The organism is Pseudomonas sp. Pmew2 (assembly GCF_058129885.1).
This window is the reverse complement of record NZ_CM176702.1, coordinates 3990980-4106322: the sequence shown is the minus strand read 5'-3', so window position 1 is coordinate 4106322 and position 115343 is coordinate 3990980. Positions and strand designations below refer to the sequence as shown.

Here is a 115343-nt window from a genome sequence, read left to right as displayed (position 1 = left end):
CATTCACTAGTCGCTGACGAACCTCTTCGCTCAGGGACGGATTGGAACATCGCCAGAGTTGTCCCTTGACCACAAAATACCGGCCATCGGGTGTCGTAGGGTGCACGCTATCAATAGCAGCGAGTGGCTGCATCCGCGCCGATCAGGCCTGTCACTCGCCCGGCGAGAGCATCCAGCCCGAACGGTTTGGTCAAAACTTGTGTGCAGGGCCGCAGGTGGCAGTCGTCCAGCACTGAAGTCTTGGCGTAGCCAGTGATGAACAGGGTCGGCAGCCCCGGTCGGCAGTCGCCCGCAGCGTCAGCCATTTCCCGGCCGTTCATGCCGCCCGGCAAACCGATGTCACTGATGAGCAGGTCGATGCGGGTATCTGACTGCAGGATCTGCAAACCTGACTGAGCGTCGCCTGCTTCCAGGCAGTTGTAGCCCAGGCCGGTGATCACCTCGGCGACAAGCATTCTGACCGACGGCTCGTCATCAACGATCAGAACGGTTTCGCCGGTGTGCTGCGCTGGCTCTTCGGTTATTTCGGGCTCGGCAGCGCGTGGAGCATTTTCAGCAATATGCCGTGGCAGGTGCATGACTACGCTGGTGCCATGACCTTCAACCGACTCGACGCGGATCTGACCGCCGGACTGGCGCACAAAACCGTAGACCATCGACAGGCCCAGGCCGGTCCCGGCGCCAATGGGTTTGGTGGTGAAGAACGGTTCAAACGCCTTGGCGACGGTGTCCGGGCTCATCCCCATGCCAGTATCTGTGACGCGGATGCTCAAGTGCTCGCCGGCAGGAATGCCGTGGTCAGGGTCGGTACATTCTTCAATGGACGCATTGGCTGTTTCGATGACGATGCGCCCGCCACTGGGCATTGCGTCACGGGCGTTCAGGCACAGGTTCAGCAGCGAACTTTCCAACTGGGCATGATCGATCAGTGCAGGCCACAAGTCATCGTGGGCGACGACTTTTATATCTATCTCCGGGCCGACCGTGCGTGCAATAAGTTCTTCCATGTCCTGAATCAACACGTTGACGTTGGTGACTCTCGGGGACAGGTTCTGACGCCGCGAAAACGCCAGCAGCCGGTGAGTCAGCGAAGCCGCGCGCCGTACTGCGCCCTGAGCGACCGACACGTACCGGTCTACATCACCGACACGGCCTTGAGCCAGTCGTTTGGTGATCAGTTCAAGGCTGCCGGAAATGCCGGCCAGCAGGTTGTTGAAGTCATGTGCGATGCCGCCTGTCAGTTGTCCGACGGCGTCCATCTTCTGGGAATGGCGCAGGGCGTCTTCGATCTGCTCACGTTCGAAAACGGCTTGTTCGATGCGCTGTTCGAGTGTCTGATTGAGTTCTCTGACCGCTTCTTCGGCTTTTTTTCTGGCGGTGACATCAACAGATGAGCCGATCAGACCGATCACCTCGCCGTTTTCATCGAGCAAGGGCGCTTTGGTCGAGAGCCACGTCGCTGCAGAGCCGTCAGGCAGGTTGACCTGTTCTTCGATCTGTTCGCTGACATTGTTCTGCATGATCCGCCGGTCGGTTTCCATGAGCACCCGTGCCTGTTGCTGATCATCCAGAAACTCCAGGTCCGTCTTGCCGATGAAAAACTCGGGCGGCTTGCCGATCAGTTCAGCGGTGCCACGATTGGCGACCAGCATGCGACCTTCGAGATCCTTGGCGTAGACAACGCCCGGAACGGCAGCCGTGAATATCCTCAGCAACTCGTTGAGCCGGTCGCGCTCGTCTTCAGCCATGCGACGGCTGTCTATATCAAGCAATACGCCCGGACTGCGAACAGGCTTGCCGCGACTATCACGCTCGATTTTTCCGCTGGCTTCAACCCAGCGATAAAGGCCGTCTTCATGCAGAACCCGGTATTCGCATCGGTAGGTTTCGCTGTTCTGAAGCGCGTCCTCGATTGACTTGTCGACTCTGGCCGAATCGTCGGGATGAATGGAAGCTATCACCAGCTCCAGTGGCAAGCCTTTGGCGCACAGCTTCGGGCACAAGCCGAAGGTCCGGGCAAAACGCTCATCGCCGGTCAACTGATCGGCAATGATGTCCCACACCCAAGTGCCGACAACTGCCCCTGAATCAAGGGCGAGTTGTAGCTGCTCGACCGCTTCCTGCTCTGAAGGCGGGAGTGGCTGGGGGGCGAATGGCATGCCGCCGGAAACATCATTGCTCATCACTATCGACCCACTTGAACGCCTGGTTCACAAAGACTCAGTCATAGGGCAGCGCAGCGGCCTGAAAGTTGTACAAATTTTATTCTATTTTGTGCCCCAGGCCTTACAGGCGATCAGTGACACTCCATCATTCCATGGGTTTGGTCTGAGAGTGATATTAAATTAATATCATCTGATAAGTGCAGTATTTTCTACGGAGGCAGTCTGGGCAGTGCTTTCAGGTCATATCGGGCTTGCCGAGCCAGCTGAAAGCGCTGATTTCGCGAGGCGACCGGTGTTTGTGTAACGTGCAGGCGCTGGTCCCGGTCAGGTGCCAGCGCCTCTGCAGTAGCTCTTAGTTCTGGCCGACAGGCGCAGGCAGGTTGGCAGTCTGCACGGGCGACCAGCGGGTCATCACATAAAACAGCGCGCCACCCAGGATGCACCCGGTGAACCACGCAAAGTTGGCAATGGGCTTGAACCACTCGACAAAGGTAAAGCACAGGCCCACCAGCGCCGTCAGCACTAGCGCTTTGACCGCAATCCAGTTCACGCCATTGGTGTACCAGTAACGACCGCTTGGCGTGTCATTGAACAGGGCGTCGACATCAATCTGCTGCTTCTTGATCAGGTAGTAATCCACCAGCAGGATGCCGAACAGTGGGCCGATGCAGGCCGCGAGCACGTCCAGGGTGTAATGGATCACTTCAGGGTTGTTGAACAGGTTCCAGGGCGTGATAAAGATCGAAGCTACGGCAGCAATCATGCCGCCTGCACGCCAGCTGATGCGGCTGGGGGCCACGTTGGCAAAGTCGAAGGCCGGGGAAACGAAGTTGGCGACGATGTTGATGCCGACAGTGGCGGTCACGAAAGTAAATGCGCCGAGCAGCACGGCGGTGGTGTTATCGATACGCGCTACGGTGGCAATAGGGTCGTGGATCATTTCACCGAAAATCGGCAGCGTGCCCGAGACAATCACCACCGTCACCAGCGAGAACGCCAGAAAGTTCACCGGCAAGCCCCAGAAATTGCCGCGGCGCACGTCGGCCATGCTGCGGCAATAGCGGCTGAAATCACCGAAGTTCAGCGTCGGGCCGGAGAAGTATGAGACCACCAGCGCGATGGCCATGACCACCTGCCCGAACGCCGCCCAGCCGGATAACTCTTTTTCAGCCAGGGTGAAACTGATGTTATCCCAACCGGCGCGCCAGACAATCCAGCCTGCCAGCGCGAACATCACCGCGTAAACGGCAGGACCGGCCCAGTCGATGAAGCGCTTGATCGATTCCATGCCGGTCCAGAATACAGCAGCCTGGACCACCCACAACGCCAGAAAACCGAACCAGCCAAGCCACGACAACCCGAGAAAGGTCGGGTTCTGATACGCAGCCAGTTCCGGGAAGAAACGCAAAACCACGATCACCAGTGCGCTGGACGCCAGATAGGTTTGAATGCCGTACCACGCCACTGCAATCAGCCCGCGGATGATTGCAGGAATGTTGGCACCGAATACCCCGAAGGCCAGGCGGCAGATGACCGGGTAGGGCACGGCGGCTTGCTGGCTGGGTTTGGCGACCAGATTGGCAATCACCTGAATGATGCAGATGCCCACCAGCAGCGCAATCAACACTTGCCAGCTGGCCAGGCCGAGCGCGAAGAGGCTGGCGGCGAAAACGTAACCGCCGACGCTGTGCACGTCGCTCATCCAGAACGCCAGAATGTTGTACCAGGTCCACTTCTGCTGCACCGGCCCCAGATCATGGTTGTGCAGGCGCGGGCTGTATCCGGCCGGGCGTTGGTCTGTCATAGCGTTACTCCCTCGATGGATCGTGGCGGGATCGGGGTACGATCGATGATATTTTTGTATACGATCCTGTACGCAAAAGATGTGCCATACGTTTTTTCATAGGCAAAAAGTCAATGCGCGCTATGCCAGCTGGCGTTCCAGTCCAGAAAAGTCAGCACAGTGGGCACGTCCGTCATAGCGCTTAAAGCGCACACTAACGGAGCGCAATGGCCCATTTTCGGTGCGATTTTGCAGGCTGCCCAGCCCATAGGCGTTGCTTGGCGGCTTAGATAGCGCTATTCATCAAGTGGTACATCGGGCACTATTCCTGTATACGATCTGTACCGAAAAAGTGATCTGAAACCATGACTCGACCTGCCAGCGCTCCCTTGTTCCTGACGCCCGCTGCCGATGAAAAAGGCCGCGACGAGCAAATTTATCAGCACGTACTGGAAGCAATCGTCGAGCACCGGCTTGCGCCAGGCACGCGTTTGCCCGAGGACGCATTGGCTGAAGTGTTCGAGATCAGCCGGACCGGCATTCGCAAGGTCTTGCAGCGCCTGGCCCTGGAACGGCTGGTGACCTTGCGTCCCAAGCGCGGCGCAGAGGTCGCGCAACCGTCGGCGCAGGAAGCGCAGGATGTGCTGGGTGCCAGGCAGTTGATCGAACCCGCGCTGATGGCCGATATCGCCGCACGGGCAGGCGGTCAGCGTCTGGAATCACTGCGTGCGCTCTGTGAACAGGAACATGAGGCGCAACACGCCGGGCGTCACAGCGAAGCTATTCAGTTGTCGGCCAGATTTCATGTGCAATTGAGCGCGTTGGCGGGCAATCAGGTATTGACCGAGCAAGTCGCGCAGCTCGCTACGCGTTCTTCGCTGATCGTGGCGGTGTACGGTTCGCGGCGCAGCGTCAGCTGTGATTGTGGTCAGCACGTTGACTTGCTGACCTTGCTCGAAGCCGGGCAGGGCGAACAGGCCCGCGAGTGGATGGCCGAGCATCTGCGCCGTATCCGCGCCAGCCTGAATGTAGATGCACCGGTGAGCGAGACAGTAGATTTTCATAGCATTTTCAAACGGCGCTGAAGGAGTTCCGGTGCGTATTCAAGTGATCAACCCCAACACCAGCGAAGCCATGACCCACAAGATTGGCCTCGCGGCGCAAGCCATTGCACGCCCCGGTACGCAGATTCTTGCGTGCAGTCCCGATGATGGCCCGGTGTCTATCGAAGGCCATTTTGACGAAGCGATAGCGACCCTTGGCGTGCTGGAAGAGATACGCAAAGGCCGTGAGCAACAGGTCGACGCGCACATCATCGCCTGTTTCGGCGATCCTGGCCTGCTGGCAGCCCGCGAGTACGCCAGCGCACCTGTTATCGGCATTGCCGAAGCGGCTTTCCATATGGCCAGTCTGATTTCCACCCGCTTCGCAGTGGTCACCACGCTGACCCGAACGCGGATCATCGCCGAGCACCTGTTGCAGCGCTATGGCTTCAGCGAACTGTGCACCTCGGTACGTTGTATCGATCTACCGGTGCTGGCGCTGGAAGAGAGCGGGCCTGAGCTGATCGAGTGCATGGCCGAACAGGCTCGCCGGGCACGTGATGAAGAGGGGGCAGGTGCCATTGTGCTGGGCTGCGGCGGGATGGCCGATCTGGGTCGGCAATTGAGTGAAGCGATTGGTCTGCCGGTGATCGACGGCGTGGCGGCGGCGGTGAAACTGGCAGAGTCGCTGGTGGACCTTGGGCTGAGTACCAGCAAACACGGCGACCTGGCCGACCCCATCGGCAAACCGTTCAAAGGGCGATTTGCCTACCTGAGCCGATAAAATGTGCGTCCGCAAATGCACTGACACACGCTTTGGGTGATGCTCCGCGGCACAAAGATCGGACGCAGAGCGTCCAGAACGGCGCCCCACGCTGGAGCGTAGGGAACGATAGTCTCAACGACCACTATCTTCTGGACGCTCCGCATTCTCTATCGACGGAGCGTGTGGCGATCGCTCCCACGCGCCGCGTGTTAGCGCACTTCTGGACGCTCTGCGTCCGATCTTGAGCACCAAGGGTGCGCCTTACATGGCCGGCACGCCACCCGCAACCAGCGCTTCTGTCGTGGCGTCTGGCACCACAATGGTGTTGTTGCCCGGAGTCAGAATCACCTTGCGGCAATCCTCTTCCTTCTTGTCGAACAGCTTGTAACCTTTCGCAGCATCTTCCAGCGACATGCGGTGGGTGATGATGGCTTCCGGTTCGAGTCGTCCCGCTTCGATGTGCTCGAGCAGTTCAGGCATGAAGCGATGGACATGGGTCTGGCCCATCTTGAACGTCAGGCCCTTGTCGAACGCATCGCCGAACATGAAACCGTGGATAAACCCTGCGTAAACGCCCGGTACGCTCACTACGCCGCCACGCCTTACCGCTGCGATGCACTGACGCAATGCCTTGCCACTGCTGCCTTCCAGTTTCAGCGTGGCCAGAATGGTTTCGGTGGTGCTGCCCTTGGCTTCGAAACCGACTGCATCGACCACACCGTCCACGCCGCGCATGCCAGCTGTCTGACGAATGATGGTATCGGCCGGGTCATCGTCGTCATCGAAATTGATCGGGATCACACCATAGGTTTTCTGCGCGTAGGCCAGGCGATACGGGTGGTGATCGACCATGAATATCTTCTCGGCGCCGAGCATTCTCGCGCATGCGGCGCTCATCAGACCCACCGGACCAGCGCCATAGATGGCAACGCTCGAACCCTGGCCGATGCCCGCATTGGTTACCGCCTGCCAGGCAGTGGGCAAGATGTCGGAAAGGAACAGAACCTTCTCGTCAGCCAGTGTGCCCGGCACTTTGAACGGGCCGACATTGGCCTTTGGCACGCGCACGTACTCAGCCTGACCGCCGGGAATGCCGCCATACAGATGACTGAAACCGAACAGTGCTGCCCCTGGCGGAATGGACTTTTTGTTGATGATCGCGCCGCGCCCGGTGTTGGTGGTTTCACAGGCTGCGAACAGGTCGATGTTGCAGAAAAAGCAGCTGCCGCAAGCAATCACAAAAGGGATCACTACGCGATCACCTTTCTGCACAGCGGTGACCGCCGGGCCAGTCTCTTCCACAATGCCCATGAACTCATGGCCGAATATGTCGCCGTGTTCCACCGTGGGTATCTTGCCGCGATACAAGTGCAGATCAGAGCCGCAGATTGCGGTCGCGGTGGCTTTCAAAATGATGTCGTCAGCTTCTTGTATTTCCGGGTCTGGCACTGTGTCGACCTTCACACTGTTCGCGCCGTGGTAAGTCAAAGCTCTCATGATTAATCCTCGATGGCGGCAGAAGTTCTGATCCGTACTGAAGATGAACCATGAGGATTTTGTTGGTTCAGCGCGATTGGTCGAAGCGGGACTAACGGTAGGTCAATTGCGAAACGCCGTCATGTCCTGCAACAGCATGCCCATCAGGCGGTTGGCACCGACGCTGAGCTGCCGACCCAGACGGCTGATCAAATGCGTCTGCGGGCTGCTGAACACCTCATGCTGCAAGGGCAGGGCGCGCAGTTTTCCGGCCTTTATCTCCTCCTCCACAACAAAGGTCGGCAACAGCGTGACGCCACCCTGCATGGCGAAATGCTTGAGCATGGCGAAGGTGCTGCAGGTCAGTGTCGGCTGCACTGTAATACCCAGTTGATGTTCGGCCTGCAGAAGAATCTGGCGAATGCCGTAAGACACAGCAGGCAGCGCGACACGGTAGTGTTCCAGTGCCCGCAGCTCTATCGGAGCCTGCTCTTGCGTCAGCGGATGATCGGGTGCGGTGATCACGCACACTGGCTTGCGCTGATGGGCGTGAGAGCGGATTTTCGGGTCGGCAGCGGGGTTGAAGACCAGGCCGATATGCGCTTCGTCCTCCACCACCTGGCGAATCACCTCGTTGCTACCACAAACGTTCACGAGCAGTTCGATGCGCGGGTACAGCTCGGAAAACCGGGCCAGCGGCTGCGCGAGGCTTTCAAGAAAACCTTCTCCGGACACCAATGTCACCGAGCCGCTGTGCAGGCCTTTCAGCGCCTGAATCGAATCCAGCAGGACCTCCTGCTGCGTCAGTCGCTGGCGGTAGTAGGCCAGCACCTTGTCGCCTGCTTCAGTGGGTTTGACCCCTCGGCGATGGCGCTCGAGCAATGGCGAGCCGAGCTCCTGTTCCAGTTGCGCGATCTGGCGGCTGACCGCCGAGGGCGCGACGTTGAGGAAGTCGGCGGCAGCCCTGACGCTGCCCAGCCGCACGGCTTCGAAGAAATACAGGATGCGTCGATCTTGCACCAGGCTCATAAGGCTCCTGTAGAGGCTCTGTGTTGCGCTAAAGGCAACATAAATTCGATTTGAGGATTATTGCTGAGAGGTGAGAACGCTGTCCATACTCGGATCATCAGCACATTGCTCGCCGAAAAGGCTCGCAGCGTCGTTCTCGAATTCGTACAAAACCTTTGACCGGGATGCAGACATGACTTTGAAAGCAGGTGTGATCGGATTGGGCAACATGGGCGGCGGCATGGCTGCCACGCTGGCGGGCAAGGGCTTTGATGTCAGCGGCTTCGACCTGTCGCAGGCTGCGCTGGCCCAGGCTGAAAGCAAAGGCGTCAAGCCGGTTGCCGACCGCAAACAACTGATTCAAGGCGTGGATATTCTGATCCTGTCGCTGCCCAAGGCCGAGCATGTGGAGTCGGTGTGTCTCGGTGCGGGCGGTATCAGCGAGTTCGGTCGCAACGGCTTGATCGTGGTCGATACCACCACATCAACACCGGAAATGAGCCGTAAGGTCGCCGCTGAACTGGCCAAAACCGGCATTGCCTTTATCGATGCACCTGTCTCGGGCGGCCCGAAAGGCGCAGCCACCGGCACCATGTCGATGGTCATCGGCGCTGAAGATGCCGATCTTGCGCGCGCCATGCCGATTTTGGAAGGAATGAGCGGCACACGCGTGCACGTCGGCCAGTGCGGCGCAGGCAATGTGGCCAAGATCGCCAACAACATGCTGGCCGCCTGCCACCTGATCAGCACTGCCGAAGCCGTGGCGATGGCCGCGCGTGCAGGTGTCGATCCGGAAAAACTTCTGCAGGGCCTGAATGCCGGTTCCGGACGCAGCGGTGCCACGCAAGTGATGTTCCCGACCTGGGTACTCAACAAGGCCTATGACTCGGGTTTCACCATGGGCCTGATGCGCAAGGACGTCGGCCTGGCCAGCGATCTGGCGGACAGCCTGGGCATGGACCTGCCGCTGTCGCGGGTCGTCGCGCAATTGTGGCAGGCCAGCAGCGAAACCCTTGCGGACAACGAAGACTTCTGCGCCATCGTGCAACGCACCGATGGCAAACTTTACGGTCATGGAGAATAAGCGATGAGCACTGCAAAAATCCTCGAACTGATGCGTCCTTACTGGGGCGATCGCAGTGTCATCGCCAGCTACGTCGGCGGCCAGTTCATCGAAGGCCACGGCGCGCCGGTTGAAGTGCGCAATGCCCATGACGACAGCCTGTTGCTGAGCTTTCCGGACGCTGACGAGTCGTTGGTCGACATCGCCGACAAGGCGGCCAAGGCTGCGCAGCAGCAATGGTGGGCGCTGACCGCTCAGGCGCGGGGTCGCGCCATGTACCAGGTAGGCAATCTGATTCGTGAAGAACTGGAACATCTTGCGCAGATCGAATCCCTGACCGCCAACAAGCCGATCCGCGATGCCCGCGTTGAAGTGCTCAAGGTAGCCGAGATGTTCGAGTATTACGCCGGCTGGGCAGACAAGCTGCATGGCGAAATCATCCCGGTGCCGACCACCCACCTCAACTACGTGACCTACGAACCGCTGGGCACGGTGTTGCAGATCACCCCGTGGAACGCGCCGATCTTCACCTGCGGCTGGCAGATCGCCCCGGCGATTGCGGCGGGTAACGCAGTCATCCTCAAACCGTCGGAACTGACGCCGCTGAGCTCTTTAATGGTCGGTGTGCTGATTGAGCGCGCGGGAGTACCGAAAGGGCTGGTCAACGTGATTGCCGGTTTCGGCCATTCCATCGGCCAGGCGTTCATTGCCAAGGCTGACCTCCGCAAAGTGGTGTTCGTCGGCTCGCCAGCGACCGGTCGGCATATCGCCGTGGCTGCGGCGCAGCGCTGTATTCCCGCGGTGCTGGAGCTGGGTGGCAAGTCAGCCAACATCGTATTCGACGATGCGGATCTGGAAGTGGCCTTGCGTGGCGCTCAGACGGCGATTTTCTCCGGTGCCGGGCAAAGTTGTGTCTCCGGCTCACGGCTGCTGGTGCAGGAATCGATTTTCGAGAAGTTCACCAAAGCGCTGGCGGTGGCGGCGACTCAGTTCAAGGTCGGCGACCCCGGCGACCCGGACACCCAGATCGGCCCGATCAACAATGCCAAGCAGTACAACCACGTGAAGAGCATGGTCGAGCGCGCATTGAAAGACGGCGCAAGACTGATTGGCGAGCAGGCTGATCCGATCCCGAACAAGCCGGGTTATTACGTCAACCCGACGGTGTTGGCGGGCACCAACGAGCTGCATTGTGCGCAGGAAGAAATCTTCGGCCCGGTGGTGGTAGCGATTCCGTTCAAGGATGAAGAAGACGCGATCCGCATCGCCAACGACAGCCGTTTTGGCCTGGCCGGTGGCGTCTGGACCCGTGATGTCGGGCGCGCCCATCGCGTTGCCAGACAGGTGCGTGCCGGGACGTTCTGGGTCAACGGCTACAAGACTATCCACGTCAGCTCGCCGTTTGGCGGCTATGGTGAAAGTGGTTATGGCCGTTCTTCGGGTCTGGATGCGCTGCGCGAGTACAGCGAAGTGAAAAGCGTCTGGGTCGAAACCGCCGCCAAGCCTGCCGCCAGTTTTGGCTACGGCGCGAGTCTGGAGTAAGTACATGCCTATTTCAAAGACACTGATCGACGAAGCAACTGTCTGGCGCCGCACGATCCACGCTGCGCCGGAGCTGGGGTTTCAGGAGCTGAAAACCTCGGACAAGGTGGCTGATCTGCTGAGTAGCTTCGGCATTCAGGTGCACCGCGGTCTGGGCGGTACTGGCGTGGTCGGCACCCTGCGCAATGGCGACGGCCCGACCATCGGCATTCGTGCCGACATGGACGCTCTGCCTATTCAGGAGCTGGGCGACAGCGTGCACAAGTCGGCCCATAAGGGCTGCATGCATGCCTGCGGACACGATGGCCATACGGCAATTCTGCTGGCCACCGCCCGGCGCCTGTCGGAAACCCGCCGGTTTGCTGGCACAGTGCATTTTGTCTTTCAGCCTGCCGAGGAAAACCTCGGCGGCGCGCAACGGATGATCGAAGACGGTCTGTTCGAGCGCTTTCCGATGGAAGCGATCTACGGTTTGCACAACTGGCCGGGCGTGCCTGCTGGCAAGGTGGTGATCAATCCAGGGCCGATGATGGCATCGCTGGACACCTTCGAAATCACCCTGACTGGCAAGGGCAGCCATGCGGCCATGCCGGACAAGGGCAATGACCCGATTGTGGCTGCTGCCGAACTGGTGCTCGGGCTGCAGACCATCGTTTCCCGTCGTCTGTCGCCACTGGATTCTGCGGTGGTCAGCATCACCCAGTTCCACGCCGGTGAAGCAATCAACGTCATCCCGGAAACCGCAGTTTTGCGCGGCACGGTGCGTTGTTTGCAAACGCCGGTGCGCGAGAAGGTTCAGCAACTGATCGGCGAGTTCGTCGAGCGTTTGCCGACGGCCTTCGGGGTGCGTGGCGAACTGGTCTACAACGTGGGGTATCCGGTGACTGAAAACCACGTCGATGCTGCTGCTACGATCCGCCGCGCAGCGGTCGCCGCGGTGGGGGAGAACAACGTGCAGTGGGGCTGCAACCCGTCGATGGCCTCCGAAGACTTCGCCTTCATGCTGCATGCCTGCCCGGGTGCGTACATCTGGATGGGCGTCGATGGCGAGAAACCGTCGGCGGCGTTGCATAACCCGTATTACGACTTCAACGACCAGGTGATCGAACCGGGTGTGGCGGTCTGGACATCGCTGGTGGAGCAGTGTCTGCCGCTGAGTTGAATGGCTTGCATCCTATGCCGTAGGAGTGAGCTTGCTCACGAAGGCAATGGTCCAGACGCCCTTTTTATGGGGTTGTCCGGCTTCTTCGTGACCAAGCTCACTCCCACCGGGAACGGACTCCTTCAAGGTGCCGCGAGCAACTCCACTGCAATACCGGATATGTCCGGCAGGCAGGTCAGCAGGTGGTCGCGCAGTTCCAGTACTCGCTGGCGCTTGAAGCTGTCCTGCAGCCAGACCAGGTAATAGGCATCCCCGGTGCCAACCGCCGAGTTGAACGGCAGAAAGACCTGACCTTCGTTCAAGTCATCAGCGACCAGAAACAGATCGCCAATCGACACACCGTGCCCTCTGACTGCAGCGGTAATGCCCTGATCAAGGGTGTCGAACACCTTGCCTTTGCTCAACGTCACCTGACCAGAGAGGTCCATCCGGCTCAGCCAGCGCCGCCAGTCGCGGCGGTCGCTGGATGGATAAGTTCAGCGGCCTGAAGCCTCTCTGTTCCCCACGGCTGGTCGCCTAACGTGTCTGCCGAGCAGATCGGAATCAGCCATTCATCGAACAGCTTGCAGGTTTCCACCTCGGCACCAAAGTTGCCATTGCCCAGCAGAATCGCGCAGTCGAAAGGCTCCGAATAGAAGTCCACGCTATCAAAGTCCATCCACACGCTGGAGAGCTGTACCGGCAGGGCAGGCGCAGGCTTTTTGAAGGACTCCAGCGCGTGCAGCAGCCAGCGCATGGTCAGGGTGGACGGTGATTTGAGGCGCAGATTCGCGCCCTGACCCCGGAATGGCTGGCAGGCGTCCTCGATAATCCGGAAGCCGATCTTGAGTTGACTGGACAGCCGCCGGCCCTCGTCACTGAGCGAAAGCCGCGGGCCATTGCGCTCGAACAATCGACAGCCAAGGGTTTCTTCCAGGGTACGAATATGACGACTGATGGCACTCTGGGTAAGGGAGAGCTCCTGCGCAGCACGCGTAAATGAACATGATCGAGCCGCGACTTCAAAGGCTCTCAGCGCGTAAAGCGGCGGTATACGTTCAGTCATGTGATAACTAATCATGATTATTTGTCATAGTAGGTTACACCTTTTTCCATTTTTCCGCGCACGCGTCTCCGGTCAGAATCGCCGGTTCGTCCACTGTCGTAAAAATCAAACAATAAGGCGGTGTTCTTATCTGCTGCGTGCGTGAGGGAATATGCTGCCCAAGTCCGAAAAGCTGTTACGCCAATCTGTTGTAAGACATTTGCTGGAAAGTGACACCGCCCTGGAAATGGGCTGGAGGGTTCAGGCTTACAGGCAGTTCGAGCAGGTGCTGAGTGACAAGGGCTTTCCTTGTCTTTTTGGCCGCCGTGCCAACAAGTCCGGAAGCTGTCTGCTGCTGTTCATCCCCTGTGAGAATGAGCAACAAGCGCTACGTGACGGCATGGAAGCGTACGTAAAGTTCGTTAATGACACGCCACTTGAAGATCGCCTGTTCAACCCGTTGATTGTCATTTTCGAGAAAACCGATTTCAACACCTTGGCCGAAGAGCAGGCTTATGCGTGGGCCACCTTGCAGCATTTACATGACGGTGACCGAACGCCCTGGCCGGCCAAAGCCTGCACAGACCCTGAAGTGTTCGAGTGGACCTATCACTTCGCCGGACTGCGGATGTTCATCAACATGAGCTTTCCCCGTCACAGCGCGATGAAAAGCCGTTCGCTGGGTGGGCACATTGTGTTTGTGGTCAACCCTCGGGAGAACTTTGACGAGGTGGCAAGCGCCGAGACGGAAAGTGGTCGCAAGGTCAGGGAAAAGATTCGCCAGCGAATCGCCGATTACAACAACGGCGTGGTACCCGACACGCTGGGTTTTTTCGGCGACCGTAGCAGCCTGGAATGGAAGCAATACCAACTGTATGAAGAAGGCGGGCTTTCACTGTCCCGTTGTCCTCTGCATATCAAAGTCGACAAGACTGACCATTTGAACGAGCGTTGAGTACCCATGGATATATCGTTGCTGCTGATCTACATGTTCAGCGTCTTCATGCTGATCATCACCCCTGGTCCGGTGGTGGCACTGGTCGTCAATACCAGCCTGGCGTGCGGGCCGAAACGCGCGATGCTGACGGCGCTGGGCACCAACTGGGCATCACTGGTGTTGGTGTTGGTCGCGGCATTGATTCTGACGGGAACGCTGTCGGTGAGCGTAAGCATGCTCAACTGGATCAGCCTGGTGGGCTGTTTCTTCATCGCCTATCTGTCAATGCAGGCGCTGGAACAGGCGTTGCGTTACGCCCAGACGCCGCCTGAAGCAGCGCCAGCGCCGTTGCCTGCGCGTAGCAGGCACAGCGGGCTAGTGACCGGTTTTCTGGTGGGGATTTCCAATCCGAAGGACATCATCTTCTTCGTCTCGTTTTTCCCGCAGTTCATTCACGTCACCGAATCGTTCAAGGGCAGCATTGCCTTGTTGTCGTTGCTGTGGATCATCATTGACCTGTCGATCCTGTTTGCCTACATCTTCCTGATGCGTCAGAAGCTGGCCTTGAAGTACAAGCGCAAGATCGAAGTCGCCTCCAGCGTGACCTTGCTGCTGATCGCGCTGGGCGGGATATTCTATTCGGGCTCGGCACTGTTGAATCAGTAAACGCCTGCGCCGATCAGCACTCGATCAGATTGACTGCCAGCCCACCGCGTGAAGTTTCCTTGTATTTGTCGTGCATGTCCGCGCCGGTATCGCGCATGGTGCGGATGGCGTGGTCCAGCGAGATGAAGTGCTCGCCGTCGCCGCGCAGGGCCATTTGTGCAGCGTTGATTGCTTTCACGGCAGCAATTGCGTTGCGCTCGATGCAAGGGATTTGCACCAGCCCGCCGACCGGATCGCAGGTCAGTCCCAGGTTGTGTTCCAGACCAATTTCCGCCGCGTTTTCCACCTGTTCGGGCGTGGCACCGAGAATTTCCGCCAGGCCAGCGGCGGCCATTGCGCAGGCCGATCCTACTTCGCCCTGACAACCCACTTCGGCACCGGAAATGGACGCGTTCTTCTTGCACAGAATGCCGACCGCAGCGGCGCTGAGGAAGAAACGCACCACGTCGTCATCATTGGCCGTAGGCTTGAACTTCATGAAGTAATGCAGCACCGCAGGCACGATACCCGCCGCGCCGTTGGTGGGCGCAGTCACCATGCGCCCGCCCGCGGCGTTTTCCTCGTTGACCGCCAGGGCGAACAGGTTGACCCACTCCATGGCGCTCAGAGTCGAGCCGATCACGTTCGGGTTATCGAGGTTCTGCAGGCTCTGATGCAGGCGGTAGGCGCGACGGCGCACGTTCAACCCGCCGGGCAGGATGCCGGTTTCAAGCAGGCCCTTGTCGACGCAGGCGCGCATCGCGGCCCAGATGACCATGATTTTCTCGCGAATTTCTTCCTCGCTGCGCCAGACCTTCTCGTTGGCCATCATCAGTTCGGAAATACTCATGCCGTGGGTCTTGCACAGCTTCAGCAACTGCGCGCCACTGAAAAAGTCGTAAGGCAGAACAGTAGTGTCGTTGTCCAGCACGCCGCTGGCTGCCTGTTCGGCATCGATCACAAAGCCGCCACCCACCGAATAGTAGGTTTGCTCGTAAACTTCACCGGTCTTCCCATAGGCGCACAGCGTCATGCCGTTGGGGTGATAGGGCAGGTTTTCATTGAGCAGGCACATGTCCCGCTCCCAGACGAAGGTGATGGCCTGCTCGCCCGCCAGCATCAACTGGTTATCGGCACGCAGCGCGTCGATGCGCTGGTTGACCTGGCCAGGGTCGATCTTGTCCGGCCATTCGCCCATCAAGCCCATGACTGTTGCGCGATCGCTGCCGTGTCCGATGCCGGTGGCTGACAGAGAGCCGTACAATCGCACCTCGATCCGTTCTACGCTGTGCAACCGGTTCTGGTTGCGCAGCTCGGTCACGAACAGTGCCCCGGCGCGCATTGGCCCGACGGTGTGAGAACTGGACGGCCCGATGCCGATTTTGAACATGTCGAAGACGCTGATAGCCATCACGAAGGTCCTTCAGGTGAGATGATGCACGGGAATTTGGTATTCCCCTTTTTCTGTTACTCATCTTTGGCTTCGGCTGTCGAAACGACAAACGATTGTTGCTATGCAACGCTTTAGCGGAACTCTTCAATGAGCAGAATCTTCAACGCACAGATGCACGCCTGGTTACAGGTGTTCGCCTGCGCAGCCCGACATCTTTCCTTCACCCGGTGCGCCGAAGAGCTGCACGTCACTCCCGGCGCGATCAGCCAGCAGATGCGCCAGCTTGAAGAGCGCCTGGGCTTCGCGCTGTTTCACCGGGTCGGGCGCGGGCTGGAGCTGACCGCCGAAGGCCAGCGTCTGGCGGTGGTCGCCAACGAGGTGCAGAGCCGTATCAGCGAAGAGCTGCGTCTGCTGTATTCCGGACGCATTGGCGGGGTGTTCAAGCTGCGCTGCATCCCTTCGTTTCTCAGCAAATGGCTGATGCCACGCCTGCCACGTTTGCAGGAAGCGTTTCCGGACATCCAGTTGCGGATCATTGCCGAAGACAGCAGCGGGTCGTTGCGCGATGACGATTTCGATCTGGCCATCGACCTGAACGACGGCAGCTATCCGGGGCTGTCGACCACGCCGTTGCTGGAAGAAGAGCTGTTTGCGGTCTGTTCGCCAAGCCTGCTGGTGGGCAAGCCGCCACTCGATACGCCCAGCCAGCTGGTGCATTTTCCGTTGCTGCATGACATCACTGCCTGGCGCGGCAGCTACGAATACGCTGAGTGGGAGTTTTATCTGACCGCCATCGGCGCTGATGGTATCGACGTGCGCCGTGGTCACACCTTCAACCGCAACCACCTGACCATCGACGCCGCGCGCATGGGCATGGGCGTGGCCATTGCCCGCAAAGCGCTGATTACTGATGAGCTGGAGCAAGGCTTGCTGATCGTGCCGTTCGGGCATCCGATCAAGGCCAGGAAGAAATACGTCCTGGCCTATCGTGAGGGTGCGCTCTCTACTCCGGCACGCCGCGCCGTGCATGACTGGCTGGTGAACGAAGCGGTGATCTAGCCCGCTCCAGAATCAATGAAACATCTCGGCAATCAGCACGGCGCCGATGAAGGTGCCGAAGTTGGCCAGGAACGATACCAGCACAATTCGCCAGCCCAGACGGCGGAAGGCTGGCAGGTCCTTGGCAATCGACAGGCCGGCAAAGGTCAGCATCGGGGTAATGACCGCCAGCATGTTGATCGAACTGGTCATCCGGGCAATCTCGGCCGCCCAGGGGCAGGCCGGTGAAGTCAGGAACATCGCCACCAGCGACACCATGCACACTGCCGGGATCTTGCGACGGATCAGGTTGCACAGCGCTTCGCCGACGAAGGCACAGAAAATCATGATGCCCATGCCGGTGAATGCATCGGCCGACAGGGTCTTGTAGCCGACATAGTTGGCAATCAGCGCCAGTGCACCGGCTGCCAGCCACGCACTGATCTTGCCCGCCCAGCCCAGTTCCGGAACTTCCAGTGACACATCGCTGTGGCGCAGGCCTTCATCAGTCATGGACGCCTTGGTGGTGCGGCCGATCAGCGGCTCAAGCACCCGATAGCCCCACACCGCCAGTGGCAGGGAGATAAACAGGGTGAAGTAAGTGCCGATGGTGGTGGTGATCAGGTTTGATGCCGCCGCCAGCGTCATGACCTCCTTGGCAACTTCCGGCGTCTGCTGCGGGGCAATCGCTCCGGCTGCAGCAGCCATCATGCTGCCCGAGCCGATGCCCGAGCCCATCGCCAGCGAATTGGGATGGAAGATCCCCAGGCTGGCGATAAAGCCTGCAACGATGGCAATGAACAGCGCACCGAACAGGGTGCCGGTCAGGTACTCGGCCAGTACGCCGCGGCCTTCCGGGGAGTCCATGCCGTAGCGCTCGCCGATGATTGCCAGGCTGGGCTCGCGGCCAACCGAGAACGTCGCGCCGATTGCCTCACGCTTGATGCCCAGCAGCAGCGCGACCGGCAGGCCGAGCACCACGGTGCCGACAAAGTGGCCAAACTCCTGAAACACCAGCGCCCATCCCGAGGCGAACACCACCGGCAGCGAGCCGCCGACGACGAGACCGAGTTTGGCGATGAAAATCAGCAGGGCGGGTTGCAGGATCGAGGCCGAGCGCAGCTGGATGCCGTGATCGATACCGATGCTGCCTGGCAGGCGGCGACTGGCGATCCCGACCATCGCGCCTAACAGCAGCGCCCACACCATCGGTAGCAGCACCACCTTGCCGGGGCCCAGCGGGATACTGATGGCACCGATCATCTCGGCAATGATCAGGATAACGGCGGCCCAGAGATACAGCTTCACCGTCGATGAAACGGCCTGATTGTCGCCCGACACTGCAGCGTGTGAGTTTTGCATGATGATCCCCTTGCCTGCTGAATGGCCTTTTTCAGGCCTTATCAATCGTTATTCTGTTTTTCAGGTCGGCGCGATGAGGCGCCAGGGCAGCGTTGGAAAGTCCATGAAGTCATGGAGGCCGTTATCCGGCCGAGTATTTTTATGAGGTCTGAACGTGATCCGGACCCAGGCTGCTTCGAGCCTTTGCAAGGGGATTACAGGGTGCGTTATTTGAAGGGATGAGCCTTTGAATACGGCACTTTGCTGTCCACACGCAATCGCAGTATGCATAGCGCGAGGTTGCACACCAATATTGCGAATTTTATTTATCGTTGCTTTAAACAGAACGCAGAACGCTAAGGGAATGTGACGCAGAGCGCTCATCATTATGCACAAGTCCGCTTTTGATTCTGGCCGAAGGCCGTAGGAGCGAACTCGTTCGCGAAGACGATGTTGGCTATCGTGCCGACGCTCCGCGTCGTCATGCCGTTCCGGACGCTCCGCGTCCTCTTTGCGACGCAGAGCGTCGAGACCTGCATTCCCACGCGGAGCGTGAGGAACGATAGTCTCAACTCCGTGCCGAAGCTCTGCGTCGATCTGCACGGACAATCCGATTATCGTGCGACGCTCCGCGTCGTCATGCCGTTCTGGACGTTCCGCGTCCTCTTGGCGACGCAGAGCGTCGTGAACTGCATTCCCACGCTGGAGCGTGAGGAACGATAATCTCAACTTCGTGCTGACGTCCCGCGTCGGTGTGTACGGATAATTCAACTATCGTGCAGCCCCTGTCGCTCTCACTAATTAGTAGGCGGGACTGCTCAGTTCCAGCGCCCTGGCGCATTCCTCCAGTGAGCGCCGCTGGGTGTCGGCATACAGGTCCAGTTCGTTGAGCGTCCCGCGTCCCAGTGCCTGCTCGAAATCCTGCTGATTCGAATTCGTCGCGTAGTGCGCCTGTGCGTTATCGCCCAGGTTGGACTGGAAAATGCCCGCCGCACTGACCGGCAAAAAGTCTTCGTACACCAGTGGCTCGAAGCGCACGTGACCTGCGTCGACAAGCTGTTCCAGACTGCCGGATGCATGCTCGGCAATACCTGATTCGGTCGGGAAATAGCGGAAGTAGGCCAGGCCCTGCCTGCGCATTTCAGCGTGGCTGTCCGGAAACGCCTCGAACGTGTTTTCCAGCAGTTCGGCATAGCGCAGGGCATTCGCCTCATTGGGGAACTCACCCAGCGCGTCGCGGGCCTTGTTCAGCAGCCGGTCATACAGCTCGCGACCTTTGGGGGTCAGTGCAGCGCCACGCTGTTCGATCTCGCCGAAGCGTGCCGAGTGGCTGCCCGACTGACCAATGAACGTAATGGGTTCTTCAAGCGCCTTGAAGCTGGTCTGGCGCAACAGAATCGGACACTGGCGACGCGGTGGCCCTTCAACCACGGCCTTGGGCGTGATGCCTTTGCCGGGCATGCCGCTTTGCACCGCATCGATGTCAAGCGTGCGCGGGGTGAGGTGGTTGATGTGCGTGCCACGAAACGCCACCACATCAGCGATCAGGCGATGCTGGACGTTGAGCTTCTGGTACTCGTCAAGCGAGACCGTCGCCGTGTTATGCCAGCGAAAGGTTTCCAGCGCCTGCTGAATGAACTCGGCAGCGTCGGGCTCGCTCAACCCGCCGTCTGTCTCATGCTTGTCGATCAACGCCAGGGCACCGGGCGTGAAGATTCTGCGCTTGGCCAGCACCTGACTGGCAAACTCGCGCAGGCTGTCACTCTCGATCAGTTCCAGGCGCAGCAGTGAGGTAAACACCCGAAACGGGCTGACCTGCAACGCCTGTTCATGCACGGCACGAAACGCTGTGGAGTGAACCGGCACACCGGCTTCGGTCAGGTCGTAATAACCGACCGGCTGCATGCCCATCACCGCAAACAGGCGGGCGAGGGTGGCCAGTTCCTCAGCCGTACCGACGCGGATCGCGCCGTGGCGTTCCATGTCCAGCCGCTGGATCTCGCCGGTCTGGCGCAGGCTGTTCAGCACCTGGCTGTCGCGGCTCATGGCCTGCGCATTGACCTCGCTGACCAGCCCCATCAGCGTGCCGTACAGCGGCACTTCGTGCTGGTACATCTGCGACATGGCGCGAGAAAAGCCCGCGCGGATCTGGTCCGGGTCGGCAAAGCGTGCAGTGCTCATCAGGATGGTTTCTCCGTACGTGTTCAAGCCAGCGCTGACAGGCAACGCTCGAAAATATCCAGCCCTTCGTGCAGAACATCGGGCTCGATGGTCAGCGGGATCAGCAGGCGGATGATGTGCCGCGACTTGCCGCTGGGCATCAACAACAGGCCAGCGTCCCTCGCTGAGGCCAATAGGTCGGCAAGCTGCCGGGTCCCTGGCTCGCCATCCGCTGTGATCAGTTCGATACCGCGCATGCAGCCTACGCCGGTCAGCCTGCCCAGGTACGGCGACAGCTTGCCTGCCTGCCAAGCGTTATAGCGCGAGACAGTGGCGTTTTCCTGCTGTTCACCCCAGGTGGACAAATTGGCATCAGTCATTTGTGCCAGCGAGGCCAGGCCCGCAGCGCAGCCAATCGGGTTGCCGGAATAGGTGCCGCCGAGCCCGCCCTTGGGCAGGTTGTCGAGCAAATGCTTGCGACCGACCACGGCGCCCAGCGGAATGCCGCCTGCGATGCTCTTGCCCAGCAGAATAAGGTCCGGCTCGATGCCCAGGCGGCTGAACGCAAAGCGCTGCCCGGTACGGCCGAAACCGGATTGAATTTCGTCGGCGATCAACACGATGCCATGTTCATCGCAGAACGCTCGCAGCGCCTGAGCAAAATCCGCCTCCATGGCCAGAAAGCCGCCTTCACCCTGCACCGGTTCAAAGATGATGCAGGCGACATCGTTGACATCGATCTCTACGCTGAACAGTCGCTCCAGTGCCTTTAGCGCCTGCTCGGTGGTCACGCCGTTGTCCTTGCTGGGAAACGGAATGTGAAACACCGGGCCGGGCAGCACGCCGACTTTCTGTTTATAGGGCGCCACCTTGCCATTGAGGTTCAGGGTTGCCAGTGTTCGGCCGTGAAAGCCGCCATCGAAGGCAATCACAGCCGTGCGGCCCGTCGCGCCACGTACGATCTTCAAGGCGTTTTCCGCCGCTTCCGCACCGCTGTTGGTGAGCATGCCGCTGAGCGGGTAACTCACCGGTACGAACTCCGTCAGTTGCCGCATGAAGCGGATATACGGATCGTGAGGCGTAGCGTTGAAGCAATAGTGGGTCAGCTTTGCCGCCTGATCCTGAATGGCCGTGACCACCTGAGGGTTGCAATGCCCCAGATTGAGCACCCCGATGCCGCCGACAAAGTCGATATAGCGCTTGCCGGTGGTGTCCCATACTTCGGCATTGCGGCCGTGGGACAACGTTATGCTGTGGACAAACGAAATGGATTCGCTGATGTGTTCGCTCATCGGCCTGGACCTGACTCCGGGGGATCATGATGGCCTTATCCAAACAAACATCGGGCAACGCTCGCAAACGAAATAAAATCACCGGGTCATTCCAATAATTCCCGATGTAGCCGCTTTCGTTGCTGTTAATGGCAGGCAGTTCATTCCTAAAAGGAATCATGTTTTTCAAAAACGTCGTTTGTGGGCCAGCCCCGAGTGGATCAATACTGGGTTCATCAGTGATTTCCACCGTTTCCATGACAGGAGAATCAACATGGTTGCCGAGTTATTAGCACGTCTGGGCGTGGCGAACAGTGCCCACACACAAGGGGACTATCCGGTTTACACCCCGATTGATGGCAGCCAGATTGCCTCGGTCACGCTTGAAGGCAAGGAGCAGGTCGTGGCGCGCATCGACAGCGCCCACAATGCGTTTCTAAAGTGGCGCACAGTACCGGCCCCACGGCGTGGCGAGCTGGTGCGGATCTTTGGTGAAGTGCTGCGTGAGCACAAGGCTGATCTGGGCGAACTGGTATCGGTCGAGGCCGGCAAGATCACTCAGGAAGGTCTGGGTGAAGTGCAGGAAATGATCGACATCTGCGACTTTGCCGTCGGTCTGTCGCGTCAGTTGTACGGCCTGACCATCGCCTCCGAGCGTCCCGGTCATCACATGCGCGAAACCTGGCACCCGCTGGGTGTGGTCGGCGTGATCAGCGCGTTCAACTTTCCGGTTGCGGTCTGGGCCTGGAACACCACGCTGGCGCTGGTCTGCGGCAACCCGGTGATCTGGAAGCCTTCGGAAAAGACTCCGCTGACGGCACTGGCCTGTCAGGCGCTGTTCGACAAGGCGCTGAAGATTTTCGGTGATGCGCCCGCAGCACTGGCGCAGTTGGTGATCGGTGATCGTGACGCCGGTGAAGCGCTGGTCGATGACCCGCGCGTGCCACTGATCAGCGCCACCGGCAGCACCCGCATGGGCCGCGAAGTCGGTCCGCGTGTTGCTGCCCGTTTCGGGCGCAGCATTCTGGAGCTGGGCGGCAACAACGCGATGATTCTGGCCCCGAGCGCCGATCTGGACCTGGCCGTGCGCGGCATTCTGTTCAGCGCCGTGGGCACTGCCGGTCAGCGCTGCACCACGCTGCGTCGTCTGATTGTGCATCGGTCGATCAAGGACGAAGTGGTTTCCCGGGTTAAAGCGGCCTACGCCAAGGTGCGTGTCGGTGATCCTCGTGAAGGTAATCTGATCGGTCCGCTGATTGACCAGCAAGCATTTTCGGCCATGCAGAATGCGCTGACCAAGGCGCGCGACGAGGGCGGTCAGGTGTTCGGTGGCGAGCGTCAGTTGCAGGACAAATACCCGAACGGCTACTACGTCACGCCGGCCATTGCCGAAATGCCTGGCCAGAGCGAAGTCGTGCGTCACGAAACCTTCGCGCCGATTCTCTTCGTGCTGGCTTACGACGACTTCGAAGAGGCCTTGCGCCTGAACAACGAAGTGCCGCAGGGCCTGTCGTCGTGCATTTTCACTACCGACCTGCGTGAGGCCGAGGCTTTCCAGAGTGCCGCGGGCAGCGATTGCGGTATTGCCAACGTCAATATCGGCACCAGCGGTGCGGAAATCGGCGGGGCATTTGGTGGCGAGAAGGAAACCGGTGGGGGGCGCGAGTCCGGCTCCGATTCGTGGCGCGCCTACATGCGCCGGCAGACTAATACCGTCAACTACTCCCGCGAGTTGCCGCTGGCTCAGGGCATCGTTTTCGACTGATGTGAACCGGGCGCTTATTGCCGACATTGCTGGAGCTTTTCGATGGTGCAGTTTGCTGAAGGCTGTCTGTGGGAACAATTGACTCCGCAACGTCCGGTCAGTCCGGCCTTGATTGGGGACCGAAGCGCCGACGTGTGCATCATCGGCGCAGGTTTCACCGGTTTGTCGGCGGCGTTGCGGTTGCTGGAAGGCGGCAAATCGGTGTGCGTGGTGGAAGCTCATCAGGTTGGTCATGGCGGCTCCGGGCGCAACGTCGGTCTGGTGAATGCAGGCACCTGGGTGGCACCCGATGAACTGGACAAGGTATTGGGCAGTGTCGAGGCCAGCCGCCTCAATAGTGCATTGGGCGCGGCTCCGGCGCTGGTGTTTTCGACTATCGACAAGTACCGCATCGAGTGTCAGGACACCCGCACCGGCAACCTGCACATGGCCCACAATGCAAAAGGACTGGCTGATCTGCGCAGCCGTGCCGAGCAGTGGCAGCGGCGCGGTGCCAGGGTCGAACTGCTGACCGGAAAACCCTGTGAAGATGCCTGTGGCACCGACAAGGTCAGCGGGGCATTGCTCGATCACCGTGCCGGTACGGTGAACCCGATGGCGTATGTGTCAGGCATGGCGCTCAATGTTGTGGCGCTGGGCGGTCAGTTGTTTGGCGAGTCTCCCGTCAACGGGCTGCAACGCACTGCCGATGGCTGGAAAGTGTCCACCGCCGCGGGCAGTGTGCGCGCCGAGAAGGTCATCATTGCCTCCAACGCCTACACCGAAGGTGAGTGGACCGACGTCAAGGATCACATCTTCGCAGGCTACTACTATCAGGTCGCTTCACAGCCGCTCAGCGGCAGCGAGCAGGCGGGCATTCTGCGTGGCGGGCAGGGTTCCTGGGACACGCGCACGGTGCTCAGCAGTATTCGTCGCGATGCCCACGGGCGACTGGTGCTGGGCAGCCTTGGCAACGCTGGCAATTATCCGCTGTGGTTTATTCGTCAGTGGGCTGATCGCATCCAGCAGCACTACTTTCCCCAGTTGGGTCGGGTTGAGTGGCAGAGCACCTGGACTGGCCGAATCGGTTTCACGCCCGACCATTTGCTGCGTCTGTTCGAGCCTGCGCCCGGCTTGCTGGCCGCGACCGGTTTCAATGGCCGCGGCGTAACCACCGGAACGCTGGTGGGCAAGTGCTTTGCTGATTACCTGCTGAGCAACGACGCAACTGCGCTGCCGGTGAGCTTTTCCAGCAGCAAAAAGGTCTCGGCCAATGGCCTGCGTACGCTGGCTTACGACGCCGGTTTCACGCTGTATCACGCTGGCCAGTGCTTACGCGTGGTGCTCTGAGCCGACTGGCTTTCAAGCCATTCTGCTTTTGATTCGCAGCTCCGCACACAGCCCGCCCTGCGCTGAATTACGCAGGTGCAGGCTGCTTTCCAGTTTGCGCACGATCATATCGACGATCGCCAGCCCCAGCCCAGCGCCATTGCTGTGGCCCTGACTGTAGAAGCGTTCAAAAAGGCGTGCTTTCTGTTTCTCGTCGATACCCGGCCCTGCGTCTTCGACTGACAAGTACGCGCTGCCGTCTTCCTGGCGGTTGAGCATCACGCGAATCTCGCTGGCCGGCGGGGCGAAGTTGAGCGCGTTGGTCAGCAGATTCTGCAGTGCGATGGTGATCGCTGATGGGTCGCTGTGGATCACGCAGTCATCGCCCGCCTCGAACACCAGATCGACACGCTTCTCCAGTGCCAGCGGCGTGAGCTCGGCCATTTCCTCGCGCACCAAAGTGTTCAGTTCAAAGGTTTGTAACTGGCTGACTTCAAGGCGCGGCTCAAGTCGGGCCATCGTCAGCAACTGGCTGGCCAGACGGGCAGCACGGTCGACGCCGTGCACGAGAAAATCCAGTGCCTCCAGACGCTGTTCCGGGGTTTCAGCCTGGCGGGCGTTCTGTGCGTGGATGCGCAGAATGGTCAGCGGTGTACGCAGTTCGTGGGCGGCGTCGGCGATAAACCGCCGCTCGCGCTCCAGCACGCTTTCGATCTGGGTCAGCAGACGGTTGAGCGCGTGTTGCATGGGTTCGAGCTCTTTGGGCAGCGGTGTTATATCAAGCGGCTCAAGGCTTTCGGCATCGCGTTGGCGAATGACCCTGGCCATCGACTGCAACGGGCGCAGGCCCCAGCCGATCGCCAGCCAGATCGCGACCACCAGCAGCGGCACGCCGATCAGCGTCGGCCACAAGGTGTGGCTGACAATGCGCTGAATCAGGTCCTGACGCACATCGTCGCGCTCACCGACCCAGATCAGGAAACCCTGCTGCGGGTCGGCCAGGAGGAAGCCGCACCACTCATGCCCGTTCTCGACCAGATCATGCGAGCCTTCTTCTGCGGGAGGCGCACTGAGCAGCGGCGCTTCGGCCGAACGCACCAAAAGCTCGCCCGACGTGCGCCAGACCTGAAACGTCAGCCGGGTTTCGTACGGATGGGCAACGCCACTGGTGCCGACCCGGCTCATGGCCTGATCGAACGCCTGATAAAGCTTGTCCAGATCCTGCTCACCCGCAGCGCGCTGGCGCAGCACACCCTGCAACAGGCGCGCGCTCTGGGCCAATTGCGCATCGTAGACTTCTTCGATTTCGTGATGGCTGTCGCGCAGCGCGAGCAGGCTTATCGCCAGGTTGCCGAGCAGCAACAGCACCAGCACCGGGACCAGAATGCGCGCGCGTACCGAGGTCATGCCTTGAGCTCCAGCAGGTAGCCGACGCCGCGCACGGTGCGGATCAGTTCGGTGGACAGTTTCTTGCGCAGGTTGTGAATCAACACTTCCAGAGTGTTGCTTTCGACCTTGTCCTGCCAGCCATACAGGGTATTGGACAAGCGCTCGCGGGTGACCACCTTGCCGGGGCGGATCATCAATTGGTGCAGCAGTTGATATTCCATTGGCGTCATCGGCACTTCGCTGCCCTGAAAACTGACCTGCTGCGAAGCCGGGTCGAGGCTGATGCCGGCGTGTTCCAGCAACGGCTGCGCACGTCCCTGGCTACGCCTGAGCAAAGCCCGGACCCGGGCTTTGAGTTCATCGACGTCGAACGGCTTGATCAGGTAGTCGTCTGCACCGGCGTCCAGACCGGCAATACGGTCGGCGGTGCCGTCGCGCGCGGTCAGGATCAGCACCGGCAGGGCAAGCTCTTCGGCGCGCAACTGGCGCAGCAGATCGAAACCATCCATGCGCGGCAGGCCGAGGTCGAGCAGCAACAGGTCGAAGGGTTCGCTGCGCAGGGCGTGCAGCGCGCTCAGCCCGTCTTCCAGCCAGTCCAGCGTGTAGCCCTCGGTGTTCAGGGCCACACGGATGCCTTGGCCAATCGCACGATCATCCTCGACAAGAAGCAGGCGCATAGGGTTGTGACCAATGAATAGGGTGAGAAGGGCGCCATCATGCCGTCAGCAGGCAGCGTCGCGAAGTGCCGTGTGTCCGGGAAGATGTTACGAGCTGTTGCGTATTAAGCTTTTCCTAAGACTGGTTTCGCACAGTAGCGGCTCCTTAACTGCCTGTGAGTATCTGTCATGCGTAAAGTCCTGCTGGTTTCCCTGTTGCTGGCCAGCCCGCTGGCCCTTGCCGGTCCGCAATGCACCACCGCTGAAAAGTCCCAATGGCAGGATCAGGCCAAATTCCAGGAGCAGCTCAAGGCTCAGGGTTACGAGATCAGCAAGTTCAAAGTGACTGACGGCAACTGCTACGAGATTTACGGCTTCGACAAGGACAAGCGCAAGGTCGAGATCTATCACGATCCGGTCACTGGTAAAGCGGTCAAGACCGAGATCAAGTAATGAACCGGGTTTCCCTGCGCCTGTGGGACCCGCTGGTCAGACTGTTTCATATCTCGATCGCGGGTGTTTTCGTTGCCAATTACTTCTTCAATGAGGCGGGTGACGACTGGCACGTCTGGCTGGGCTATTACGCGGTTGCCTGGCTGGCGGTGCGAGTGGTGTGGGGATTCATCGGACCAGCCAGCGCGCGCTGGAGCGATTTCTGGCCGAGCCCGGCGCGCCTGCGTGCGCATGTCCGGTCGCTGATCAACCGGCAGCCGGTACACAGGCTCGGTCATTCTCCGCTCGGTCCGCTGGTCATGGTACTCATGATGGCGCTGATCTTCGGCATGGGCCTGACCGGCTTCCTGATGGAGGAAGTCGATGCCTTGTGGGGTGCTGACTGGCCTTTGCAGGCTCATGAAATTCTCGCCAATACATTGTGTGCCCTGGTAGTGCTGCACATGGCCGCGGCCATCTTCGAAAGCTTTCAAGTGCGTGACAACCTGCCCTTGTCGATGCTGACAGGCAAACGACGTCCGTTACCTGAAGATCGCCATCGCTGAAACCACCTCCTTGCCCTTCATCACAGTGATGCCTCCTGATGCGTGTTATTTCCCAAAACCTGACTGCATGGAGCGCAGGCCTGATTGTTGTAGTGATTTTTCTCAGTGCATGGCTAAGCCATCCACAGCACCGGATATCTGCCTTTGTCGTGAGCACCGCACCGGTCGATGCTGAAAGTGTGGCACCCAAGGCATCCTACATTTCGCGTTTCGCGTCTTCTGATCTGGACGATTTCGTGCATTCGTCAGCCGTGACGGCATTGCCTGGCGGCGACCTCATGTCGGTATGGTTCGCCGGTTCTCGCGAAGGCGCGGGAGACGTTGAAATACGTACCTCGCGGTTCGATGCGTCCAACGGTGAATGGGGCGGCGAGCAGGTCCTGGCGACCCGGGCGTCCACTCAGTCAGGTACTGGCAAATACATCCGCAAACTGGGCAACCCGGTGATCGCGCTGGCTCCGGACAATCGCCTGTGGCTGTTCTACGTGTCAGTCTCGGTCGGCGGCTGGGCGGGCAGTACCGTCAATGCCATGGTGTCCAGCGATATGGGGGCCAGTTGGTCGCCGCCGTGGCAGCTGGTGACATCGCCGTTTTTGAACATCAGCACGCTGGTACGTGGCGCGCCGGTGTTTCATACCGACGGCTCGATCGGCCTGCCGGTCTACCACGAGTTTCTCGGCAAGTTTGCCGAATACCTGTATCTGAGCGCAGATGGCGAAGTCATCGACAAGTTTCGCATCAGCCGCGGTAAAAATTCCCTGCAGCCCACCGTCGTACCGTTGGACGGCCAACGCGCCGTAGCCTTGCTGCGTTATGCCGGCGAGACGTTTCACCGGGTACTGGCCAGCCGTACCGAAGACGGCGGTCAGACCTGGAGCGAGCCGCAACCGCTGACACCCAGCAACCCCAACTCGTCGCTGGCCGCCGTCGGCGTACCGGGTAAGGGCTTGCTGGTGGCGTTGAATGATCTGCGCGAAGGTCGCTTCAAGCTCAGCCTGTACAGCACCGACGAGCAGATGAAGGTCTGGCGGCCGCTGCCGGATCTGGACAAGTCACCCGATCCGCTGGGTACACCGTTTGCCCTGGAAGCCTACAAGGCTGCCATCGGCGAAGGCTTTCGCGCTTCCAGCGGCGCACGTCGCCAACCGATGGAAGCCGAGTTTCTGAGCAATCTGGACCAGCGTGTCTGTTCCGCGCAGGGGTGTGATTTCGAATACGAATACCCGTACTTCATCCGCAGCCCGGACGGCCTGTATCACCTGGTCTACTCGTGGAATAACACCTTCATCAAACACGTCAGCTTCAACGAGGCCTGGCTGGCGGAGCAACTTTTATGATCGCTTTGGGATTGGCTCATCTGGCGTTTGCCTGGACCCTGTTTGTGCTATTGGCTCCGCTGACCGCATCGTTATGGTGGCGCTGTGGCCTGCTGGCAGCGACCTCGCTGTTGAGCGTTATTTCATTCGACGGTTTGTCGATGGCGTCGTACGCTCGCAGCCTGACCGACGATCTGGCAATCAGCAGTCTGGTGGTGCTGGGCTGGCTGACCTTGCAGCGATTGGGTGTGCTCAGACCGATGGCAGTGTCCCGGCGATGGGTGATGCTGCTGGTGTTCGCTGTGCTGGCGCTGACGTTGTATCCGGCCACGCTGGGTCTGACTTACTTCGACCCCTACCGCTGGGGTTACAATCCGCGACCGATGATCATTATTGTCGCCGTTATCGCGTTGGGGCTGGTCTTGATGCGTAATGCGCTGGCTGTGGTGATGCTGGCTGCTGCGACGCTGGCATTCACATTTCGTATCAAACCGTCGGAAAATTATTGGGATTACCTGATTGACCCGCTTCTCGCCCTGTACTGCTGCGGGGCTTTGCTGAGCCTGGGCATCCGTTTTGTTTATCGCCGGGCAACGGAGTCGCGCCGTTCGGCCACTCTGTCTGCTGGCAATGTCTAGAGGAATGACGATGAGTTGGTTGCAATCGCGACACCTGCACTATTGGCTGAGCGCGGTCATATTGGTATTCCTGCTGTCGGCGTTACTGAGGGGGGTGTTTTTCTTCGGATTTTCTGGCGTCGAGCCGGGCGCCCTGTTTACCCATGGCGAGGTTGCGCAGACGCTGGGTATCGGCGTGCGTTTCGACCTGCGTCTGGCGCTGCTGATACTGCTGCCGGTCGCAGTGTTGCTCTGGTTGCCGCGCTGGAACATGGTCAGCCAGCCGGTCTTGCGCTGGCTGGCGCGAGGCTATCTGATTGTTGCGCTGGCTGTTCTGACGATGATTCATATCGTCGACTTTGGTCATTACGCCTATCTCGGGGTCAGGCTCAACGCCAGCGTGATGCGCTATCTGGAGGATGCGCAGATTTCCCGGGACATGCTCTGGCAGACCTATCCGGTGCTGTGGATCACTGCCGGCTGGTTGCTGACCGTTGCAGCGCTTGGCTTGGCGCTGCTCAGGCTTGAACGTGTCACTCTGGACCGCCAGGCCCGGCCGCTCAATCGCTGGTCCGTGGTCTGGGGTTCGGCACTGGTGGTCTGTGCGACCTTTCTCGGTTTGCTGGGCCGGGTCGAGAATCTCAATCTGGAAAATCCCGTACCGTTGCGCTGGAGCGATGCATTCTTCTCCGGCAACAGCCAGGTCGCGGCACTGGGGCTCAACCCGGCGCTGTTCCTGTACGACACGCTCAAGGTCTCCCAGTCCCACTTCGATGAAGCCCAGGTGCGCGAGCACTATGAGTCGGTCGCGCGCTATCTGGGTGTCCAGCAGCCAGATGCGCAGGCCTTGAACTTCAAGCGTCACCAGCCTGTGCAGCCTTACCGAGTGCGCAGCGAGCGGCCGCCGAATGTCATGTTCGTCATGCTTGAATCACTGGGCACCAGTGCTGTCGGTGCCTACGGCAATCCGCTGAACCCGACGCCGAATCTGGACCACCTGGCGACTCAAAGCTGGTTCTTCAAGCACTTCTATGTGCCGGTGACCGGCACCGCAAAAACGGTCTGGGCAAGCATCACCGGGGTGCCTGATGTGACCCGGCAGGAAACGGCCACGCGTCATCCGCTGCTGACCCGTCAAAACACCATCATCAATGACTTCAAGGGCTACGAGAAGCTGTACATGATTGGTGGCAATTCCGGTTGGGCCAACATGAACGCGTTGATCCGCCGCAGTATCGATGACGTGCGTCTTTACGACGAGCGCGACTGGAAGTCGCCGCAGGTGGATGTGTGGGGGATTTCCGACCTGGATCTGTTCAAGGAGAGCGACCGGATTCTGCGCGCGTTGCCAGCTGACAAACCGTTCTTCGCCTACGTACAGACCGCTGGCAATCACCGGCCATTTACCATCCCCAAAGACAACGATGGTTTTCAGGTCAGCGACAAGACACTGCAGCAGGTCCAGGCTGCCGGTTCGCGAAGCGTGGAGCAATACAATGCGGTGCGTCTGCTGGACTTCAATATCGGTCGGTTGATGGAACTGGCCAAGGCGGGCGGTTATTACGAAAACACCATCTTTGTGCTGTTTGGTGATCACAACACACGCATTAGCCAGATCCCGCACATGGCCCCGGCGTTCGAACAACTGGGGCTGGAGAGCAATAACGTTCCGCTGTTGATTCATGCGCCCGGCCTGCTGGGCACCCGGGTAGTCGATGACGCGGTCGGCCTTGCGGATCTACTGCCGACACTGGCGGGAATGACCGGTATGCCATTCACCAGCGGCACGATGGGCCGTGACATTCAGCAGCCCGCCCCCGAAGGCGAGCGTGTGGTGCCGTTGGTACTGCGTGAAGGCACGTTCCCGCTGATTGGCGGTGTTACCCGTAACTACCTGCTGCAAATGGAGCACGATGGCAGCTCGCCCACGCTTCACGATCTGTCTTCCCCCACGCCGCTGGATAACGTCGCCGAGCAGAACCCGCAAGAGTTCGAGCGGCTGCGTGACCTCACTCGCGGTCTGCATGAAACCTCGCGAATGATGCTGTATCAGAACGTGCGTTGATCACCCGAACCGCGCCAGGCGCAGGATATTGCGCAAGCCTATGGTCAAGGCCGTAAGCTTGCGTAATGATGGCATCTGTATTTGATGATGTTAAAGTGCTTGCCAATGTGAACCCTGCACGGATTAAAGACGTACATGGCGCTGTTTTCGACTATCGTCACCAGTCAAGAGCAAGTTCTTCGGGCGGTATAAATAGCTGACCGAGACACTGGCTATTTTTCTGGTGGATTATGGTATTTCATCGCTAATACCGGAAAAAACTGTCGGATTTTGCTTCGAATCTGTATTTTGGCGGCCTGTTTTCGCTCGGATGCGTTTTTTGTCTATTGCACACTCAAGAGCCTTCCTGGATGCCGGCAAGTTTTTCATGTGTTACCCCGCCGAAACTGCTTGATGCACTGCGTGCTGAAACGAGTCAGCTTCACGTTAAGCTCGAAAAACGCATGCCGTTTTTTTCACCCGCGCTGGATCATGCTCTTTACCTTCGCTTGCTTAAGGCTTATTACGGCTTTTATGCACCGCTTGAAGCTGCATTGCACGACAGTGCCTTGATGCCTGCGGAGCTTATCCCGCAAGATCGGGTCAAAACCGCTGTGCTGGTCGAGGACCTGCGTGCTCTGGGTCTGTCTGATGACGACATCAGGCAACTGCCTCGCTGCGAGCAATTGCCAGCAGTGGATACGCCCGGTTCATGCCTGGGAGTCATGTACGTCCTTGAAGGTGCAACGTTGGGCGGGCAGGTGTTACGGCGCGAAATAAACAGGCGACTGGGTCTGGATGAGCAGAGTGGAGCGGCCTTTCTCGATGTTTACGGTGCCGATACCGGGCCACGCTGGAGGGCGTTTTTGAACCACCTGGATGCAGTGCCGCGAGAAGTTGTTTTTATTGACGCCGCAGCGTTTGCGGCGCAGTCCACATTTGCATGTTTCGAGCAATGGCTCGATAGTCAAGAGGTACTGCTATGAGCCAACTCGACAAGGACGCTTTTGAAGTCCTCCTGGCCAATTGTGCGGATGAGCCTATTCAGTTTCCCGGAGCCATTCAGCCTCACGGTCTGTTGTTCACTCTGGAAGAGCCAAACCTGACGATCCTGCAGGTCAGTGCGAACGTGCAGAGCGTGCTGGGCCATGCACCCGAACAGGTTCTCGGTAAAGGCCTCGAGCATGTTCTGGGGGCCGGCTGGGCCGAGGTGATCAGAAGCGCCAGCGCTCATGATTTGTTCGTTGATGCGCAACGCTTGCTGATGACGGTCAATGGCATCGAGTTCGAAGCCTTGATGCACCGCAATCAGGGGGTACTGGTTCTGGAACTCGAGATTCAGGACAAGGACGCGCAAGCGGTCAGTTATACCGAGCGCACTGGCAACATGGGCCGTATGTTGCGTCAGTTGCACGCTGCGAGTGATCTGCAAACGCTGTATGAAGTCAGTGTCCGCGAGATCCAGCGTATGACCGGTTACGACCGGGTACTGATCTATCGTTTCGAAGAAGAAGGCCATGGTCAGGTGATCGCTGAAGCGTCTGCACCCAGCATGGAACTCTTCAACGGCCTGTTCTTTCCGGCGTCGGACATTCCCGAGCAGGCGCGCGAACTGTACCGCCGCAACTGGCTGCGCATTATTCCTGATGCCGATTACACCCCGGTGCCATTGGCGCCTCAATTGCGCCCCGACACTCAGCAGCAACTCGATCTGAGTTTTTCGACGCTGCGAAGTGTTTCGCCGATCCACTGTCAGTACATGAAAAACATGGGCGTGCTGTCGTCCATGAGTGTTTCGCTGATTCAGGGCGGCAAGTTGTGGGGCCTGATCAGTTGCGGGCACCGTACCCCGTTGTACGTGTCCCACGAACTGCGCAGTGCCTGCCAGGCGATCGGTCAGGTGTTGTCGCTGCAGATCAGCGCGATGGAAGCGCTGGAAATAAGCCGTCAGCGAGAGGCGAAAGTCAGGGCGCTCGAGCAATTGAATCTGGCCATGGCCGAGTCCGAAGAAAACGTCTTTGACGGTCTGGCGCAGCAACCACAGTTATTGATGGATCTGGTAGGCGCGAGCGGCGTCGCCATCATCGAAGACCGGCAAACGCATTGTTTCGGGGCCTGCCCGGAGGTTTCGGATATACGTGCGCTGCACACATGGATGATTGCAGGCGGCGAGCCGGTGTATGCCAGTCATCATCTTTCCAGCGTCTACGCGCCCGGGGAAGCTTACCAGCCAGTCGCCAGTGGTGTATTGGCCATGAACTTGCCCAAACCTGTGGATAACGGCGTGATCTGGTTTCGTTCCGAGGTCAAGGAAAGCGTCCAGTGGAGCGGTGATCCGAACAAACCGCTGAACATGGAAAGCTCGGAAGGCGGTATGCGCCTTCGGCCGCGCACATCGTTTGAAATCTGGAAGGTCGAAATGACCGGGATTGCGCCAAAGTGGAGCCATGGCGACGTATTTGCAGCTAACGACCTGCGCCGCTCCGCGCTGGAAAACGACCTTGCCCGCCAGGTGCGCAAGGAGCAACAGGCCGTTCGTGCCCGTGACGAACTGGTAGCGGTCGTTTCCCATGACCTGCGCAACCCGATGACGGTCATTTCCATGCTCTGCGGAATGATGCAGAAGTCGTTCAGCTCCGATGGGCCACACACCTCGCGGCGTATTTCCACGGCAATCGACACCATGCAGCAAGCAGCCAGCCGCATGAATGTGTTGCTCGAAGACCTGCTCGACACGTCGAAAATCGAAGCAGGCCGCTACACCATCACACCGCAGCCACTGGAAGTCAGCCAGATTTTCGAAGAGGCCTACACCTTGCTGGCTCCGCTGGCGTTGGATAAATCCATCGAGATTTCCTTCAATGCCGAGCCCGACCTCAAGGTCCAGGCCGACCCGGAGCGCCTGTTTCAGGTGCTGTCTAACCTGATCGGCAACGCCATCAAGTTCACCCCGAAACTGGGCAAGATCGGCGTGGCGGCGATGTCCAACGGCACTGAAATCGTGTTCACCGTGCGTGATTCCGGCGAAGGCATCCCTCCCGAGCAATTGCCGCACATCTTCGAACGCTACTGGACCGTCAAGGAAGGCAACCCGACCGGCACCGGTCTGGGTTTATACATCTCCCAAGGCATCATCAAGGCACACGGCGGTGAACTGGCTGCGCAAAGCCGGGTGGGCGAGGGCAGCGAGTTCCGCTTCACGGTGCCAATCGCAGTTTGATCGCTTTCTCAGGCTTGCAGTGTGTGTCGGCTCAAGCCTGAGTTGCGTCAGCCCTGATGCCAGTTAGTGGCTTTTTCGATGTATTCAGCGTTCGCCGGAAGTACCTTGCGCAGAAACGCGAGGTACTTGTCCATAAGCGCCTTGCTGGGAAAACGCGCGGCGAATCCGCTGGTTATATCCTCGCAATGGATAATGACCATCAGACGTCTGTGATCAACCGTGACAAATTCATGCAAATGCCACGGGGCGGTTTGTCGATGGTGGACGGGGTTTTCCCAGTTCAGCAGTTTGATGGCTGTGATAAAGGCCATCGCCACTGGGCCGATCAGGAAGAGCAATGATCCGGTGAGAAGGGCGACGAGGACGAATGCCAGGATGACGAAAATAGCGATGCCTTTGAAAAGTGCGGAGGCGAAGTCGGGGTAGTGGAGGTAATACTCGACTGTGGCACCGTCGGTTTTTAGGCTGTAGTTGTAGATGGTTTTTTGGCGGATGAGCAGGCCTACGAAATAGGCAAGAATACCGGCCAATGCTAATAAAGTTCCCACTAATGAGTAGAGGCTATCTGAAAACATTATCCAGCCTCCCCACATATAAAGTGTGCATCCTGTTATCGCAAGTGTTTTGATCTTCCAGTTCAGAGCATCTCTACCCTGTGGCAAGGTTGGGTTGTTTTCTTGTTGAGTCATAATGGCGTACCCTCTGCGACTTCTAGAGCCAGCGTACCGACCCTGTTTGATGCCTTCACTTCAAGTTCCACAGCAGCCAATCCATCAATAGCGGTATCACCTCTTAGGCCAAGCTCTATCTGAAACAGATAGCTTCTATCGTCTTCGCCAGGGCTTAAACGACTGGCCGGATACCAGATTTGCAGCTCAAGATATGTCGCGTCCTTGTTCAGTGGCACCCAGGTTTCCCAGATGAGGTCTTCATTTTCTGGTGGCATAAGAGGATAGGTGAAGTCTTCACTCGCTTTGCCAGCTTGCTTGTTGGTAAGCGTCCCGAACTGTTCGGCCTTCCTGAATTGCCCGCGGTCCAGAAAAGCTTGATGCAGTGGGTCGTCCATTTTTTCTACAGGTAGCACTCCCCATTGTCGCTTGCTGCTGACTATGTTGAAGTGCACGGACTGCCCGGGTAATAGACTTGGCAAGCGCACTTGTACTCCTGCGCCATTTTGTAGCGCTACGCTGTAGTAATATCGGGTGCGATTAAGCAACCACTGGTTTATGCAACCGAGCAGCCAGATAGGGTGAATACCAGAGATCTCGTGGTTCGGCCTTAAGGGAGTGCTTATTGAGGTCGGCAACGGGGCTACCATTTCCAGGCTTTTTCCGTGAACTCAGTTGTTGGGGGGAGCACGGTGTGGAGAAACGCGAGGTATTTGTTAAACAGCACCTCATGCTGGAATCGGGCCTCAAAGCCTAGTGTGACATCCGTGCGGTGTGTGACGATCATCAGCCGTTTACGGTCGACGGTCACAAAGTTGTACTCATCCCAAGGCAGGCTTTGTTCATGGTGAATGGGGTTTTCCCAGCTGAGTAGCTTGAGGGCTGCGATACAGGCGATGGCTGCCGGCCCGACCAGGAAAAGCAGTGAGCCGGTGAGAGCGGCGATGAAGACGAATATCAGGATGACGGCTATGGCAATGCCCTTGAAGAAGGACGAGGCGAAGTCGGGGTAGTGAAGGTAGTACTCCAGGTGGGCACAGTTGGTTTTTATGGTGTAGTTGTAGATGGTTTTTTGGCGGATGAGCAGGCCTATGAAGTAAGCCAGAACCCCTCCAAGGGCAAGTATCAAGCCCGCTAGTAGAGGCGGGTTTTTTAAAAATACTTTCCAGCCCCCCCAAATAAAAATTGAGCTCCCGGTCAGATGAATTGCGGCAAATATGGACTGCGCTATCATGATTTCTTTAGGTGATTTAGCCAGCGTTTTTATTTTCCAGTTTAGAATGTCTCGGCCTTTTAGCAGGCATGGGGAGGGCGTCTGTTGAGTCATAAAGGAGTACTCTCTGCGACTTCCAGAGTCAGGGTGCCAATTCTGCTTGATGCCTGTACTTCAAGCTCCACAGCAGCCAAACCATCAATAGCGGTATCGCCCCTTGTGCCAAGCTCCATCTGAAACAGATAGCCTCTATCGTCCTCACCAGGATTGATCAGATTGTTCGGATACCAGATTTGCAGCTCAAGATACGTTGCGTCCTTGTCGAGCGGCACCCAGGTTTCCCAGATGAGGTCTTCGTTTTCAGGTGGCATGAGAGGATAGGTGAAATCTTCACTCGTCTTGCCAGCTTGCTTGTTGGTAAGCGTCCCGAACTGTTCGGCCTTCCTGAATTGTCCGCGGTCCAGAAACGCTTCATGCAGAGGGTCGTCTATTTTTTCTACAGGTAGCACTCCCCATGGTCGTTTGCTGCTGACGATGTTGAAATGCACAGATTGCCCGCGTAACAGATTGGGTAAGCGCACTTGTACCCCCGCGCCATTTTGTACGGCTACGCTGTAGTAATCGCCTTTGCCAAGGTAACGGTCTTCGTAATGCACGGTGCTTTTTGCATGGACCTGCGGAGATAATTGAATTTCCATCAGCGCGCGCACTTCTTCCTGCTCACCTTCGGCAGTCTCAGCGTAACGATAGGCTAGGGTTCTCGACCAACAGCACTTGCGTAGCCACCAGCCAACACTGTCTTGCTTGAAATAATTCAGGGCCATCGTAGCGATGAGATAAATAAAACCAGTTGCCATCAAGGCTACGCTGAACCAAGGATTCATCGCGATAATCGTAAAAACACCAGCGGGAAAAATGCCTGCCAATAACTGGGCTGCAGAACCCAATCCCATTACCAATACAGAAAATCCCTTAATGCCAATTCCGTATTCTTCTCCTGATGTTTTTGCTTCGTGAAAATCATCTGTGATACCAAATAGTTCAAGCGTAACTGCTGCTACCCCAAACCCACCCATCGCCACCATCGAAACCCTGAACCCACGTATTGCATTACCCCACGTCGCATTTCCCTTGGTTTTCCAATACGCACTGGACCTGTCCAGAATTGCCACATTCTTGCCGTCAATCAGCTCCGGCGTCGCATCCCTTATTACGCTCCACGGCGCTTCAACAAACACCGCCATCAACAGATTGAAGCTGTAACCCAGTCCATACGTGACCTTGCCAATATCCTTGGCACTGAAGTCTCCATCACGAGTAACGTCCCGGTAAGTGAGCGCGGTATTGATGAAGTTGAGCATGATCACACCCCAGGTGATCGAGCCCGCAGTGCCGCCGAGTCGGTCGGTCCAGCGTTTGGCTTGGGCCAGCCAGTCCTTGGCCAGGGTTTTGCCGGACTGGAAGTACTGGCGAATCTCGTCCTGCAGTAATTTGGCGTATTCGTTGTTCTGGAAGTCGAGCAGAGCGGGGATGCTCAGTTCGTGGACGCGCAGTTTCTGTTTATGGGCGTGCAGGTTGCGAGCGGTGCTTTGGCGTGTGTTGTAGGCATTCGGATATAGCCACCGGCGACGGGTATCGCTGATCTGCTTGTTGAGGACCTGCCACTCGCGTATCCACTGTTTGAGCTTGGTGAATACCTGTTGATCGACTGCAATACGCGCCTTCGAATCAAGCAAAATCTGGCCAATCAACAGGGTGCGAAGCAACGCGACGATGTTCTGCTGTTTGCCCAGGGCCATGCGGCTGTCGATGGGTACCCAGGCCAGCAGGATACTCTCGAGCGTTGCCTTGCCTGCGCCACTGGCCAGTTCGCCGAGGGCTTTGAAGGTGCCCTGAACGGGCTGCTTCAGCGCCTTCATCCACGGCTTGTCGGTAAAGCCCTGGTGATTGAGGGCGCCATTGAGTTCGCCAATACGTGTAGCCAGGTTGGTTACGTCGCCAAGGCCGTTCAGCAGCGCGTCGGCCTCCTGGTGCAGTGCTTGTTTGAGGGCGGGTGAGAAGCCGTAGCGCAAGGTACCAAACAGCGTGCTGGCGTTGGCTTCCTGCTCGGCCAGCCAGGTGGTGGCTGCGCTGTCCTGGGCGTAAATGATCTGCAGGTTGAGCATGATCGTTTGCAGGTACAGCAGCTGTGTTGGACGGGTGGTATCGATAAACAGCTGGAGCGGGTCTGTGCCGATATGTGTTGCCCAGAGCTGAAAATCGCGTTGAGTGTCACGCACCTGTTGCAGCAGTGCGTCTCCGCTTGGCAGATGCTGTTGAAGATACTGACGCGCGCCGCTCAGATCGACCTCGCGTCGCCATTTGTGGCGATCTTTCCAGGCCTGCGCAGCCTCTTCGGTAGGGACGCTGCCGTAACGCGCTTCGATCGATTTGCGCATGTCCAGGCTTTTGAACATGTCCGGCAGCAGCAGAAAATCTCCGGGAACGTTGCTGCTGCTGATCTGTGCCTCTTCAAGGATGCATTGCTCGAAGTACGCTTCGACCTCGCTCAGGTACTGGTGCGTGCGAGCCGCATTACCGCGCACCGACGCTGGCAGTTTTTGCGGGTCGCTCTCGGCACCGCACAGTCCGGAGACAGTCTGGGCGATCTGGATCTTGTGTTCGTGCTCGGCTTGCCAGTCGCGAAAAGCCGCCTGATCAGCGGCCAGTTGCATGCCCAGATCATTGAAAACGGCCAGCGGGTCATCAAGGGCGATGAGCAGGGAACTGTCCTGATCGTCGACGCTGCCTTGCCAAAAAACATCAGCACCCAGTGGTGCCCATAACAGATGTGTTTCGGCGTCTTCCGACAGCGGGCGAGCAGTGGGGATCGCCGAGTCAGCGAAACGGCCGTCGTCGGCAACATGGCCCTTGTCGATGTCCGCCACGGCCTCGGCGATACGGTTCAACGGCAGGGTGTCCGGCTCGGCCATGGTGATGCAGTAGCTGGCCAGATCCAGCGCTTTCATCCACAGCGCACGGCTTGGGGCGCTGGAGCGCATATGCTCGCAAACTCGCCATGTCCATTGCTGCGGGGAAAAGGCGATGTGCAGTGTGTTACGTCGCGGGTAGAGCAGAAAGGGCTTGCCATCACTGGCGCCACTTCGCTGGTCATTGCCGATCTGCGCGTCCGTCCAGACAATGCGGCTCAGATGGCCGTTGTTTGCTGAGGCGACATATTCATGCAGCGTCCCGGCCGTTTCGTCGAACACATAGACGTAGCCATCGTACAGCTGGCGAAGGGTGTAGCTGCGTGTTTTCAGTGTCGGCATCAGCGCCCATTTGCCCTGTTTCGGCAACGGCTTCAGTTGCTCCGGCGCGGCGTCGTAGCGGGAGCGATCCAGCGCGTAGCGCACCGGCACGATGGCGACGTTCGGTCCTCTGAAAGGACAAAGGCTGGTGGCCGTCGCCGGAGTCTTGGGGAACAGTGCGGCGCGTCGTTGCTGGTGCGTGCCGTGCTTATCGGTCATGTGGGAAACTCTCTGCGCAGAAACGGGCAATTTCGCCCGCTGTATGCAGAAGTACATTCCAAGATGCATGCCGACAATTTTTTATCTATTTAAAACAAATAGATAGCGTTTAAAGGTTTAAAAAAAGCTCAATGGCCAGACAAAAAATGCGAAATATTGCGCAGGCTTTTGCGCATGTATGCGCAAGCTCGTTTAGGTGCTGGAGGGCTTTGTGTATGGGGCGTGACCAGTTTCAGCGGTCATGTGATGCGCAAGAATTTGCACATCACGGTTTTATGCTATGAGCGTGAAGTCAGCCGGGCAGGGCAATTTCCACCTGAATGCTTTTGCGCGCCTTGAAAGGGGCGAGCAGTGACTCGTCATCCACCGGGTTGGTGATCAACGTCCAGGGCTGGCGTAACGGTGTCCAGTGCTGCTGACGCGCGCGGCCCAGCTTGGTGATGTCGGCCAGTACGAAGACCTGTGCGGCACGCGCCAGCATGTTTTCCTTGAGGTACGCCTGCTCGGCGCTGGCCTCGCACAGGCCCAGTTCGGCCACCACGCCGTCGGCACTGATGAACAGTTTGTCGGCGCTCAGGTGTTCCAGCGCTGCCTGCGCCGCCACGCCATAAGTCGACATGCTCGATGCCCGCAGTGTGCCGCCCAGCACGGTAATACGGCCATCGGGTATCAGCGCCAGATCGCTGAGTGCCAACAGGTTGTTGGTGATTACATGCAACCCGCGGCGCTGGTTGAGAATGTGCGCCAGTGCGCTTGTGCTGGTGCCGCCTTCAAGAAACAGCGTGTCGTGATCGTTGATATGCGCCAGCGCGGCACGGGCGATGTCCATTTTTTCCTGGCTGTGCTGGCGGCTGCGCTCTTCCAGCGAGGTTTCCGGTTCGCGCTGGCCGACATGCGCCGCACCGCCATAGGTGCGCAGGATCAAGCCATCTTCGGCCAGGGCTGTGAGGTCGCGGCGTACGGTGGCTTCCGAGACGCCCAGTTGGGCGCACAGCTCGTCCACATTGGATTTGCCGGAAAGAACCAGTTCGAGTATCGCTTGACGACGGTTGGCGACTTTCATTACAGCCCTTGCATTAAAGCCTGGAAACGGGATGCAACCTTACAACGACGCACCGCCGCACACCACCAGGCTTTGCCCGGTAATTGCACCCGCGTCGGGGCCAAGCAGAAAGGCCGCCAGACCGGCGATTTCATCCGGTTGCACAAAACGGCCGATGGGCGGTTTTCGCGGTGGCGTGCCACTGCGTCCGGGGGCCAGCAACATGGGCGTTTCGGTGGCACCAGGGGCGATCAGGTTGACGGTGATGCCGCGTGGTGCCAGTTCGATGGCCCAGGAACGAACCATGCCTTGCAGCGCCGCTTTGGTGGCAGCGTACTGACTGCGTCCGGCGGCACCCTGCATGGTCCGGCTGCCGATCATCAGAATCCGCGAACCGGCGCGCAGCCGTGGGTACAGCGCGTTGACCATGTGACTGGCAGCGGCGACATGCAGATGCCACATGGCCTGGCCATCGGCGTCGTTCAGATCGCCCAGCGGCGCGGTGCGCATGAAGCCTGCCGCATGGATCAGCGCATCGATGTGTGGCGTCTGTTGCAGCGCCTTGTCCAGCGCGGCGAAGTCATTGAGGTCGCACTCGCGCCATGTGAAGTTCGGGTTTTGCAGGTCCGGCGCACGCCGGCTCAGACCGGTGACCTGCAGGCCCTTTTCCAGCAGGCGCGTGACAATGGCTTTGCCGATGCCGGAGCTGGCACCGGTGACGAGTACGGACTGAATCGGTTCGGGCATGACATGGGTTCCGCAAAGGTGTCGATTGGCAACAGGCCAATCGACGCGGGTGGGTCAGCGGATCGCGTTCAGCGGCAGGTGAACATGCTTGATCTTCTGCCGGAAGTAGGTGAACGCGACGTGCAGGCTGCCATCGGCGGCCTGAATGATGCTGGGGTAGGAGAACTCGCGATTGAGCTTTTCCTGCGAGTTGTTGGTCAGGCAGAACCCGTCCCCCAGCTCCAGGTCCAGCCGGGTCGGCCAGCTGTGCCCGCCGTCGCGGGAGATCGCCAGGCTCATCGGTGCGCGGGGGATGCCCCACACCGCTGCCTTGCCGTCCTGACGTGCGCCCGGTGTGACGCGGTCGTCGCCCTCATCCTCGATTTCGTCGTACAGCGAGGCCCGGCGCTGGGCGTGGCCCTCGGCACTGACCGGATTATAGACCAGAGCCAGTTCGTCGGTCGCCAGCTTCACGAACTGGATCGACGAATTGTTATTGGGCAGTTCGGTCGGCGTCGGGGCGCTCCAGGAGCGGCCACGGTCGGTTGAGCGGCTTCTGTAGATAAAGTCTGCCCAGCGGCTGCGGAACAGGCCGAGCAGGCTGCCATCCGGCAATTGATGAACATTCATGTGCACGCTGCCGGTGCTGTCCGGCACGTCATGGCGAGACCAGCTGTGGCCCTGATCGGTGGAGATCATCACCGCGCTGACATCATGGTTGCCAACCCACTTTTCGCCGGGCCCGGTGATGCAGTACCAGACCGGCAGCAACCAGTCGCCGTTATCCAGCACCACTGGCGGCTGGCGCACAAAGGTGCCGGGCTCGTCGAACAGGGTATCAATCGGCCCCCAGCTTTGGCCGTTATCCAGTGACAGACGACGGCGGATGATGGCGGTCTCCTGATTGCCGGAAATCTGTGCTGTCCAGATCAGCCACAACGGGCCACCGGGTGCCTGGAACAGAATCGGGTTCTGTTCCGAGCGGGACGCATCTTCGGACATCTTCTGCGGCTCGCTCCAGACGCCGGTGGCCGGGTCGCGGCGCGACAGCAGCACGAAGATGTCGGCCATGCCCTCCTGAGTACCGGCGAACCAGGTACACAGCAGCGTGCCGTCGGCCAGCTCGTGCAGGTTCGCGGCATGGTTCTGCGCGTAAGGCGTTGGCAGGAATGCGTCCTGGCGGGTATCAGCGGTTGGCATGAGGAACCTCGGTTTGAGCAGGTTTGGACGACGCGGACTGCGGCAGCAGTCGCTCGATGGCAATGACGATAGCCGGTGTCACCAGCGCGATATACATGTTGTCGATGCCGTAGGGGTTGTTCAGCAGATACCAGACGCTGGTGGTGATGGCTGAAGCGATCAACCCCAGGGTAGCGCCTCGGCCCGAACCGAAGAACGGCAGGTAGATCGCGATCATGGCGACCACGGCAATCGACAGCCGCAGGGCACGGGTAAAGAACGACAGGTTAAGGATCTCGGGCACGAAGAATACGAAGAACAGCGGCACGAAACCGATCACCAGTGCAATCAGGCGGGTGGTTTTGAACTCCTGATCCACCGACGGCTTGCGCCACGGCACGTAGAAGTCACGGACCACCAGCGAGGCGATGGCCAGTGCCACGGTGCTGACGCTGACGAAAATCGAGGCAACCAGCGAGATGGTCACCACGCCAGCCAATACCGGGCTCATCGATTGCAGGAAGATCGGCAGGGCGTACAGGCTGCTCATTTCCGGGTGCAGGTATTTGGAGGCGACACCGATGAAGCCCAGCGCCAAGGCAATCGGGATGCACAGCAGCGAGGCGTAGAAGGTCGAGCGGCGTGCCGCGTTCTGATTCTGGGTCGAGGAGATGGCCTGAATGATGAACTGCGTGGAGAAAATCGCGCCGACCGTGCCGATGATCCAGGCCATGATTTTCGAGCCGCCGATGGCCCCGTCCCACGTGAAGTAATGCTCGGGCATGTTCTGCACCACGGGGCTGAAGCCGCCGGTCATTTTCAGCGCCACGCCCAGCACGATCAACACACCGATGTATTTCACGCCGGTGTGCAGGATGCTCATGTAGGCCACGCTTTTCAGGCCGCCAAACACGTAGTACAGCGTGCTGATGATCGCCGTGATGAACGCCGCGGTGGTCAGGTTGATTTTCAGTACCGTGGCAATGGCTGCCGCGCCGCTGACGTAGTTGCCGACGTTCACCAGCAATAGCGCGTAGATCATGATGATCGAGACCGCGAGCTTGGTGGAGGTGCCGTATTTTTTGGCGATGAAGCCGGAAATGGTGAATTCGCCGGAGCTGTACAGCTTGCGCGCCATCAGCAGGCCGAATAGCGGGAAGCCGATGGCTGCGGCGATCACTGACCAGGAGGCGGCAAAACCGCTTTCGAAGGCCGCTTGTGCCGTACCGACCGTAGACTTGGCGCCGATGAATTCGGACATCATCAGCACGCCGACGACGAAGGCGGGCATGGTGCGCGAGGCGACCATGTATTGCTCGCTGGTCTTGCTGCGCAGGCGCATGCTCATCCAGGTGGTTATGACGATATAGACGACCACCATGCCGATGATGATCGAGGTGTCTTGCGCGTTGAAGGTATCCATCAGTCTCGCTCCATTGTTGTTGTTCTGGCGCGTTATGGGGTGCCGCTGGGGATCGTTGGGTCAGTACCGGTAACGACCTCAGACGGCGATGGAATTGCGGGTGTCGCGTTTACGGGTTGCCAGCTCCACGGCCTGACGCATGGCTTCGATAAGGCTGCGTTCGTCGGCAATGCCTTTGCCGGCAATGTCGAAGGCGGTGCCGTGGTCTACCGAGGTACGAATGACCGGCAGGCCGATGGTTACGTTGACGCCGGCTTCCAGGCCCATGACCTTGACCGGGCCGTGACCCTGATCGTGGTACATCGCAACCACCGCATCGAAGTCGCCACGTCCGGCGCGGAAAAACAGCGTGTCGGCGGGCAGCGGGCCTTCCACACGCCAGCCGCGGGCGTGCAGTTCATCGATTGCGGGCTGAATCTTGGTGGCTTCCTCGCCATAACCGAACAGGCCGTTTTCCCCGGCATGCGGGTTGATGCCGCACACCGCGATCAACGGATTTTCGATACCGGCGCGGATCAGGGTTTCCCGGGCGCGTTCTATGGTGCGCTTGACCAGCCCTGGCTCGATCCGCGCAATGGCGTCGATGATGCCGATGTGCGTCGTGACGTGAATGACGCGCAAGGTCGGGGTCATCAACATCATCGAGACTTCTTCGATGCCCAGCAGGTGCGCGAGCATTTCGGTGTGGCCGGGGAAAATATGCCCACCTGCGTGCAGCGCTTCCTTGTTCAGCGGGGCAGTGCATATGGCGTCCAGCTCACCGGCCTGAGTCAGTTGCACGGTGCGCTCGATGTAGCGGAAGGCTGCATTGCCGGCCACCGCTGACAGTTTGCCGTAGGGCAGGTCAGCGGGTATCAGGCCCAGATCGATGCAGTCCACCGTGCCCTGGGTGAAACGGGCTTCTGCAGGGCTGGCGATGCTGTTGACGCGCAACTGGCTGCCGACGATGCGGTTGGCGTCTTCCAGGCGTTGGGCATCGCCGATCACCAGCGGACGGCAGGTGGCGTACACCGAGGCGTGGGTGAGCATTTTCATGATGATTTCCGGTCCCACCCCGGCGGCGTCGCCCATGGTGATACCAATGACGGGACGTTCAGACAGACGCTCAGACATAGGAAGCTTCCTCGTTGAAAGGGGTGCCGGTCGCAGCCGGTGCGTGGAGCATTTGCCAGGCGGTGAGCAAGGTGTCGGGGTTGCCGAACCCCCCGGCTTTGGTCACGACATTGAACGTGTGCTTGCCCAGTCGGGCCTCGGCCAGAACCACGCCGGTGGCCAGTTCGCCAAACAGCGTCAAGCGTTTGATATCCGCTGCAATCAGAATGGCTCTGGCGGTTTCGCCACCGGTGGCTACCACTGAACCGGCATGGGGCAGGGCGGGGGCCAGCCACTGCGCCAGCGCGTTGCTCAATGTGGCCGCCTGCGCCGGGTCGCGTTGTTGTTGATCGAGGCGTACCAGCACATCTCGCCCGGTAGCCAGATGCTCTTGGGGTTGCAGGTATGCTGCGGCGCGCTCGGCGTGCGCATCTTCATTGAGTAACATTGCCGGTTGCAGTGTCAGGCACAGTGGCTTGCTGGCCTGTGCGAGTCGGTCGGCCTGGGCCTGGGAATGCCGGGACATGCTGCCCACCACGGTCAGCACCGGAGAACGCGGCTCGACCTTGATCGGCAAGGCTTCGGCCAGCTCGAAGGCGTGCGGTAGATGGCGAGCCAGCCCGGCCGAGCCGACCCAGAACAGTTCTTCATGCCAGGCCACCGATGCCTGGGCCAGTTGCAGCAGATCACTGTCCAGTTGTGCATCGCAGACCAGCGCCTGCACACCCTGTTCAAGTGCGTTGCGCAATGTGGTTTTGAGCCGTGAAGAATCACGTAGGGTGTCCAGGCCGAGCCACTGGGTACGCAGGCCCTGCGCGACAAACAGATCCAGCAGGTTGCCGGTGCCGTGCAGGTTCTCGTTGCGCCAGACATCGCTCTGATCGACTGGCACACCGTCAATCAATTGCACGCCCTGAACGGTCGTGCGTTTCATGGCCGGGAACGCCGGAGCGACCAGCGCCATGCCGCGCAGGCCTTGCAAGGCATCGACCTCACTGGCGACGTTGCCGCGCAGTGTGGAGTCGATTTTCTTGTACAGCGCCATACCGATTCGGGATTGCTGTTGCAGGGCTGCGCGGTTCTGTTCGGCGGCCTGTTGCGGGTCAAGGCGACGTGAGTCGGCATCAATGGCGATCACCCCCGACAAGTCTTTGGCATTGCCGGTCAGGACCACATGAGTGTCGATCCGTGAAGCAAAGTCCGCTGCGCAATCGGCTGCCCCCGACAGGTCGTCAGCAATGATCAGCAGGCCCGGAAATTCGGCGCGGCTCATGGCAGCAGGCACCGATACAGTTGCTGGATATCATCCAGGCTGAGGACTTTGGGGTTGTTGGTCATCAGGCGTGTGACCTTGGAAGCCGCTACCGCCATGTCCGCCAGATGCTCTTCGGCAACCCCGAATTCACGCAGGTTCTGTGGGATGTTCAGCACCTGGGTCCATTGGCGAATCTGTCCGATCAGCTTGTGGGCAGCGGTCTCGTTACTGTCGTCCTGCTGTGCCACGCCGCAGACCAGTGCCGCACGCTTGAGGCGTTCGGCGCAGCTGTCCAGGTTGAAAGCCATCACGTGAGGCAACAGCATGGCGTTGGCCACGCCGTGGGTGACGTGAAACTTGCCACCCAGCGGGTAAGCCAGTGCATGCACCGCTGCGGTTCCGGCGGCGGTCAGCGCCAGGCCCCCATACATCGAGCCCAGCAGCATGTCGCCACGTGCGCGAACCGATTCCGGTTGTTGCCAGGCTTCGACAATGCTGCCTGCGATCAGGCGCATCGATTCCAGCGCAAACGCATCGCTGATCGGGTTGGCCTTGGTGGAGATGAAGGACTCCAGCGAGTGGGTGAAGGCATCCATGCCGGTCGCGGCGGTGATCGGGCGCGGCAGGCTGAGGGTCAGCAGCGGGTCGAGAATGACCAGCGTCGGCAGCAGATGACGGCTGACGACGCCTATCTTCAGTTCTTCATCGGGCAGAGTGACGATGGCATTGGGCGTCACTTCCGACCCCGTACCGGACGTGGTCGGGACCAGCACCATAGGCTTGCCGGGGTGAGTCACCTTGTCGATGCCCAGCAGGTCTCTGAGCGGTGTGTCGTTGGTCAGCATGACGGCGAACAGCTTGGCGGCATCCAGCACGCTGCCCCCGCCAATCGCGATCAGGGCTTCCGGGGCGTGCGGCGCGACATCTTCGCGGAATACCCGCTCGATATTTTCCAGCGTCGGTTCGATTTCGACGTTATCAAGCATGTGCACACGGATATTCTGCGCACTGAGTTGCTCGGTGACGCGCTGGGTAACCCCCAGGTTATGCATGGCGTTCTGAGTAACCAGAATTACGCTTTTGACCGGCACATCGAGCAGCGGCAGTTTTTCGCTCAGCAGGTCGAGGCTGCCGGGGCCGTGGAGCACATGTTTCACAGTCTGGAAGTGGTAAGTAGCAGACATCGCGATTACCTCAGGCTTGGCGGTAGACGGCCAGCAGCTTCTGGAGTTTTTCCAGTGCGGCGGCATCGAGCGGCTGCACGGGCGCACGGCACGGGCCGACCGGGACATTGAGCAGTTGCGTTGCGGTTTTCAGCACCACCGGCATGGTGCCCAGCGCGAAGGCATCGCGCAGCGGGCGCAGGGCTTCCTGCGCGGCACGGGCCGCTTCGTGGTTGCCTGACTGGAAGTTGTTCCAGATCGACATGACCACCTCCGGCACGGCGTTGGCGGTTGCGGCAATAGCGCCGTCACCGCCAGCCAGCAGGTTCCAGTAGATCAGCGAGTCGGTTCCGGCGAACACCGCAAAGTCGTCGCTGCGGTACTGCATCATCTGCACCAGTGCGTCGAAATTGCCGGCGCTGTCCTTGATGCCCTTGATCTGCGGATGCTGGCTGAGGGTTGCCACGGCACCGATGCCGATCGACATGCCGGTCTTGGCCGGGATGTTGTACATCATCAGCGGCAGCTCGGCAGCTCGGCAGCTCGGCAGCGTCGGCGATGGCGGTGTAGTGCTTGATCAGTTCGGACTGGCTGATGGCATTGAAGTACGGCGTGATGATCGACAGGGCATCTGCGCCCACATCAATCATCTTTTTGTTCATTTCAATCACTTCGTGCGTGGCGAACGCGCCGGTACCGACCACAACCGGCACACGTCCTGCCACGGCTTCGACAGTGATTCGAGCAATTTTGAGTTTTTCCGATTCGGAAAGGGTGAAGAATTCGCCATTGGTGCCCAGTACGAAAAGCCCGTGAACGCCTGCATTCAGGAGGTTTTCGATCAGATTGCGCAGGGCTTGCTCGTCGAGTTGCTGATCAGCGGTGAAGGGTGTGACCAGAGCTGGGATGATGCCGCGAAATTGCATGGCCAGGTTCTCGTTTTATTTTTAGTAAAACGATAATGATTGAATCAATCATTTCTGGCAAGCGTTTTGATCGTTTTTTTCATTTTTCGGTAGGGTTTCTGCCTGAAAGTGACAGGTTCAATCAAAAAGCCAGGCACATGGCCTGGCTCAAGAGAACTGTGTCGTTAAGTTCAGGCGGTCGCCGCAACCTTGCCTTTCGATTGACGACTGACTCGCAAGGCCACCAGGCTGCCGACGATGGTCAGCGCGGCCAGCGAGTACAGCGCAAGGGTGGTCGAGCCGGTCTGGTCCTTGATCCAGCCCACCAGATACGGGCTGAGGAACCCTGCCATCTGGCCGATCGAGTTGATCAGCGCCAGCCCGCCCGCTGCAACGCTGGCGCTGAGCAGTGCGGTTGGCAAGGGCCAGAACATTGGCAGGCTGGTGAGGGCACCCATGGTCGCGATGGTCAGGCCGAGAATGGCGATGATGGGCATTGTCGCGAAGTTGGCGGCGATGATCAGGCCCGTGGCGCCCATCAGCATCGGCACCACCAAATGCCAACGGCGCTCATTGCGCAGGTCGGCGGAGCGGCCGACCAGCAGCATGAACACGCCTGCCATCAGGTAAGGCACGGCGCTGATCCAGCCGATCACCAGGGCATCGCTGAAACCGAGGTTCTTGATGATTGACGGTAGCCAGAAGTTGATTGCGTAGACACCGCTCTGAATGCAGAAATAGATAAAGCCCAGAATCCATATGAACGGCATGCTCAGCACCGAAGCCACCGAGCTTTTACCCTGCACCGGACGGCTCAGTTCATCGTTGGTGATATCGGTCTTGACCCGCTGACGCTGCGCGGGCGTCAGCCAGCGGGCATCCTCGACCCTGTCGCACAGCAGAACGAAGGCCAGCACACCCAGCGCCACGGTAGGCAGCCCCTGAATCAGAAACATCCATTGCCAGCCGGCCATTCCGCCCTGGCCCGCAGCGAAATGGTTGAGAATCCATCCGGAAAAAGGACCGCCCAGCAGTCCGGAGACCGGAATGGCCGACATGAACAGTGCCATGATCCGTCCGCGACGCTGGTTCGGATACCAGCGCGAGAGGTACAACACGATGCCGGGGAAGAAGCCGGCCTCTGCCATGCCGGTCAGAAAGCGCAGGACGTAGAACTCGACTGGCGTGGTGACGAACAGCAGGCAGGTCGAGAAGATGCCCCAGGTAATCATCATCAGGCCGATCCAGCGGCGCGGCCCGAAGCGGTTCAGCGCCAGATTGCTGGGCAAGCCGCACAGCACGTAGCCAATGAAGAAGATACCGGCACCGAGGCCATAGACAGTCTCGCTGAAACTCAGGGCGTCGAGCATCTGCAGCTTGGCGAAGCCGACATTCACGCGGTCCAGGTAATTGAACAGGTAGCAGATGAAGATAAACGGAATAAGGCGCAGGGTGATACGACGGTAGACATGATTGCCGTCAGCGTCGCCCGCCTCTTGGGTCGAGGTAGCGGTCATGGCGTGTGTTCCTCTGTGCTTGTTGTTTTTATGCAGCTATGGAGCTGTCAGGTGCACTGCCGATCATAGAGTGGTGCCCATGAAAACGCTTTGGGGTTTTGCACGGCTGTGGAGGGCGTGCGTTGTGTGATTGCACAACGCAGGGCTCTGCGCTGGCGTGCATTGCATTGCATTGCATTGCATGGCTGCGCATCCTCTTGGCGACGCTGCTCAAGACCGGACGCAGAGCTCACTACCGCTATCGTGCGACGCTCGGCGTCGGCATGCTTTTCAGGACGCTCTGCGTCCTCATACGCAATAGGTGAAATACGCTACTCAATCGCCTCATACGGCAAGCCCACATAATTCTCCGCAATGGTCCTGCGCCCGGCTTGCGAGCCGACGTAGTAGTCCAGTTCGGTTTGCTGGATGCGCTGGCTGAACGCATCGGTGTCGGGGAAGTTGTGCAGCACCGAGGTCATCCACCAGGAAAAACGCTCGGCCTTCCACACGCGGCGCAGGCAGATTTGCGAATACTTTTCCAGAAGGTCGGTGCGGCCCTCGCGGTAAACCTTGAGCAGAATCCGGTACAGCGTGCTGACGTCACTGGCCGCCAGGTTCAGTCCCTTGGCGCCGGTAGGCGGGACAATGTGCGCAGCATCGCCGAGCAGGAACAGGCGACCGTACTGCATGGGTTCAACCACGAAGCTGCGCAGCGGCGCGATGCTTTTCTCGATGGACGGGCCGGTCACCAAGCGGTCTGCCAGATGCTCGGGCAGACGGGCTTTCAACTCGGTCCAGAAGCGTTCGTCCGACCAGTCTTCGATTTTCTCTTCGGCACTGACCTGCACGTAATAGCGGGTGCGAATGGCCGAGCGCATGCTGCACAGGGCAAAGCCACGCGGGTGATTGGCGTAGACCAGCTCTTCGTTGACCGGCGGCGTGTCGGCCAGCACGCCGAGCCAGCCAAACGGGTAAACGCGCTCGAAGATTTTCAGCGTTTCAGACGGGATCGATTGCCGCGATACACCATGGAAACCGTCGCAGCCGGCAATGTAGTCGCAGTCCAGGCGCACGGTTTCGCCGTCTTTCACGAACGTCACATAGGGACTGTCGGTCTTTGGATCGTGGATGTTCACGTCAGACGCGTCATAGACAGTCATCGCACCTGCTGCTGCGCGCGCGGCCATCAAGTCGCGGGTGACTTCAGTCTGGCCGTAGACCATCACGGTTCTGCCACCGGTCAGGGTTTTCAGGTCGATGCGCTCACAGCGCCCGTCGAAGGCCAGCTCGAAACCGTCATGAATCAAGCCTTCGGCGTCCATTCGTTCGCTGACGCCTGCTTCACGCAACAGGTCGGTCATGCCTTGCTCAAGCACGCCGGCGCGGATGCGCGAGAGGATGTAATCGGGGTCCTTGCGCTCGACAATCACGTTGTCGATGCCGGCACGCTGCAGCAGTTGGCCCAGCAGCAGCCCTGAAGGGCCTGAACCGATAATGGCAACCTGGGTTTTCATGGCGATGGTCCTGTTTTTGATCCCTGCCAAGTGTCATCAGCGGGATATGATTGTTTTTGTCTCCTGCATTTTTAATGGATGCCATCGAGATAAGAAGGCAATATTCGACGCATTATCTGGACTTTTCGAGGGTCCGGACGGGAGAAGAACACATGGCCAGACCTGCCACTGCAACGATACCGGTGTTCAAGCTTTACGGGGAAACCGCGGCCTGGCCGACCCCGGACCTGATCCATTGCGAGTCGATCCCCGAGCGCAGCAAGATGCACGAATGGGAGATCAAGCCGCATCGCCATGGAGATCTGGTGCAGTTGCTGTATGTGCAGTCCGGCAGGGCGATGCTCAAGGTCGAGGATGTGGTCACCGAGGTCGAGACACCTTCGCTGCAGGTGGTTCCGGCGTTAAGCGTGCACACCTTCAGGTTTGCCGAAGATATTCAGGGGCACATTCTCAGTCTGGCCAAACCCTTGGTGGAGCAGCTTGAGACGGCACTCGACAGCTCGGCAATGCGCACGACACGGTGTTACGAGCTAGGGGCGGACAGCCATTACGTTGATACGCTGTTCAGCGCCATCGCCCGTGAGTACCGGCAGCCCAGGGCTGGTCGCGATCTGATGCTGCATTCATTGATCAACGTGCTGGTGGTCTGGCTCAGTCGGCGCAGCAGCGAGCATGCTGGCGAAGAAATTCACGCCATGGACCGCGGCCGTGAGCATTTGCAGGTGTTCATGCATCAGTTGGAGGCGAGTTTTCGCGAGCACTGGTCCATTCACCGGCATGCGCAGGCCATGGGCATCAGCGCCGCGCATTTGAATTCGCTGTGTCGGCGCCTGTGCAACCAGTCGGCCTTGCAGATCATCAGCCAGCGGCTGTTGCTGGAGGCCAGGCGCAACCTGATCTACACCACCATGACCATCAATCAGGTGTCCGACAGCCTCGGGTTTTCCGAACCCGCTTATTTTTCGCGCTTCTTCAAACGCGCCACCGGGCAGTCGCCCAAAGCGTTTCGTCAGCAGAAATAGAAACGGGGCGCTCAAGGGCGCCCCGTTTGCCTGCCGGTTATTGCCGTGGGATCAGGCCACGACCTGATAACACGGCACGTAGGCCGCGCCACCGGGCAACTTCATCCGGTGCTGATCGACAAACGCCTGCAGCAGCTTGTCCAGCGGCCCCATGATCGAAGGATCGCCTTGAATCTGATAAGGACCGTGCTCCTCGATCAGGCGAATGCCCTTGTCCTTGACGTTGCCCGCGACAATCCCGGAAAACGCCCGGCGCAGGTTGGCGGCCAGCTCGTGAGTGGGCACGTCGTGGTTCAGTTGCAGTTTCGACATATTCTCGTGAGTGGGATCGAAAGGGTGCTGGAAGCTTTCCTCGATCTTCAGCAGCCAGTTGAAGTGAAACGCGTCATTCCGCTCGCGGCGGAACTGCTTCACTTCTTTCAGGCCCTGAGTCATCTGCCGGGCGACGTCTGCCGGGTTGTCGATGATGATCTGGTAATGACGCTGCGCTTCTTCACCCAGCGTGGCACCGACGAACGCGTGCAACTGTTGCAGGTACGGCTCGGTATTTTTCGGACCGGTCAGGATTACCGGGAACGGTACGTCCTTGTTGTCCGGGTGCATCAGAATGCCAAGCAGATAGAGGAATTCTTCAGCCGTGCCTGCGCCACCGGGGAAGATGATGATGCCGTGGCCAACGCGCACGAAGGCTTCGAGACGTTTTTCGATGTCCGGCAGGATCACCAGCTCGTTGACGATCGGGTTGGGTGCTTCGGCCGCAATGATGCCCGGCTCGGTCAGGCCCAGATAGCGCCCGCCGACAATGCGTTGCTTGGCGTGGGCAATGGTCGCGCCCTTCATCGGGCCTTTCATTACGCCAGGGCCGCAGCCGGTGCAGATATCCAGGCTGCGCAGGCCCAGTTCATGGCCGACTTTCTTGGTGTATTTGTATTCTTCAGTGTTGATCGAGTGACCACCCCAGCACACCACCATCTTCGGCTCTACGCCAGCGCGCAGCGTGCGGGCATTGCGCAGCAGGTGGAACACGTAATCGGTGATGCCCTGAGAATTGCTCAGGTCGATGCGCTGGCTGTCCAGTTCGCTTTCGGTGTAAACGATGTCACGCAGGGCGCTGAACAGCATCTCGCGGGTGCTGGCGATCATTTCACCATCGACAAACGCATCGGCCGGAGCGTTGAGCAGCTCCAGGCGCACACCGCGGTCCTGCTGATGAATTCGCACTTCAAAGCTTTCGTACGCCTCAAGAATGGTCTTGGCGTTATCAACGTGGGCGCCAGTATTGAGAATGGCCAGGGCGCACTGGCGAAACAGGGTATAGGTGCTGCCTGAACCGGCCGCGCTGAGTTGCTGCACTTCGCGTTGGGACAGGGTTTCAAGGCTGCCTTTCGGGCTTACGGTGGCGTTAATCACTTGTCTTGGGATCATTCTATTTTCCATTAGAGCGATGCAGTCGAGCATCAGGATGGTGAACATTGAGAACATTCACCCCTGTGGAGCCTTTTCTACAGCACTTGGCCGGGAAAGCAAACGCCGGACCGCAGACGTCCCCTGTTTGAGCCTTTGTGCGCCATCGCAGAATTGAATCGACAAGCGAATTCTTTTGAAAGCAGGCACTTGCCCGGGATGACCGTGCGGCTGAATTTTGACGCGGACAACGGGCAATAGTGAACCTGACCCCGTTAACGGAGTCTGTTAGCTGATGGACTTTCTGGACGGCCTGCACGAAACGGATCATCAGGTGCTTTTTAAGCGCGCCTGATAGGCAGACATTCCGTCCGGGCAGGAGTTGCAAAACCTTTGATCTCCTGCCGCTCCCATCCTTAGCCGGCCCGTTAAACGAGGCTTTATTTTCATTTCAGATAAAGATAATTATCGCCATGTCTCGTCATTTCTCCGCACTTCTTTCCCGAGCCCCTGGCCTGTTCGCTGTTTCGCGTCGCTTGCTCGGCGCAGGCCTGTTTGGCGCTGCATTGACCGTTGTCGTTCCTGGCAACGCGCAGGCCGCAGGCAGCGATCGCTGGGTCAGCGACAGCCTCACCACCTACGTACGCAGCGGACCAACCGATGATCATCGGATTGTGGGGACGCTGAAATCCGGGCAGAAGGTCGAGCTGCTCAGCTCTTCGGGCAAGTTCAGCCAGGTGCGCGGCGAAGGCGGTTCCACGGTGTGGATCCCCAGCACTGACCTGCAGGAGGTGCCTGGTCAGGCCGAGCGTGTGCCGCAACTGACCCAGCAGGTCAGCGAACTGACCGATCAACTGGCAGGCATCGACAATACCTGGAAGACCCGTGTGCAAGGTATGCAAGAGACTCTTGATGCGCGCAAGAAACTGGTCGACGAACTGGAAGCCCGCACCAAGACCCTTAACGATCAACTGGCTGATTCTCAGGCCGAATTGCGTGCCACTCAGGCGCGGCTCGGCGACGAGAACAAGCAGGTGATGATGCGCTACATGGTCTATGGCGGCAGCATTGCCGGTGCAGGCCTGCTGGTGGGCCTGATCCTTCCGGCGTTGACCAAGGGTCGCAAGAAGAACGATGGCTGGGTGTAAACCTGCCCGAAACACCTGTTCATGCCAGCGCCGCGCGCTGGCATGAGCGAAAGGTGATGAGCCTCCGCTAAAACTCCCTTCCTGCTCCTGCAATTACGATCCAGCTCGCAAAATGTCTGCATGCCTGCCGCCCGGACAATGCGCGAAGTTGATGTTCGTTCTACAGTTTCTGCCCGTATGGTCGAAAAACTGAGTGTTGCCCTGAACCGCGTGGCTTGTTGCGGGGAGGGCGGCAACGGCGAACTGTGTTATGGCATGTTGCCATCAGTTATTATGTGCGTCCTGAAAAATGGGCTGCCGAGTCGGGTCTGAGTGGTTTTCAGGCCGTGGGTCTCATATTTTCACCCTCTCCTGTGCAGGAATCCGGATGCTGGCGTACAACCAAAAAAGCTTTCTTATCGTTGATGACTTCTCTGACTTTCGCAGTTCAGTGCGGTCGATGCTGCGTGAACTGGGCGTCAAGGAAGTGGATACCGCCGACACCGGCGAGCAGGCGCTGCGCATGTGCTCGCAAAAGCGTTATGACTTCGTATTGCACGACTTCAATCTGGGTGATGGCCGCAAGAATGGCCAGCAGGTGCTGGAAGACTTGATGGTCGAGCGGCTGCTGAGCTACGAAAGCGTGTTCATTATGGTCACCGCCGAAAACAGTCAGGCGATGGTCATGAGTGCGCTTGAGTGGGAGCCGGACGGTTACCTGACCAAGCCGTTCAACCGTGCCGGGCTGGCCCAGCGCCTGGAAAAGCTGGTGCAGCGCAAGACCTTGCTCAAGCCGATTCTGCAGGCCCTCGACCGGCGCAAACCGGCCGAGGTACTGGCCGCGTGCAACAAGCTGATCGAGCAGGACCCGCGTTATGCGCCGTTGTGCTTGCGCTACAAGGCGGATGCCTTGCGGGACCTGAAGCAGAACGAGCCACTGGAAGCTTTTCTCAAGACCATTCTGGCTGATCGTGCCACGCCGTGGGCCTACGGCGCGTTGGGCAGTCTGCTGCTGAAACGCGGCAAGACTGCCGAAGCGCAGGCCGTCTATGAGCAGGCAATCAAGGCGTTTCCGGCCATGCCGGCGCTGTTCGACGGCCTGGCTGATGTGCTGGTGGCGCTTGGCGATGCCAAGCGGGCGCAGACGGTCCTGGAAAGCGCTGTGCGCCTGTCCCCTCTGGCAGTCCGTCGACAGAAGCTGCTGGGCAAGCTGGCGCTGGGCAACGAGGATTTTGAAAGTGCCTCCAAAGCCTATCGCCAGGCGGTTTCCCAAGGCCAGCATTCGCGCTTCAAGGACCCGGAAACCAACCTGGGTCTGGCACATGCTCTGATCAGCAAGGGCGGCGAGCAGGGGCTGGATGCGCGCACGCGTGTCGAGATCAACAACGCCCTAGTCGACGTTGCCAAGGAACACACCGACGACGAAGGTCTGCAAGTGCGCACCCGCCTGATGAAGGCTGCCAGCCTGCAGCACTCGGACCCGGAAACCGCAGCCAAGCTCACCGAGCAGGCCATGGCCAGGCTCGATGGCATGGAGCAGGTGCTCAGCGCAGATGCCGCCCTGATGGTGGCTGCGCAGCTCAAGAAACTGGGCCAGGAAGAAGCGGGTGCCAGTGTTTTGAAGAGCTGTGCTGAAGCCTATGGCGATGATCCTGCGGTGATGAAAAGCGTCGCCAGCATGACCGACGATCCCGCGATTCTGGGCGCCAGCAAGGCTGCCGTCGATTTCAACCTGCAAGGCGTGCGCAGTTACAAGGCCGGCAACCTCACCGAGGCACAGGCGTTTTTCCGCAGCGCCCTGGGCTTGCAGCCGAAGAACATCAGTATTGTGCTGAACATGGTGCAGTCGCTGCTTCATCCGGGGCAGAACCTCGGGCAGGCCGGCATTGACGAGTGCCGTGCCAGCCTGACCGTGCTGGGCAAGATTCCGGAAAGCGATCCGCGTTATGAGCGTTACCAGAAACTCAGGGAGAGGGCGTTTGGCGCATGAGTGAAGAGACAGAGCAGGGCCTCGACTTTTCGATGGTGATCGCCTCCACCGTACATGACATGAAAAACTCGCTGGCGACCCTGACACAGGCGCACAGCGAGTGGCTGGCGAAGCTTTCCGGTCATCAGCGTGACATGCCGGAACAGGGCGTCATCGACTATGAGTTCGCCAACCTCAACGGCATGCTTGTGCAGTTGCTTGGCCTTTACAAACTCGGGGTCAACCAGCTGCCGTTGCGTCCGGATTACCATGAACTGGACGACTTCATCGAAGCGCAGTTGGCGCACCATCAGGACGTGCTGGCCAGCCGCGGTATCGCCGCGCGCTATGAAATCGATGAGATGAGCCCCTTGGGCTTTTTTGACCGTGAACTGGTGGGCTCGGTGGTCGGCAATATCATCGTCAATGCAATCGGTTTTGCCCGCGAGCAGATCGTGATCAGCATCGGTGAAGAAGGCGGTCAGTTGAAGATCACCCTCAATGACGACGGCCCCGGTTACCCGGCGTATCTGATCGAGCGTCAAACCGAATACGTGCAGGGCATCAATCAGGGCAGTGGCAGTACCGGCCTGGGCTTGTACTTTGCTGCGCACATTGCCCGGCTGCATGTGCGCAACGGCATGCGCGGGCGAATCGAAATCGCCAACGGCGGCGTGCTGGGCGGGGGAATGTTCAGCATTTATCTGCCCTGAAACCCGAACTGCAATTGCTGCGAAATATGAGACAGCCGCGCACCAGCATTATATTGACGCGGTGCCGCGCACTTGCGTTATCCCGTTGTCGATAAGCCTGTCATGTTTTTGACTTTCGTGTCCTCAATGCCTGCCTTTTGCCCCTGTCCAGCCCGATAACAGGGGCTTCCCCGTGTGCTCAATGGCTTGGTTCGATTATTGCTAACGTCCTGTCAGGCGCAGGCTTTGGTCGGCGCGCGTTTTAATCCAATAGCAGGCTGTCCGGGAGCATCGAGATGGAAGACAAAGTACTTAAGCTGATCGAAGAAGCGATGGAAGCAGGCGAAGGCACCTTGAGCAAAGGACAAAGTCTGGATTGGGACTCCATTGCGGTCCTGACCTTCATGTCGCTTGCGAATGAACGGCTGGATAAGAACCTGTCGGCCAACCGTCTCAACGCTTGTAAGAGTGTGGATGACGTCATCGGTCTCGTTACAGAGTCATAAGCGATCAGGGGTTTTCCAGGCGGTGCCGGTCAGCCCTGAAGAGGAACGTTGGGTGGTGAGTAATCCGTTTTCATTAAGCGGCAAATTGATCATGGTCACAGGTGCCTCTTCCGGCATCGGCAGCCAGGTTGCGATATGGCTGAGCCAGCAGGGCGCCCGGGTGGTACTGGTTGCCAGGAACACCGAACGGCTTGAAGCAACAAGGCGCCAGCTTCACGGTGAGAGTCACGGGGTCGAGCCTTTTGACTTGCTTGACGGGCACGCAGTCCCGGCCTGGATGAAAACCCTGGCCAGCACCTACGGGCCTTTCGACGGGCTGGTGCATGCTGCCGGTGTACAGATGCCGCTACCGATTCGAGCCCTGGCAATCGAGCAATGGGAAATGGTGTTTGCCACCAACGTGACCTCTGGCTTTTCGCTGATAAAGTCATTCAGGCAGAAAGGCGTCTTCGTTCAAGGGGCCAGTATTGTTCTGCTTTCATCGGTGATGGCTCAGGCCGCCCAGCCTTCCCTGATGGCCTACTGCGCCAGTAAAGGCGCAGTGGAATCGATGGTCCGCGCTGCGGCACTTGAACTGGCCAGAGACGGAATAAGGGTCAATGCCATTGCGCCGGGCATAGTGCGAACCGAAATGACCCGCAAGCTTGAAGATCTGGTCGGTATCGATTCCATGGCCGTGGTTGAGCAGAAGCACCCGCTGGGGTTTGGTGAGCCGCTGGACATAGCCTATGCGGTCAATTACCTGTTGTCTCCGGCGGCTCGCTGGGTGACCGGAACAGCGATGGTTGTGGATGGAGGATACCTGGCGCAATGAATGCCAATAGATTGCTCATCGTAGGTGCCGGCGCTTTCGGCCGTGAAGTGCATGCTTGGCTGACGGATTGGGTGGAGAACAATCCGGGATGGCTCATCGCCGGATTCATCAATGACGGCCCGGGCTCAACCGAGCGCTTCGACCATTATCCGCCTGTCGTTTCGACGGTGGACGGCTACCAGCCAAAGCCCGAAGAGTATCTGGTCTGTGCGATCGGCGACCCGAGCGGCAAGCGCCTGGTCGTGGAAAAACTCCTTGCCAGGGGCGCGCAATTTTTCACCCTCATTCACCCCTCGGTCATCATTGGCGAAAATGTTTCCATTGGCCAGGGTGCGGTGATCTGTCCTTCAACGGTGCTCACGGTCGATCTTCGCATCGGCGCATTTGTAACCCTCAATATTGGCTGTCTGGTGGGGCATGACGCAGACATCGGCGACTTCTCCACCTTGAGCGGGCATTGCGATATCACTGGCGGTGTCGTGCTGGAGGAGGGTGTTTTCATGGGGACGCATGCCAGCGTCCTGCCAAAGGTAAGGATCGGCAAACAGGCTGTGGTCGGAGCGGGTAGCGTTGCAATACGCAATGTCGCCGCTGGCACTACAGTATTCGGTGTACCTGCCACACGCATATCGGGGTAACGCTCATGGGCGCTCATGCCAGGATCGTGAACATAGAATATGAACTGCCTGCTCATTCGCTGGACAATGAAACACTGGCGCGCGAATTTCCCGAATGGGATGTCGAGAAAATCTTCTCGAAGACCGGTATTGGCGAGCGGCGCATCATCGACAAGGATGAAACTGCGTCCGACCTTGCGTACCGCGCCTGCGAGAAGTTGTTTCTCAACGGAGATATTCAGCGCAGCGAAGTAGACGCGTTGATTTACTGCACGCAAAGCCCGGATTATGTATTGCCCGCCACCGCCTGCATTCTGCAGCACCGCTTGCAGCTCCCCACCCACTGCGCCGCCTTCGATTTCAATCAGGGCTGTTCAGGCTACATTTACGGACTTGGCATCGCCAAAGGGTTGATCGAGTCAGGGCAATGCCGGAATGTGTTACTGGTGACGGCGGAAACCTACAGCCGCTACATTCATCCGCAGGACAAAAGTGTTCGTACCCTGTTCGGTGATGCCGCGGCCGTGACCCTGCTCAGCGCGACTGAGGGCGGGCCTTTCCTGGAACGTTTTCGTTATGGCAGTGACGGCTCCGGGGCGGAAAACCTGATGGTCCCGATTGGTGGTGCGCGAAGGCCCTCGGCGGAAAACCTTCAGCCTGCCGAGTATCAGGATGACGGTGGCAGCGTGCGTACCGATGCACACCTGTACATGAATGGCCCGGCGATTTTCGAGTTTTCCATGACCCGCGTACCGCAGTTGTTCGCGTCGTTGTTCGATGACGAACTGGGTGTGGCCGATGTCGATCTGTTCGTGTTTCATCAGGCCAACCACTTCATGCTGGATGCCCTGCGTCGGCGTTTGAAGTTGCCGGTCGAGAAGTTCGTTTCTGCCTTCCAGCACTGTGGCAATACGGTGTCGTGCACCATTCCCATTGCGCTGAAGGAATCCTTGAACCGCGGTACGCTGAAACCGGGCGACCGGGTTGCTGCGGTCGGGTTCGGGGTGGGCTATTCGTGGGGGGCGTGCGTCATACACTGGTAAACATCATCGCTCTGCGTCACCGCCCGGACGCAGAGCTTGTTGTTGGTTTTAATCCTTTCTGATCAGCCCTTCAGCCAGGCATCGCGCCAGGCTTGCAAGTGATCGGCCTCAAGCATCCAGTTATCAACGACAGCCTGTCTCAAGGCATCGCCCTTGCGTGCGCACTCATCCAACTGATCAATGTGTTGCTCGATGGTACTGACCCAGGCATTCGTCTCGTTTTCCACCCGAGTGACGGGCAGGTCTTCAGGCACGCTGAGCACATCACTGCAAATGACTGGAAAACCGCAGGCACCGAACTCCAGCAGGGCCACCGGGCTTTTGCTCGTATTGATCAGGTTGGATTCTGCAGGCGCCAACACCAGATCCAGGTTCAGACTGGCCAGCGTCCCGGGGAACAAAGTGCCCTCCACGGGCGAACGCAGTTCATGAATATAAGGGCGTAGCCAGCGCGTGCAGGGTCCCATGATGACCCACTCCACACGGTCTGCCAGCGCCTTGATGACTTCTGACAGAATCAGCAGGTCGCCCGTTTCTGCCGCCGTGCCTACCCAACCTACACGAGGTCTGGGGCGAGTCTGGCGCTGGCTTTGCAGATTGCGCCATGGCTCAGGCGCAAGTCGGGTTTCAATCACCTGAACGTTGGGGTGTGAGCCCTCCAGCAGCTCCACCAGCGCTGTTGTGGGGACTGTGATCAGATCTGCCCGCGCCAGCCCGTGGCGCAGGGAGGCCTGCACTGTTGCGAGTGGCACAGCGCTCTTGTCGATTTCAGCGTACGCCGGGTAGTGCGGCAGGTCGTAGGCCACCCAGGCATTGGTGTGGTCCTTGATCGCGTTGATGCTGGCAATCAGGCTTTCGTTTACTGGCCCCTGGATAACCACCGTATCCGGGCTGAGTCTGGCAATTTCCACGAATGGAAGCGGCGCATGGCTGATGATGCCGTCTGTCTCGCGCTCGGCGCTCAGGCTTTGCAGCGCGGTGCTGATGCGATTGCCGGCAGCCGCATGATTGCAGGGCAGAGCAAGGACCACCGGCAGTGGACGGTGGGTCAATGGCCGCCAGCTCAGTTGCGGGTTGCTCTGGGCAACGAAACTGTCAGTCAGCGTCAGATTCTTGTTGTATGCAGGGTCCCAGGCCATGTAGTGCAGCCAGCGGTGGTAGAGCGCGCGCGTCGCGAAGTCCAGTGCTTCAGCGTCGCTCTGTGCGTCGTCCGGGCGCAGCGCGACGATGGCGTGCGGTGTCCAGACGACCAGATGCCCGGTGCTGCGTGTCTTTAAGCACAGGTCCACGTCATTGAAGTGCAGGGGGAACAAGTGCTCGTCCAGGCCTTGCACCTCTTCATGCACGGACTTGCGAATCATCAGGCAGGAGCCGCTGACAGCGCTGTAGTTCTGATCTGTTTCCAGACGTTGCGCATCGCTCGCAGATCCTGCGATGTCGCTGGCAGTGACGGTGGCCGCGGTGCCATTGAGGCCCATGATGATGCCGGCCTGCACGACATTGCCATCCGTCGAAATGAGTTTCGCGCCGACAACACCTACTTCAGGGCGCAGTGCGTGGTTGAGCAGGTGGTTGAGCCAGTCCTGCTGAATGATCAGGGCGTGGCTGTCGAGCATCACAAGATAGTCGCCCAGCGCGTGTTCGGCTGCGGAGTTGAGCAGCGCCGACGGGCTCAGTGCCTGTTCGTGGCGAACGATGCGAATCCGCTCCGACTGCATCGAATCGATGGTCGCCAGCCATTGCGTGGTCTGTGCCGACTGGCTGTTGTTGTCGCAGATCAGAATTTCATAGTGCGGATATGTCGTGTTTTCCAGAATGCTCTCTACGCAGGGCAGCAGCGTTTCGAGCTGATCCTGCGAGGTGACGAGAATGGAGACCAGAGGCTGTTCGGCATGGCCGTAATCGATCCGGTAAAGTCCCGATTCCAGCGCATGCACCTTACTGCCTGGGTAGCCACGCACGTGCAGATGCCGTTGCACGGTGCGCGCCTGATCGTAGTTCTCCTGCGCCTGCCATAAGGGCGAGATGATCATCGGCTCGCAAGAGTGCGCAAATTCGGTATAGCCCGAACCCTCAATCATGCGCAGGATCAGGTCGAGTTCAATGGCCTGCGCGTGGACTGGGTCGAAGCCGCCCACTTCCAGAGCTTTTTCACGATTGAACAGCCAATTGCGGCTGGTTGCCGCCGGGCAGGTCAGCAGGTAATCCAGGCTGAAGTCCGGGCGAAAGGCCAGATGAGCACCTGCCTGCGCATGCAGGGTCACTTCGTCGCCGAACACTGCACAGGCTTCGGGTGTTTCGATCATTTTCATGACGGCGCACAGCAGGCCGCTCAAGGTGAACGTCGTGCCGGCGTCAACCAGGATCCACCACGCTTGGTCGTTTTCCTGCATCAACGCGTTGATGACTGTTGCGCGGTTTTCCATGCTGGCATCCCGCCAGGGCAGTTGCGCTTGCAGCGGCGTCTGCTGTTCCCGGTCGTAGTCGGCAAGGACAAACACCTTGAGCTTGTCGAGCAGAGGCGCATCGGACGCCAGGCTTTGCAGCGTGCTCAGCACGCTCTCGGGCTGCTGATTGAAGTCCGACACGACAATCGCAACCGCAGGGCCGCCGTTGTGTTGTTGCAGGTACTCTTCAAGCAACACATGCTGGGCTGGCGTAGGTCGACGCTGAGCCAGCCAGCCGGCGACACGGGTATTCCGAACAGTGGCTTCGGGCCTTCTGTCGAAGTAGGCCAGCAGGTCCATTTCCTGAATATTGTCGCGTTGTGGCAGCGGAGCAACCTTGACCTTGCCATTGAACTCGTCAGGCCTTACCCAGCCCAGCTCTGTGGGAATGCGCCTGAAGTTGGCGTGACCTTCGCGAGGCAGGGTCGGGTCTTTTCTGAATGCCTCGCTGCTCTGCTGATCCGACACCCGGAAATAGGAAAGGGGACGGGCGAGCATCGCCAGGTTGCCATGACGCAAGAGCTTTACGTACATGGCCAAATCACCCAGCCCCCAGATCAGCACCTGTTGCAGAGACATGATGTCCTGCCCGAATACCAGCAGGTCTTCGCGACGACACATGACTGCACTGGGCTCGCCGACGAAGTTGATCGGGTGACTGGCCAGAAAGGACACCAGCTCGGGACCGTTCAGAACGACGTTTTTGCCGAATGGGTAGGCCGTGTAGAGGTTGTCTGCCAGCAGAGCGCCGTTGGCGTCGATCCTCTTTCTGGTCGCTGACACGACTTTGATGTCCGGGCTGTCGTGCATGACATCGAACATCAGGCGCACGCAGTCCGGGAGAAGGATGTCATCGTCGTAGAGAAACTTGATGTACTCACCCTGCGCACGCGCTATGGCGTGTGCGATGTTGTGAGGTTCGCCCAGCGGCGTTGCATTTTTGAAATAGTGAATGGGCCAGCGGCTGTTCGGGCTGAGCTTTTCGACAATAGCCTTGATGCCATCGTCACGGCAGTCGTCGGTGATGATGATCTCGATGTCGTCGTGGTTCTGGCGCAGCGCGCTGGCAAGCGCTGCTTCGAAGAAAGCCGGTTTGTAAGCGGGGATGACAATACTGACCAGGCGTGAAGAACTCATCGCAATACCACTTTTGAAAAAGTTTTAAAAACCAACCGGGCAACGCAGTCGGCGTCCATGATCTGCAGTTGTCGTCAGCTTTTTTGGCCTATATACAAAACCGACTGCTCCGTAATGCCGTGCTGCTTGAAGACGCCTTCACCAAATGCCTGCGAGCCGAGGGCCTTCACGTCGAAACCGGCCTGCGTCAAACGGGACTGGAAGTCTTGTCTGGCGTACATCCGCACATGATCGTCCTGGCCGAAGCGCGCCCAGCGCTCATCGACGCTGGCCTCGTCCGGGTCTTCTTCGGTTTCGGTGGCGGTCAGCAGAATCGGCACCATCAGGATGGCAGAGCCGCCTTTGGCCAGTACCCGAAACAGCTCGGACATGGCCTTGCGGTCATCAGGTACGTGCTCAAGTACGTGCGAGCACACGATGAAATCGAAGGACTCGTCGGCATACATGTGCATGTCCATGATGTCGACCACGTCATCAGCCAGCGGCGAGAACAGGTCGGCCGAGCGATATCGGGCGTTGGGCAGGCTGCGCAGAAACTTCGAGAGCACCACTGCCGGTGCTATATCGAGAATGCGCAGCGGTTTGCCCGGCGGGTTGTCGAGCATGTTCATGGCAAACAACGCGTAAAGCCGGTCACGGTCCGACGCCATGCATTCGGGGCAGCTGTATTGCCCGACGTTAAGGGTCTCGAAGTCTTCGATGCAGTAGTGGACGTTCAGGCGGTGGAGGATTTCCAGATGGCTTCTACCCAGCGGATAGAAGTTCGGAAAACGACAGGAGCAGACCGGGCACGTTCGCATTAGCAGTTCTCTTTACTGGCTGTGACGATCACATCAATGATGCTGTCGAAGGCTTCATCCGTCAGGCTGTCGTAGATCGGCAGGCACAGGATCTGACTGGACAGACCGGTCGCGACACGCAGGCGATCAGGTTTTGCCGAGTCAAGGCCCCGGTACATCGGGAATGTGGAAATGAGCGGGTAAAAGTAACGGCGCGCCAGGATGTTGTGGTCGCGGAACCGCTGATAAAGGTCATCGCGAGAAATCGCGAAGTCTTCGGTGACCAGCACCGGGAAGTACGAGTAATTGTGTTTTTCGGTGCTTTTCCAGAGAATTTTCAGCCCCGGTACCGTTGCCAGCGCATCGCGATAGCGTTCATCGATACGTTGCCGTTTCAAGAGCGCTTCATCGATGTACTTCAACTGAAGCAGACCGAACGCAGCGTTGATTTCACTCATCTTGCCGTTGATTCCCGGCGCGACCACGGTCACTTCGTCAGCAAAGCCGAAGTTCTTCAGGTAATCGATACGTTGCTTGGTCTTGGCATCCGGACTGATGATGGCCCCGCCTTCGAAGGTGTTGAACACCTTGGTGGCGTGAAAGCTCAGCACCGACAGATCCCCGTGATTCAACAGGCTTTGCCCGCGATGCTGGACACCGAACGCATGGGCGGCATCGTAGATGACCTTCAGGCCATAGCGATCGGCAATCTGCTGAATGCGGTCGACGTCACACGGGATGCCGTAGCAGTGTACGGGCATGATCGCCGTGGTAGCCGGAGTGATGGCTTCTTCGATGCGCTCCGGGTCCAGGTTATAAGTACCCGGGTCTATGTCGACAAACACCGGCGTCAGGCTGTTCCAGAGCAGCGAATGGGCGGTTGCCACGAACGAGTAGGGCGTGGTGATGACTTCGCCCTTGATGCGCAGCGCCTGAATGGCAGTCATCAGCGCCAGCGTGCCATTGGAAAACAGCGAGAGATGCTGCACGCCCAGGTACTCGGCCAGCTCCTTTTCAAGCTGCTGGTGAAACGGACCGCCATTGGTGAGCTGGCGGCTTTCCCATATGTGTTCGAGGTAGGGAATGAACTCCTCCAGAGGCGGTAACAGAGGACGAGTTACTGGAATCGGTGCGCTCATGGAGGGTTCTCTGCTCGTGTTTTATCCGATTGCTGTTCGAAAGGGCATCTGCTTCAAGGGCTTCCGGCAAAGGCGTTGCCATTGACATAAAAATGACAGTCGAACTGTTGTGACCGGGGTACACAGCAAGAACCCGGCCAAGACCGCTTTCGTCGGATCAGGTCGAGGCCGGGTTGTAATCCTTCTCACTAAGTCGTTTCAGTGCTTGATATCCCGAACGCCCGCTGCGTATTTTGTACGGGTTGCCGCCAAGCGGCCTGGCCCATGACAAAGGATTGAACCATGACACGCAATGACCCCCATCCGCTGGCACAGCTGCTGATGGGCATTGATGAAGTGGAGTGTGTGACCCCGGACCTGAACGGCGTGCCTCGCGGCAAGGTGATGACCGCTGCCGGTTTTCTGGAGGGCAGGCGATTGCAGCTTGCGCGGGGGGTGTTGCTGCAATGCATCATGGGCGGGTACCCGCCGTCACGGTTTTACGGTAGCGATGATGGCGACCTCGCGCTGCTCAGCGATCCGCAGCAGGTCCATCGTCTACCCTGGAGCGAGCAACCGCGCGCCCTGGCGATTTGCGATGCCGAGGAGTTGAGCGGCGAGCGTTGCATGCTCTCGACGCGCAGCCAGCTAAAGGCCGTCATCGCCCGCTACGCCGCACGGGGGTTGGCACCGGTTGTGGCCACCGAACTGGAGTTCTTTATCTTTGCGCCCAACCCCGAGCCGCTGTATCCGTTCGTGCCGCCGACAGGGCTTGACGGACGACGCGAGCAGGGGCATTCAGCGTTCAGTGTCAGCTCGAACAATGGCTTGCGGCCTTTTTTCGCCGAGGTATACGCCTGCATGGCGGCGTTGGGTCTGCCGCGTGACACGGTGATGCACGAGATGGGCGTCAGCCAGTTCGAGATCAACCTGCTGCATGGCGACCCGCTGCTGCTCGCCGACCAGACCTTTCTGTTCAAGCACCTGCTCAAGGAGGTCGCGCTCAAGCACGGGCTTATTGTGGTCTGCATGGCCAAGCCGCTCGCTCACACGGCGGGCAGTTCGATGCATCTTCATCAGAGCGTTGTAGCAACAGACTCCGGGGTAAACGTCTTCAGTGGTGCAGATGGCCAACCGACTGACACGTTTCGTCACTTTATTGCGGGTCAGCAAGCCTGCATGGCTGATTTCACAGCGCTGTTCGCGCCCAATGTGAATTCCTATCAGCGCCTGTGCCAACCCTATGCTTCGCCCAATAACGCCTGCTGGTCCTACGACAATCGCGCAGCCGGCCTGCGCATCCCGTCGAGTGCAGCAGCGGCTCGAAGGGTGGAGAACCGTTTGCCAGGCGCCGACGCCAATCCTTATCTGGCCATTGCCGCAAGCCTGGCAGCCGGGCTGCATGGCATCGAGCAAAAGCTGGAACCCACCCCGCCCATGCAAGGCGCGATTGAGGTGCCGGAAGAATTGTCATTGCCGTGTACCCTGCACGCCGCTCTGGAGCGTCTGAAAAGCAGTCAGTTGGCCAAGGAACTGTTTGGTCATGAATTCATCGAAGGCTACATCGCGTCGAAGACCCTGGAACTGACCAGTTTTTTTGACGAGATAACCCCCTGGGAACGGCGCGTTCTGGCTGCTCAGGTTTAAGAATCGCAGTGTTGGGCTCGCCCGGTCGGGCGACTCCCTATTTTTGGAAAGTTGATGCGCCAAATCTGGAAGTCCTTTCGAGCGCTTTATTTTGCCTCGTTGATGATGTTGATCGGCTCAGGTCTGCTGAGCACTTATCTGGCCCTGCGCCTGGCGGCCGATCAGGTCGACAGCCTGTGGGTCGGTGCACTGATGGCCGCCAACTATTTCGGTCTGGTCCTGGGGGGCAAGATCGGTCACCGTCTGATCGGTCGTGTCGGTCATATTCGGGCCTATGCCACCTGCTCCGGTATCGTTGGTGCTGCGGTGCTCGGGCATGGCCTGATCAGCTGGCTGCCCGCCTGGCTGGTGCTGCGGGTGATTGTCGGCCTGGGCATGATGTGCCAATACATGGTCATCGAGAGCTGGCTGAACGAGCAGGCCGCCGCCAAACAGCGCGGCATGGTGTTCAGCGGTTACATGATTGCGTCCTATCTGGGCCTGGTGCTGGGGCAACTGGTACTGGTGGTCCACCCGCAACTGGGCCCTGAGCTGCTGATGCTGGTGGCGTTGTGCTTCGCGCTGTGTCTTGTGCCGGTCGCCATGACCCGGGCGATTCACCCCGCACCGTTGCACCCGGCACCGCTGGAGCCGCTCTTCTTCATGAAGCGTGTGCCGCAGTCGCTGACGGCGGTGTTGGGTGCCGGGCTAATCATCGGTTCGTTCTACGGTCTGGCACCGGTTTACGCCGCCGAACAGGGGCTGTCCACCGAGCAGGTCGGTCTGTTCATGGGCTGCTGCATTCTGGCCGGGTTCCTGGTGCAGTGGCCATTGGGTCTGCTTTCCGACCGCTATGACCGATCCGTACTGATGCGCATCTTTGCCGCTGCACTGGTGGTGGCGTCATTGCCGCTGGCGGTGTTTCCGAGTGTGCCGGTCGAAGTCCTGTTCGGCGTCGGCTTTCTCGCCTCGCTGATGCAGTTCTGCCTCTATCCACTGGCGGTGGCGTTTGCCAATGACCACGTCGAGGCCGAGCGCCGGGTGTCGCTGACGGCCATGTTGCTGATGACCTATGGCATCGGCGCGAGTATCGGCCCGTTGGCTGCCGGCGTGGTCATGAAGCTGTTTGGCGGCCACATGCTGTATGCGTTCGTCTGTGGTGCCGGGGTGATTCTGGTGATGCTGATCAGACCCAAGGCCGTTACCCATTTGCATCAGGTCGAAAACGCACCGCTGCATCACGTCGCCATGCCGGACAGCATGTCCAGTTCGCCCCTGGTGGTTGCACTCGACCCGCGTGTCGATGAGCAGGTGGTTCAGGAGCAGATGCAGACCACCGTCGAGCCGGAGTCCGAACCTGAGTCTGAAGTGGTGGCCGACGCCGACGCAGAAACCGAGGCACAGGCCGAGCCGGTCGCGGGCACGGAAACAGCCGAAGCTGAAGAGCACGAACGCGAGCGTGAAAGCGAGACCTGGAAGGCTTGAGTGTAGCGGGGGCAGAGCAGGGGATTACGGTGTGATTGCGGCAGGTTGCCGCAATCACCAGCAAGCAGAAGCGGGGATCAGAAGTCGTCGTCTTTGTCGAAGCGGCGAGCTTCACGCTGCAACTGGTAGACGAAACGCTCAACCTGACGCTGCACAAGCCCACTCATGTTGTGGAAGCGCACGCCGGCAAAGGTGGTGTGAAATCTTTCCTCGAAGTGCAAATAACGCAGCTCGACCGGAGCTGTCATTGCTCCGAATGGCAACTTCGCAATAAATCGTTCGTATACCTGGCCCAACTGCATGCGCTCGGACACATCGCCTTCAAAGCGCAGTTTGCAACCGGTTGCAGAGATGTCCAGCAGTTTGCCGGTCAGAGGGGATTTCAAACGGTCTCCACCGATCTCGATGTCGACCAGCTGCGCCAGCTTCAGCGCTGCACGAAATGCGTTGCGCCGCTGGTGGTAAATCACCTCTTCAGGCATCGGCCCGCGGTACAGGCGCTGCCCGTTGGTATCGACAATCTCCATCTGCGATGAGCTTTCCCAGGCGATACGCACGCCGTCGTGAAAACCTTCGACGCGGAAAGACTCGCCATTACTTAAAAAGCGTTCGCCATCGCGGGGGATCATTTCGTCGAGCGCCATGACGTTGCTGTCACGGTCGACTTCAAGCAGGTAGCTCTGAAAGCGTTGGGCACGCTCATGGAAGGTAATGATCAGAGGATCATGACTCTCGAGTAGCAACCGCAGGTTAGCGGCAATTTCCAAAGGTGTGTTGAGGACCTTCGGGGGCTGCGGAGCATCGTCCGCGCTTGAGCCATTCACGTTCTTGAATCTCCAGGCAAAATACTACGGCAACGCAACAACAGGCATTCTGCCACTACGCACGAAACCTTGATACAGGAAGTTACGCCTGACTCAGAGGGCGTGGTTTTGCTCTAAGCGCAGTTGACCCGCGACTGTCATAGAGCGTGGGCGTCTCACCGCCGTTCAGTATGCGAAGCTGATGAGCGGTGCTGATCTGTTGCAGCTGGATCAGACTACCATTCTGCTCGTTCAGCGTCTGGCATTCATTGATCAACGCATTCAGTTCGTCACCGGCCATCAGCAATTGCTCGCCGACATCCGACTGGCTGGCCAGTTGCTGGAGACCACTGCGATTGGCTGGCAGCCCCATGCCCGCAAGCACCTGGCTACGTTTGCGCCCATGTTGATCGAGAAGAATGACCAGCGCCTGTTTCTGCGCCAGTACCTGCTCCATCTCGCCCATGTCGCGGCCGTGAAGAATCAGGGATTCGGCCTGCAGCAGCTCTAGAAGCTGTCGGGCCGAAACCATGTCGTCAGTGATCATCTGCAACAAAGTAGTGTCTTGCATCGCATGCTCTGGTTTTTAAGCGTCCAGAATATCCAGCGCCAGCCTTGGCTTAGCGTTGGGTTTCGAAATTCAACAGCTTGCTGGCGACACGGTTGCTGTCCACTGTGTAACTACCGTCGGCGATGGCCTGTTTGAGCTCGGCAACGCGAGCACTATTGACGGTTGGCAGATCGGTCAGCTTGTCCGTGATTTTCTGCAACTGTTGAGCCTCACTGCTCAAAGAAAAAGTTTCCCCGGTGCTTTTGACACCTGCGGTGGCTGCAGGGGCTGGTGCATCGGTTTTGACGGTGTCTTTACTGGCACTGGTACGTGTTGTACCGGCAACAGACTGTGAATTGTTAAGGCGACTGAAATCTATGACCATGATTGAAAAAACCTCTGGGTGTTTGGACGCTTGCCTTGTTTTCGGCCAACCCCTATCAAACTTTAGGCCGATTGTGAGAAAGCTTCCCAATAGACGCTTTTCACCGTCGGATATTCCCCGCAGTCTAAAAAAACACACCCTGTGCGCCAGCATCAATGCATTACATGGCCACTTCCACCTGCCCTGGGCCGGTGACATTCGCTTTGATCACCCGCTGGGAATTAAGGTTTTTCACCCGTATCTGTTCGTTGAAACCGCCGTCGGACATCGCTTCGCCGGGCATGCGCACCGCCAGCGAACCGCTGCGGGCGATGATGACCACTTGGTCGCCCTTGTGAATCATTTGTGGCTGTTCCAGCGCCACCGGGGTAACGACCTGGTCGATGACCATTTGTCGGACAACCTTTTGACCGACGGCCTGATCAAGAGAGGCCAGAAATCCCTGGCCCAGGCTGCTCACGTCGCGCTCACGCAGCGCAACGTCTTCTTCAGTAACGATGGCGTCGCGTTTCAGCGGGCGCATCACGGTCACGACGTTGCGATACAGCAGCACCTGGGCCGGCACAAATACTGTCCAGGGCGAAGAGCCTTCGCAGCGTACCCGCACCGTAACCCGGCCGACCGGGCGCGGGCTTTCCAGTGTGGCTGTCAAATCCTTGTCACAGGCACCCATCCGTAAACGCGGGTCGAGCTGCTTGACCTGTATGTCATGACGCCCGTCAATCTGGTTGGTTGCCAAATAGTCTTCTACTGTGAACTCAAGAAACCCTTGGGTGACGCCGATAAGCTGTTCAGGCAGTGTGAAATTCTCTGCGCGAGCGAGGCTCACCGTGCCACAAAGGCACAGCAGAGCGATTGCGCACAGAAGCCTGCGGGTTTCTAATGCGAGGTGTCGAGAAATTGTCGTCTTTGCGTTCATGAGGTAATAAATAGCAAAGCCCGTGCCGCTTGTTGATCTGGTGTCTGGGCGGCGGTCATTTTGGTAAGGGGGTTCGGCATGGCAGGTGTAATGGATTCGGTAAACCAGCGAACTCAGCTGGTGGGTCAGAATCGCCTGGAGCTGCTCTTGTTCCGTCTCGACGGCAAGCAGCTCTACGGGATCAACGTCTTTAAGGTAAAAGAAGTACTGCAATGCCCGAAACTCACCATCATGCCCAAGTCGAGCAAGATCGTCCGGGGTGTGGCCAATATTCGTGGCGGCACGATCCCGATCATGGATCTGGCGATGGCGACGGGTTCCACAGGCATGATTTCGCTGGTCAACTCCTTCGTCATCATTACCGAGTACAACACCAAGGTTCAGGGTTTTCTGGTGCATTCTGTAGAACGCATCGTCAACATGAACTGGGAAGAGATTCATCCACCACCCAAAGGTACCGGGCGCGATCATTACCTGACCGCAGTTACCCGGGTTGATAATCAGTTGGTGGAAATTATCGACGTCGAGAAGATTCTTGCCGAAGTCGCACCTATTTCCGAAGAAGTGTCGGTCGGTGTGATCGATGCCGAGGTTCAGCACAAGGCGATTTCGCTGCGTGTGCTGACGGTCGATGACTCGTCGGTGGCCCGCAAGCAGGTCAGCCGCTGCCTGGAAACCGTCGGTGTGGAGGTGGTTGCCCTTAACGATGGCCGTCAAGCGCTGGATTACCTGCGCAAAATGGTCGAAGAGGGTAAAAAACCGGAAGAAGAGTTCCTGATGATGATCTCCGACATTGAAATGCCGGAGATGGATGGCTATACCCTTACAGCTGCGATACGTAATGACCCGCGTATGCAGAAGATGCACATCACCTTGCATACCTCTCTGTCCGGGGTATTCAACCAGGCGATGGTCAAGAAAGTCGGCGCTGATGATTTTCTCGCGAAATTCCGGCCTGATGATCTTGCGGCCAGGGTTGTTGCGCGGATCAAGGCAGCAGAATAACCAGCCGGGGGCGCCGTCCCCGGTGATTCACATGATTTGAGAGGCGGCACCTTGTCTACGGGTAATTTGGATTTTGATCAGTTCCGGGTATTTCTGGAAAAAGCCTGTGGCATCTTGCTTGGGGAAAACAAGCAGTATCTGGTGTCCAGCCGCCTCAACAAACTGATGGAGCAGCAAAGCATCAAGTCGCTTGGCGAGTTGGTTCAGCGCATCCAGACCCAGCCGCGCAGCGGGTTGCGCGAACAGGTTGTCGATGCGATGACCACCAACGAAACCCTGTGGTTTCGCGACACCTATCCGTTCGAAGTGCTGAAGAACAAAGTGCTGCCCGAGCAGATCAAGGCCAGCCCTGGTCAGCGACTGCGCATCTGGTCGGCGGCCTGTTCATCGGGCCAGGAACCGTACTCGCTGTCGATGTCGATTGATGAGTTCGAGCGCGCCAATCAGGGCCAGCTCAAATCGGGCGTGCAGATTGTTGCCACCGATCTGTCTGGCGCAATGCTCAACAACTGCAAGACCGGCGAGTACGACAGTCTGGCTATCGGCCGCGGCTTGTCGCCGGATCGTCTGCAGCGTTTCTTTGATATAAAAAGTCCAGGTCGCTGGGTCGTCAAGACGCCGATCAAGAGCCGTGTGGAGTTCCGCTCGTTCAACCTGCTCGACAGCTACGCCTCGCTGGGCAAGTTCGACATCGTGTTCTGCCGCAACGTATTGATCTACTTCTCCGCTGAAGTGAAGAAGGACATCCTGCTGCGCATCCACGGTACGCTCAAGCCAGGCGGCTACCTATTTCTGGGGGCTTCCGAAGCGCTCAATGGTTTGCCGGATCACTATCAGATGGTTCAGTGCAGCCCCGGGATCATCTATAAGGCCAAGTGACGGTCTGTCAGTTGCCTGCGATGAAAAAAGAGACCTTCGGGTCTCTTTTTTTGTGCGCGGCTGAAAACAGCTTCGATCGTCTGCCCATCGGTTCATGTTTGCGTACTGTTACTCACCAGTTTGGCAAAAGCGTTGGCGGCGGCGCTCTGGTAGCCGTTTTTACGCCGCAGCAGCGCAACCGTCCGCCCAGGAAGGGCAGGGGTCGTCTGAACTTCGCGCAACCCGGGCTGCTCGCGAACGATGGCATCGGGAAGAATGGTTGCCATACGCCCCTGGGCAACAACCTTGAGCAAAATGGCGATCGAGTTCGCCTCCAGGTTGACCGCAGGCTTGAAATTCTGCGTCTGGCACCAGGCATCCAGCAGCTGGCGAGTGGCGAATCCGGGGGCGAGCAAGGCAAAGCGAAGCGTTTGCAGGTCCTCAAGTGTCAGCGCGGTCTGCTTATCGGGGGCAGGTTTTGCCATGACCAGGCACAGTTGTTCATCGAACAGAGGCTGGCTGTCTATCTCGACAGCATGACTGCCGGCAAAACCAATGGCCAGATCGAGCGCGTCATTGATCAATGCCTCGGTAATCTGCTCCAGAGGCAGCTCTGTGAGGATTATCGCCACTCCGGGGTACAGCGCGCTGAAGCGGTCGATCAGCGGCGCTATCAGGTATTCACTGAAGGTTGGCGTGACACCTAGGGAATCTCCGAACAAGTCCCGGTTATGCGAAAATCGCCTGACCACCTGATCCGAGCCTCCCATGAGCCAGATGAGCTTTTCCGATTTCGAATATGCCAGCAAGCGCAAGCAGACACGCCGCGAACGCTTCCTCGCCGAGATGGATCAGGTCGTCCCCTGGACAGGTCTGCTGGGCCTGATCGAACCGTTCTACCCCAAGGCCGGCGGTGGCAGAAAACCTTATCCGCTGGAAACCATGCTGCGCATTCACCTGCTGCAGAACTGGTTCTCCCTGAGTGATCCGGCCATGGAAGAAGCGCTCTACGAAATCACCCCCATGCGCCAGTTTGCACGCCTGACGTTGAGTGCGCCGATACCGGAAGACACCACGATCATGAACTTCCGGCACCTGCTGGAGAAACATCAACTGGCTCCTGCAATCCTCGCGGTCATCAACGGTTATTTGCAGGAAAAAGGCCTGTCGCTGCGCCAGGGCACCATCGTCGATGCCACCATTATTCATGCCCCAAGCTCGACCAAGAACAAAGACGGCGAGCGTGATCCCGAGATGCATCAGACAAAGAAGGGTAACCAGTATTTCTTCGGTATGAAGGCCCACATCGGCGCTGACGTTGAGTCTGGACTGGTTCATCACGTCCATGGCACTGCGGCCAATGTGGCCGATGTCACTCAAGTCGCCGAACTGCTCCACGGGGAAGAAAACGCGGTCTATGCGGACGCTGGCTACACCGGTGTCGAGAAGCGTGAAGAGCACGAAAATCGTAACGTGATCTGGCAAATCGCGGCGCGGCGCAGCACGTATTCCAAGCTGAACAAACGCAGCCTGTTGTACAAAGCCAAGCGCAAGATCGAGTACTGCAAAGCGCAGACACGCGCCAAGGTCGAGCATCCGTTTCGGGTCATCAAGCGCCAGTTTGGTTACGTGAAAGTACGCTTTCGTGGGCTGATGAAAAACACGGCCCAACTGACCACGCTGTTCGCCCTGTCGAACCTGTGGATGGCTCGAAAGCGACTAATGGGTTTGGGTGAGTTGCGCGCTTAACACGGAAAACCGAGCGAAAAACGCGCTCGACTCACACTGCATCAGACCGTTTTCAGAAAAATAGCGCTATGTGCCTGGCAAATTACGGCTTGCCACCGCTGCGCGGCAAGTTGATCGGAGCATCCCTAGGCGCAATTGTCCGCGTGACAGATCGCTGACATCGTTGAGCGCACGCTTCCCGGCCTCCAGCTCAAGCAGGCAACGACGCGCGTGGTCCAGATACACGCGGCCGGCATCGGTCGGCACGACGCTGCGGCGGGTGCGGTCGAACAGTTGCACACCCAGGCTGCTTTCCAGCTGCCTGATCTGTTGCGACAACGCCGGTTGCGAGACATGCAGGGCCTCGGCCGCCCGGGTGAAATTGCCATGGTCGGAGACTGCCAGCAAATAACGTATATGGCGTAACAGCACGGCATCACCATAAGGCAGGATTATGGCGATGATCATAAATCAGTCTTGGATCTTATGGTGATAGTTGCCGATGCTGTGATTGATATGAATTCATTCCGGAGGGTTACCTATGCCGCACAGCAACATTTCCAGAGCACCGCGCCAGAATCTGACTGAACGTGTGCTGCAGGCCAAGACCGCAAAGAACCTGACGTGGGCAGGGCTTGCAGAAGGTACGGGGTTGAGCGTGGTGTATGTCACGGCTGCATTGCTCGGTCAGCACCCATTGCCGGAAGCGGTGGCCGAGGTAGTCGCCGAGCGTCTCGGGCTGGACAGGGACGCGGTCGCCGAACTGCAAACCATCCCGTTGCGCGGCAATGTCGAAGACGTCTCCAGTGACCCGACGATCTATCGCTTCCACGAAATGGTTCAGGTCTACGGCACAACGCTGAAGGCATTGGTGCATGAGCAGTTCGGCGACGGCATCATCAGCGCAATCAACTTCAAGCTCGACATCAAGAAAGTCGAAGATCCGGAAGGGGGCGAGCGAGCCGTGATCACCCTTGATGGAAAATTTCTGCCCTATAAACCGTTCTGAGGACGCTGAGATGAGTGATAAAGGAAGACCGCCATTTCCACCCTTTACCCTGGAGACGGCTGTCCAGAAAGTCCGTGGCGCCGAGGATGGCTGGAACTCTCGCGATGCGGCGAAAGTTGCGCTGGCCTACACCGAAGACACCTACTGGCGTAACCGCAGTGAGTTCATCAATGGCCGCGCAGAGGCTCAGGCCTTTCTGGAACGCAAGTGGCGCAAGGAACTGGACTACCGGCTGATCAAGGAGCTCTGGGCATTTACCGATAACCGCATAGCCGTGCGCTATGCCTATGAATGGCATGACGACTCTGGCAACTGGTTCCGTTCGTGTGGCAACGAAAACTGGGAGTTCGCTGCAAACGGCCTCATGCAGCGGCGCTTTGCCTGCATCAACGATTTGCCGATCGCCGAGTCCGAGCGCAAATACCATTGGCCATTGGGGCGGCGACCTGATGACCACCCTGGGTTAAGTGAGCTTGGCCTCTGATTCAGTCGTCAAAGAGACCTTCGGGTCTCTTTTTTATTGGGCGTCCGAATGAGGCAATGATGAAGTGCCGCCATTGTCAGGCGGCAAGTCGACACTGGCAAAAAAACGGCACCCCGCTTGCCGCTTTCTCCTCCCACAGCGGAAATGCCTTGCCGCTTTTCTGGCATTGCCGCCTCGCCGCCGCCTGCGGCCCCCGCAATCATTGGCTTTTGCAACATGGCACGCCGATTGCTTTGTCAGTAACAACAGAATCAGGTCAACCGGCAAAGGTTTCCCGAAATGAGCATCAGCTTCGATAAAGCGCTAGGCATACATGAAAAGGCTCTGAACTTCCGGGCTCAGCGTGCAGAGGTGTTGGCCAACAACATCTCCAACGCCGATACCCCGAACTTCAAGGCTCGCGATCTGGACTTCTCGTCGGTGCTGGCTGCCGAAAACGACAAGGTGCAGAACGGTCATTTCGCGCTGAACAAGACCAACAGCCGCCATATCGAAGCCGAAGGCATGGGCAATGATGACGGGACGCTGCTGTATCGCACCCCGTCGCAGCCTTCGCTGGACCAGAACACCGTCGATTCCCAGGTCGAGCAGGCCAGCTACACCGAGAACGCCATGGGCTTTCAGGCCAGCTTCACATTGCTCAACAGCAAGTTCAAGGGGCTGGTTGCAGCCCTTCGCGGAGAATAATTCATGTCACTAGCCAATGTGTTCAACATTGCCGGTAGCGCCATGAGTGCCCAGACCACGCGTCTGAACACTACGGCCAGTAACATCGCCAACGCCGAGACCGTGTCTTCGAGCATGGACCAGACCTACCGCGCCCGTCACCCGGTGTTTGCCACCGTGATGCAGGGTCAGCAGTCCACAGGCGGTTCGCTGTTCCAGGATCAGGGCGAAGCCGGGCAGGGCGTTCAGGTCAACGGCATCATCGAAGACAGCTCGAACCTGGAAGCACGTTACGAGCCCAATCATCCTTCCGCTGACAAGGACGGGTATGTCTACTACCCCAACGTCAATGTCGTGGAAGAAATGGCCGACATGATTTCTGCCAGCCGGTCTTTCCAGACCAACGCCGAAATCATGAACACCGCTAAATCCATGATGCAGAAGGTTCTGACCCTCGGTCAGTGATAGAAGGCGAACGTTATGGCCGATAACACCACAGCAAGCAGCGTCTCATCGACGTTCTTGAACACACTGCAGAATCCGACGCCGACCGCGACGAATTCCACCGGTACGCTGGGCAAGGACGCGTTCCTGCAGCTGCTCGTGACGCAGATGAAGAACCAGAACCCGCTGGACCCACAGGACAACACGCAGTTCGTGGCCCAGCTGGCACAGTTCAGCAGCCTTGAAAGCATGCAGAACCTGACGTCGACGGTTGACACGATTGCAACCAGTTACAAGTCGTCCCAGGCGTTGCAGGCATCGTCGCTGGTAGGTCGCTCGGTGATCATCGATTCGAGCTCCACCACCGTGGATACCACCAAGGGTATGACCGGTTCGATCGTTATTCCGAGCGCCACTACGGCGACAAGTATCAAGGTTTACGATTCGCAATCGAATCTGGTCGACACCGTCGAGCTGGGCGCGCAGAAAGTCGGCACCACCAGCTTTTCCTGGGACGGTACGGACAGCGACGGTACAGCGCTTGCGTCGGGCAACTACACCTTCAAGGCTGAAGGCTCGGTTGACGGCAAGAACACACAGCTTTCGACTTACCTGCCTGCCACGGTCAACAGCGTCACGTTGGGTGTGAATGGTGCAGAAACAATGCTCAATCTGGCCAGCGGCAGTGTTGCCCTGTCCAAAGTTCAAACCATCGGATTGTAGAGCCTACCAGGCGCAGGAGTGAAACATGTCTTTCAATATCGGCCTTAGTGGGCTCTATGCTGCAAACAAAAGTCTCGACGTTACCGGCAACAACATTGCCAACGTTGCGACCACTGGCTTCAAATCGTCGCGCGCGGAGTTTGCCGATCAATACGCTCAATCGATTCGCGGCACTTCCGGCCAGACCAATGTGGGCAGTGGCGTAACAACCGCAGCGGTTTCCCAGCAGTTCTCGCAGGGCAACCTGACTACCGGTACTGCCAACAGCCTCGACCTTGCCATCAACGGCAACGGTTTCTTCATGCTCAGCAATAACGGCGAGAAGCTGTACACCCGTGCCGGTGCATTCCACACCGACAAGGAAGGCTACGTCGTCAACAGCGGCGGTATGAAGTTGCAGGGTTACAACGTTGATGCCAACGGCAGTGTGGTAACCGGTGCATTGAGCGACCTGCGGGTGGATTCGTCCAACCTTCAGCCCAAGGCAACCACCGCCATTACCAACGTTGCCAACCTGAATTCGACCACTGCCTTGCCGTCGCTCACTACGTTCGACGCGACTGACACCAAGTCGTACAACATGAAGTACAGCACGCCGACCTATGACACTCAGGGTAACGCGCATACGCTGGATCAGTATTTCGTCAAGACCGGCACCAACACCTGGTCCATGTACTCGCTGATGGACGGTCGCAGCATTTCCGACCCGACCACTACTACGGCCGACAAGAACGACCTGACATTCGACTCCTCGGGTAATCTGGTCGTCGCAGCGCCGGGCACCGTACCGACCGACAGTGCGAACATCAAGTTCAACACTGATGGCACCTTTACTGTCGCCAACTGGGTACCAGGTGTGCAATCCGGCACCGGCACGACCGCCAGCTGGGGCGCGAACGGTGCTACGGGTGCCTCCATCAAACTGAACATGGCCGGTATTACCCAGACCGCGTCGGTGTCGGGCCTGATCACTCAGGACCAGGACGGTTACGCCACTGGCCAGCTCAGTGCGATGAGCGTTGATGCAACCGGCAACCTGTTCGCGACCTACACCAACGGCAAATCCCAAGTGATCGGGCAGACCTCGCTGACCAACTTTGCCAACGTGCAAGGCCTGGCGCAGGCAGGTGGCACCAACTGGCGTGAAACCTTCGCTTCGGGCGTACCGGTCAGCGGCACGCCGCAATCGGGCACCCTCGGCTACATCACTGGTCAGGCGCTGGAAGAGTCCAACGTCGATCTGACCATGGAGCTGGTCAACCTGATCAAGGCGCAGAGCAACTACCAGGCGAACGCCAAAACTATCTCCACTCAAAGCACCATCATGCAAACCACTATTCAGATGACTTGATAGTGTAGAGCGTTAAATAAAGCCCCTTTTCGAAGGGGCTTTTTTTTGGTTGTTTTTTACAAGGTGATGCACGCTCGAGTTTAATTAAACTTGCAGAAAGTTCAGTCAATGTACTTGGAAATCTCCTACGCGCGATGATGTGAGAATCAAAACTCCTCTATGAGTTGCCCTTTGGGGTAAAGGAGTTTTCATGTCGTTCAATACCGCGATCAGCGGCATTCATGCCGCGAATAAAAGGCTGGAGGTGGCCGGTAACAATATTGCCAACTCCGGCACTATCGGGTTCAAGTCGTCGCGTGCGCAGTTCTCGGCGCTGTATTCAGCCAGCCAGTTGGGCAGTGGTCGCAATGCTGTAGGTGATGGCGTACGTCTTGCTTCAATGCAGCAAAACTTCAATCAGGGCGAAAGCATGACCACGTCGGGTAATCCGCTCGACATGCGTATTCAGGGCAACGGCTTTTTTGTGGTGAGTGACGGTGGGTCTCTTGCCTATACCCGTGCCGGAGCGTTCCTCAAGGACGCGGCGAACTTCGTTGTGGACAGCGAGGGTGGACGATTGCAAGGCTATGCGGCAAACGAGCAGGGCGAGATCAAGCGCGGGTTGCGTACCGACTTGCAGATTGATACATCGAATGTATCGGCCAGAGCCACCACGCGGGTTGCCGAGAACATCAACCTGGACGCCTCGCTGCCTTCGCTCGCGCGCTTGCCGGTCTTCGACCCGGCCGATCCTGCGACCTACACGCGGGTCGTTGGCCGTACCATTCAGGATGCGGGGTCTGGAGCAGGAGCCACTGCGGTGCCTGCGGCGGATCATGAGCTGAAGCAGTATTTCGTCAAGACCGGCGACAGTCAGTGGTCCATGTATGTGCTGATCGATGGGCGTAATCCGGTGGACCCGAACAGCGTGGCACCGTTGCAAGTAACCCTTGAGCAAAGACCGAACGGATCGCTGTCATACAGCGGCAATAGCCAGCACCTTCGTAAAATCTCGGATACCGAATTTGCCCTGCAAGGCTGGCGGCCGGCTGAAGAGGTCAATGGTGCCTGGGTCAGTAACGGCGCTGCCAATGGCGGCACAGTGTCGCTGCCGTTGAATAATGGATCGATCAGCATGCTTGATCCTGGTGATGCGTTGATGGATCGCCCGGTTCCGGCGTTCGATCCATCGGACCTGAAGACGTACAGCGATATGTTTGCCAATGCGATTTTCGACAGCCAGGGCAATCAGCACGAGCTGAAGCAGTATTTCGTGAAGGACGGCACCAACAGCTGGCGCATTCATGCGCTGATTGATGGCCGCAACCCGCAGATGCCTGATTCCACCGACCCGCTGACTGCAAACATCGTGTTTGATTCTGGCGGCTGGGTACAGTCATTGACCGGCGGCCCTGGTTTTGCGAGTACCCATAGCAACGGTCTGCAACTGACCGGCTGGACACCGGCCATGCCTGCCGAGCGGGTCACAGGGCCAGAAAAATGGGTACCCAACGGTGCGGCTGGCAGTGCGAAGGGCATTACGATCGACTTCACCAACCTGCTGCAGCACAACGCCGCCAGTTCGCGTTCTTCCACGCATGTTGATGGCCATGCGGCGGGGCAGTTGAGCAGCTTGAGCGTGGGGCGCGATGGCATCCTGTGTGCCGGGTTTACCAATGGCATGAACAAGAATATCGGTCAGGTGATACTCGCCAGCTTCTCCAATCCGCAGGGGTTGCAGGCGCGCAGTGATACGCGCTGGACCGAATCCGCCGACTCTGGCGTTGCCGATTACGATGTGCCGGGCGTCGGCACGCTGGGCAGCCTCATTGGCGACGGGCTGGAGGGGTCCAATGTCGTCCTGGCTGATGAGCTGATTGCTCTCATCCAGGCGCAGACGGCTTATCAGGCCAACTCCAAAGCCATATCGACAGAGGCGACCGTGATGCAGACGCTGATTCAGTCGACCTGATCAGATTGAGCAGTCGGATTTGATGAAGTGACCTTTCAGCCGTGTCCAGCCAGGCCCGGGGCTGGTCTGGGCGCAGACAATCCGGCTGTCGCCCTGCCATTTGTAATAGTGAGCGGGGGCGGCCTGGGCGAGGAGGGCGAGGGTCATCAGGCTCGCGCTGGCGATGCCGGCAATGCATGCACGAAAAAGCATGAGGGTTCCCGTTCAGGGCTGCGGTGTCGGCAAGATTATCACTGTCGATCCGCTTGTCAGCCCATACCAATGAAGTTTTTTTGGCGGTGCTCGCTGCTTGATGATCGGCAGGCGGCAGTCCTCCGCCGCTATTGGGCGGCGCTTTGCCCGAAGGGCATCATCGAATGCCGGTTTTTGCTGGTTAATCAGGCATTTGTATCGAGCCTGACAAGTTGGTTCAAAAATTGCTTTAACCCTTTCAGAACAGCTACAGGCGGCAAGCGTCTGTCGGAGGAGGAAGACTGTGGACAAGTTGCTTTACGTCGCAATGAGCGGTGCATCCGAAAACGCGATCGCGCAGAAGGCTCACGCCAACAACCTGGCAAACGTATCAACAAACGGTTTCATGCGTGACCTTGAACAGGCCCGCTCGATGCCGGTGTTTGGCGAGGTCATGCCGTCGCGTGCCTATGCGATGAGCGAACGTCCGGGGACCGACTTTTCCGCCGGTGCCATGGTTGAGACCGGCCGTGAACTGGACATCGCCGTCAAAGGTGATGGCTGGATTGCAGTGCAGACCCCCGATGGTGGCGAAGCCTACACCCGCAGCTCCGGCATGAACATCGATGCCCTGGGTGTGTTGCGCGACGGCAGCGGTTTGCCGGTAATGGGCAATGGCGGTCCGATTGCCGTGCCGCCTCAGCAGCAGATCGAGATCGGTGCCGACGGCACAATCAGCATTCGCTCACTCGGCGAAAGCCCACAGGTGATGGCGCAGGTCGACCGTATCAAGCTGGTCAAGCCTGACCTCAAGACCATGGAAAAAGGCCCCGATGGCCTGATCCACACCAAGACCGGTCGGCCTGCCGACGCAGATGCCACCGTTCAGGTCGAGTCCGGCTTTCTGCAGGCGAGCAACGTCAATGCGGTCGAGGAAATGACCTCGGTACTGGCCTTGTCCCGTCAATTCGAATTGCACGTCAAGATGATGAAGACCGCCGAAGAAGACGATCAGTCTATGGCTCGCGTCTTGCAACTTGGCTAATCAATGACAGCTTGCGCCGACAAACCGGCGCTTGAGGAGAACACACATGCTTCCTGCACTATACGTCGCTAAAACCGGCCTTGCCGCTCAGGACACCAACCTGACCACTATCTCCAACAACCTGGCGAACGTTTCGACCACAGGTTTCAAGAGTGATCGTGCCGAGTTCCAGGACCTGCTCTACCAGATCAAACGCCAGCCGGGTGCCCAGTCCACTCAGGACAGCGAGCTGCCATCCGGTCTGCAATTGGGTACCGGTGTGCGCATTGTCGGTACGCAGAAGAACTTCACAGCCGGTAGCCTGCAGACCACCAACAACCCGCTGGACCTGGCGGTCAACGGTCGTGGTTTCTTTCAGGTGACCCAGCCGGACGGCACTGTTGCCTACAGCCGCGACGGTACTTTTCACCTGGACGCCAACGGCCAGATCGTGACTGCCAACGGCTACGCTCTTGAGCCTGCGATTGTCGTTCCACAGAACGCCCAGACCTTCACAGTCGGTCAGGACGGTACTGTTTCCGTCACGCTGGCCGGTGCAACCGCCACACCGCAGATCATCGGCAACATCCAGACCGCTGACTTCATCAACCCGGCCGGCCTGCAGGCCATCGGCGGCAACCTTTATCTGGAAACCGGTTCAAGCGGCGCGCCGCAGATCGGCACGCCTGGCCTCAACGGCCTGGGTCCGACCCTGCAGAACACCCTGGAAAACTCCAACGTCAGCACCGTTGAGGAACTGGTCAACATGATCACCACCCAGCGTGCTTACGAGATGAACTCCAAAGTGATCTCGACCGCCGACCAGATGCTGCAGAACCTGACTCAGAACCTGTAAGTGTTTGATGTTGTCGCTCGTAAAACTGCTCAATCCGATGGGGCGCCTGATAAGCGCCTGTTACACCGCGAGGTTTCAAGTGTCATGAACCGCCTTAGTGTTCCGCGTTTTTCAGTGTTGATCGCTTCATTGTGCGGGATCACCCTGCTGTCTGGCTGCGTTGCGCCGACGGCCAAGCCCAATGACCCTTATTACGCTCCGGTGTTGCCGCGTACACCCATGTCGGCCGCTGCCAACAATGGTGCCATCTATCAAGCCGGTTTCGAGCAGAACCTGTATGGCGACCGCAAGGCTTTCCGTATCGGCGACATCATCACCATCACGCTTTCCGAGCGTATGGCAGCCAGCAAGGCGGCCACTTCGGCCATGACCAAGGACAGCACCAACAGTATTGGTCTGACCTCGCTGTTCGGTTCGGGGCTGACCACCAACAACCCGATTGGTGGCAACGACCTGAGCCTGAACGCCGGTTACACCGGCGCGCGGACCACCAAGGGTGATGGCAAGGCCGCACAGAGCAACAGCCTGACCGGTTCGGTCACTGTGACCGTGGCGGATGTGTTGCCCAACGGCATTCTGGCGGTGCGTGGCGAGAAGTGGATGACCCTCAATACCGGTGACGAGCTGGTGCGGATTGCCGGTCTGGTTCGGGCTGATGACATCGCCACCGACAACACAGTGTCGTCCACCCGTATTGCCGATGCACGTATTACCTATTCGGGGACTGGAGCCTTTGCCGATACCAGCCAGCCAGGCTGGTTCGACCGGTTCTTCCTCAGCCCGTTGTTCCCTTTCTGATAGCGGGATAAACATGATCAAGCTCAAGCAACTGATAGTGGCGACCTTGTTGTTGTCCACAGCGTTCGGCGTTCACGCCGAGCGTCTGAAGGACATCGCAAGCATCTCCGGCGTGCGGGCCAACCAGTTGATCGGTTACGGTCTGGTCGTGGGTCTCAATGGTACGGGCGACCAGACCACCCAGACCCCGTTCACCCTGCAGACGTTCAATAACATGCTGTCGCAGTTCGGCATCAAGGTGCCGTCCGGTTCCGGCACTGTGCAGTTGAAAAACGTTGCAGCAGTTGCTGTGTACGCGGATCTGCCAGCGTTCGCCAAGCCGGGTCAGACGGTCGATATCACCGTTTCCTCGATCGGTAACTCCAAGAGCCTGCGCGGTGGTGCGCTGTTGATGACGCCGATGAAGGGTGTCGACGGCAATGTCTACGCCATCGCACAGGGTAACCTGGTGGTCGGCGGTTTTGACGCGGAAGGCCGTGACGGTTCGAAAATCACTGTCAACGTTCCGTCGTCGGGCCGTATTCCCGGTGGTGCGTCGGTCGAGCGCTCGGTGCCGAGCGGCTTCAATCAGGGTAATACCCTGACCCTTAACCTGAACCGGTCCGACTTCACCACTGCCAAGCGGATTGTGGACAAGATCAATGAGCTGCTTGGTCCTGGTGTTGCTCAGGCGCTGGACGGTGGCTCGGTACGTGTGACCGCGCCGCTTGATCCGGGCCAGCGTGTCGACTACCTGTCGATTCTGGAGAACCTGGAAGTCGACCCGGGCCAGACCGCTGCCAAGGTCATCATCAATTCGCGGACCGGCACTATCGTGATCGGTCAGAACGTCAAGGTTTCGCCCGCTGCGGTAACGCACGGCAGCCTGACCGTGACCATTACCGAAGACCCGATTGTCAGCCAGCCGGGCGCATTGTCCGGTGGTCAGACGGCGGTCGTGCCGCGTTCGCGGGTCAATGCCCAGCAGGAGCTACACCCGATGTTCAAGTTCGGTCCAGGCACCACGCTGGATGAGATTGTTCGTGCGGTCAATCAGGTGGGCGCTGCGCCCGGCGACCTGATGGCCATCCTCGAAGCCCTTAAGCAGGCCGGCGCGTTGCAAGCCGATCTGATAGTTATCTGAGGACTCGAGCATGGATATGCCCAAGAGCGGAATTTCGTCAGCGGTCGACTCCGGTGCCTACACCGACGTCAACCGTCTGGCGTCGCTGAAGCATGGCGACAAGGACAGTGTGGAAAACCAGAAGAAGGTGGCTCGCGAGTTCGAGTCGCTGTTCGTCAGCCAGATGCTCAAGGCCATGCGCTCGGCCAACGAAGTGCTGGCCAAGGACAACCCGATGAACACCCCGGCGACGCGCCAGTATCAGGACATGTATGACCAGCAATTGGCGGTCACCCTGTCCACCCGTGGCAACGGCATCGGTTTGCAGGACGTGTTGATGCGTCAACTGTCCAAGGACAAGGGTATTCAGCACGCAGCACCGACCGATACGACGGCCACGCCTGTAACGACCACCGATGCAACCCCGGCCAAAACCGGGCTGGCGACCAGTGTCTATCAGCGTCCGCTGTGGGCCACGCGCTCGGCGGCGGCAGATCAGGCGGCTGCGGCAGTTTCGGCATCTGGTGATGGGCGCAATGACATGGCGGCGCTCAACTCGCGTCGTCTGTCGTTGCCAACCAAACTCACCGACCGATTGCTGGCCGGCATCGTGCCTTCCGCCACCGCAGCCGTCAGCAACAGCCCGGTACCTGCTCGCGCAACCGCCAGCAGCAATGGCAACAACGGCGACTGGACGCTCGACCCCAACCTGGCACCCGCGCCTGAGTACGTGCGTTCCATGGCCCAGCCACCGCTGGCACCGGCCAAGCGCGCATTCAGCAACGCCGATCAGTTTGTCGAGACCATGCTGCCGCTGGCCAAGGAAGCAGCCGCACGCATCGGCGTCGATCCAGTGATGCTGGTGGCGCAGGCTGCGCTGGAAACCGGCTGGGGCAAGTCGATCATGCGTCAGCAGGATGGCAGCAGCAGTCACAACCTGTTCGGTATCAAGGCAGCGGGTAGCTGGAAAGGCGCTGAAGCGCGTGCCATTACCAGCGAGTTCCGTGACGGCAAGATGGTCAAGGAGACCACGGATTTCCGTTCCTACGACTCCTACGCCGACAGCTTCCATGACCTGGTCAGCCTGCTGCAGAACAACAATCGGTATAAAGAAGTGGTCAATTCGGCCGATAAACCGGAACAGTTTGTAAAAGAATTGCAGAAGGCCGGTTACGCCACTGACCCGGACTATGCCAGCAAGATTTCGCAGATCGCGAAGCAGATGAAGAGTTACCAGACTTACGCTGCTGCATCGGGCTCTTCCACGACTTTATAAGGTTTTGAATCATGTCGCTGATTTCAATTGGGCTCTCAGGTATCAATGCCAGCAGTGCCGCGATCAACACCATCGGTAACAACACGGCCAACGTGGATACCGCCGGTTACTCGCGTCAGCAGGTAATGACCACGGCTTCGGCACAGATCAATATCGGCCTGGGTGTCGGTTATATAGGCACCGGTACGACGCTGTCCGACGTGCGTCGTATCTACAACAGCTACCTTGATGCCCAATTGCAAACCAGTACTGCCCTGAGCGCCGACGCGGTTGCGTACTCCGGCCAGGCCAGCAAGACCGATACGCTGCTGTCCGATAGCGCCACTGGCGTGTCCACGCAGCTGGCCGACTTTTTCACCAAGATGCAGGGCATTGCCACCAACGCTACCCAGTCGTCGGACCGTTCGGCATTTCTGACTCAGGCTTCTGCGTTGAGCTCACGCTTCAATTCGGTCGCTTCACAGTTGTCGTCGCAGAATGACAACGTCAATGCCCAGCTCACCACCTTCACCAAACAGGTCAACGAGCTGACCACGACCCTGGCAAGCCTGAACAAGCAGATCACTCAGGCAGGGGCTGGTAACACTACGCCCAATTCGCTGCTCGATTCGCGCAATGAGACTGTGCGCCAGCTCAACGGGCTGGTGGGTGTCAAGGTAATCGAGAACAACGGCAACTACGATATCTACACCGGCACCGGCCAATCGCTGGTCAGCGGTGGCACGTCGTACACCATGTCGGCGACCCCGAGCCCTGCCGATCCTCTGCAGTACAACGTACAAATCGCTTACGGCCAGACCAAGACTGACGTCACCTCGGTGATCAGCGGTGGCTCGATTGGCGGTCTGCTGCGCTATCGCTCCGATGTGCTGGTGCCTGCGACCAATGAGCTTGGCCGTGCCGCGATGGTGCTGGCCGATCAGGTCAACAGCCAGATGAGCCAGGGCATCGACAGCAAAGGCAACTTCGGTTCCAGCCTGTATTCCAACATCAACAGTGCCGACGCCATTTCGCAGCGCAGTACCGGCAAGACCACCAACAGTGCCGGTTCCGGCAACCTGGACGTGACCATTGGCGATACCAGCAAACTGACCGCCGACGATTATGAAGTCACCTTCAGCGACGCCTCCAACTTCACGGTTCGTCGCCTGCCCAACGGCGAAAGCGTCGGCACCGGTGCGCTGACTGACAACCCGCCCAAACAGTTCGATGGCTTCAGTGTCAGCCTCAATGGCAATGCGCTGGCTGCTGGCGACGTTTTCAAGGTCACTCCGACACGCAACGGCGCCTCGGGTATCTCGGTGGTGTTGACCGATCCCAAGGACATTGCAGCCGCCGCGCCATTGACCGCTACTGCCGGGGCCAGCAACTCGGGTACAGGTGGCTTCACGCAGCCAGTGCTCAATACCAAATCGGACATCTATAACAGCGTTCAGACGTCTGACCTGCGTAACGCGATCAAAGACTCCGCGCCGATGAAGCTGGTGATGGGTGCGGTCAGCAGTACCGGTGTGCAGAGCTACACGCTGATCAATGCCAGTGGTGCGCCCGTGCTCGACCAGAATGGCAGCGCGGTAAGTGGCACGATCATTCAGGGTCAGAGCAACGCTGTAAAGCTGAGCATCGGTTACACCGACAACACCACCACGCCAGCCGGCAAGACGGCATTCGAAGTGCAGATGACCCTCTCCGGTTCGCCGTTGGTCAATGACACGTTCAGCATCGGCCTGACGGGTGCCGGCTCTTCGGACAACCGCAACGCGCTGGCAGTAGTAGGGTTGCAGACGGCCAAGACTGTCGGCGTCACCAACGGCGGCGTGGGCACCAGCCTGTCCGGCGCATACGCCGATCTGGTCTCGGTGGTCGGTACGCTGGCAGGGCAGGGCAAGAGCGATGTCACCGCCAGCGCTGCCGTCGTTGCACAGGCCAAATCGGCGCGTGATTCGGTCTCCGGCGTGTCGCTCGATGAAGAAGCGGCCAACCTGATCAAGTATCAGCAGTACTACACCGCCTCTTCGCAGATCATCAAGGCGGCCCAAACCATTTTCAGCACGCTGATCAACAGCCTTTAAGGAGTCGTGAACCATGCGGATCTCAACTACCCAGTTCTACGAATCCACCAACACCAACTATCAGCGTACTTATTCGAATGTGCTCAAGACCAGTGAAGAGGTCTCCAGCGGCATCAAACTCAATACCGCCAGCGATGATCCGGTAGGCGCTGCACGTGTCCTGCAACTGGCTCAGCAGAACTCAATGCTGACCCAGTACGCGTCGAACATCGGCACGATCAATACCAACATCGTCAATTCCGAGACCGCGCTGACCAGCATCGTTGATACGATGCAGACAGCCCGTGAAGTGATCGTATCGGCAGGCAACGGTGCCTACACCGATTCCGACCGCCTGGCCAAGGCTGCTGAACTCAAGCAGTATCAGAGCCAGCTTCTCGGCTTGATGAACAGCCAGGACTCCAACGGCCAGTATATTTTTGCCGGGTCCAAGTCTTCGGCTCCGCCGTACGCGCAGAATGCCGATGGTACTTACAGCTATAGCGGGGACCAGACCAGCGTCAATCTGGCGATTGGTGATGGCCTGGTTTTACCGAGCAACACCACAGGCTATGAAGCGTTCGAGCAAGCCGTCAACACTACCCGTACGTCCTCGACCCTGCTTTCGCCTGCGACCGACGACGGCAAGGTTGGCCTGACTGGCGGTCAGGTGACGTCCACCAGCGCCTACAACTCGGGCTATCAGGCTGGCGAACCGTACACCATGACGTTCCTCAGCGGTACGCAGTTCAAGATTACCGATGCCAGCGGCACCGACGTCACGACCGATGCGTCAACTGCCGGTAAATTCAGCTATGGCTCGTTCGCTGATCAGACCTTCACCTTCCGCGGTGTCGAGCTGACCATGAACATCAACCTGTCAGCTGCCGAATCTGCCACGCCTGCAACGGCCGCTACTGCACTGACCAATCGCAGCTATGAACTGGCCTCGACGCCGGACACGGTTTCGGCGTCGCGCAGCCCGGGCAACACGTCGGCCGCTACTATCAGCAGTTCGGCAGTGGGCAACACAACGGCTGACCGCACGGCGTTCAACAACACCTTTCCGCCCAATGGTGCGATTCTCAAGTTCACCAGTGCCACTGCCTACGACCTGTATGCGTCGCCCGTGACCAGCAGCAGCAAACCCGTGTCGAGTGGCACGTTGACCGGTTCGACGGCCAATGCGTCGGGCGTCAATTTTACGGTCAGCGGTACGCCAGCAGCCGGTGACCAGTTTGTCGTGGAGTCCGGCACGCACCAGACCGAGAACATCCTCAATACGCTGACCGCAGCGATCAAGGCGTTGTCGACACCGACTGACGGCAATCTGGTTGCCTCGCAAAAGCTTGATGCCGCATTGGGCTCGGCGCTTGGCAACATTGCCAGCAGCATCGACCAGGCGTCCACAGCGCGCTCCGCCGGCGGCGCACGGCAATTGGCGGCGACGGCGCAGGGCACGACCAACGATTTGCTCAAGGGTAACAACACAGTTGAGCAAGGCACCTACGTCAACGCCGATATCGTTGAGGCCACCACCCGATTGACGTTGCAGAAGACTATGCTGGATGCCTCTCAGCAGGTATTTGTCCAGTTGTCCAAGCTGAACCTGTTCAGCCAGCTGTAACCTTGGCATTGAGCATCCGCCGTCTTTATTTCAGCGGTGAGGGAGGTTACTTGACCGGTAACTTCCCGCCGCTCGCGAGTCTGCAATAGTGAATTCAGTCCCCCTCGTCAGTATCGTCATTCCCGCCCTCAATCCCCGGTTCTTCCGCGCCGCGCTACAAAGTGCCTTGAATCAGGTTTACGACAACCTGGAAATCATTGTCTGCGACGATTGCCGCACCGATGAAATCAAGGCCGTTTTCGACGAACTGGTGCCTGCATCCAGCAACCTTGCGCGTTACGTGCGCAACCCGCAGCGGCTGGGGTTCCAGGCCAATCTGCTGAAGTGCCTTGAAGAGTCGCGCGGCGAATACATCAAGTTTCTGTGTGACGACGACCGCCTCTTTCCGTACTTCATCGCTAATCAGGCAGGCGTTCTGGATGCCTATGAAGACGTGAGTCTGGTGGTTGGCCGACGACATCTGGTCGACATCGATGACTATGTATTGCCACCCCGTCTGGAAAACGTCGGGCTTGTGCCCTACGACGCCGTGTTCAAAGGCGAGGACATGCTGGCGATTTTCGAGCGTACGCCACGCAATTATCTGGGTGGGTTCAGTGCTGCTCTGATACGCCGGGCCGATGTTATGGAGTACCTGCCTTCGATTGCCCAGTCGGGACAGGGGTTTATCGCACTGCTGGATTTTGCCCTGTTCATATGCCTGTTGCGCCGTGGCAACCTGGTGGCGCTGCATACTATTCAAAACGTCGAGCGCCGGCACCCGGATCGTTTCAGCGGCCAGCCCGACGTGATTCAAAAGGCCGCCACTGAATGGGGCTGGCTGAGCGAAATGCTCAAGGCACGTAGCGGTGAGCAGGCCCCGGCCCAGGGCTGGGTGCGCTTTTTGCCCTTGCGCAAGGCGCTGGAGCAGCCCCGCGAGTGGGACGAGGTCGGCATTTACGGGATAATGGCCAGTCGTCAGGGTGTCATGCACAGCAGGGTGGGCAGCAAGAGCGAAACCTACGCCGAGCTCTACACTGAATGGCTGTCGTGTCGGCAATTTACCGCCCCGCAGAGAAAACTGATCGAGAAACGCATCGGACACTGGACGTGGCAGCCGCGCATCGTTCCGGTGGTCGTTGACCCGTTTGGCGATGCCGAAGGGCTGGATATCACCCTGCGCAGCATTGCCGAGCAGGATTACGCCGCTGATTCAGTGGTTGTGTTGACCAATGCCGATGTTGACGATCCGCAGGTGCTGCGTTTCTCGTTGCAGCCGGATTGGGCGCGCCAACTGAACGAAGTGCTGCCGCTGCTGGAGAACGCCGATTGGGTTTATCTGCTGCGTGCCGGTGACCGGCTGACTCGGCCGTCACTGCTGGTGCTGGCAGAGCGAGTCGCGCAAAGCGAGGGCCTATTGTGCATTTACAGCGACGAAGGCGCGCTGGTCGATGGGAAATCCAGCGAGCCGATCTTCAAGCCTGATTTCAACCTGGACCTGATGCGGGCCTATCCTTACGTTGGCCGCACGCTGGCGTTCCAGCGCCGCAATCTGCTGGACACAGGCGGCTTCGACCCTGTGCACGGCGAACTGGCACCGCACGATTTCATCTGGCGTCTGGTGGAAGGCGTCGGGCCTCAGTCTGTCGAACACATCGCCGAGGTTCAGGTTGAATCGACCCTGACCTACGCTGAATGGCTTTCGCTGCCTCAGGTGATCGAGCATAACGAGTCGGTCGTATCGGCCCATCTTTCGCGCATTGGCCGAGAGCACGTCATCCACCATGATCAGTTGCCACTGCTGAACCGGATCGAGTACCGGCATGCTACAAGCCCGCTGGTATCGGTGATCATTACCACCCGGGATCAACTGGCAGCCCTGGAGCGCTGTGTAGAAAGCCTGCTCAGCAACACGACTTACCCTTATTTTGAAGTGCTGATCGTCGACAACGCCAGCGAGGGCGCCGATACCCGCGCCTGGTTTGCCGCGATGAGTGAGCTGGGCAGCGACAAGCTGCGCATTTATGCGCTGACCGAGCCCGGCAGCGAAGCCAGCGCCCAGAACCTCGCCGCCCGGCACGCCAACGGCGATTATCTGCTCATGCTCAGCCCACATGCCGTGCTGCATCAGGCTGACTGGCTGCAAGGCCTGCTCAATCATGCTCAGCGCCCCGAAGTCGGTATCGTCGGTCCACGAATCCTTACCCCTCAGGGTAATATTCTCTATGCAGGGATGGTGATGGGCATGGACGGGCTGGCGGGTCGGCCCTTCATCAATTATCCGACAGGCTCAAGCAGCTACATGCAGCGCTTGCAGTTGACACAGAACTGGAGCGCGGTCAGTGGCAATTGCCTGATGGTCCGCAAGGAAGTGTTCGACCACGCAGGCGGCATGCAAGCAGCAACCTTCACTCAGGGGCTGCAGGATCTGGACCTGTGCATGCGGGTCGGGCGTGACGGCTACCTGATTGTCGGCACACCCGATTCGTCACTGGTATTGGCCGAGCCTGCCGCCGCCGAGCGCTCTGAAACGTCTCGTCAGGCGCTGGATAAAGAGCAGCAATCGTTCTTTGAAAAATGGCTGCCGAAAATGGCCCGGGACCCGGCCTATAACCCCAATCTTCAGCTCAGTGAAGTGCAGGCGTTCGATCTTGACCCAGGTCTGCAAATGGGCTGGGAACCGTTCTGCACCCGCCATCTGCCTTCGATTCTGGGCATGCTGGTCAACTCGTCGGCGGTAGGCCACTACCGTGTCAGCCAACCCTTGCTTGAGTTGATGACAGCCGGGCGAGTGGTAGGCCGAATGTCCTATGAGTCGACTACGCCCGTCGAGATCGAGCGCCAGCGTCCGGACGTCATCGTTTTTCAAGGGCGTTATTCCGAACCCAAGATCAAAGACATCGTTCTGGCCAAAAACTACTCCAGTGCCATGCGCATTTTTGAACTGGATGACTACATCATCGATGTGCCCGAGCGCAACGAGCACCGGCGCAGCATGCCCGACAACATTGCCGAGATGCTGCGCAAGGGCATAGGCCTGTGCGACCGAGTGGTGGTGTCTACCCAGCCACTGGCTCAGGTGCTGTCGAGCATGCACAGCGATATTCGTGTCGTACCGAACATGTTGGCGACGCACTTGTGGAGCAGCCTCAAAAGCCAGCGTCGCACTTCCGGCAAGCCGCGCATCGGCTGGGGCGGCGGGACCAGTCATCGGGGCGACCTGGAATTGATTGTCGATGTCGTGCGTGAACTGGCCGATGAGGTCGAGTGGGTGTTCTTCGGCATGTGCCCGGATTTGCTCAAGCCTTACATTCATGAGTATCACACAGCTGTAAGCCTGCAAACCTACCCGGCCAAACTGGCCAGCCTGAACCTCGATCTGGCCCTGGCACCGCTGGAATTTCATATCTTCAATGACTGCAAGAGCAATCTGCGGCTGCTGGAGTACGGTGCGTGCGGCTACCCGGTCATCTGTTCGGACACCGAGGCGTACCGGGGCCATTTGCCGGCTACCCGGGTCTACACCAACAGCTCCGAAGAATGGTTGCAGGCGATTCGCATGCACCTGTCAGACCCCAATGCGAGCTATCGTATGGGCGACGAATTGCGCGAAACCGTCTTGCGCGATTTCATGTTGCGTGGAGAAAACCTGCAATATTGGGCTAACGGCTGGTTGCCCGACTGACCCGACCTGTTTAATGCGCTCCAGTCACTGATGGCTGGAGCTGTGTTGTTTGCTCTTGCGTTGACCGGGTCTTTTGGTTATCAGGGTTTCTTCTGGTCACCAGGATTAGAGACGCGATCGGCACGCTATCAAGGAAAGCTCATGCAAAGCCATTCTGGAAATGAAACCACCCCGTTGAGCCAGCGTTTGACCCTGCTGTTGCTCGCCGAGAATCAGCCGGATTTCCTGCGTCGTGCGCTGAAGTACTACGGCAGTTATCCGTGCAATGTGATTGTGGTCGATGCCTCGCCTGCGCCCGACGCGCAGTTTGCGGAGCGTGCCGGGCTGCAGTACATCCACAACGCCGCCCTCAGTGAAACCGGGCTCAGCGCCAGAATTGCAGAAGGCCTCAAGCAGGTGTCCACGCCCTTTGTGGTGTACGCGCAGGTCGACAGTTTCCTGCTGCCTGACGCACTGACCGAGGCCGTGAGTTTCCTTGAAAGCAACGAGCGTTACGGTGCTTGCCAGGGCTATAGCCTGGGTTACCAGGCTTACGTCGATCACGTAGATTATTTCCGCCGCGACCGCAAGGTTCATGAGGACTACGCGTCTGATCAGGCCGACGAGCGGCTTCTGAGTTTCATGGGTCAGAGCGTGTCACTGCTCAACGCCGTGACCCGGACCGGGCTGGCGCGTCAGTGGTTCACGTCAGTGCCTGAGGGCACCGAGCTGCACTGGCAGGAAATCGGCCATATGGCCTTTCTGGTTGCGGCTGCTGCCTTGCGCATCCTGCCCATTCCCTATGCGTTGCACGTCAACGCCGGCAAGGAGGCAGAGCATCGCTATGGCGCTGCCATTGCATGCGCAGTCAAGCATATCGACCCCAAGGCCAAAGCCGAGCGCGAAACGCTTGCGCGCCTGATTGTTTCGTCGCTCGGCAATAGCCGCGATCTGCAAGGTGAGCAGGGCGAGCATGCTGTACTGGCCGGCCTGGCAGCCATGGCTGAATGCCTCGAAACCCAGCCGTATCAGGGCGGCGAAAAAATCATCAGTTCAGCGTGGAACGTTGCCCTGACGCAGGCAGATGCGCAGTTCGAGCCTCGCCAGTTCGTTGAACTGCCGTTCTACAACCAGCCGTTGTTCGACGAACTGGCGCAAATCGAGTTTCTGATCCATCTCTTGCCGGCAGGGCAGGTGCAGATGGAAGGGCTGGAGTCCGTGCTGGTGAAGCAGGCCGAGCTGTTGCGCGTACAGAGCAATCCGGACGCCGAGTCGCTTTTGAGCCGTCTGTGGCAAGCCTATGCACACTACTCCTTCAGTCACAGCGTCGTGCAACGTCTGGCCGATGAGTTGGGCAAGTCCGAGGACGAGGACGACATCGAGCGCGCCGAGCGCATCGTTGCCTGGGGCCAGCGTCTGCAGGCTGATTCCGCTTTCGATAACAGTCAGCTGTTGCGTGGCATGCCTTCCGGCAAGTTGCTCGACTGGCTCGATGCGCGTGATCCGGCACCGGCACAACTGAAAAAGCTCACCACGCAGCTGACGCGTCGGCCAGCAGGTTCGCAAATCGGTATTTTGCTGCTTGATCTGGACGCCGACGTGTTCAAGCTGCAGGCAACCTTCGACAGCCTTATCAACAGCCATTATCGAGCGTTCAAGGTCGTGGTATTCACCACCGGTGATCTGCCGACAACCACCAGCCTGAACGACACACTGCACTTCGTCAAAGTCACCGAAAGCAACTATGTCGACAAGATCAATCAGGTCGTCAAACAGGCTTCCAGCGACTGGCTGATGCTGGCGCAGGCGGGTGAAGAGTTCACCCGCAGCGGTCTGCTGCTGGCCAGCGCCGAGCTGATTGACGCCGGGCAGTGCCGAGCCGTTGCTGTGGATGAAATTCACCGTCAAGCCAACGGCACCCTGGCGCCGTTGTTCCGTCCGGGCTTCAACCTCGATCTGCTGCAAAGTGTGCCGACGCTGGCCGCTCGGCACTGGCTGATTCGCCGCGAACTGCTGGTCGAGGCGGGCGGCTATTCGCGAGAGTTTCCCAAGGCGCTGGAATTCGACCTGCTGCTGCGCCTGATCGAGCAAGGCGGCATGAGCGGTCTGGCGCATTTGAGCGAGCCGGTACTGATCTGCGATGCCCCCGAGCTTGAAGAGAATCAGGACGAACAAAAGGCGCTGACGCGTCATCTAGGGCAGCGGGGTTATCAGGCTGAGGTCAGCTCGGCGTTGCCCGGCACCTACAAGATCGATTATCGCCATGCCCATCGGCCGGTGGTCTCGATTCTGCTCCACAGTCAGGACAATCTGCCGGAACTGCAACGTTGCCTGCACAGTATCCTGCAACGCACCCGCTATCAGCGCTATGAAGTGTTGATCGGTGATAACGCCAGCACCTCTGCCGAATTATCGACGTGGCTTGATCAGCAGCAACAGCTGTCCAGCCGGGTACGCGTATTCCGCGCCGAGCAGCGTGTCAGCACGGCCGCCTTGCGCAATCTGGTCAGCCAGGAAGCCAGGGGCGAGTACCTGATTCTGCTGGATGCCGAAAGCCAGATCGTCAATGTCGGCTGGATCGAGTCGCTGCTCAACCAGGCACAACGTCCGGAAGTGGGCGTGGTCGGGGTCCGTCTGGTTGATCGTGAAGGAACCATTACTCAGGCAGGTCTTGTTCTGGGACTTAATGGCGGTGTCGGTTCCGGTTTCGTTGGCGAGCCAAAGACGTCGCGCGGTTATATGCAGCGGCTGGTGGTCGAGCAGAACTACTCCGCGGTGTCATCGGCCTGCCTGATGATTGCCAAAGCGTTGTACGACTCACTGGGCGGGCTGGACGAAGAGGCTTTTGCCGAGTCTCTGGGCGATGTCGACCTGTGCCTGAAGGCGGCGCAGGCGGGCTATCTGACGGTCTGGACCCCGCATGTTCAGGTGGTGCATTCAGGCGTGGTAAATGCTCCCGAACCAGCGCTTGGCGCGCTGGCCGGAAAGTGGGCGGCGCATTTTGCCCAGGACGAAGCCTATAACGCCAATCTCGATCTCGACGGCAAGGGGTTCACACTGGTGGTTTAAGCTGCATGCATCACGCGATCCGGCTGTTTTACGGCCGGATCGTCGCCCTCCTGCTGCGGCAGCATTTTGTTTTTTCCCTCCGCCAATAATCGCAAAGCGTGCAAACCGGCGTGACCTGCGGGTCATAACGTGCATCTTCACTGTATTGTGTTACAGGGAGCGACACGCGCCTGGCTTGCTTTCACACGCCTTGCGCCCTGAAAATGTCTGCAATCACCCTTATTCGGTAGCGCCCTGATTCTTATCGGGACGAAAAATGACCTGTTTACTCATCGGGAAGCCATGATGATTGGCATTAAAAGCATAGCGAGTTACGTGCCCACTGCTGGCGTGGATAACTACGCTCAAGGTGCCAGTTTCGGCAAGGATGAAGATTTCATCCTCGGGAAAATCGGTTCCACGTTCCTGCCGCGTAAAGACGCTGGCCAGGAAACCTCGGACCTGTGCGTTGAAGCGGCCAATACCCTGTTTGCCAACAACCCGCAGCTCAAGCGCGAAAGTATTGACGTTTTGATCGTCGTCACCCAGAACGGTGACGAAGAGGGGCTGCCGCATACCGCAGCCATCGTTCAGGACAAGCTGGGTCTGTCGACCAATGTCGCTGCGTTCGACATTTCACTGGGCTGTTCCGGCTATGTCTATGGCATCTACGCGATCAAGGGGTTCATGGAGGCAGCAGGGCTCAAAAACGGCCTGCTTATAACCGCTGACCCGTATTCGAAAATCGTCGACCCGCAGGACCGCAACACCACCATGTTGTTTGGCGATGCAGCCACAGCAACCTGGATGGGCGAGGACGCTGCCTGGCAACTGGGCAAGGCAAAATTCGGCACCGATGGTTCGGGTGCGCCGCACTTGAAGGTCAGCAACGGCGTGTTTTTCATGAACGGTCGTCAGGTGTTCAATTTTGCGCTGCTGAAAGTACCGGCGCACCTGCACGAACTGTTGGGAGAGTCAGACCTGACGCCTGACGATATCGATGCATTCTGCATTCATCAGGGCAGCGCTGCTATTGTCGATGCCGTGGCACGCCGCTTTGAAGACAAACCCGAGAAATTTCTCAAGGACATGGTTGAAACGGGTAACACCGTGTCGTCGAGCATTCCATTGCTGATTGAAAAGCACGTACTCAACTCTTCGTGGCATCGAGTAGCACTGAGCGGTTTTGGCGTGGGGCTTTCCTGGGGTTCTGCGATTATCTATAAAGCCTGAATCGCCGCAGGCTAAAAACAGCGCCCGTGACTAGGGTCTGTTCCCGTTTCGACGTAACCCATTGATCTCTATGAGAACAGGCCCGTATTGTTGGAGTTCTCACACAACACCAATACGAGCCTGCAATGCCCCGATTAATGCTCAGTGATGAGCACTGGCCGAAGCTTCGAGAAATTTTGCTGCACGAATCGATCTACAACAAGCGAGATTTGCGCACCACGGTTGAAGGCATGCTGTACCGCATGCGTGTGGGTTGCCCTTGGCGAGACCTGCCGAAAGCGTTTGGAAACTGGAGCAAGGTCTACAAGCGGTTCAATGCCTGGTCTGCTTCAGGCAAGTGGGTCAAGGTGCTTGAGGTGCTGATGACCGATCCTGACATGGAGTGGGTTTTCATTGATGGCAGTTATGTAAAGGCTCATCAGCACAGTGCAGGTGCTGCCAGCACGCAGGACCAGGCCATCGGAAAAAGCCGAGCCGGTAACACCAGCAAGATTCACCTGGCTGTAGACGCTTGTGGGCTGCCCATTGCATTTGACGTGACCGGAGGCCAGACCAATGATTGTTCGCAGGCGGCCTCGTTGATTGCCAAGATGCCCAATGCAGAAGTGATCATTGCGGACAAGGGCTACGACACTGAAGCGATACGCGCTCAGGTCGAGCAGCAAGGCAGCAAAGTGGTGATTCCACGAAAGCGCAATTCTCTGAAAGGGAACGCAGATCTGGACAAAGGGTTATATCGCAATCGACATCTCGTAGAAAACGCCTTTGCCCGGTTGAAGCATTTCCGGGCGGCGGCTTCTCGGTTCGACAAACTCAAGAGAAACTATGAAAGCGTCATAGCAATGGCCTGCGCTTTTCTGTGGCTGCCAATGTGAAACGGGAACAGACCCTAGTTCACCGGGCGCTTTTTTTTGAATAATCGATTCTGGTCACATTTTTGAACTTCTACAGTGGCCTGCTCCTTCTGGAACGTGAAGTTCAGACAACGGGTTTTCTCGCGTCATGTTGGTTTGGTTTCGTCTCAAACCCTTGTTTTATAAGGGGTACAGGCATGATGGCAAAATATTCAAAAAAAACACTCAAGCAACCTGCCATCGCGACGATAACTATTACGAAGGTTCTCTAGGCACACCCGGCGCTTGCAGGGGCCGGAAGCCACGTAGTACCAAACCAACGAGGAATTCATCATGGCTTTAACAGTAAACACCAACGTAGCATCGTTGAACGTCCAGAAGAACCTGGGTCGCGCTTCCGACGCACTTTCGACCTCGATGACTCGTCTGTCTTCCGGTCTGAAAATCAACAGCGCCAAAGATGACGCTGCCGGCCTGCAAATCGCTACCAAGATCACTTCGCAGATCCGTGGTCAGACAATGGCGATCAAAAACGCCAACGACGGTATGTCTCTGGCGCAGACCGCTGAAGGCGCACTGCAAGAGTCGACCAACATTCTGCAGCGTATGCGTGAACTGGCTGTTCAGTCGCGAAACGACAGCAACAGCTCGACTGACCGTGACGCGCTGAACAAAGAATTCACCGCGATGAGTTCCGAGCTGACCCGTATCGCTCAAAGTACCAACCTGAACGGCAAGAACCTGCTCGACGGTTCCGCCAGCACCATGACTTTCCAGGTCGGCTCCAACTCTGGCGCTTCGAACCAGATCACTCTGACTCTGAGCGCAAGCTTCGACGCCAACACCCTGGGTGTCGGTTCTGCTGTGACCATCGCTGGTTCCGATAGCACCACTGCAGAGACCAACTTCTCTGCCGCTATCGCCGCCATCGACTCGGCTCTGCAGACCATCAACTCCACCCGTGCTGACCTCGGTGCTGCACAAAACCGTCTGACCAGCACCATCTCCAACCTGCAGAACATCAACGAAAACGCCAGTGCTGCACTGGGTCGCGTACAAGATACCGACTTCGCTGCTGAAACTGCACAGCTGACCAAGCAACAGACCCTGCAACAGGCTTCCACCTCTGTTCTGGCTCAGGCTAACCAGCTGCCATCCGCTGTACTGAAACTGCTTCAGTAATAGCGACATGAGTTTTAGCGGGGGAGTGCGTAATAGCGCTCTCTCGCTTTTTTACTTTCGGAGGTGATGGTTATGGATATGAGTGTAAAGCTGAACGTTTCTTATCCGGCCGCCCAACCGGCGAGTCAGGCTCCAGTGCCGGACAAGTCTGTTGACAAGCCTGCCGATACGCCGTCAGTCGAGCGTGTTGCCGCCACAGCGGAAAGTAAAGGCTCAGATCTGCACAAGGATGACTCCCACGACGAGGCGAAAGTCAAAGCCGCGGCAGAAGACATCCAGAAATTTTTTCATTCGGTGAAGCGCAATCTCGAGTTTTCGATCGATGAAGCTTCTGGCAAAGTGATCGTCAAGGTCATTGCCAGTGACTCGGGTGAAGTGGTAAGACAAATTCCCAATGCAGAAATCCTGAAGCTGGCCGATAGCCTGAGTGATGCGAACAGTTTGTTGTTCCGCGCCAAGGCCTGATTGTCAGTACGGTATTTGTTGCCGTTTTGCGAGACCTGTGAAAAGGCGGTAAAACCGGTGACATTCTTGAAGGGAGAAGCAAAATGGCTAGTCCAATTACATCTACAACAGGCCTGGGTTCGGGTCTGGCAATCACGTCCATTGTCGAAGGTCTGGTGGGCGCAGAGAAAGCGCCCAAGCAAAACCAGATCGACAAGCAGACCGCCGCGACAACCGCATCGCTGTCGGGTGTGAGTCAGCTGACGTCGGCACTGGCTGCGTTCCAGAAAACTCTTGATACTCTGGGCAGTTCCACGACGCCTGCGTTTCAGGGCTTTGCTGCGACATCTGCCAACGAAGCAGTGGTAAAGGCAACTGCTGGCAATACGGCCGTCAACGGTACTTACGCGATCGGTGTCACCCAGCTGGCAACGCCTTCAAAGGTGGCCACAGCCGCGCTGAATTCCACGCAGGCGAGTGCTATTCCGAGTGGTACCCTGAAAATCACTCAGAATGGCACTGACTACGATGTCAAGATTGACAGTACTTCGACGTTGCAGGAAGTGCGCGACAAGATCAACTCGTCGCTGCAGGGTAAAGGCATTACTGCCAACATCATCAACGATGACAATGGTGCCCGTCTCGTTTTCAGTTCTACCACCACCGGCAAGGGCAGTGACATTTCGGTCGTGGGTGCTTCCGGTCAGGAAGCGCTGAATATCGATGGCACCAAGCTGATGAGCGATACCAGTACGGGGACCGATGCCAACGGCAAGGCGATTCCCGGTGCTGGCGCGATTACTGCGACCGCCAAGGACGCTGCTTTCACTGTTGACGGCCTGAGCCTGACCAGTAAGACGAATACAATCAGTACCGCGATTTCCGGGCTGACGTTCGATCTGGTCGCGCCAAGTGCTGCTGGAGCAACCACTACCGTCACGGTGGCGACCAATACCGATGGGTTGAAGGCGTCGCTGCAGTCCTTTGTGGACTCCTACAACACGCTGGCCACTTTGGTGACTTCCCTGACCAAGGGCTCGATCAGCGACAAGGGTGTTTACACGGCGGCCGCCCTTACTGGTGATGCTACGCCGCGCGCGCTGTTGGCGACTATCCGTGATCAGCTGGCGAGTGCCTCTTCAAGTGCCGGCCTTAGTGCTCTTTCGCAGTTGGGCATCAAGACCGAGCAGTCCAACGGTACGCTGTCACTGGACACTGCTACATTCACAGCAGCGCTGAACGATAAAAAACTGGGCAGTCAGATTCAGACGATGTTCACTGGTACGGGTGCAACAAATGCCGACGGTACGGTTGATGGCGGCCTGGTTTCGCGTATGACCAAGGCGCTTCTGCCCTACACAAAGTCTGACGGTGTTCTGGCAAGCAAGACGAGCAGTCTCAATAAAATACAGACCCGTATTGCCAGCGATCAGGACGCTCTTGATCGTCGTATTGCCAGCTTGACGACCAGTCTGACCAGTAAATACAACGCCATGGACCTGGTGGTCGGGCAGCTCAAGGCGACCGCTACCAGTATCACTTCGATCTTCGAAGCGATGAACGCGCAGAAAAACGCTTCTTAAATTCGTTTTACAGAAGTACCCAGAACCCGACTCCGTGTCGGGTTTCTGCTTTTGGGCTAAAGTTTCTGCGCCATGCGTCGATAGCTTGAGTATCAGTATTATGGATTTGCGACGAGGTCCCCTTTATGAATCCGATGTTAGCGTTGCGGCAGTATCAGAAGATCGGCTCCCAGGCTCAGACCTCGGAAGCCAGTCCTCACCGTCTGGTTCAAATGTTGATGGAGGGTGGCCTCGACCGTATCGCTCAAGCCAAGGGTGCCATGGCACGCAAGGACGTCGCCAGCAAAGGCGTGTTCATCAGCAAGGCTATCGGTATTGTAGGTGGTCTGCGTGAAGGGCTTGACCTGGACAACGCCCCCAGCGAAGCGCTGGTCAGGCAGGACAGCCTTTATCACTACATGATGACGCGTTTGGCCGAAGCCAACGCACGCAACGATCAGAAGATGCTCGACGAGGTTGCCGGGCTGCTGATTACCGTCAAGGAAGGCTGGGACGCTATCGGTACCGCACAAGCACAACAATAAGTTGCTGCCCTGAGGAGAACAACAAGATGAGTGCTGCGCTCAAGCGTATCGAGGAAACCCGGGAAGCCCTGGTGGGGGCGCTTGCCGAACGCGACTGGGAGGCTATCGTCAAACTTGACCTGGCGTGTCGCGAATGTGTCGATGCGGTGGTCAGCGAAGCACCTGCTGACGAGCCGGCTCTGCGCAGCAATCTCGAGGAGTTGTTGGGGGTCTACAGGCAACTGATTGATGTTGCAACCGGGGAGCGTCAAGCAGTCGTCGATGAAATGACTCAAATCCAGAATGCGAAGAACGCGACGAAGGTATACCATCTGTTCGGTTAATGTTTAATTGTCATTTTTATTGTTCGACAAGAATTTCGCCATAAATTTGACTGTGTTCGTTTTTTTGACTTAACTAGTGATGTTTACTATTTTCTGGCGTCTCAAGGTTTGTACAGCTGAGATGCCAAGCTGCCCCCCAATCATGGGCATTGAGTTGACTAGGGAAGTTGCTATTGCATGTGGCGTGAAATCAAGATTCTGCTAATCGATGACGATAGCCAGCGCCGCCGGGATCTGGCGGTTATCCTGAATTTTCTTGGCGAAGAAAATCTCTCCTGTTCCAGCCAGGACTGGCAGCAGGTGGTCGGCTCTCTGGCGTCTCCGCGAGAAGTCCTTTGCGTGCTGGTCGGTAGCGTAAGTGCTCCGGGCAGCCTTCAAGGGCTTCTTAAGACCATCGCAGCATGGGATGAGTTCCTTCCTGTGCTGCTTATGAGTGAAAATTCTTCTGTCGAGTTGCCGGAGGATCTGCGCAGGCGGGTTCTTTCCGCGCTTGAGATGCCGCCCAGCTACAGCAAGCTGCTCGACTCCCTGCATCGTGCCCAGGTCTATCGCGAGATGTACGACCAGGCCCGCGAGCGTGGACGTCATCGTGAGCCGAACCTGTTCCGCAGTCTGGTGGGGACCAGTCGCGCGATTCAGCATGTTCGGCAAATGATGCAGCAGGTCGCCGACACTGATGCCAGCGTGTTGATTCTCGGTGAGTCGGGGACCGGCAAGGAAGTGGTAGCGCGCAACCTGCACTATCACTCCAAACGCCGCGATGCGCCGTTTGTGCCGGTCAACTGCGGTGCCATTCCGGCCGAGCTGCTCGAAAGCGAGTTGTTCGGGCATGAGAAAGGCGCGTTTACCGGGGCAATCACCAGTCGTGCCGGCCGTTTCGAGCTTGCCAACGGCGGTACGCTGTTCCTCGATGAAATTGGTGACATGCCGCTGCCCATGCAGGTCAAGTTGCTGCGCGTGTTGCAGGAGCGCACTTTCGAGCGCGTGGGCAGCAACAAGACGCAGAGCATCGACGTGCGCATTATTGCCGCGACGCACAAGAATCTCGAAAACATGATCGAGCTTGGCAGCTTCCGCGAAGACCTTTATTACCGTCTCAATGTGTTCCCCATCGAGATGGCACCGTTGCGCGAGCGTGTCGAAGACATTCCGCTGTTGATGAACGAACTGATTTCGCGCATGGAGCACGAAAAGCGCGGCTCGATTCGTTTCAACTCCGCCGCCATCATGTCGCTGTGTCGTCATGCCTGGCCGGGCAACGTTCGCGAGCTGGCCAACCTGGTCGAGCGCATGGCGATCATGCACCCGTACGGCGTGATCGGCGTGGCCGAGCTGCCGAAGAAATTCCGCTATGTCGACGACGAAGACGAGCAGATGGTCGACAGCATGCGCAGCGATATCGAAGAGCGCGTTGCCATCAACAGCAACACGCCGAACTTCGCGTCGGGCGCAATGCTGCCGCCTGAAGGTCTGGATCTGAAGGACTATCTGGGTGGCCTGGAGCAGGGCCTGATTCAGCAGGCGCTCGACGATGCCAACGGCATTGTTGCCCGCGCTGCAGAGCGTTTGCGGATTCGTCGCACTACGCTGGTCGAGAAGATGCGCAAGTACGGTATGAGCCGTCGTGAAGGTGATGAACAGGCAGATGATTGACGCCTGTCTGTGGCGCCAAAAATCAAGCCCCTGAATTTTCAGGGGTTTTTTTTTTGGCACGAGGATTGCAAAGTCCCTCTCAACACACCGTTTACTGACGGTTCGCCACGAGAGAGATGAACTATGTCCCAGGCCGCCCAACTGACTTCCGCCCTATCTGCTCAGGCTCAATACTCCCCGGAGCTGGAAAGTCGTCAGGGGCTTGAGCAGGCGTTCTCGCTGTTCAATCAAATGTCGGCGCAATTGACCGACTCCTATGGTCTGCTCGAAGCGCGTGTCACTGAACTCAAGGGCGAACTGGCCCACGCCGGTGCTCAGCGTCTACAAGAGCTGGCGGAAAAGGAGCGGCTGGCCAACCGCCTGCAAAACCTGCTTGATCTGCTTCCCGGTGGCGTAATCGTTATTGATGGCATGGGCGTGGTGCGCGAAGCCAATCCTGCGGCAATCGATCTGCTGGGCCAGCCCTTGCTGGGCATGCTCTGGCGTCACGTCATCAGTCGGTGTTTTGCCCCGCGTGAAGACGATGGCCACGAAGTCTCGCTCAAGGACGGCCGCAGGCTTTCCATTGCAACCCGCTCGCTGGACGCTGAACCCGGGCAGTTGGTGCTGCTTAATGATCTGACCGAAACCCGCCGTCTCCAGGAACAGCTGGCGCGTCACGAGCGGCTGTCATCGCTGGGTCGGATGGTCGCTTCTCTGGCGCATCAGATTCGTACACCGTTGTCGGCCGCGATGATCTACGCCAGTCATCTGACCGAGCAGGAATTGCCGGTGGAAACCCAGCAGCGCTTTGCCGCACGGCTCAAGGATCGTCTGCATGAGCTCGAGCATCAGGTTCGCGACATGCTGGTGTTTGCCCGTGGCGAGTTGCCGCTGACGGATCGCCTGACGCCCGTTGCCTTGTTTCAGGCTTTGCAAAACGCTGCGGTCACCCATGTGCAGGGCGTACCGGTGCGTTGGCAGTGCGACAGTATTGAAGGCGAGTTGCTGTGCAATCGCGACACGTTGGTCGGTTCGTTGCTCAACCTGATTGAAAACGCCATCCAGGCCAGTGCTGGCCGGACACTGCTGAAAGTTCATGTGTACAGCCGCGGCAATGTGTTGCGCATATGCTTCAGCGATAATGGCAGTGGTATGGACAAGGCTGCGCTGGCGCGTATCGGCGAGCCGTTTTTCACCACCAAGACCACCGGCACCGGGCTTGGTCTGGCTGTGGTGACGGCGGTGTCGCGTGCGCATCAGGGCGGTGTGCATTATCTGTCGCGGGTCGGTCGTGGCACCTGTGCAATTGTCAGCCTGCCATTGATTCCGGCTTCCGGCTCGATGGGTAACAACTGATGTCGATCAACGTGCTGTTGGTCGAGGACGACCGTTCGCTGCGCGAGGCACTTGGGGAAACCCTGGAATTGGCTGGCTATGGATACCAGGCGGTCGGCTCTGCTGAAGAGGCGTTGGTCGCAGCCGAGGCGCAACCGTTCAGTCTGGTGATCAGCGACGTCAACATGCCGGGCATGGACGGTCATCAGTTGCTGAGCCTGTTGCGCAGTCGGCATCCGCAACTGCCGGTATTGCTGATGACCGCTCACGGTGCCGTTGATCGCGCGGTCGATGCAATGCGTCAGGGCGCGGCCGATTATCTGGTCAAGCCTTTCGAGCCCAAGGCCCTGATTGCATTGGTTGCACGACATGCACTGGGTCGTCTGGAGCCTGCCGAGCGCGACGGGCCGATTGCTGTTGAACCCGCCAGTATCCAGTTATTGAACCTGGCCAGCCGTGTGGCGAAGAGCGACTCCACTGTGCTCATCTCCGGTGAGTCCGGCACAGGCAAGGAAGTGCTGGCGCGTTTCATTCATCAAAATTCTCCGCGTGCCGATAAGCCTTTTATTGCGATCAACTGCGCTGCGATTCCGGACAATATGCTGGAAGCGACGCTGTTCGGTCATGAAAAGGGCTCGTTTACCGGCGCCATTGCCGCGCAGGCCGGCAAGTTCGAGCAGGCTGACGGCGGGACAATCCTGCTTGACGAGATTTCCGAAATGCCACTGGGGCTGCAGGCCAAACTGTTGCGTGTGTTGCAGGAGCGGGAAGTCGAGCGCGTGGGTGCGCGCAAGCCGATCATTCTGGATATTCGCGTTGTGGCTACTACCAACCGCGATCTGGCAGGGGAAGTGGCGGCGGGGCGCTTTCGCGAAGATCTGTTTTATCGCCTGTCGGTATTTCCACTGGCCTGGCAGGCGCTGCGTCAAAGGACTGCCGATATTCTGCCACTGGCCGAGCGGCTTCTGGCCAAGCACGTCAATAAAATGAAGCACGCGCCGGTTCGTCTTTCTGCCGAGGCGCAGCAGTGTCTGGTCAACTACCCCTGGCCTGGCAATGTGCGTGAGCTGGATAACGCCGTGCAGCGAGCCTTGATTCTGCAGCAGGGCGGGGTGATACAGGCGCAGGATTTCTGTCTCTCCGGGCCGGTGACAAGTCTTCCAGCCGCTGCCGTGGTGGAGGCTGTGCCGTCTTTGCCTGTCACATCCTCGCCTGATAATGCAGGTGGCAATGCGGAGTCTGTCGGTGCACTGGGTGATGACCTCAGGCGTCGCGAGTTTCAGATGATTATTGACACGCTGCGTGCGGAGCGCGGTCGTCGCAAGGAGGCCGCCGAGCGCTTGGGTATCAGCCCGCGTACCTTGCGTTACAAGCTGGCGCAGATGCGCGATGCCGGGATGGATGTGGAAGCCTATCTGTTCGCTACCTGAACCGGTGGCGCTGATCGGTGGTTGTGATCGCCGGTCAGTGAATATCGTATAAACGGCGCAAGCCGGAAATATCCGGATACCCCCATGAATACGGGAGGTCTGGAGTGATTTGATGTCGGGCAACATGGCATTCCCATTTGGTGTGGCAAATAGCCGCCATCTAGCTGGCACCGTTGTTGCTATGTCTTCTGTACCCGCTGAATCAGTGTCAAAAATTTGCGGGCCTTACGAGAGAAACGTCCATGAGCCAAGGTGTTGAATTTAATCGCTTGATGTTGGATATGCGGGCCATGCAGATGGATGCGATGTCTGCACCCAAGCCCGTGTCCGGCGCGCAGGAAGCCGGCGCCAGCAGCTTTGCCGACATGCTTGGCCAGGCCGTCAACAAGGTCGCGCAGACCCAGCAGGCCTCCAGCCAGTTGGCCAATGCATTTGAAATCGGCAAGAGCGGCGTGGATCTGACCGACGTCATGATTTCGTCGCAGAAAGCCAGCGTGTCTTTTCAGGCGTTGACCCAGGTGCGTAACAAGCTGGTTCAAGCTTATCAAGACATCATGCAGATGCCGGTTTAAGGGACGTACTGAGTCATGGCCGAAGCAACTGCCGATCCCGTTCCAGCAAGAGCGGGCGCTTCCGATAAGAAACCGTTGTTCGGTTTGTCTTTTCTGGAAAACCTTTCCGAAATGACCATGCTGCGTCAGATCGGCCTCATGGTCGGTCTTGCCGCGAGCGTGGCCATCGGCTTTGCCGTGGTGCTCTGGTCCCAGCAGCCTGACTATCGTCCGCTTTATGGCAGCCTGGCGGGCATGGACAGCAAGCAGATCATGGACACCCTGACTGCGGCGAATATCAACTACACCGTCGAACCCAATTCCGGCGCGCTGCTGGTCAAGTCCGATGATGTGCAGCGTGCGCGTATCCAGCTGGCGCAGGCAGGCGTGGTACAGAACGACGCCAACATCGGTTTCGAAATCCTCGACAAGGATCAGGGCCTGGGGACCAGTCAGTTCATGGAAGCCACGCGTTATCGTCGTGGTCTGGAAGGCGAACTGGCACGTACCATCTCCGCCCTGAACAACGTCAAGGGTGCCCGAGTGCACCTGGCGATTCCGAAGAGTTCGGTGTTTGTCCGTGACGACCGCAAGCCAAGCGCTTCGGTACTGGTCGAGCTGTATGCTGGCCGCTCGCTGGAGCCCAGCCAGGTTATGGCCATTATCAACCTGGTGGCCACCAGTGTTCCCGAGCTGAGCAAGTCGCAGATCACCGTTGTCGACCAGAAGGGCGCTTTGCTGTCCGATCAGGCGGAAAACTCCGAACTGACCATGGCCGGCAAGCAGTTCGACTACAGCCGTCGCATGGAAGGCATGCTGACCCAGCGTGTGCAGAACATTCTGCAGCCGATTCTGGGCAACGATCGCTACAAGGCTGAAGTCTCGGCAGTGGTCGATTTCAGCGCCGTCGAATCGACCGCCGAAAGCTTCAACCCTGACCAGCCTGCCTTGCGCAGCGAGCAGTCGGTCAACGAACAGCGCTCCAGCAGTTCAAGCACGGGCGGCGTTCCGGGCGCGTTGAGCAACCAGCCGCCAGGTCCTGCGACGGCTCCGCAGAATGCCACTGCCGGTGCGGCCGGTGCTGCCGGCCCTATCGCGCCAGGCCAGCCGCTGCTGGATGCCAATGGTCAACAGATCATGGACCCGGCGACCGGTCAGCCAGCCTTGGCTCCGTACCCGGCCGACAAGCGCGTGCAGTCGACCAAGAATTTCGAGCTGGACCGTTCGATCAGCCATACCAAGCAGCAGCAGGGCCGTCTGACTCGTCTGTCGGTTGCGGTGGTAGTCGATGACATGGTCAAGACCAACGCCGCCAACGGCGAAGTTACTCGTGCTCCGTGGAGCGCTGCTGACCTGGCTCGCTTTACCCGTCTGGTGCAGGATGCCGTCGGTTTCGACGCCAGCCGCGGTGACAGCGTCAGCGTGATCAACGTGCCATTCTCCAGCGAGCGCGCTGAAGTGTTGCCAGAGGCGTCGTTCTACTCGCAACCGTGGTTCTGGGACATCGTCAAACAGGCGGTGGGTGTGATCTTCATCCTCATCCTGGTGTTTGGCGTGTTGCGTCCGGTGTTGACCAACATCACCACCGGCAAGAGCAAGGAACTGGCCGGTTTCGGTGGCGACGCCGAGCTGGGTGGCATGGGCGGCCTGGATGGCGAGTTGTCCAACGACCGCGTCAGCCTGGGTGGCCCGCAAAGTATTCTGCTGCCTAGCCCGACCGAGGGTTATGACGCACAGCTGAACGCAATCAAGAGCTTGGTGGCCGAAGACCCGGGTCGTGTGGCCCAGGTCGTGAAAGAGTGGATTAACACTGATGAATGATCGAGCCATGGTAGCCAAACTCTCCAAAGTCGAGAAAGCCGCAGTGCTGCTGCTTTCCCTTGGCGAAACCGACGCGGCTCAGGTGCTCCGGCACATGGGTCCCAAGGAAGTCCAGAAAGTGGGCGTAGCGATGGCTCAGATGCGCAACGTGCATCGCGAGCAGGTCGAAGAGGTCATGAGCGAGTTCGTCGACATCGTCGGCGATCAGACCAGCCTTGGTGTCGGTTCCGATGGCTATATCCGCAAGATGCTGACCCAGGCACTCGGCGAAGACAAGGCCAACGGCCTGATCGACCGGATCCTGCTGGGTGGCAACACCAGCGGTCTGGACAGCCTTAAGTGGATGGAGCCGCGTGCCGTAGCCGACGTGATCCGTTTCGAGCACCCGCAGATTCAGGCCATCGTGGTGGCTTATCTTGACGCCGACCAGGCGGGCGAGGTGCTTGGGCATTTCGACCACAAGGTCCGTCTGGATATCATCCTGCGCGTTTCTTCGCTCAATACGGTGCAGCCAGCAGCGCTCAAAGAGCTTAACCAGATTCTCGAGAAGCAGTTCTCCGGTAACGCCAACACGTCGCGTACTACCCTAGGTGGTATCAAGCGTGCAGCCGACATCATGAACTTCCTCGACAGCTCTATCGAAGGCGCACTCATGGATTCGATCCGCGAGGTCGACGAAGACCTTTCGGTACAGATCGAAGACCTCATGTTTGTCTTCAACAACCTCTCCGACGTGGACGACCGCGGTATTCAGGCGCTGTTGCGCGAAGTATCCTCGGACGTGCTGGTACTGGCGCTGAAGGGCTCGGACGAGGCGATCAAGGAAAAAATCTTCAAGAACATGTCCAAGCGTGCCGCCGAACTGTTGCGCGACGACCTGGAAGCAAAAGGTCCGGTGCGTGTCAGCGATGTGGAAACCGCCCAGAAAGAAATCCTCACCATTGCGCGTCGTATGGCCGAGGCCGGCGAGATCGTACTCGGTGGCAAGGGTGGCGAGGAAATGATCTAAGGATTCAGCCGACTCATGTCCAGTTCCAATAAAGAATCGGCCAGCGACCTCATTCGCGCCAAGGACGCCGGGTTACTCGATATCTGGTCGTTGCCCAGCTTCGATCCACATGTGGAACCCGAGCCTGAGCCCGAACCGGAACCGGTCGACGAACCGGCCGAGATGGAAGAAGTACCGCTGGACGAAGTTCAGCCGTTGACCCTGGAGGAGCTGGAAAGCATCCGCCAGGAGGCGTGGAACGAAGGCTTCGCCACCGGTGAAAAGGAAGGCTTTCACAGCACCCAGCTAAAAGTGCGCCAGGAAGCGGAAGTCGTTCTTGCGGCCAAGGTCGCCAGCCTGGAACAACTGATGGGCCACCTGTTGGCACCTATCGCCGAGCAGGACACACAGATCGAAAAGGCCGTCATTCATCTGGTCGAGCACATCGCGCGGCAGGTCATTCAGCGCGAACTGGTCACTGATTCCGGGCAGATCGCCAGCGTGTTGCGCGATGCCCTCAAGCTATTGCCGATGGGTGCGCAGAACCTGCGAATTTTCATCAATCCTCAGGACTTCCTGCTGGTCAAGGCCATGCGCGAGCGTCATGAAGAGTCGTGGAAAATAGTCGAAGACGAAGACTTGCTGCCGGGTGGTTGCCGTATCGAAACTGAGCACAGTCGTATTGATGCCAGTGTCGAAACGCGAATCGCCCTGGCTATTTCCAAAATGCATGACCAGTTGCATGAGCAGGTGACGCATCCGGCTGCGGCGGACCTCAGCGTCGAGCTGGAGGCTGCGCCCGGCAAGGCTTCCAGTGCAGCCGAATCTGACGCGGACACGCTCGATGCGCCTTGATCGCACCAGTTTCGGCAAGCGCCTCGGCTCCTACGCCGAGTCGATCAGTCTGCCTGCCCAGCCGGTAGTAGAGGGTCGCCTGCTGCGTATGGTTGGCCTGACGCTTGAGGCCGAGGGCCTGCGTGCGGCGATGGGTAGCCGTTGCGTGGTCATCAACGATGACAGTCATCACCCGGTCGAAGTCGAGGCTGAAGTGATGGGGTTTTCTGGCAGCAAGGTGTTTCTGATGCCGGTCGGCAGCGTGGCGGGCATTGCGCCCGGCGCGCGGGTGGTGCCGCTGGCCGATACCGGTCGCCTGCCGATGGGCATGAGCATGCTGGGCCGCGTGCTTGACGGCGCGGGCCGGCCGCTGGACGGCCGCTCGCCGATCAAGGCTGAAGACTGGGTGCCGATGGATGGCCCGACCATCAACCCGCTCAAGCGTGACCCCATCAGCCAGCCGCTGGATGTCGGCATTCGCTGCATCAACGGTTTATTGACGGTTGGCCGCGGCCAGCGTCTTGGGTTGTTTGCCGGTACTGGTGTGGGCAAGAGTGTGCTGCTGGGCATGATGACGCGCTTCACCGAGGCGGACATCATCGTCGTCGGCCTGATCGGTGAGCGGGGTCGTGAGGTCAAGGAGTTCATTGAGCATATTCTTGGCGAAGAGGGTCTGAAGCGCTCGGTGGTGGTTGCATCGCCAGCCGATGATGCGCCGCTGATGCGGCTGCGCGCTGCCATGTATTGCACGCGGATCGCCGAATACTTTCGTGACAAGGGCAAGAATGTCCTGCTGCTGATGGACTCGTTGACCCGTTTTGCTCAGGCTCAGCGGGAAATCGCCCTGGCCATCGGCGAGCCGCCAGCCACCAAAGGCTACCCGCCCTCTGTGTTCGCCCGGCTGCCCAAGCTGGTGGAGCGCGCTGGCAATGCCGAGGCGGGTGGTGGTTCCATCACGGCCTTTTACACGGTGCTGTCGGAAGGCGATGACCAGCAGGACCCGATTGCCGACTCCGCGCGGGGTGTGCTCGACGGTCACATCGTGCTGTCCCGGCGTTTGGCTGAAGAAGGTCATTACCCGGCCATCGATATCGAAGCTTCCATCAGTCGGGTCATGCCTGCGGTGGTCAGCCCCGAGCACATGGCGCGTGCGCAGCATTTCAAACAGTTGTGGTCGCGTTACCAGCAGACTCGCGACCTTATAAGCGTGGGCGCCTATGTCGCGGGTGGCGATCGCGAGACCGACATGGCGATTGCGTTGCACCCGGTGTTGGTGCGCTATCAGCGCCAGGGCCTGCGAGACAACGAAAGCATGCAAGGCAGTGGCGAGGCGCTGGCGTCTATATTCGCACCGGCACCTGGCGGCTGATAGCCTATGGCTCAGAGTCGAGCGGCGCGTCTGGCGCCAGTGGTCGAGATGGCGGAAGCCGCCGAGCGAACGGCGGCTCAGCGGCTTGGGCATTTTCAGGGGCAGGTCAATCTGGCCAACAACAAGCTGCAGGAACTTGACCAGTTTCGTCAGGATTATCAGCAGCAATGGTTGCAACGCGGCAGCGCTGGGGTTTCCGGGCAGTGGTTGCTGGGTTATCAGCGCTTTCTCAGTCAGCTCGATGTCGCCGTTGCCCAGCAATACAAAAGTCTTGAGTGGCACAAGGCCAATCTCGATAGGGCGCGTAGCGCCTGGCAGGATTGTTATGCGCGGGTTGAAGGCTTGCGCAAGCTGGTGCAGCGTTATATGGATGAAGCACGCAGACTGGAGGACAAGCGGGAGCAGAAATTGCTCGACGAGTTGTCGCAGCGTCTGCCTCGTCACGAACAATTCTGACGTTTGACTCAATCAGACCCGCGGTGATTTCTCTGGCTGGTCTACGCTATCAATGTCTCGGTGATGAAACACCTCGAGGTTCCTCATGACAGTCACTTCCGAACGCTCTGCCGATGGCCAGACGCTGACCCTTTACATCGAGGGGCGCTTTGATTTTCAATCCCATCAGGCGTTTCGCGCAGCCTACGAGGATTACCCGCAGACG

97 protein-coding genes and 5 pseudogenes (2 of these 102 running past the window's edge) are annotated in these 115343 nt (G+C 58.6%); 64 read left to right on the top strand and 38 right to left on the bottom strand.

Features of this window, described 5'->3' with window-relative positions; genetic code table 11:
• From AC4ANK_RS18745 to AC4ANK_RS18735, 3 genes are all read right to left on the bottom strand, one after another.
• Window positions 1–106, bottom strand: partial view of a hypothetical protein gene (locus tag AC4ANK_RS18745; RefSeq protein ID WP_002554383.1) — the 5' end (the start) only. It extends 224 nt beyond the left edge of the window; only the first 106 of its 330 coding nucleotides appear in the window; the start codon lies at window positions 104–106; its stop codon lies beyond the left edge, outside the window.
• A gap of 4 nt (window positions 107–110) precedes the next feature.
• Complete coding sequence (locus AC4ANK_RS18740) at window positions 111–2183, bottom strand: hybrid sensor histidine kinase/response regulator (protein ID WP_002554382.1); 2073 nt, start codon at window positions 2181–2183, stop codon at window positions 111–113.
• A gap of 334 nt (window positions 2184–2517) precedes the next feature.
• Window positions 2518–3969 carry an NCS1 family nucleobase:cation symporter-1 gene (locus AC4ANK_RS18735; protein ID WP_002554381.1) on the bottom strand — a complete coding sequence of 484 codons (1452 nt, stop codon included), beginning with the start codon at window positions 3967–3969 and terminating at the stop codon, window positions 2518–2520.
• Window positions 3970–4313: 344 nt separating this feature from the next.
• Between AC4ANK_RS18735 and AC4ANK_RS18730 the strand changes: the two genes are divergently transcribed.
• Together AC4ANK_RS18730 and AC4ANK_RS18725 are read left to right on the top strand one after the other, a co-directional pair.
• Entirely contained in the window at window positions 4314–5033 is a 720-nt protein-coding gene (locus AC4ANK_RS18730) for a GntR family transcriptional regulator (protein WP_460384797.1), read from the top strand.
• Between the two features lie 10 nt (window positions 5034–5043).
• Complete coding sequence (locus AC4ANK_RS18725) at window positions 5044–5775, top strand: aspartate/glutamate racemase family protein (protein WP_002554379.1); 732 nt, start codon at window positions 5044–5046, stop codon at window positions 5773–5775.
• A 243-nt stretch (window positions 5776–6018) separates the two neighbouring features.
• On the opposite strand, the gene AC4ANK_RS18720 is transcribed toward AC4ANK_RS18725, so the two are convergent.
• Both AC4ANK_RS18720 and AC4ANK_RS18715 read right to left on the bottom strand, forming a co-directional pair.
• On the bottom strand, window positions 6019–7254 hold the full coding sequence (locus AC4ANK_RS18720) for a zinc-dependent alcohol dehydrogenase (RefSeq protein WP_002554378.1): 1236 nt from the start codon (window positions 7252–7254) through the stop codon (window positions 6019–6021).
• 102 nt (window positions 7255–7356) lie between these two features.
• Entirely contained in the window at window positions 7357–8262 is a 906-nt protein-coding gene (locus AC4ANK_RS18715) for a LysR family transcriptional regulator (RefSeq protein ID WP_002554377.1), read from the bottom strand.
• A gap of 172 nt (window positions 8263–8434) precedes the next feature.
• Between AC4ANK_RS18715 and AC4ANK_RS18710 the strand changes: the two genes are divergently transcribed.
• From AC4ANK_RS18710 to AC4ANK_RS18700, 3 genes are read left to right on the top strand one after another with little or no spacing between them, the layout of a single operon-like run.
• Window positions 8435–9325 carry an NAD(P)-dependent oxidoreductase gene (locus AC4ANK_RS18710; RefSeq protein ID WP_002554376.1) on the top strand — a complete coding sequence of 297 codons (891 nt, stop codon included), beginning with the start codon at window positions 8435–8437 and terminating at the stop codon, window positions 9323–9325.
• Window positions 9326–9328: 3 nt separating this feature from the next.
• A complete protein-coding gene (locus tag AC4ANK_RS18705) occupies window positions 9329–10846 on the top strand; it encodes an aldehyde dehydrogenase family protein (protein WP_002554375.1) in 1518 nt (505 codons plus the stop codon).
• Window positions 10847–10850: 4 nt separating this feature from the next.
• A complete protein-coding gene (locus tag AC4ANK_RS18700) occupies window positions 10851–12008 on the top strand; it encodes a M20 aminoacylase family protein (RefSeq protein ID WP_460384801.1) in 1158 nt (385 codons plus the stop codon).
• A gap of 122 nt (window positions 12009–12130) precedes the next feature.
• On the opposite strand, the pseudogene AC4ANK_RS18695 reads toward AC4ANK_RS18700, so the two are convergent.
• A pseudogene (locus tag AC4ANK_RS18695) lies at window positions 12131–13053 on the bottom strand (LysR family transcriptional regulator).
• Window positions 13054–13204: 151 nt separating this feature from the next.
• Here AC4ANK_RS18695 and AC4ANK_RS18690 point away from each other — a divergent pair.
• Together AC4ANK_RS18690 and AC4ANK_RS18685 are read left to right on the top strand one after the other, a co-directional pair.
• Window positions 13205–13987 (top strand): YqcI/YcgG family protein, encoded by a 783-nt coding sequence (locus tag AC4ANK_RS18690; RefSeq protein WP_031597270.1) that lies wholly within the window; start codon window positions 13205–13207, stop codon window positions 13985–13987.
• Between the two features lie 6 nt (window positions 13988–13993).
• Window positions 13994–14635, top strand: coding sequence for a LysE family translocator (locus AC4ANK_RS18685; protein WP_002554371.1), 642 nt, complete (start codon window positions 13994–13996; stop codon window positions 14633–14635).
• A gap of 13 nt (window positions 14636–14648) precedes the next feature.
• On the opposite strand, the gene AC4ANK_RS18680 is transcribed toward AC4ANK_RS18685, so the two are convergent.
• Complete coding sequence (locus AC4ANK_RS18680) at window positions 14649–16025, bottom strand: L-serine ammonia-lyase (protein ID WP_002554370.1); 1377 nt, start codon at window positions 16023–16025, stop codon at window positions 14649–14651.
• Between the two features lie 129 nt (window positions 16026–16154).
• Between AC4ANK_RS18680 and AC4ANK_RS18675 the strand changes: the two genes are divergently transcribed.
• Window positions 16155–17066, top strand: coding sequence for a LysR substrate-binding domain-containing protein (locus AC4ANK_RS18675; protein ID WP_002554369.1), 912 nt, complete (start codon window positions 16155–16157; stop codon window positions 17064–17066).
• Between the two features lie 12 nt (window positions 17067–17078).
• Here the strand turns inward: AC4ANK_RS18675 and AC4ANK_RS18670 are convergent, their stop codons facing one another.
• A complete protein-coding gene (locus tag AC4ANK_RS18670) occupies window positions 17079–18407 on the bottom strand; it encodes a DUF3100 domain-containing protein (protein WP_002554368.1) in 1329 nt (442 codons plus the stop codon).
• A gap of 429 nt (window positions 18408–18836) precedes the next feature.
• On the opposite strand from AC4ANK_RS18670, the gene AC4ANK_RS18665 reads away from it, so the two are divergent.
• Window positions 18837–19109 (top strand): hypothetical protein, encoded by a 273-nt coding sequence (locus AC4ANK_RS18665; RefSeq protein ID WP_176467493.1) that lies wholly within the window; start codon window positions 18837–18839, stop codon window positions 19107–19109.
• A gap of 78 nt (window positions 19110–19187) precedes the next feature.
• On the opposite strand, the gene hglS is transcribed toward AC4ANK_RS18665, so the two are convergent.
• On the bottom strand, window positions 19188–20567 hold the full coding sequence (gene hglS / locus AC4ANK_RS18660) for a 2-oxoadipate dioxygenase/decarboxylase HglS (protein ID WP_002554367.1): 1380 nt from the start codon (window positions 20565–20567) through the stop codon (window positions 19188–19190).
• Between the two features lie 23 nt (window positions 20568–20590).
• On the bottom strand, window positions 20591–21838 hold the full coding sequence (locus tag AC4ANK_RS18655; RefSeq protein WP_002554366.1) for a 2-aminoadipate transaminase: 1248 nt from the start codon (window positions 21836–21838) through the stop codon (window positions 20591–20593).
• A 253-nt stretch (window positions 21839–22091) separates the two neighbouring features.
• Here AC4ANK_RS18655 and amaB point away from each other — a divergent pair, with 253 nt between their 5' ends.
• The gene (gene amaB, locus AC4ANK_RS18650) at window positions 22092–23582 is read left to right on the top strand and encodes an L-piperidine-6-carboxylate dehydrogenase (RefSeq protein WP_002554365.1); all 1491 of its coding nucleotides are present in this window, start codon (window positions 22092–22094) and stop codon (window positions 23580–23582) included.
• 42 nt (window positions 23583–23624) lie between these two features.
• Window positions 23625–24911 (top strand): L-pipecolate oxidase, encoded by a 1287-nt coding sequence (gene amaA, locus AC4ANK_RS18645; protein ID WP_002554364.1) that lies wholly within the window; start codon window positions 23625–23627, stop codon window positions 24909–24911.
• 12 nt (window positions 24912–24923) lie between these two features.
• On the opposite strand, the gene AC4ANK_RS18640 is transcribed toward amaA, so the two are convergent.
• Window positions 24924–26297, bottom strand: coding sequence for a sensor histidine kinase (locus AC4ANK_RS18640; RefSeq protein WP_002554363.1), 1374 nt, complete (start codon window positions 26295–26297; stop codon window positions 24924–24926).
• Entirely contained in the window at window positions 26294–26956 is a 663-nt protein-coding gene (locus AC4ANK_RS18635) for a response regulator (protein ID WP_002554362.1), read from the bottom strand. Before AC4ANK_RS18635 ends, AC4ANK_RS18640 begins: the two co-directional genes overlap by 4 nt.
• Before the next feature lie 168 nt (window positions 26957–27124).
• On the opposite strand from AC4ANK_RS18635, the gene AC4ANK_RS18630 reads away from it, so the two are divergent.
• The 7 genes from AC4ANK_RS18630 (at window position 27125) to AC4ANK_RS18600 (ending at window position 35130) form a co-directional block, all read left to right on the top strand.
• Window positions 27125–27388 carry a PepSY domain-containing protein gene (locus tag AC4ANK_RS18630; protein WP_002554361.1) on the top strand — a complete coding sequence of 88 codons (264 nt, stop codon included), beginning with the start codon at window positions 27125–27127 and terminating at the stop codon, window positions 27386–27388.
• Window positions 27388–27933: a cytochrome b/b6 domain-containing protein gene (locus AC4ANK_RS18625; RefSeq protein WP_460384806.1), complete on the top strand. Its 546-nt coding sequence runs from the start codon at window positions 27388–27390 to the stop codon at window positions 27931–27933. Before AC4ANK_RS18630 ends, AC4ANK_RS18625 begins: the two co-directional genes overlap by 1 nt.
• Before the next feature lie 38 nt (window positions 27934–27971).
• Window positions 27972–29270, top strand: coding sequence for a sialidase family protein (locus AC4ANK_RS18620; protein WP_002554359.1), 1299 nt, complete (start codon window positions 27972–27974; stop codon window positions 29268–29270).
• Window positions 29267–29887, top strand: coding sequence for a hypothetical protein (locus AC4ANK_RS18615; protein WP_002554358.1), 621 nt, complete (start codon window positions 29267–29269; stop codon window positions 29885–29887). The genes AC4ANK_RS18620 and AC4ANK_RS18615 overlap by 4 nt, the downstream gene beginning before the upstream one ends.
• 10 nt (window positions 29888–29897) lie before the next feature.
• Entirely contained in the window at window positions 29898–31931 is a 2034-nt protein-coding gene (locus tag AC4ANK_RS18610) for an LTA synthase family protein (RefSeq protein WP_031597956.1), read from the top strand.
• 350 nt (window positions 31932–32281) lie between these two features.
• Window positions 32282–32896 carry a biliverdin-producing heme oxygenase gene (locus AC4ANK_RS18605; RefSeq protein ID WP_002554356.1) on the top strand — a complete coding sequence of 205 codons (615 nt, stop codon included), beginning with the start codon at window positions 32282–32284 and terminating at the stop codon, window positions 32894–32896.
• Window positions 32893–35130 carry an ATP-binding protein gene (locus AC4ANK_RS18600; protein ID WP_460384809.1) on the top strand — a complete coding sequence of 746 codons (2238 nt, stop codon included), beginning with the start codon at window positions 32893–32895 and terminating at the stop codon, window positions 35128–35130. The genes AC4ANK_RS18605 and AC4ANK_RS18600 overlap by 4 nt, the downstream gene beginning before the upstream one ends.
• Window positions 35131–35177: 47 nt before the next feature.
• On the opposite strand, the gene AC4ANK_RS18595 is transcribed toward AC4ANK_RS18600, so the two are convergent.
• From AC4ANK_RS18595 to pobA, 15 genes and pseudogenes are all read right to left on the bottom strand, one after another.
• Window positions 35178–35819 carry a hypothetical protein gene (locus AC4ANK_RS18595; protein WP_002554354.1) on the bottom strand — a complete coding sequence of 214 codons (642 nt, stop codon included), beginning with the start codon at window positions 35817–35819 and terminating at the stop codon, window positions 35178–35180.
• A pseudogene (locus AC4ANK_RS18590) lies at window positions 35816–36325 on the bottom strand (hypothetical protein); the annotation flags it as partial. The pseudogene AC4ANK_RS18590 and the gene AC4ANK_RS18595, both read right to left, overlap by 4 nt.
• Window positions 36326–36441: 116 nt before the next feature.
• Window positions 36442–37125: a hypothetical protein gene (locus AC4ANK_RS18585; RefSeq protein WP_002554352.1), complete on the bottom strand. Its 684-nt coding sequence runs from the start codon at window positions 37123–37125 to the stop codon at window positions 36442–36444.
• Window positions 37122–40520, bottom strand: a complete 3399-nt coding sequence (locus AC4ANK_RS18580) for a toxin VasX (protein WP_082301286.1) — start codon at window positions 40518–40520, stop codon at window positions 37122–37124. The genes AC4ANK_RS18585 and AC4ANK_RS18580 overlap by 4 nt, the downstream gene beginning before the upstream one ends.
• 292 nt (window positions 40521–40812) lie before the next feature.
• Entirely contained in the window at window positions 40813–41583 is a 771-nt protein-coding gene (locus AC4ANK_RS18575; RefSeq protein ID WP_002554350.1) for a DeoR/GlpR family DNA-binding transcription regulator, read from the bottom strand.
• 39 nt (window positions 41584–41622) lie between these two features.
• The gene (locus tag AC4ANK_RS18570) at window positions 41623–42309 is read right to left on the bottom strand and encodes an SDR family NAD(P)-dependent oxidoreductase (RefSeq protein WP_002554349.1); all 687 of its coding nucleotides are present in this window, start codon (window positions 42307–42309) and stop codon (window positions 41623–41625) included.
• 54 nt (window positions 42310–42363) lie between these two features.
• Complete coding sequence (locus tag AC4ANK_RS18565) at window positions 42364–43488, bottom strand: sialidase family protein (RefSeq protein WP_002554348.1); 1125 nt, start codon at window positions 43486–43488, stop codon at window positions 42364–42366.
• Window positions 43475–44890: a sodium:solute symporter family protein gene (locus AC4ANK_RS18560; protein ID WP_031595782.1), complete on the bottom strand. Its 1416-nt coding sequence runs from the start codon at window positions 44888–44890 to the stop codon at window positions 43475–43477. Before AC4ANK_RS18560 ends, AC4ANK_RS18565 begins: the two co-directional genes overlap by 14 nt.
• A 78-nt stretch (window positions 44891–44968) precedes the next feature.
• Window positions 44969–46003 carry a 4-hydroxythreonine-4-phosphate dehydrogenase PdxA gene (gene pdxA / locus AC4ANK_RS18555; RefSeq protein ID WP_005731526.1) on the bottom strand — a complete coding sequence of 345 codons (1035 nt, stop codon included), beginning with the start codon at window positions 46001–46003 and terminating at the stop codon, window positions 44969–44971.
• Window positions 45996–47255, bottom strand: a complete 1260-nt coding sequence (locus AC4ANK_RS18550; RefSeq protein ID WP_460384813.1) for a four-carbon acid sugar kinase family protein — start codon at window positions 47253–47255, stop codon at window positions 45996–45998. The genes pdxA and AC4ANK_RS18550 overlap by 8 nt, the downstream gene beginning before the upstream one ends.
• On the bottom strand, window positions 47252–48421 hold the full coding sequence (locus AC4ANK_RS18545; protein ID WP_031595786.1) for an iron-containing alcohol dehydrogenase: 1170 nt from the start codon (window positions 48419–48421) through the stop codon (window positions 47252–47254). The genes AC4ANK_RS18550 and AC4ANK_RS18545 overlap by 4 nt, the downstream gene beginning before the upstream one ends.
• 10 nt (window positions 48422–48431) lie before the next feature.
• A complete protein-coding gene (locus AC4ANK_RS18540) occupies window positions 48432–48917 on the bottom strand; it encodes a dihydrodipicolinate synthase family protein (RefSeq protein ID WP_235208760.1) in 486 nt (161 codons plus the stop codon).
• Window positions 48918–49008: 91 nt separating this feature from the next.
• Window positions 49009–49326, bottom strand: a pseudogene (locus tag AC4ANK_RS18535) (dihydrodipicolinate synthase family protein); the annotation flags it as partial.
• 170 nt (window positions 49327–49496) lie between these two features.
• The gene (locus AC4ANK_RS18530; RefSeq protein WP_002554342.1) at window positions 49497–50822 is read right to left on the bottom strand and encodes an MFS transporter; all 1326 of its coding nucleotides are present in this window, start codon (window positions 50820–50822) and stop codon (window positions 49497–49499) included.
• 311 nt (window positions 50823–51133) lie between these two features.
• Window positions 51134–52318, bottom strand: coding sequence for a 4-hydroxybenzoate 3-monooxygenase (pobA, locus tag AC4ANK_RS18525; RefSeq protein WP_002554341.1), 1185 nt, complete (start codon window positions 52316–52318; stop codon window positions 51134–51136).
• A 152-nt stretch (window positions 52319–52470) separates the two neighbouring features.
• Between pobA and AC4ANK_RS18520 the strand changes: the two genes are divergently transcribed.
• On the top strand, window positions 52471–53340 hold the full coding sequence (locus AC4ANK_RS18520; protein ID WP_002554340.1) for a helix-turn-helix domain-containing protein: 870 nt from the start codon (window positions 52471–52473) through the stop codon (window positions 53338–53340).
• Between the two features lie 51 nt (window positions 53341–53391).
• Here AC4ANK_RS18520 and ppnN read toward each other — a convergent pair whose 3' ends face one another.
• Window positions 53392–54765 carry a nucleotide 5'-monophosphate nucleosidase PpnN gene (gene ppnN, locus AC4ANK_RS18515; protein ID WP_002554339.1) on the bottom strand — a complete coding sequence of 458 codons (1374 nt, stop codon included), beginning with the start codon at window positions 54763–54765 and terminating at the stop codon, window positions 53392–53394.
• Between the two features lie 452 nt (window positions 54766–55217).
• Between ppnN and AC4ANK_RS18510 the strand changes: the two genes are divergently transcribed.
• From AC4ANK_RS18510 to AC4ANK_RS18480, 7 genes are all read left to right on the top strand, one after another.
• On the top strand, window positions 55218–55892 hold the full coding sequence (locus AC4ANK_RS18510) for a TIGR04211 family SH3 domain-containing protein (protein ID WP_002554338.1): 675 nt from the start codon (window positions 55218–55220) through the stop codon (window positions 55890–55892).
• Between the two features lie 367 nt (window positions 55893–56259).
• On the top strand, window positions 56260–57861 hold the full coding sequence (locus AC4ANK_RS18505) for a tetratricopeptide repeat-containing response regulator (RefSeq protein ID WP_002554337.1): 1602 nt from the start codon (window positions 56260–56262) through the stop codon (window positions 57859–57861).
• The gene (locus tag AC4ANK_RS18500; protein ID WP_002554336.1) at window positions 57858–58553 is read left to right on the top strand and encodes a sensor histidine kinase; all 696 of its coding nucleotides are present in this window, start codon (window positions 57858–57860) and stop codon (window positions 58551–58553) included. Before AC4ANK_RS18505 ends, AC4ANK_RS18500 begins: the two co-directional genes overlap by 4 nt.
• Window positions 58554–58828: 275 nt before the next feature.
• Window positions 58829–59038 carry a hypothetical protein gene (locus AC4ANK_RS18495; RefSeq protein ID WP_002554335.1) on the top strand — a complete coding sequence of 70 codons (210 nt, stop codon included), beginning with the start codon at window positions 58829–58831 and terminating at the stop codon, window positions 59036–59038.
• A gap of 52 nt (window positions 59039–59090) precedes the next feature.
• Window positions 59091–59852, top strand: coding sequence for an SDR family NAD(P)-dependent oxidoreductase (locus AC4ANK_RS18490; RefSeq protein ID WP_002554334.1), 762 nt, complete (start codon window positions 59091–59093; stop codon window positions 59850–59852).
• Entirely contained in the window at window positions 59849–60490 is a 642-nt protein-coding gene (vioB, locus tag AC4ANK_RS18485; RefSeq protein WP_002554333.1) for a dTDP-4-amino-4,6-dideoxy-D-glucose acetyltransferase VioB, read from the top strand. Before AC4ANK_RS18490 ends, vioB begins: the two co-directional genes overlap by 4 nt.
• A gap of 5 nt (window positions 60491–60495) precedes the next feature.
• The gene (locus tag AC4ANK_RS18480) at window positions 60496–61512 is read left to right on the top strand and encodes a ketoacyl-ACP synthase III (RefSeq protein ID WP_002554332.1); all 1017 of its coding nucleotides are present in this window, start codon (window positions 60496–60498) and stop codon (window positions 61510–61512) included.
• A 62-nt stretch (window positions 61513–61574) separates the two neighbouring features.
• Here AC4ANK_RS18480 and AC4ANK_RS18475 read toward each other — a convergent pair whose 3' ends face one another.
• The 3 genes from AC4ANK_RS18475 to vioA all read right to left on the bottom strand — a co-directional run bounded on the left by AC4ANK_RS18475 (window position 61575) and on the right by vioA (window position 67014).
• Window positions 61575–65096 (bottom strand): glycosyltransferase, encoded by a 3522-nt coding sequence (locus AC4ANK_RS18475; protein WP_002554331.1) that lies wholly within the window; start codon window positions 65094–65096, stop codon window positions 61575–61577.
• A 74-nt stretch (window positions 65097–65170) separates the two neighbouring features.
• A complete protein-coding gene (locus AC4ANK_RS18470; protein ID WP_002554330.1) occupies window positions 65171–65896 on the bottom strand; it encodes a class I SAM-dependent methyltransferase in 726 nt (241 codons plus the stop codon).
• Window positions 65896–67014 (bottom strand): dTDP-4-amino-4,6-dideoxy-D-glucose aminotransferase VioA, encoded by a 1119-nt coding sequence (gene vioA, locus AC4ANK_RS18465; RefSeq protein ID WP_002554329.1) that lies wholly within the window; start codon window positions 67012–67014, stop codon window positions 65896–65898. Before vioA ends, AC4ANK_RS18470 begins: the two co-directional genes overlap by 1 nt.
• Before the next feature lie 384 nt (window positions 67015–67398).
• On the opposite strand from vioA, the gene AC4ANK_RS18460 reads away from it, so the two are divergent.
• Together AC4ANK_RS18460 and AC4ANK_RS18455 are read left to right on the top strand one after the other, a co-directional pair.
• Complete coding sequence (locus AC4ANK_RS18460) at window positions 67399–68640, top strand: glutamine synthetase family protein (protein ID WP_161794679.1); 1242 nt, start codon at window positions 67399–67401, stop codon at window positions 68638–68640.
• 54 nt (window positions 68641–68694) lie between these two features.
• On the top strand, window positions 68695–70104 hold the full coding sequence (locus AC4ANK_RS18455; RefSeq protein ID WP_460384820.1) for an MFS transporter: 1410 nt from the start codon (window positions 68695–68697) through the stop codon (window positions 70102–70104).
• Window positions 70105–70181: 77 nt separating this feature from the next.
• On the opposite strand, the gene AC4ANK_RS18450 is transcribed toward AC4ANK_RS18455, so the two are convergent.
• The 4 genes from AC4ANK_RS18450 to flgA form a co-directional block, all read right to left on the bottom strand.
• Complete coding sequence (locus tag AC4ANK_RS18450; RefSeq protein ID WP_002554326.1) at window positions 70182–70928, bottom strand: flagellar brake protein; 747 nt, start codon at window positions 70926–70928, stop codon at window positions 70182–70184.
• Between the two features lie 82 nt (window positions 70929–71010).
• Window positions 71011–71478 carry a flagella synthesis protein FlgN gene (locus AC4ANK_RS18445; protein WP_002554325.1) on the bottom strand — a complete coding sequence of 156 codons (468 nt, stop codon included), beginning with the start codon at window positions 71476–71478 and terminating at the stop codon, window positions 71011–71013.
• Window positions 71479–71527: 49 nt separating this feature from the next.
• A complete protein-coding gene (gene flgM, locus AC4ANK_RS18440) occupies window positions 71528–71842 on the bottom strand; it encodes a flagellar biosynthesis anti-sigma factor FlgM (RefSeq protein ID WP_002554324.1) in 315 nt (104 codons plus the stop codon).
• A 160-nt stretch (window positions 71843–72002) separates the two neighbouring features.
• Entirely contained in the window at window positions 72003–72761 is a 759-nt protein-coding gene (gene flgA / locus AC4ANK_RS18435) for a flagellar basal body P-ring formation chaperone FlgA (RefSeq protein ID WP_002554323.1), read from the bottom strand.
• A gap of 78 nt (window positions 72762–72839) precedes the next feature.
• Here flgA and AC4ANK_RS18430 point away from each other — a divergent pair, with 78 nt between their 5' ends.
• Window positions 72840–73766, top strand: a complete 927-nt coding sequence (locus AC4ANK_RS18430) for a chemotaxis protein CheV (RefSeq protein ID WP_002554322.1) — start codon at window positions 72840–72842, stop codon at window positions 73764–73766.
• A 51-nt stretch (window positions 73767–73817) separates the two neighbouring features.
• Window positions 73818–74645 (top strand): protein-glutamate O-methyltransferase CheR, encoded by an 828-nt coding sequence (cheR, locus tag AC4ANK_RS18425; RefSeq protein WP_002554321.1) that lies wholly within the window; start codon window positions 73818–73820, stop codon window positions 74643–74645.
• A 92-nt stretch (window positions 74646–74737) separates the two neighbouring features.
• Here the strand turns inward: cheR and AC4ANK_RS18420 are convergent.
• Window positions 74738–75331: pseudogene (locus AC4ANK_RS18420) on the bottom strand (LysR substrate-binding domain-containing protein); the annotation flags it as partial.
• A gap of 61 nt (window positions 75332–75392) precedes the next feature.
• On the opposite strand from AC4ANK_RS18420, the gene AC4ANK_RS18415 reads away from it, so the two are divergent.
• Window positions 75393–76373, top strand: coding sequence for an IS5 family transposase (locus AC4ANK_RS18415; RefSeq protein ID WP_044424202.1), 981 nt, complete (start codon window positions 75393–75395; stop codon window positions 76371–76373).
• 120 nt (window positions 76374–76493) lie between these two features.
• Here the strand turns inward: AC4ANK_RS18415 and AC4ANK_RS18410 are convergent.
• Window positions 76494–76820, bottom strand: a pseudogene (locus AC4ANK_RS18410) (LysR family transcriptional regulator); the annotation flags it as partial.
• A gap of 73 nt (window positions 76821–76893) precedes the next feature.
• Here AC4ANK_RS18410 and cynS point away from each other — a divergent pair.
• From cynS to AC4ANK_RS18375, 7 genes are all read left to right on the top strand, one after another.
• On the top strand, window positions 76894–77361 hold the full coding sequence (cynS, locus tag AC4ANK_RS18405; protein WP_004658714.1) for a cyanase: 468 nt from the start codon (window positions 76894–76896) through the stop codon (window positions 77359–77361).
• A gap of 10 nt (window positions 77362–77371) precedes the next feature.
• Complete coding sequence (locus tag AC4ANK_RS18400; RefSeq protein WP_002554318.1) at window positions 77372–77845, top strand: nuclear transport factor 2 family protein; 474 nt, start codon at window positions 77372–77374, stop codon at window positions 77843–77845.
• A 279-nt stretch (window positions 77846–78124) separates the two neighbouring features.
• Window positions 78125–78532: a flagellar basal body rod protein FlgB gene (gene flgB / locus AC4ANK_RS18395; RefSeq protein ID WP_002554317.1), complete on the top strand. Its 408-nt coding sequence runs from the start codon at window positions 78125–78127 to the stop codon at window positions 78530–78532.
• Window positions 78533–78535: 3 nt separating this feature from the next.
• Window positions 78536–78976 carry a flagellar basal body rod protein FlgC gene (gene flgC / locus AC4ANK_RS18390; RefSeq protein WP_002554316.1) on the top strand — a complete coding sequence of 147 codons (441 nt, stop codon included), beginning with the start codon at window positions 78536–78538 and terminating at the stop codon, window positions 78974–78976.
• A 15-nt stretch (window positions 78977–78991) separates the two neighbouring features.
• Window positions 78992–79678: a flagellar hook assembly protein FlgD gene (gene flgD, locus AC4ANK_RS18385; RefSeq protein WP_002554315.1), complete on the top strand. Its 687-nt coding sequence runs from the start codon at window positions 78992–78994 to the stop codon at window positions 79676–79678.
• A gap of 25 nt (window positions 79679–79703) precedes the next feature.
• The gene (gene flgE / locus AC4ANK_RS18380) at window positions 79704–81029 is read left to right on the top strand and encodes a flagellar hook protein FlgE (protein ID WP_002554314.1); all 1326 of its coding nucleotides are present in this window, start codon (window positions 79704–79706) and stop codon (window positions 81027–81029) included.
• A 190-nt stretch (window positions 81030–81219) separates the two neighbouring features.
• The gene (locus AC4ANK_RS18375; protein WP_002554313.1) at window positions 81220–82980 is read left to right on the top strand and encodes a flagellar hook protein FlgE; all 1761 of its coding nucleotides are present in this window, start codon (window positions 81220–81222) and stop codon (window positions 82978–82980) included.
• Here AC4ANK_RS18375 and AC4ANK_RS18370 read toward each other — a convergent pair whose 3' ends face one another.
• Entirely contained in the window at window positions 82981–83172 is a 192-nt protein-coding gene (locus AC4ANK_RS18370; protein WP_005754776.1) for a hypothetical protein, read from the bottom strand.
• Window positions 83173–83455: 283 nt separating this feature from the next.
• Here AC4ANK_RS18370 and AC4ANK_RS18365 point away from each other — a divergent pair, with 283 nt between their 5' ends.
• From AC4ANK_RS18365 to AC4ANK_RS18240, 26 genes are all read left to right on the top strand, one after another.
• Window positions 83456–84196, top strand: coding sequence for a flagellar basal body rod protein FlgF (locus AC4ANK_RS18365; RefSeq protein ID WP_004658719.1), 741 nt, complete (start codon window positions 83456–83458; stop codon window positions 84194–84196).
• A gap of 46 nt (window positions 84197–84242) precedes the next feature.
• On the top strand, window positions 84243–85031 hold the full coding sequence (gene flgG, locus AC4ANK_RS18360; RefSeq protein WP_002554310.1) for a flagellar basal-body rod protein FlgG: 789 nt from the start codon (window positions 84243–84245) through the stop codon (window positions 85029–85031).
• A gap of 84 nt (window positions 85032–85115) precedes the next feature.
• Window positions 85116–85829, top strand: coding sequence for a flagellar basal body L-ring protein FlgH (flgH, locus tag AC4ANK_RS18355; protein ID WP_002554309.1), 714 nt, complete (start codon window positions 85116–85118; stop codon window positions 85827–85829).
• 13 nt (window positions 85830–85842) lie between these two features.
• The gene (locus tag AC4ANK_RS18350; RefSeq protein WP_031595793.1) at window positions 85843–86952 is read left to right on the top strand and encodes a flagellar basal body P-ring protein FlgI; all 1110 of its coding nucleotides are present in this window, start codon (window positions 85843–85845) and stop codon (window positions 86950–86952) included.
• Window positions 86953–86962: 10 nt separating this feature from the next.
• Window positions 86963–88207 carry a flagellar assembly peptidoglycan hydrolase FlgJ gene (flgJ, locus tag AC4ANK_RS18345; RefSeq protein ID WP_002554307.1) on the top strand — a complete coding sequence of 415 codons (1245 nt, stop codon included), beginning with the start codon at window positions 86963–86965 and terminating at the stop codon, window positions 88205–88207.
• A gap of 11 nt (window positions 88208–88218) precedes the next feature.
• The gene (gene flgK, locus AC4ANK_RS18340) at window positions 88219–90279 is read left to right on the top strand and encodes a flagellar hook-associated protein FlgK (protein WP_002554306.1); all 2061 of its coding nucleotides are present in this window, start codon (window positions 88219–88221) and stop codon (window positions 90277–90279) included.
• Window positions 90280–90292: 13 nt separating this feature from the next.
• Window positions 90293–91885: a flagellar hook-associated protein 3 gene (locus tag AC4ANK_RS18335; RefSeq protein ID WP_002554305.1), complete on the top strand. Its 1593-nt coding sequence runs from the start codon at window positions 90293–90295 to the stop codon at window positions 91883–91885.
• Between the two features lie 88 nt (window positions 91886–91973).
• Window positions 91974–95549 carry a glycosyltransferase gene (locus tag AC4ANK_RS18330; protein ID WP_031595794.1) on the top strand — a complete coding sequence of 1192 codons (3576 nt, stop codon included), beginning with the start codon at window positions 91974–91976 and terminating at the stop codon, window positions 95547–95549.
• A gap of 141 nt (window positions 95550–95690) precedes the next feature.
• Window positions 95691–98597 carry a glycosyltransferase gene (locus tag AC4ANK_RS18325; RefSeq protein ID WP_460384829.1) on the top strand — a complete coding sequence of 969 codons (2907 nt, stop codon included), beginning with the start codon at window positions 95691–95693 and terminating at the stop codon, window positions 98595–98597.
• Between the two features lie 285 nt (window positions 98598–98882).
• Window positions 98883–99809, top strand: a complete 927-nt coding sequence (locus AC4ANK_RS18320) for a ketoacyl-ACP synthase III (protein WP_002554302.1) — start codon at window positions 98883–98885, stop codon at window positions 99807–99809.
• Window positions 99810–99934: 125 nt separating this feature from the next.
• Entirely contained in the window at window positions 99935–100684 is a 750-nt protein-coding gene (locus tag AC4ANK_RS18315) for an IS5 family transposase (protein ID WP_460382697.1), read from the top strand.
• A gap of 312 nt (window positions 100685–100996) precedes the next feature.
• Entirely contained in the window at window positions 100997–101845 is an 849-nt protein-coding gene (locus tag AC4ANK_RS18310; RefSeq protein ID WP_002554301.1) for a flagellin domain-containing protein, read from the top strand.
• Between the two features lie 72 nt (window positions 101846–101917).
• On the top strand, window positions 101918–102310 hold the full coding sequence (locus AC4ANK_RS18305) for a flagellar protein FlaG (protein WP_002554300.1): 393 nt from the start codon (window positions 101918–101920) through the stop codon (window positions 102308–102310).
• 83 nt (window positions 102311–102393) lie between these two features.
• On the top strand, window positions 102394–103872 hold the full coding sequence (gene fliD / locus AC4ANK_RS18300; protein ID WP_002554299.1) for a flagellar filament capping protein FliD: 1479 nt from the start codon (window positions 102394–102396) through the stop codon (window positions 103870–103872).
• 125 nt (window positions 103873–103997) lie between these two features.
• Window positions 103998–104396, top strand: a complete 399-nt coding sequence (gene fliS / locus AC4ANK_RS18295; RefSeq protein WP_002554298.1) for a flagellar export chaperone FliS — start codon at window positions 103998–104000, stop codon at window positions 104394–104396.
• A 26-nt stretch (window positions 104397–104422) separates the two neighbouring features.
• Window positions 104423–104719 (top strand): flagellar protein FliT, encoded by a 297-nt coding sequence (gene fliT, locus AC4ANK_RS18290; protein WP_002554297.1) that lies wholly within the window; start codon window positions 104423–104425, stop codon window positions 104717–104719.
• A gap of 177 nt (window positions 104720–104896) precedes the next feature.
• The gene (gene fleQ / locus AC4ANK_RS18285; RefSeq protein WP_002554296.1) at window positions 104897–106372 is read left to right on the top strand and encodes a transcriptional regulator FleQ; all 1476 of its coding nucleotides are present in this window, start codon (window positions 104897–104899) and stop codon (window positions 106370–106372) included.
• A gap of 123 nt (window positions 106373–106495) precedes the next feature.
• Window positions 106496–107710 carry a sensor histidine kinase gene (locus AC4ANK_RS18280; protein WP_002554295.1) on the top strand — a complete coding sequence of 405 codons (1215 nt, stop codon included), beginning with the start codon at window positions 106496–106498 and terminating at the stop codon, window positions 107708–107710.
• Window positions 107710–109119: a sigma-54-dependent transcriptional regulator gene (locus AC4ANK_RS18275; RefSeq protein ID WP_002554294.1), complete on the top strand. Its 1410-nt coding sequence runs from the start codon at window positions 107710–107712 to the stop codon at window positions 109117–109119. Before AC4ANK_RS18280 ends, AC4ANK_RS18275 begins: the two co-directional genes overlap by 1 nt.
• Before the next feature lie 242 nt (window positions 109120–109361).
• Window positions 109362–109691 carry a flagellar hook-basal body complex protein FliE gene (gene fliE / locus AC4ANK_RS18270; protein ID WP_002554293.1) on the top strand — a complete coding sequence of 110 codons (330 nt, stop codon included), beginning with the start codon at window positions 109362–109364 and terminating at the stop codon, window positions 109689–109691.
• A gap of 15 nt (window positions 109692–109706) precedes the next feature.
• Window positions 109707–111491, top strand: coding sequence for a flagellar basal-body MS-ring/collar protein FliF (fliF, locus tag AC4ANK_RS18265; RefSeq protein WP_002554292.1), 1785 nt, complete (start codon window positions 109707–109709; stop codon window positions 111489–111491).
• Window positions 111484–112500 (top strand): flagellar motor switch protein FliG, encoded by a 1017-nt coding sequence (fliG, locus tag AC4ANK_RS18260; protein WP_002554291.1) that lies wholly within the window; start codon window positions 111484–111486, stop codon window positions 112498–112500. The genes fliF and fliG overlap by 8 nt, the downstream gene beginning before the upstream one ends.
• Window positions 112501–112515: 15 nt before the next feature.
• Complete coding sequence (gene fliH / locus AC4ANK_RS18255; RefSeq protein WP_002554290.1) at window positions 112516–113334, top strand: flagellar assembly protein FliH; 819 nt, start codon at window positions 112516–112518, stop codon at window positions 113332–113334.
• Window positions 113324–114682, top strand: coding sequence for a flagellar protein export ATPase FliI (gene fliI / locus AC4ANK_RS18250; RefSeq protein WP_031597204.1), 1359 nt, complete (start codon window positions 113324–113326; stop codon window positions 114680–114682). Before fliH ends, fliI begins: the two co-directional genes overlap by 11 nt.
• Window positions 114683–114688: 6 nt before the next feature.
• Entirely contained in the window at window positions 114689–115138 is a 450-nt protein-coding gene (gene fliJ, locus AC4ANK_RS18245; RefSeq protein WP_002554288.1) for a flagellar export protein FliJ, read from the top strand.
• An 85-nt stretch (window positions 115139–115223) separates the two neighbouring features.
• Window positions 115224–115343, top strand: partial view of an STAS domain-containing protein gene (locus tag AC4ANK_RS18240; protein WP_002554287.1) — the 5' end (the start) only. The gene runs 231 nt beyond the window's last position; only the first 120 of its 351 coding nucleotides appear in the window; the start codon lies at window positions 115224–115226; its stop codon lies beyond the right edge, outside the window.

Bases quoted from the DNA above. Each gene is read 5' to 3' on its own strand.
- AC4ANK_RS18275 (WP_002554294.1), top strand. From the start codon at position 107,710: ATGTCGATCAACGTGCTGTTGGTCGAGGACGACCGTTCGCTGCGCGAG.
- fliE (WP_002554293.1), top strand. From the start codon at position 109,362: ATGAGCCAAGGTGTTGAATTTAATCGCTTGATGTTGGATATGCGGGCC.
- AC4ANK_RS18710 (WP_002554376.1), top strand. From the start codon at position 8,435: ATGACTTTGAAAGCAGGTGTGATCGGATTGGGCAACATGGGCGGCGGC.
- AC4ANK_RS18595 (WP_002554354.1), bottom strand. From the start codon at position 35,819: ATGACTCAACAAGAAAACAACCCAACCTTGCCACAGGGTAGAGATGCT.
- AC4ANK_RS18335 (WP_002554305.1), top strand. From the start codon at position 90,293: ATGCGGATCTCAACTACCCAGTTCTACGAATCCACCAACACCAACTAT.
- AC4ANK_RS18520 (WP_002554340.1), top strand. From the start codon at position 52,471: ATGGCCAGACCTGCCACTGCAACGATACCGGTGTTCAAGCTTTACGGG.
- AC4ANK_RS18700 (WP_460384801.1), top strand. From the start codon at position 10,851: ATGCCTATTTCAAAGACACTGATCGACGAAGCAACTGTCTGGCGCCGC.
- AC4ANK_RS18735 (WP_002554381.1), bottom strand. From the start codon at position 3,969: ATGACAGACCAACGCCCGGCCGGATACAGCCCGCGCCTGCACAACCAT.
- fliS (WP_002554298.1), top strand. From the start codon at position 103,998: ATGAATCCGATGTTAGCGTTGCGGCAGTATCAGAAGATCGGCTCCCAG.
- pobA (WP_002554341.1), bottom strand. From the start codon at position 52,318: ATGAAAACCCAGGTTGCCATTATCGGTTCAGGCCCTTCAGGGCTGCTG.
- AC4ANK_RS18720 (WP_002554378.1), bottom strand. From the start codon at position 7,254: ATGAGAGCTTTGACTTACCACGGCGCGAACAGTGTGAAGGTCGACACA.
- AC4ANK_RS18315 (WP_460382697.1), top strand. From the start codon at position 99,935: ATGCCCCGATTAATGCTCAGTGATGAGCACTGGCCGAAGCTTCGAGAA.
- AC4ANK_RS18655 (WP_002554366.1), bottom strand. From the start codon at position 21,838: ATGAGCGAACACATCAGCGAATCCATTTCGTTTGTCCACAGCATAACG.
- AC4ANK_RS18400 (WP_002554318.1), top strand. From the start codon at position 77,372: ATGAGTGATAAAGGAAGACCGCCATTTCCACCCTTTACCCTGGAGACG.
- AC4ANK_RS18580 (WP_082301286.1), bottom strand. From the start codon at position 40,520: ATGACCGATAAGCACGGCACGCACCAGCAACGACGCGCCGCACTGTTC.
- AC4ANK_RS18480 (WP_002554332.1), top strand. From the start codon at position 60,496: ATGGGCGCTCATGCCAGGATCGTGAACATAGAATATGAACTGCCTGCT.
- AC4ANK_RS18500 (WP_002554336.1), top strand. From the start codon at position 57,858: ATGAGTGAAGAGACAGAGCAGGGCCTCGACTTTTCGATGGTGATCGCC.
- AC4ANK_RS18600 (WP_460384809.1), top strand. From the start codon at position 32,893: ATGAGCCAACTCGACAAGGACGCTTTTGAAGTCCTCCTGGCCAATTGT.
- AC4ANK_RS18665 (WP_176467493.1), top strand. From the start codon at position 18,837: ATGTTGGCTATCGTGCCGACGCTCCGCGTCGTCATGCCGTTCCGGACG.
- fliF (WP_002554292.1), top strand. From the start codon at position 109,707: ATGGCCGAAGCAACTGCCGATCCCGTTCCAGCAAGAGCGGGCGCTTCC.
- AC4ANK_RS18530 (WP_002554342.1), bottom strand. From the start codon at position 50,822: ATGACCGCTACCTCGACCCAAGAGGCGGGCGACGCTGACGGCAATCAT.
- AC4ANK_RS18640 (WP_002554363.1), bottom strand. From the start codon at position 26,297: ATGACCTCGGTACGCGCGCGCATTCTGGTCCCGGTGCTGGTGCTGTTG.
- amaA (WP_002554364.1), top strand. From the start codon at position 23,625: ATGGTGCAGTTTGCTGAAGGCTGTCTGTGGGAACAATTGACTCCGCAA.
- pdxA (WP_005731526.1), bottom strand. From the start codon at position 46,003: ATGTCTGAGCGTCTGTCTGAACGTCCCGTCATTGGTATCACCATGGGC.
- AC4ANK_RS18545 (WP_031595786.1), bottom strand. From the start codon at position 48,421: ATGTCTGCTACTTACCACTTCCAGACTGTGAAACATGTGCTCCACGGC.
- flgG (WP_002554310.1), top strand. From the start codon at position 84,243: ATGCTTCCTGCACTATACGTCGCTAAAACCGGCCTTGCCGCTCAGGAC.
- AC4ANK_RS18320 (WP_002554302.1), top strand. From the start codon at position 98,883: ATGATTGGCATTAAAAGCATAGCGAGTTACGTGCCCACTGCTGGCGTG.
- AC4ANK_RS18685 (WP_002554371.1), top strand. From the start codon at position 13,994: ATGGATATATCGTTGCTGCTGATCTACATGTTCAGCGTCTTCATGCTG.
- AC4ANK_RS18510 (WP_002554338.1), top strand. From the start codon at position 55,218: ATGTCTCGTCATTTCTCCGCACTTCTTTCCCGAGCCCCTGGCCTGTTC.
- AC4ANK_RS18570 (WP_002554349.1), bottom strand. From the start codon at position 42,309: ATGCCCGAACCGATTCAGTCCGTACTCGTCACCGGTGCCAGCTCCGGC.
- AC4ANK_RS18375 (WP_002554313.1), top strand. From the start codon at position 81,220: ATGTCGTTCAATACCGCGATCAGCGGCATTCATGCCGCGAATAAAAGG.
- flgC (WP_002554316.1), top strand. From the start codon at position 78,536: ATGTCACTAGCCAATGTGTTCAACATTGCCGGTAGCGCCATGAGTGCC.
- AC4ANK_RS18605 (WP_002554356.1), top strand. From the start codon at position 32,282: ATGCCGGCAAGTTTTTCATGTGTTACCCCGCCGAAACTGCTTGATGCA.
- flgA (WP_002554323.1), bottom strand. From the start codon at position 72,761: ATGAACGCAAAGACGACAATTTCTCGACACCTCGCATTAGAAACCCGC.
- AC4ANK_RS18305 (WP_002554300.1), top strand. From the start codon at position 101,918: ATGGATATGAGTGTAAAGCTGAACGTTTCTTATCCGGCCGCCCAACCG.
- AC4ANK_RS18675 (WP_002554369.1), top strand. From the start codon at position 16,155: ATGAGCAGAATCTTCAACGCACAGATGCACGCCTGGTTACAGGTGTTC.
- flgD (WP_002554315.1), top strand. From the start codon at position 78,992: ATGGCCGATAACACCACAGCAAGCAGCGTCTCATCGACGTTCTTGAAC.
- fleQ (WP_002554296.1), top strand. From the start codon at position 104,897: ATGTGGCGTGAAATCAAGATTCTGCTAATCGATGACGATAGCCAGCGC.
- flgJ (WP_002554307.1), top strand. From the start codon at position 86,963: ATGGATATGCCCAAGAGCGGAATTTCGTCAGCGGTCGACTCCGGTGCC.
- AC4ANK_RS18310 (WP_002554301.1), top strand. From the start codon at position 100,997: ATGGCTTTAACAGTAAACACCAACGTAGCATCGTTGAACGTCCAGAAG.
- fliD (WP_002554299.1), top strand. From the start codon at position 102,394: ATGGCTAGTCCAATTACATCTACAACAGGCCTGGGTTCGGGTCTGGCA.
- AC4ANK_RS18470 (WP_002554330.1), bottom strand. From the start codon at position 65,896: ATGCGAACGTGCCCGGTCTGCTCCTGTCGTTTTCCGAACTTCTATCCG.
- AC4ANK_RS18325 (WP_460384829.1), top strand. From the start codon at position 95,691: ATGCAAAGCCATTCTGGAAATGAAACCACCCCGTTGAGCCAGCGTTTG.
- AC4ANK_RS18740 (WP_002554382.1), bottom strand. From the start codon at position 2,183: ATGAGCAATGATGTTTCCGGCGGCATGCCATTCGCCCCCCAGCCACTC.
- AC4ANK_RS18495 (WP_002554335.1), top strand. From the start codon at position 58,829: ATGGAAGACAAAGTACTTAAGCTGATCGAAGAAGCGATGGAAGCAGGC.
- AC4ANK_RS18585 (WP_002554352.1), bottom strand. From the start codon at position 37,125: ATGACTCAACAGACGCCCTCCCCATGCCTGCTAAAAGGCCGAGACATT.
- vioA (WP_002554329.1), bottom strand. From the start codon at position 67,014: ATGAGCGCACCGATTCCAGTAACTCGTCCTCTGTTACCGCCTCTGGAG.
- hglS (WP_002554367.1), bottom strand. From the start codon at position 20,567: ATGAGCACTGCACGCTTTGCCGACCCGGACCAGATCCGCGCGGGCTTT.
- AC4ANK_RS18730 (WP_460384797.1), top strand. From the start codon at position 4,314: ATGACTCGACCTGCCAGCGCTCCCTTGTTCCTGACGCCCGCTGCCGAT.
- AC4ANK_RS18445 (WP_002554325.1), bottom strand. From the start codon at position 71,478: ATGCAAGACACTACTTTGTTGCAGATGATCACTGACGACATGGTTTCG.
- fliT (WP_002554297.1), top strand. From the start codon at position 104,423: ATGAGTGCTGCGCTCAAGCGTATCGAGGAAACCCGGGAAGCCCTGGTG.
- AC4ANK_RS18550 (WP_460384813.1), bottom strand. From the start codon at position 47,255: ATGAGCCGCGCCGAATTTCCGGGCCTGCTGATCATTGCTGACGACCTG.
- amaB (WP_002554365.1), top strand. From the start codon at position 22,092: ATGGTTGCCGAGTTATTAGCACGTCTGGGCGTGGCGAACAGTGCCCAC.
- ppnN (WP_002554339.1), bottom strand. From the start codon at position 54,765: ATGATCCCAAGACAAGTGATTAACGCCACCGTAAGCCCGAAAGGCAGC.
- flgH (WP_002554309.1), top strand. From the start codon at position 85,116: ATGAACCGCCTTAGTGTTCCGCGTTTTTCAGTGTTGATCGCTTCATTG.
- AC4ANK_RS18350 (WP_031595793.1), top strand. From the start codon at position 85,843: ATGATCAAGCTCAAGCAACTGATAGTGGCGACCTTGTTGTTGTCCACA.
- cynS (WP_004658714.1), top strand. From the start codon at position 76,894: ATGCCGCACAGCAACATTTCCAGAGCACCGCGCCAGAATCTGACTGAA.
- flgM (WP_002554324.1), bottom strand. From the start codon at position 71,842: ATGGTCATAGATTTCAGTCGCCTTAACAATTCACAGTCTGTTGCCGGT.
- AC4ANK_RS18575 (WP_002554350.1), bottom strand. From the start codon at position 41,583: ATGAAAGTCGCCAACCGTCGTCAAGCGATACTCGAACTGGTTCTTTCC.
- AC4ANK_RS18630 (WP_002554361.1), top strand. From the start codon at position 27,125: ATGCGTAAAGTCCTGCTGGTTTCCCTGTTGCTGGCCAGCCCGCTGGCC.
- fliI (WP_031597204.1), top strand. From the start codon at position 113,324: ATGCGCCTTGATCGCACCAGTTTCGGCAAGCGCCTCGGCTCCTACGCC.
- AC4ANK_RS18415 (WP_044424202.1), top strand. From the start codon at position 75,393: ATGAGCCAGATGAGCTTTTCCGATTTCGAATATGCCAGCAAGCGCAAG.
- AC4ANK_RS18690 (WP_031597270.1), top strand. From the start codon at position 13,205: ATGCTGCCCAAGTCCGAAAAGCTGTTACGCCAATCTGTTGTAAGACAT.
- AC4ANK_RS18635 (WP_002554362.1), bottom strand. From the start codon at position 26,956: ATGCGCCTGCTTCTTGTCGAGGATGATCGTGCGATTGGCCAAGGCATC.
- AC4ANK_RS18625 (WP_460384806.1), top strand. From the start codon at position 27,388: ATGAACCGGGTTTCCCTGCGCCTGTGGGACCCGCTGGTCAGACTGTTT.
- AC4ANK_RS18715 (WP_002554377.1), bottom strand. From the start codon at position 8,262: ATGAGCCTGGTGCAAGATCGACGCATCCTGTATTTCTTCGAAGCCGTG.
- AC4ANK_RS18610 (WP_031597956.1), top strand. From the start codon at position 29,898: ATGAGTTGGTTGCAATCGCGACACCTGCACTATTGGCTGAGCGCGGTC.
- AC4ANK_RS18565 (WP_002554348.1), bottom strand. From the start codon at position 43,488: ATGCCAACCGCTGATACCCGCCAGGACGCATTCCTGCCAACGCCTTAC.
- AC4ANK_RS18475 (WP_002554331.1), bottom strand. From the start codon at position 65,096: ATGAGTTCTTCACGCCTGGTCAGTATTGTCATCCCCGCTTACAAACCG.
- AC4ANK_RS18430 (WP_002554322.1), top strand. From the start codon at position 72,840: ATGGCAGGTGTAATGGATTCGGTAAACCAGCGAACTCAGCTGGTGGGT.
- AC4ANK_RS18370 (WP_005754776.1), bottom strand. From the start codon at position 83,172: ATGCTTTTTCGTGCATGCATTGCCGGCATCGCCAGCGCGAGCCTGATG.
- AC4ANK_RS18455 (WP_460384820.1), top strand. From the start codon at position 68,695: ATGCGCCAAATCTGGAAGTCCTTTCGAGCGCTTTATTTTGCCTCGTTG.
- AC4ANK_RS18560 (WP_031595782.1), bottom strand. From the start codon at position 44,890: ATGGATACCTTCAACGCGCAAGACACCTCGATCATCATCGGCATGGTG.
- AC4ANK_RS18615 (WP_002554358.1), top strand. From the start codon at position 29,267: ATGATCGCTTTGGGATTGGCTCATCTGGCGTTTGCCTGGACCCTGTTT.
- fliJ (WP_002554288.1), top strand. From the start codon at position 114,689: ATGGCTCAGAGTCGAGCGGCGCGTCTGGCGCCAGTGGTCGAGATGGCG.
- AC4ANK_RS18505 (WP_002554337.1), top strand. From the start codon at position 56,260: ATGCTGGCGTACAACCAAAAAAGCTTTCTTATCGTTGATGACTTCTCT.
- flgK (WP_002554306.1), top strand. From the start codon at position 88,219: ATGTCGCTGATTTCAATTGGGCTCTCAGGTATCAATGCCAGCAGTGCC.
- flgE (WP_002554314.1), top strand. From the start codon at position 79,704: ATGTCTTTCAATATCGGCCTTAGTGGGCTCTATGCTGCAAACAAAAGT.
- AC4ANK_RS18680 (WP_002554370.1), bottom strand. From the start codon at position 16,025: ATGGCTATCAGCGTCTTCGACATGTTCAAAATCGGCATCGGGCCGTCC.
- AC4ANK_RS18280 (WP_002554295.1), top strand. From the start codon at position 106,496: ATGTCCCAGGCCGCCCAACTGACTTCCGCCCTATCTGCTCAGGCTCAA.
- fliG (WP_002554291.1), top strand. From the start codon at position 111,484: ATGAATGATCGAGCCATGGTAGCCAAACTCTCCAAAGTCGAGAAAGCC.
- AC4ANK_RS18670 (WP_002554368.1), bottom strand. From the start codon at position 18,407: ATGCAAAACTCACACGCTGCAGTGTCGGGCGACAATCAGGCCGTTTCA.
- AC4ANK_RS18620 (WP_002554359.1), top strand. From the start codon at position 27,972: ATGCGTGTTATTTCCCAAAACCTGACTGCATGGAGCGCAGGCCTGATT.
- AC4ANK_RS18705 (WP_002554375.1), top strand. From the start codon at position 9,329: ATGAGCACTGCAAAAATCCTCGAACTGATGCGTCCTTACTGGGGCGAT.
- flgB (WP_002554317.1), top strand. From the start codon at position 78,125: ATGAGCATCAGCTTCGATAAAGCGCTAGGCATACATGAAAAGGCTCTG.
- AC4ANK_RS18540 (WP_235208760.1), bottom strand. From the start codon at position 48,917: ATGATGTACAACATCCCGGCCAAGACCGGCATGTCGATCGGCATCGGT.
- vioB (WP_002554333.1), top strand. From the start codon at position 59,849: ATGAATGCCAATAGATTGCTCATCGTAGGTGCCGGCGCTTTCGGCCGT.
- fliH (WP_002554290.1), top strand. From the start codon at position 112,516: ATGTCCAGTTCCAATAAAGAATCGGCCAGCGACCTCATTCGCGCCAAG.
- AC4ANK_RS18460 (WP_161794679.1), top strand. From the start codon at position 67,399: ATGACCGCTGCCGGTTTTCTGGAGGGCAGGCGATTGCAGCTTGCGCGG.